At 39.3% G+C, this 115,343-nt stretch carries 98 protein-coding genes and 1 pseudogene (1 of these 99 only partly in view); 64 read left to right on the top strand and 35 right to left on the bottom strand.

All coding sequences use genetic code 11. The features are described from left to right. Positions 1–226: 226 nt before the first annotated feature. Positions 227–3,550 carry an ATP-binding response regulator gene (locus tag PL9214_RS07310; RefSeq protein WP_072718126.1) on the bottom strand — a complete coding sequence of 1,108 codons (3,324 nt, stop codon included), beginning with the start codon at positions 3,548–3,550 and terminating at the stop codon, positions 227–229. A 548-nt stretch (positions 3,551–4,098) separates the two neighbouring features. Here PL9214_RS07310 and PL9214_RS07315 point away from each other — a divergent pair. Both PL9214_RS07315 and PL9214_RS07320 read left to right on the top strand, forming a co-directional pair. Then, on the top strand, positions 4,099–5,775 hold the full coding sequence (locus PL9214_RS07315) for an ABC transporter substrate-binding protein (protein WP_072718127.1): 1,677 nt from the start codon (positions 4,099–4,101) through the stop codon (positions 5,773–5,775). Between the two features lie 68 nt (positions 5,776–5,843). Continuing rightward, complete coding sequence (locus tag PL9214_RS07320; protein WP_186440302.1) at positions 5,844–6,212, top strand: META domain-containing protein; 369 nt, start codon at positions 5,844–5,846, stop codon at positions 6,210–6,212. A 66-nt stretch (positions 6,213–6,278) separates the two neighbouring features. On the opposite strand, the gene PL9214_RS32205 is transcribed toward PL9214_RS07320, so the two are convergent. From PL9214_RS32205 to PL9214_RS07340, 4 genes are all read right to left on the bottom strand, one after another. Next, on the bottom strand, positions 6,279–7,037 hold the full coding sequence (locus PL9214_RS32205) for a Rho termination factor N-terminal domain-containing protein (protein WP_072718129.1): 759 nt from the start codon (positions 7,035–7,037) through the stop codon (positions 6,279–6,281). Positions 7,038–7,042: 5 nt separating this feature from the next. Continuing rightward, the gene (locus PL9214_RS07330; RefSeq protein ID WP_072718130.1) at positions 7,043–8,545 is read right to left on the bottom strand and encodes an AAA family ATPase; all 1,503 of its coding nucleotides are present in this window, start codon (positions 8,543–8,545) and stop codon (positions 7,043–7,045) included. 236 nt (positions 8,546–8,781) lie between these two features. Further along, a complete protein-coding gene (locus PL9214_RS07335; protein ID WP_072718131.1) occupies positions 8,782–9,828 on the bottom strand; it encodes a fatty acid desaturase in 1,047 nt (348 codons plus the stop codon). 324 nt (positions 9,829–10,152) lie between these two features. Then, complete coding sequence (locus PL9214_RS07340) at positions 10,153–10,392, bottom strand: hypothetical protein (RefSeq protein WP_139294990.1); 240 nt, start codon at positions 10,390–10,392, stop codon at positions 10,153–10,155. Positions 10,393–10,671: 279 nt separating this feature from the next. Here PL9214_RS07340 and thrC point away from each other — a divergent pair, with 279 nt between their 5' ends. After that, positions 10,672–11,763, top strand: coding sequence for a threonine synthase (gene thrC / locus PL9214_RS07345; RefSeq protein ID WP_072718704.1), 1,092 nt, complete (start codon positions 10,672–10,674; stop codon positions 11,761–11,763). Between the two features lie 52 nt (positions 11,764–11,815). Here the strand turns inward: thrC and PL9214_RS07350 are convergent, their stop codons facing one another. From PL9214_RS07350 to PL9214_RS07395, 7 genes are all read right to left on the bottom strand, one after another. Beyond that, positions 11,816–12,745 carry a DUF3037 domain-containing protein gene (locus PL9214_RS07350; RefSeq protein WP_072718133.1) on the bottom strand — a complete coding sequence of 310 codons (930 nt, stop codon included), beginning with the start codon at positions 12,743–12,745 and terminating at the stop codon, positions 11,816–11,818. A gap of 31 nt (positions 12,746–12,776) precedes the next feature. Next, complete coding sequence (locus tag PL9214_RS07355; protein WP_072718134.1) at positions 12,777–13,571, bottom strand: HipA family kinase; 795 nt, start codon at positions 13,569–13,571, stop codon at positions 12,777–12,779. A gap of 101 nt (positions 13,572–13,672) precedes the next feature. Further along, positions 13,673–15,277 carry an iron uptake porin gene (locus PL9214_RS07360; RefSeq protein WP_083579910.1) on the bottom strand — a complete coding sequence of 535 codons (1,605 nt, stop codon included), beginning with the start codon at positions 15,275–15,277 and terminating at the stop codon, positions 13,673–13,675. A 168-nt stretch (positions 15,278–15,445) separates the two neighbouring features. Then, positions 15,446–16,030, bottom strand: coding sequence for a hypothetical protein (locus PL9214_RS07365; protein WP_072718136.1), 585 nt, complete (start codon positions 16,028–16,030; stop codon positions 15,446–15,448). 70 nt (positions 16,031–16,100) lie between these two features. After that, the gene (locus PL9214_RS30030; RefSeq protein WP_083579911.1) at positions 16,101–19,925 is read right to left on the bottom strand and encodes a PAS domain S-box protein; all 3,825 of its coding nucleotides are present in this window, start codon (positions 19,923–19,925) and stop codon (positions 16,101–16,103) included. A gap of 375 nt (positions 19,926–20,300) precedes the next feature. Beyond that, positions 20,301–21,257, bottom strand: a complete 957-nt coding sequence (locus PL9214_RS07390) for a glycosyltransferase family 2 protein (RefSeq protein ID WP_072718137.1) — start codon at positions 21,255–21,257, stop codon at positions 20,301–20,303. A gap of 16 nt (positions 21,258–21,273) precedes the next feature. Beyond that, the gene (locus PL9214_RS07395; RefSeq protein ID WP_072718138.1) at positions 21,274–22,293 is read right to left on the bottom strand and encodes an Npun_R2821/Npun_R2822 family protein; all 1,020 of its coding nucleotides are present in this window, start codon (positions 22,291–22,293) and stop codon (positions 21,274–21,276) included. 61 nt (positions 22,294–22,354) lie between these two features. Here PL9214_RS07395 and PL9214_RS07400 point away from each other — a divergent pair, with 61 nt between their 5' ends. The 4 genes and pseudogenes from PL9214_RS07400 to PL9214_RS07415 all read left to right on the top strand — a co-directional run. Then, positions 22,355–23,587 carry a glycosyltransferase family 4 protein gene (locus PL9214_RS07400; protein WP_245824189.1) on the top strand — a complete coding sequence of 411 codons (1,233 nt, stop codon included), beginning with the start codon at positions 22,355–22,357 and terminating at the stop codon, positions 23,585–23,587. A 28-nt stretch (positions 23,588–23,615) separates the two neighbouring features. Continuing rightward, positions 23,616–25,283 (top strand): hypothetical protein, encoded by a 1,668-nt coding sequence (locus tag PL9214_RS07405; protein WP_139294991.1) that lies wholly within the window; start codon positions 23,616–23,618, stop codon positions 25,281–25,283. A 152-nt stretch (positions 25,284–25,435) separates the two neighbouring features. Beyond that, entirely contained in the window at positions 25,436–26,470 is a 1,035-nt protein-coding gene (locus PL9214_RS07410) for a hypothetical protein (protein ID WP_072718141.1), read from the top strand. 50 nt (positions 26,471–26,520) lie between these two features. After that, positions 26,521–27,435, top strand: a pseudogene (locus PL9214_RS07415) (IS701 family transposase); the annotation flags it as partial. Positions 27,436–27,462: 27 nt separating this feature from the next. On the opposite strand, the gene PL9214_RS07420 reads toward PL9214_RS07415, so the two are convergent. Genes PL9214_RS07420 through PL9214_RS07425 form a run of 3 tightly spaced genes read right to left on the bottom strand, consistent with a single transcriptional unit; the run spans position 27,463 to position 29,305 of the window. Continuing rightward, positions 27,463–27,870, bottom strand: coding sequence for an AvaI/BsoBI family type II restriction endonuclease (locus PL9214_RS07420; RefSeq protein WP_072718142.1), 408 nt, complete (start codon positions 27,868–27,870; stop codon positions 27,463–27,465). Then, positions 27,867–28,316 carry a hypothetical protein gene (locus PL9214_RS32210; protein WP_245824190.1) on the bottom strand — a complete coding sequence of 150 codons (450 nt, stop codon included), beginning with the start codon at positions 28,314–28,316 and terminating at the stop codon, positions 27,867–27,869. Before PL9214_RS32210 ends, PL9214_RS07420 begins: the two co-directional genes overlap by 4 nt. Before the next feature lie 32 nt (positions 28,317–28,348). Continuing rightward, a complete protein-coding gene (locus PL9214_RS07425; protein WP_245824191.1) occupies positions 28,349–29,305 on the bottom strand; it encodes a DNA methyltransferase in 957 nt (318 codons plus the stop codon). Positions 29,306–29,515: 210 nt separating this feature from the next. On the opposite strand from PL9214_RS07425, the gene PL9214_RS07430 reads away from it, so the two are divergent. Both PL9214_RS07430 and PL9214_RS07435 read left to right on the top strand, forming a co-directional pair. Next, positions 29,516–30,619: a GGDEF domain-containing protein gene (locus tag PL9214_RS07430; protein WP_072718143.1), complete on the top strand. Its 1,104-nt coding sequence runs from the start codon at positions 29,516–29,518 to the stop codon at positions 30,617–30,619. A gap of 240 nt (positions 30,620–30,859) precedes the next feature. After that, the gene (locus PL9214_RS07435) at positions 30,860–32,290 is read left to right on the top strand and encodes a sensor histidine kinase (protein WP_072718144.1); all 1,431 of its coding nucleotides are present in this window, start codon (positions 30,860–30,862) and stop codon (positions 32,288–32,290) included. On the opposite strand, the gene PL9214_RS07440 is transcribed toward PL9214_RS07435, so the two are convergent. After that, positions 32,241–33,086: a PHP domain-containing protein gene (locus tag PL9214_RS07440; protein ID WP_072718145.1), complete on the bottom strand. Its 846-nt coding sequence runs from the start codon at positions 33,084–33,086 to the stop codon at positions 32,241–32,243. The genes PL9214_RS07435 and PL9214_RS07440 overlap by 50 nt on opposite strands. 120 nt (positions 33,087–33,206) lie before the next feature. On the opposite strand from PL9214_RS07440, the gene PL9214_RS07445 reads away from it, so the two are divergent. The 3 genes from PL9214_RS07445 to PL9214_RS07455 all read left to right on the top strand — a co-directional run bounded on the left by PL9214_RS07445 (position 33,207) and on the right by PL9214_RS07455 (position 35,124). Then, a complete protein-coding gene (locus PL9214_RS07445; protein WP_072718146.1) occupies positions 33,207–33,902 on the top strand; it encodes a hypothetical protein in 696 nt (231 codons plus the stop codon). A 114-nt stretch (positions 33,903–34,016) separates the two neighbouring features. Then, positions 34,017–34,616 carry a MiaE family protein gene (locus PL9214_RS07450; protein ID WP_072718147.1) on the top strand — a complete coding sequence of 200 codons (600 nt, stop codon included), beginning with the start codon at positions 34,017–34,019 and terminating at the stop codon, positions 34,614–34,616. 22 nt (positions 34,617–34,638) lie between these two features. Continuing rightward, positions 34,639–35,124 (top strand): GNAT family N-acetyltransferase, encoded by a 486-nt coding sequence (locus tag PL9214_RS07455; protein WP_072718148.1) that lies wholly within the window; start codon positions 34,639–34,641, stop codon positions 35,122–35,124. 65 nt (positions 35,125–35,189) lie between these two features. Here PL9214_RS07455 and PL9214_RS07460 read toward each other — a convergent pair whose 3' ends face one another. Further along, entirely contained in the window at positions 35,190–35,615 is a 426-nt protein-coding gene (locus PL9214_RS07460; protein WP_072718149.1) for a Tery_1686 family protein, read from the bottom strand. Positions 35,616–35,951: 336 nt separating this feature from the next. Here PL9214_RS07460 and PL9214_RS07465 point away from each other — a divergent pair, with 336 nt between their 5' ends. From PL9214_RS07465 to PL9214_RS07500, 8 genes are all read left to right on the top strand, one after another. Beyond that, positions 35,952–37,853 carry a response regulator gene (locus PL9214_RS07465; RefSeq protein WP_072718150.1) on the top strand — a complete coding sequence of 634 codons (1,902 nt, stop codon included), beginning with the start codon at positions 35,952–35,954 and terminating at the stop codon, positions 37,851–37,853. Between the two features lie 103 nt (positions 37,854–37,956). Beyond that, complete coding sequence (locus tag PL9214_RS07470) at positions 37,957–44,343, top strand: PAS domain S-box protein (protein WP_072718151.1); 6,387 nt, start codon at positions 37,957–37,959, stop codon at positions 44,341–44,343. After that, positions 44,315–44,695, top strand: a complete 381-nt coding sequence (locus tag PL9214_RS07475; RefSeq protein ID WP_072718152.1) for a response regulator — start codon at positions 44,315–44,317, stop codon at positions 44,693–44,695. The genes PL9214_RS07470 and PL9214_RS07475 overlap by 29 nt, the downstream gene beginning before the upstream one ends. 120 nt (positions 44,696–44,815) lie before the next feature. Then, positions 44,816–45,415: a hypothetical protein gene (locus PL9214_RS07480; protein WP_245824192.1), complete on the top strand. Its 600-nt coding sequence runs from the start codon at positions 44,816–44,818 to the stop codon at positions 45,413–45,415. 193 nt (positions 45,416–45,608) lie between these two features. Next, on the top strand, positions 45,609–45,848 hold the full coding sequence (locus PL9214_RS07485) for a hypothetical protein (RefSeq protein WP_072718153.1): 240 nt from the start codon (positions 45,609–45,611) through the stop codon (positions 45,846–45,848). Between the two features lie 28 nt (positions 45,849–45,876). Then, entirely contained in the window at positions 45,877–47,784 is a 1,908-nt protein-coding gene (locus PL9214_RS07490) for a putative bifunctional diguanylate cyclase/phosphodiesterase (protein WP_083579912.1), read from the top strand. A 35-nt stretch (positions 47,785–47,819) separates the two neighbouring features. Continuing rightward, positions 47,820–48,134: a YbjQ family protein gene (locus PL9214_RS07495; protein WP_072718154.1), complete on the top strand. Its 315-nt coding sequence runs from the start codon at positions 47,820–47,822 to the stop codon at positions 48,132–48,134. 116 nt (positions 48,135–48,250) lie between these two features. Next, positions 48,251–48,766 carry a hypothetical protein gene (locus tag PL9214_RS07500; RefSeq protein WP_072718155.1) on the top strand — a complete coding sequence of 172 codons (516 nt, stop codon included), beginning with the start codon at positions 48,251–48,253 and terminating at the stop codon, positions 48,764–48,766. Between the two features lie 466 nt (positions 48,767–49,232). On the opposite strand, the gene psaB is transcribed toward PL9214_RS07500, so the two are convergent. Together psaB and psaA are read right to left on the bottom strand one after the other, a co-directional pair. Continuing rightward, positions 49,233–51,461 (bottom strand): photosystem I core protein PsaB, encoded by a 2,229-nt coding sequence (gene psaB / locus PL9214_RS07505; RefSeq protein WP_072718156.1) that lies wholly within the window; start codon positions 51,459–51,461, stop codon positions 49,233–49,235. Between the two features lie 91 nt (positions 51,462–51,552). Continuing rightward, complete coding sequence (gene psaA / locus PL9214_RS07510; protein WP_072718157.1) at positions 51,553–53,808, bottom strand: photosystem I core protein PsaA; 2,256 nt, start codon at positions 53,806–53,808, stop codon at positions 51,553–51,555. A 661-nt stretch (positions 53,809–54,469) separates the two neighbouring features. Between psaA and PL9214_RS07515 the strand changes: the two genes are divergently transcribed. Together PL9214_RS07515 and PL9214_RS07520 are read left to right on the top strand one after the other, a co-directional pair. Continuing rightward, on the top strand, positions 54,470–56,104 hold the full coding sequence (locus PL9214_RS07515; RefSeq protein ID WP_139294992.1) for a hypothetical protein: 1,635 nt from the start codon (positions 54,470–54,472) through the stop codon (positions 56,102–56,104). Between the two features lie 153 nt (positions 56,105–56,257). After that, positions 56,258–57,190 (top strand): alpha/beta fold hydrolase, encoded by a 933-nt coding sequence (locus tag PL9214_RS07520; RefSeq protein ID WP_072718158.1) that lies wholly within the window; start codon positions 56,258–56,260, stop codon positions 57,188–57,190. On the opposite strand, the gene PL9214_RS07525 is transcribed toward PL9214_RS07520, so the two are convergent. Further along, positions 57,185–58,783: an ABC transporter permease gene (locus PL9214_RS07525; protein ID WP_083579913.1), complete on the bottom strand. Its 1,599-nt coding sequence runs from the start codon at positions 58,781–58,783 to the stop codon at positions 57,185–57,187. The two genes, PL9214_RS07520 and PL9214_RS07525, sit on opposite strands and share 6 nt — an antisense overlap. A 210-nt stretch (positions 58,784–58,993) precedes the next feature. On the opposite strand from PL9214_RS07525, the gene PL9214_RS07530 reads away from it, so the two are divergent. From PL9214_RS07530 to PL9214_RS32215, 5 genes are all read left to right on the top strand, one after another. After that, complete coding sequence (locus PL9214_RS07530; protein WP_072718160.1) at positions 58,994–60,082, top strand: ABC transporter ATP-binding protein; 1,089 nt, start codon at positions 58,994–58,996, stop codon at positions 60,080–60,082. A 92-nt stretch (positions 60,083–60,174) separates the two neighbouring features. Beyond that, positions 60,175–60,471: a hypothetical protein gene (locus PL9214_RS07535; RefSeq protein WP_072718161.1), complete on the top strand. Its 297-nt coding sequence runs from the start codon at positions 60,175–60,177 to the stop codon at positions 60,469–60,471. Positions 60,472–60,477: 6 nt separating this feature from the next. After that, positions 60,478–60,879, top strand: a complete 402-nt coding sequence (locus tag PL9214_RS07540; protein WP_072718162.1) for a type II toxin-antitoxin system VapC family toxin — start codon at positions 60,478–60,480, stop codon at positions 60,877–60,879. 114 nt (positions 60,880–60,993) lie between these two features. After that, on the top strand, positions 60,994–61,251 hold the full coding sequence (locus tag PL9214_RS07545; protein ID WP_072718163.1) for an AbrB/MazE/SpoVT family DNA-binding domain-containing protein: 258 nt from the start codon (positions 60,994–60,996) through the stop codon (positions 61,249–61,251). Further along, on the top strand, positions 61,239–61,475 hold the full coding sequence (locus tag PL9214_RS32215) for a type II toxin-antitoxin system VapC family toxin (RefSeq protein WP_245824193.1): 237 nt from the start codon (positions 61,239–61,241) through the stop codon (positions 61,473–61,475). Before PL9214_RS07545 ends, PL9214_RS32215 begins: the two co-directional genes overlap by 13 nt. 246 nt (positions 61,476–61,721) lie before the next feature. Here PL9214_RS32215 and PL9214_RS07555 read toward each other — a convergent pair whose 3' ends face one another. After that, positions 61,722–63,098: a radical SAM protein gene (locus PL9214_RS07555; RefSeq protein ID WP_072718164.1), complete on the bottom strand. Its 1,377-nt coding sequence runs from the start codon at positions 63,096–63,098 to the stop codon at positions 61,722–61,724. Between the two features lie 153 nt (positions 63,099–63,251). Here PL9214_RS07555 and PL9214_RS07560 point away from each other — a divergent pair, with 153 nt between their 5' ends. From PL9214_RS07560 to PL9214_RS07580, 5 genes are all read left to right on the top strand, one after another. After that, complete coding sequence (locus PL9214_RS07560) at positions 63,252–64,289, top strand: IS630 family transposase (RefSeq protein ID WP_072718165.1); 1,038 nt, start codon at positions 63,252–63,254, stop codon at positions 64,287–64,289. 40 nt (positions 64,290–64,329) lie between these two features. Continuing rightward, on the top strand, positions 64,330–64,575 hold the full coding sequence (locus PL9214_RS07565; protein ID WP_072718166.1) for a hypothetical protein: 246 nt from the start codon (positions 64,330–64,332) through the stop codon (positions 64,573–64,575). Between the two features lie 629 nt (positions 64,576–65,204). Then, entirely contained in the window at positions 65,205–66,638 is a 1,434-nt protein-coding gene (locus tag PL9214_RS07570; RefSeq protein ID WP_072718167.1) for an MFS transporter, read from the top strand. Positions 66,639–66,757: 119 nt separating this feature from the next. Beyond that, on the top strand, positions 66,758–67,993 hold the full coding sequence (locus PL9214_RS07575) for an LL-diaminopimelate aminotransferase (RefSeq protein ID WP_072718168.1): 1,236 nt from the start codon (positions 66,758–66,760) through the stop codon (positions 67,991–67,993). 75 nt (positions 67,994–68,068) lie between these two features. Beyond that, positions 68,069–68,923: a GIY-YIG nuclease family protein gene (locus PL9214_RS07580; RefSeq protein WP_072718169.1), complete on the top strand. Its 855-nt coding sequence runs from the start codon at positions 68,069–68,071 to the stop codon at positions 68,921–68,923. 102 nt (positions 68,924–69,025) lie between these two features. Here PL9214_RS07580 and PL9214_RS07585 read toward each other — a convergent pair whose 3' ends face one another. From PL9214_RS07585 to PL9214_RS07595, 3 genes are all read right to left on the bottom strand, one after another. Further along, positions 69,026–69,250 carry a type II toxin-antitoxin system VapC family toxin gene (locus PL9214_RS07585; protein WP_245824194.1) on the bottom strand — a complete coding sequence of 75 codons (225 nt, stop codon included), beginning with the start codon at positions 69,248–69,250 and terminating at the stop codon, positions 69,026–69,028. 130 nt (positions 69,251–69,380) lie between these two features. After that, a complete protein-coding gene (locus PL9214_RS07590) occupies positions 69,381–69,581 on the bottom strand; it encodes a PIN domain-containing protein (protein WP_222425208.1) in 201 nt (66 codons plus the stop codon). Further along, the gene (locus PL9214_RS07595; RefSeq protein ID WP_139294993.1) at positions 69,578–69,793 is read right to left on the bottom strand and encodes a hypothetical protein; all 216 of its coding nucleotides are present in this window, start codon (positions 69,791–69,793) and stop codon (positions 69,578–69,580) included. The genes PL9214_RS07590 and PL9214_RS07595 overlap by 4 nt, the downstream gene beginning before the upstream one ends. 241 nt (positions 69,794–70,034) lie before the next feature. Here PL9214_RS07595 and PL9214_RS07600 point away from each other — a divergent pair, with 241 nt between their 5' ends. From PL9214_RS07600 to PL9214_RS07620, 5 genes are all read left to right on the top strand, one after another. Next, positions 70,035–70,232, top strand: coding sequence for a hypothetical protein (locus tag PL9214_RS07600; RefSeq protein ID WP_072718171.1), 198 nt, complete (start codon positions 70,035–70,037; stop codon positions 70,230–70,232). A 1-nt stretch (position 70,233) separates the two neighbouring features. Continuing rightward, positions 70,234–70,758: a hypothetical protein gene (locus PL9214_RS07605; protein WP_072718172.1), complete on the top strand. Its 525-nt coding sequence runs from the start codon at positions 70,234–70,236 to the stop codon at positions 70,756–70,758. A gap of 11 nt (positions 70,759–70,769) precedes the next feature. After that, positions 70,770–71,216, top strand: a complete 447-nt coding sequence (locus tag PL9214_RS07610) for a Tse2 family ADP-ribosyltransferase toxin (RefSeq protein WP_072718173.1) — start codon at positions 70,770–70,772, stop codon at positions 71,214–71,216. Between the two features lie 27 nt (positions 71,217–71,243). Continuing rightward, positions 71,244–71,981, top strand: a complete 738-nt coding sequence (locus PL9214_RS32220; protein ID WP_245824195.1) for a hypothetical protein — start codon at positions 71,244–71,246, stop codon at positions 71,979–71,981. A gap of 303 nt (positions 71,982–72,284) precedes the next feature. Then, entirely contained in the window at positions 72,285–72,650 is a 366-nt protein-coding gene (locus tag PL9214_RS07620) for a hypothetical protein (protein WP_072718174.1), read from the top strand. 37 nt (positions 72,651–72,687) lie between these two features. On the opposite strand, the gene PL9214_RS07625 is transcribed toward PL9214_RS07620, so the two are convergent. Next, positions 72,688–74,217: a YifB family Mg chelatase-like AAA ATPase gene (locus PL9214_RS07625; RefSeq protein ID WP_072718175.1), complete on the bottom strand. Its 1,530-nt coding sequence runs from the start codon at positions 74,215–74,217 to the stop codon at positions 72,688–72,690. A gap of 106 nt (positions 74,218–74,323) precedes the next feature. Here PL9214_RS07625 and PL9214_RS07630 point away from each other — a divergent pair, with 106 nt between their 5' ends. The 3 genes from PL9214_RS07630 (at position 74,324) to PL9214_RS07640 (ending at position 76,837) form a co-directional block, all read left to right on the top strand. After that, positions 74,324–74,665, top strand: a complete 342-nt coding sequence (locus PL9214_RS07630) for a histidine triad nucleotide-binding protein (RefSeq protein WP_072718176.1) — start codon at positions 74,324–74,326, stop codon at positions 74,663–74,665. 186 nt (positions 74,666–74,851) lie between these two features. Further along, on the top strand, positions 74,852–75,934 hold the full coding sequence (gene psbA, locus PL9214_RS07635) for a photosystem II q(b) protein (protein ID WP_072717645.1): 1,083 nt from the start codon (positions 74,852–74,854) through the stop codon (positions 75,932–75,934). A gap of 228 nt (positions 75,935–76,162) precedes the next feature. After that, the gene (locus PL9214_RS07640) at positions 76,163–76,837 is read left to right on the top strand and encodes a Uma2 family endonuclease (RefSeq protein ID WP_072718177.1); all 675 of its coding nucleotides are present in this window, start codon (positions 76,163–76,165) and stop codon (positions 76,835–76,837) included. Positions 76,838–76,846: 9 nt separating this feature from the next. Here PL9214_RS07640 and PL9214_RS07645 read toward each other — a convergent pair whose 3' ends face one another. The 3 genes from PL9214_RS07645 to PL9214_RS07655 form a co-directional block, all read right to left on the bottom strand. Further along, positions 76,847–78,382 carry an ATP-dependent DNA helicase gene (locus PL9214_RS07645; RefSeq protein ID WP_072718178.1) on the bottom strand — a complete coding sequence of 512 codons (1,536 nt, stop codon included), beginning with the start codon at positions 78,380–78,382 and terminating at the stop codon, positions 76,847–76,849. Between the two features lie 50 nt (positions 78,383–78,432). Beyond that, complete coding sequence (locus PL9214_RS07650; protein ID WP_072718179.1) at positions 78,433–79,989, bottom strand: pentapeptide repeat-containing protein; 1,557 nt, start codon at positions 79,987–79,989, stop codon at positions 78,433–78,435. A gap of 72 nt (positions 79,990–80,061) precedes the next feature. Beyond that, positions 80,062–81,600, bottom strand: coding sequence for a pentapeptide repeat-containing protein (locus PL9214_RS07655; protein ID WP_072718180.1), 1,539 nt, complete (start codon positions 81,598–81,600; stop codon positions 80,062–80,064). 267 nt (positions 81,601–81,867) lie between these two features. Here PL9214_RS07655 and PL9214_RS07660 point away from each other — a divergent pair, with 267 nt between their 5' ends. Then, positions 81,868–82,761, top strand: a complete 894-nt coding sequence (locus tag PL9214_RS07660) for a prephenate/arogenate dehydrogenase (RefSeq protein WP_072718181.1) — start codon at positions 81,868–81,870, stop codon at positions 82,759–82,761. 37 nt (positions 82,762–82,798) lie between these two features. Here PL9214_RS07660 and PL9214_RS07665 read toward each other — a convergent pair whose 3' ends face one another. Next, the gene (locus tag PL9214_RS07665; RefSeq protein WP_072718182.1) at positions 82,799–83,023 is read right to left on the bottom strand and encodes a hypothetical protein; all 225 of its coding nucleotides are present in this window, start codon (positions 83,021–83,023) and stop codon (positions 82,799–82,801) included. A 33-nt stretch (positions 83,024–83,056) separates the two neighbouring features. Further along, on the bottom strand, positions 83,057–84,277 hold the full coding sequence (locus tag PL9214_RS07670) for a DNA double-strand break repair nuclease NurA (RefSeq protein WP_072718183.1): 1,221 nt from the start codon (positions 84,275–84,277) through the stop codon (positions 83,057–83,059). 573 nt (positions 84,278–84,850) lie between these two features. Here PL9214_RS07670 and PL9214_RS07675 point away from each other — a divergent pair. The 6 genes from PL9214_RS07675 to PL9214_RS07705 all read left to right on the top strand — a co-directional run bounded on the left by PL9214_RS07675 (position 84,851) and on the right by PL9214_RS07705 (position 96,708). Then, positions 84,851–85,228, top strand: coding sequence for a hypothetical protein (locus PL9214_RS07675; protein ID WP_139294994.1), 378 nt, complete (start codon positions 84,851–84,853; stop codon positions 85,226–85,228). Positions 85,229–87,546: 2,318 nt separating this feature from the next. Beyond that, entirely contained in the window at positions 87,547–88,071 is a 525-nt protein-coding gene (locus PL9214_RS07685; RefSeq protein WP_186440304.1) for a spore coat protein U domain-containing protein, read from the top strand. 96 nt (positions 88,072–88,167) lie between these two features. Beyond that, complete coding sequence (locus PL9214_RS07690; protein WP_072718187.1) at positions 88,168–88,929, top strand: fimbrial biogenesis chaperone; 762 nt, start codon at positions 88,168–88,170, stop codon at positions 88,927–88,929. A 90-nt stretch (positions 88,930–89,019) separates the two neighbouring features. After that, entirely contained in the window at positions 89,020–91,554 is a 2,535-nt protein-coding gene (locus tag PL9214_RS07695) for a fimbria/pilus outer membrane usher protein (protein ID WP_072718188.1), read from the top strand. 1,304 nt (positions 91,555–92,858) lie between these two features. After that, positions 92,859–94,688 (top strand): HEAT repeat domain-containing protein, encoded by a 1,830-nt coding sequence (locus tag PL9214_RS07700; RefSeq protein ID WP_439331532.1) that lies wholly within the window; start codon positions 92,859–92,861, stop codon positions 94,686–94,688. Beyond that, positions 94,678–96,708, top strand: a complete 2,031-nt coding sequence (locus PL9214_RS07705) for a CHAT domain-containing protein (RefSeq protein WP_072718190.1) — start codon at positions 94,678–94,680, stop codon at positions 96,706–96,708. Before PL9214_RS07700 ends, PL9214_RS07705 begins: the two co-directional genes overlap by 11 nt. 74 nt (positions 96,709–96,782) lie before the next feature. Here PL9214_RS07705 and PL9214_RS07710 read toward each other — a convergent pair whose 3' ends face one another. After that, positions 96,783–97,571, bottom strand: coding sequence for an HAD family hydrolase (locus tag PL9214_RS07710; protein WP_186440305.1), 789 nt, complete (start codon positions 97,569–97,571; stop codon positions 96,783–96,785). A gap of 90 nt (positions 97,572–97,661) precedes the next feature. Between PL9214_RS07710 and PL9214_RS07715 the strand changes: the two genes are divergently transcribed. From PL9214_RS07715 to PL9214_RS07745, 7 genes are all read left to right on the top strand, one after another. After that, a complete protein-coding gene (locus PL9214_RS07715) occupies positions 97,662–97,925 on the top strand; it encodes a hypothetical protein (RefSeq protein ID WP_245824196.1) in 264 nt (87 codons plus the stop codon). 28 nt (positions 97,926–97,953) lie between these two features. After that, a complete protein-coding gene (locus tag PL9214_RS07720; protein ID WP_072718191.1) occupies positions 97,954–98,763 on the top strand; it encodes a prepilin peptidase in 810 nt (269 codons plus the stop codon). Between the two features lie 70 nt (positions 98,764–98,833). Beyond that, complete coding sequence (locus PL9214_RS07725; protein ID WP_186440306.1) at positions 98,834–99,055, top strand: hypothetical protein; 222 nt, start codon at positions 98,834–98,836, stop codon at positions 99,053–99,055. A 132-nt stretch (positions 99,056–99,187) separates the two neighbouring features. After that, positions 99,188–100,150, top strand: coding sequence for an acetyl-CoA carboxylase, carboxyltransferase subunit beta (gene accD / locus PL9214_RS07730; protein ID WP_072718193.1), 963 nt, complete (start codon positions 99,188–99,190; stop codon positions 100,148–100,150). A 162-nt stretch (positions 100,151–100,312) separates the two neighbouring features. Continuing rightward, positions 100,313–100,516 (top strand): translation initiation factor IF-2, encoded by a 204-nt coding sequence (locus PL9214_RS07735; protein ID WP_072718194.1) that lies wholly within the window; start codon positions 100,313–100,315, stop codon positions 100,514–100,516. Positions 100,517–100,725: 209 nt separating this feature from the next. Continuing rightward, positions 100,726–101,217, top strand: a complete 492-nt coding sequence (gene psbV, locus PL9214_RS07740; RefSeq protein WP_072718195.1) for a photosystem II cytochrome c-550 — start codon at positions 100,726–100,728, stop codon at positions 101,215–101,217. Between the two features lie 173 nt (positions 101,218–101,390). Continuing rightward, positions 101,391–101,648: a cytochrome c family protein gene (locus tag PL9214_RS07745; protein WP_072718196.1), complete on the top strand. Its 258-nt coding sequence runs from the start codon at positions 101,391–101,393 to the stop codon at positions 101,646–101,648. Between the two features lie 140 nt (positions 101,649–101,788). Here the strand turns inward: PL9214_RS07745 and petE are convergent, their stop codons facing one another. After that, a complete protein-coding gene (gene petE / locus PL9214_RS07750) occupies positions 101,789–102,202 on the bottom strand; it encodes a plastocyanin (RefSeq protein WP_072718197.1) in 414 nt (137 codons plus the stop codon). A gap of 156 nt (positions 102,203–102,358) precedes the next feature. Here petE and PL9214_RS07755 point away from each other — a divergent pair, with 156 nt between their 5' ends. From PL9214_RS07755 to PL9214_RS07765, 3 genes are all read left to right on the top strand, one after another. Continuing rightward, entirely contained in the window at positions 102,359–102,601 is a 243-nt protein-coding gene (locus PL9214_RS07755) for a TIGR02450 family Trp-rich protein (RefSeq protein ID WP_072718198.1), read from the top strand. A 54-nt stretch (positions 102,602–102,655) separates the two neighbouring features. Further along, entirely contained in the window at positions 102,656–103,273 is a 618-nt protein-coding gene (locus PL9214_RS07760) for a hypothetical protein (protein WP_072718199.1), read from the top strand. Positions 103,274–103,445: 172 nt separating this feature from the next. After that, complete coding sequence (locus tag PL9214_RS07765) at positions 103,446–103,694, top strand: hypothetical protein (protein WP_072718200.1); 249 nt, start codon at positions 103,446–103,448, stop codon at positions 103,692–103,694. A gap of 161 nt (positions 103,695–103,855) precedes the next feature. Here PL9214_RS07765 and PL9214_RS07770 read toward each other — a convergent pair whose 3' ends face one another. Continuing rightward, a complete protein-coding gene (locus PL9214_RS07770; RefSeq protein WP_072718711.1) occupies positions 103,856–104,740 on the bottom strand; it encodes a PhzF family phenazine biosynthesis protein in 885 nt (294 codons plus the stop codon). Between the two features lie 95 nt (positions 104,741–104,835). After that, positions 104,836–106,143 (bottom strand): ABC transporter substrate-binding protein, encoded by a 1,308-nt coding sequence (locus PL9214_RS07775; protein WP_072718201.1) that lies wholly within the window; start codon positions 106,141–106,143, stop codon positions 104,836–104,838. A gap of 436 nt (positions 106,144–106,579) precedes the next feature. Between PL9214_RS07775 and PL9214_RS07780 the strand changes: the two genes are divergently transcribed. The 7 genes from PL9214_RS07780 to cobD all read left to right on the top strand — a co-directional run bounded on the left by PL9214_RS07780 (position 106,580) and on the right by cobD (position 114,572). Continuing rightward, a complete protein-coding gene (locus PL9214_RS07780) occupies positions 106,580–107,071 on the top strand; it encodes a hypothetical protein (protein ID WP_072718202.1) in 492 nt (163 codons plus the stop codon). A gap of 520 nt (positions 107,072–107,591) precedes the next feature. Then, positions 107,592–108,683 (top strand): type IV pilus biogenesis protein PilM, encoded by a 1,092-nt coding sequence (gene pilM / locus PL9214_RS07785; protein WP_072718203.1) that lies wholly within the window; start codon positions 107,592–107,594, stop codon positions 108,681–108,683. Between the two features lie 49 nt (positions 108,684–108,732). Then, positions 108,733–109,563: a PilN domain-containing protein gene (locus tag PL9214_RS07790; RefSeq protein WP_072718204.1), complete on the top strand. Its 831-nt coding sequence runs from the start codon at positions 108,733–108,735 to the stop codon at positions 109,561–109,563. After that, positions 109,560–110,357 carry a type IV pilus inner membrane component PilO gene (locus PL9214_RS07795; RefSeq protein ID WP_072718205.1) on the top strand — a complete coding sequence of 266 codons (798 nt, stop codon included), beginning with the start codon at positions 109,560–109,562 and terminating at the stop codon, positions 110,355–110,357. Before PL9214_RS07790 ends, PL9214_RS07795 begins: the two co-directional genes overlap by 4 nt. A gap of 258 nt (positions 110,358–110,615) precedes the next feature. Beyond that, positions 110,616–112,955, top strand: a complete 2,340-nt coding sequence (locus PL9214_RS07800) for a type IV pilus secretin family protein (RefSeq protein WP_072718206.1) — start codon at positions 110,616–110,618, stop codon at positions 112,953–112,955. Positions 112,956–113,177: 222 nt separating this feature from the next. Then, positions 113,178–113,462 carry a non-specific DNA-binding protein Hbs gene (hbs, locus tag PL9214_RS07805; RefSeq protein WP_072718207.1) on the top strand — a complete coding sequence of 95 codons (285 nt, stop codon included), beginning with the start codon at positions 113,178–113,180 and terminating at the stop codon, positions 113,460–113,462. A gap of 9 nt (positions 113,463–113,471) precedes the next feature. Further along, a complete protein-coding gene (cobD, locus tag PL9214_RS07810) occupies positions 113,472–114,572 on the top strand; it encodes a threonine-phosphate decarboxylase CobD (protein WP_072718208.1) in 1,101 nt (366 codons plus the stop codon). Here the strand turns inward: cobD and PL9214_RS07815 are convergent. Continuing rightward, positions 114,569–115,343: the 3' portion of a type I restriction enzyme subunit R domain-containing protein gene (locus PL9214_RS07815; RefSeq protein ID WP_222425209.1), read on the bottom strand. It continues 485 nt past the right edge of the window; the window shows 775 of its 1,260 coding nt (coding positions 486–1,260); its start codon lies beyond the right edge, outside the window — the gene reads right to left on this strand; its stop codon occupies positions 114,569–114,571. The two genes, cobD and PL9214_RS07815, sit on opposite strands and share 4 nt — an antisense overlap.

A 115,343-nucleotide genomic window follows, 5' to 3' on the forward strand; every position in this document is an offset into this window, starting at 1 on the left:
GAAATCCTATCTAAATGCACCCTAATCATTTCATAACCATCTTAACAGATAAGGAAGTCATTGATCAGAGCCTTATTAAAAGGTCACATCATACCCTACTCCTGAGATCTGATTCAATTTTCCCCTTTTGGTTCCTAACTCCGGTCAAAAACCCAATACCATTAAATTTGGCCCTGATTCTCACTCCTTACTTCAGTCTTTTAAGCTTTATCTTCCTGATGGATTTTCAAGGTTGTAAGTGAGTTAATAGGGTTTTCATTTCTTCTAATAGAGACTCAACTGATAGATTAAAGGGTAAGACTTTTAGGGGAAAACTAGAGCTAAAGCGTTGTAAATGAACCATCATTTCTTCCCAGGAATAATTTGGGATTTCGACGGAAGATGAAGATTTAGTTTTACGTTTTTTGTCGAGGGATTTACCTTTGACTTTAACATCAGATTGTGCTAAAATTAATACAGGAATCTTAGCTTCCATTTTTTCTAAAATCGAGAGAGCTTCAACTAAATTAGAAAAAGATTGTTGTCGAAAACAAATCAACATTAAATCTAAGCTTTTACATTGAATTTTCTGAAGAATTTCTTCCCAGCCTTTGCCCATAATGCTCCGAAATCCAGCAATTTCAATATATTGAACTAAGGCTTGCTCAATTTTAATATTAGCATTATTGGGAGCATCTAAACAATCAGAATTAACCGTTGAATGTCGAACTGAGGTGGAAGATTTAGGGTTTAATATGGCTTTTGAAGGATGATCTTTAGTGTCTACAGGATGACTTAATTGCTGTTGCGGTAAAACGGAAGAATCGACCACTAAAATACTCGGTTTCCAACTTAAACGGGTCGCAATTTGGATCACTTCTAATAAAGCAGAACCCATAGCCAGAGAAAAAGATTGAAGACTCATCCCATCATCTGAGGGACTCGCTAAACAGGGAAAAATTGATAAATTTTTAACTTGATTTGCAACTTGAGTCGTTACAGGGTCTAAAGTCACAATGGGTAAATGGGCTAAACTTTCTTGTTGACTAATTTCTGTTAACAAATATAATGGATTTTTAACAGACCCATCTCGTTCTAAAACGATAATATTAGGATGCCAAATTCGAGCAATGAGAGCAGCTTGATTAATATCATCGGCTTCTAAAATACGACACTGGGAGAACTGCGATAAAAATAAAGCAGAATGATAAATTGAGTTAGGCTTGTCTAGGGTATTTATTGGAGTTAAGTGATGTTGATCTCCTGATAAACTTAACCAGAGAATCATTAACTGTTGAGGCTCGGAAGATGAAACCTCTGGAAGCAATTCTACTAAGATTTTTTCTAATTCTGCTCCTTGAACAGGAAGACTCAAAAAGCCATCACAATGATTCGCGGTGGCTCGTTGTTTATCCCCTAATGTTGCTGTGACAATGACGGGAATTTTATGGGTTTGTACATCAGTTTTTAATAAAGTTAAAACATCCCAACCGGACAATAAAGGAATTAAAGGATTAAGTAAAATAATCCTCGGTTGGAGGCGACGGGCTTTTTCAACGGCTTCTGTTCCTGAACGAGCAATTACGACCCGATATCCTAAATGGGTGAGTTGTTCATTCAAGGTTTGAATAAAGTGGGGAACCGTTTCAACCACTAAAACTAAACGAGATTGTTGAGGAGAGGAAGAACGAGAAGACGGTAAAAATTCGGGTTCCTCTGAGGAACTATGATTCCCTAATTCCCAATTACATCGAGGGGGACTCGGCGGTAATAACAAAGTAAATTGACTGCCTTTATTGGGTTTAGAAATAAAGCTGACATCTCCCCCATGTAATCGCGCTAACCGTTGGGTTAAAACCAACCCTAATCCTGTCCCTTCAAATTTCCGGGTTAGAGGACTTTCAAGTTGTTGAAATTTCTGAAAAATCAGATGTTGTTTATCTTCAGGAATGCCAATTCCTTTATCCCAAACGGTAAAAGCAATCCAATTTTCCCAACGACTAACTTGTAGACCAAATTCGCTCCCATCGGGAGTAAATTTGAGGGCATTACATAATAAATTGACTAACATTTGTCGCAAGCGTAATTCATCAGCGACTAAGGTTTCTAAACCGGGTTTAATCTCTAAGGTAAATCGACTTTTCAGTTGTTCTAAAATTTCCGCTTGTAGTTTAATATCGGATTTATCTTGACTTTGGTATTGTTGCAAAGTCATTTCAAAAGCGCGTTCACAAACTGCCTGAATTTGTAAAGGTTCTGGGACTAATTCGAGTTGTCCCGTTTCCATACGAGTTAAATCCAAAATATCGTTCACGACTAACATTAGATGACGACCGCTTTTATGAATCAGTTGAGCATAACGCGCTTGTTTTTCGTTGAGTTCTCCTAATGCTTGATCTTTTAATAAACTCGATAGACCTAAAACCGCAGTCAGGGGAGTTTTAAGCTCATGACTAATACAGGCCATAAACTCATCTTTGAGGCGATTAAGTTGAATTAAATCAGTATTTTTTGCCGTTAGTTCTTGGGCGACTCGATGCTGTTCTGTAATATCTTGAGCTAAGACTAACCAGAGGTCATTGGCTTTATTTCCTAAACATAACGTCATCTCCCATTCCGGGTTTAAATGTTGGCGAGTAAATTGCCAAACTCGTTCTTGATTGTGGGCGATGGGACAAATACAAATATAAGTATCCGGTTGGCTACCCAATTGACACCAACTCGGCATTTGTAAGGTGGGTGAATTCGAGGTTAAAGGTTGAGAAACATTCGTTAAATGACGGCTTGGAAATCCAGAATCGATTGAGGATTCTAAGGAGGAAGTTGGGTATTTTTCAGTGGGGGAAAATGTTTCACTGGCTTCTGACCAACGGGTTACTGATTCAGCGACTTCTTGCAAAACCTCTGAACCTCGACCAATTAGGGATCGCCATGCTAAATTTTGATTAACAATGGTGCCATCATCACTTTGAATCATTAAGGGAATGGGCAGTTCATCTAAAAACTGAATTAAATGCTGAGATACGCTAAAATTTCCCGTCGCTAACACATCTAACTGTTGATGAGGTTCTGAATTGAAGTCTAAAGTAGGGGAAGGTCGAGGTTGTTGAATCTGAGTAAAGCGTTGAGAATATTGGGCTAAATATCGTAAGACTTGCAAACTATTAATTAATCCAATAAACTCTCCTCTGTGATTAATTAAAGCCGGGGATACGGTTTGAGGGAGGCTATTTTCTAGTACCGGATGGGAACTTTGATATTGTAAATATAGCCAAAAGTCTTCTAAGCTTAAATGGGAGGGAACGCCAATAATCGGTTCGAGAATAGTAGACAAAACCTCATTGAGAAAGGGTTGTTCAGGGTCGGGGGAAGTCGGGAAGGTGGTGTTGAGGAGATAGGGAAGAAACCGATGTAGGGAAATTAGACCTAAAGGATAATGTTCAGAATTGATAATCACAACTTGTTCCGAGTTCCCCTGAGAAAAAATAAACCGCAATGCTTCTAAGGGCGAATCATGGCGACAAACAGGAACCACCTGCATAAAGGTTTGGAGGTCAGCTTGGGGAGACATAAAATGTAAATCCTCCAGATGAGATAATCATCTACTTAAAGCAGACAAGTGGTAAAGTGTGCGTGTCAACTCCCTATAGGAATAAAATAAATCCCTAAACAGTCTGTTAATCGTACCTTTGATATTTCTATTGTGATAGATCAGGGTTAAGTTTGCCAAAATTTAACGATTTCCTAAACAAGCTTAAAGAAATTAAAAGTTTCTCAACCTTATCTAGGGTAACTTTAATAAAATATTGAACCCCAGCCATTTACCCCTATTTTCCCATTGGTTTCGTTGCCTAAACAGTCACAACCGTTGATCTGGGGTATACAATATTCTATCCTCTCGAACACCTATTCCCTAATATTATAACTCTATAATGGATACCTGCTAGTTTTTACGGCTGTCTAATTGGAGTTGCAATATTATTTTACATTTACAAAAAACAAGGATAAGATCAGTATTTATCCTAAAAAAAAGAAGATTAATTCTTTTCTCTAAGTTGATTAAATGGCTATCAAATGCTATAATCTGTAATTAAAATTTATTTTTAATATTTTCAGTTTATGGTGAAATCTAAAATACCCCAGTGGAATCGATTTCAAAATATACATCCGTCTTCCCGAAAATTTTTACTGCAATGGGTCAGTTTATTTTGCTTTTGTTGTCTAATTATTATTAGTTGTACTCCCCATCAAACGAGTCATCAATCTGCTTCTACTTCAGCCAATAACGGACGAATTACGATTGGAACCACCTTAAAAGCTCGAACCTTAGATCCCGCAGATGCCTATGAACTGATGTCAGGAAATATCTTGTATAATTTAGGCGATCGCCTTTATGATTATGAACTAGGAACTAATCAACTGGTTCCTAAGTTAGCCACCGCTTTACCGACGGTGAGTTCCGATGGATTAACCTATACGATTCCCCTGCGAGAAGGCGTTACCTTTCATGATGGAACTGCCTTTAATGCCGCAGCCATGGAATTTTCAATCAAACGATTTATTCAAAATGCAGGTTCTCCCTCTTCCTTATTATCTGATGCCATTGATACCGTTCAAGCAACGGGAGACTATGAATTAACCATTAAACTCAAACAACCTTTTTCTGCCTTTCCTTCCCTTTTAGCCTTTTCAGGAATTACAGCCGTTTCTCCTCAATTTTATGAAATTGGAGAAGGTAAATTTAAACCCAATGAATTTGTTGGAACGGGGCCTTATAAATTAAAATCTTCAGAAATTGATGTCATTCGCTTAGATGCCTTTGAAAACTATTGGGGAGAAAAACCTGCCAATAGCGGAATTGATATTCAACGATTTTCGAGCGCCTCTAATTTATTTAATGCCTTTCGCAGTGGTGCTGTTGATATTGCCTATTTATCCTTAAATGCCGACCAAATTTCGAGCTTAAAACAAGAAGCAGAAAAAGGCAATTGGCAAATGATAGCAGCCAATGGCAATAACATTAGTTATCTGATGATGAACGTTAAATCAGAGCCTTTAAATCGTAAAGAAGTCAGACAAGCCATCGCTGCTTTAATTAATCGTTCCGTGCTTAATGAACGGGTATTACAAAATCAAGGAGAACTACTATATAGTTTAATTCCCACCACCTTTACCGATTATCAACCTAGCTTTAATTTACAATACGGTGATGGCAATATTGAAAAAGCGAAACAACTCTTAACTCAAGCCGGATATACCCCAGAAAATCCAGCAATTGTTGAACTTTGGTATGCGTCTAATTCCTCTAATAAAGGGTTTTTAGGATTAACGTTAAAAGCCTTAGCAGACCGAGATTTAGGCGGGTTACTCGATTTACAACTCAATAGTGTAGAATCAACCACAGCCTTTAAATATTTAGAGGAGGGAATTTATCCAACTTTTGTTTTAGATTGGTATGCCGATTTCCTTGATGCCGATAACTATATTCAACCGTTTTTAGACTGTAGTAAAGGTTCAGCAGAAACCGGATGCGAAAAAGGAGCGAGTCAATATCAGGGTTCTTTTTATTATAGCGATCGCATGAATCAATTGATCGCCCAAGAACGTCAAGAACAAAATCCCCAAACTCGCAAAGCGATTTTTGATGAAATTCAAAAACTCCTAGCTGAAGATGTTCCCTATGTACCCCTTTGGCAAGATAAAACCTTTATTTTTGCTAAAAATGGTCTTGAAAACATCCGTTTACAACTCACTCAACAAGTCCCCTTCTGGACAATTAAAAACTCAAATTCCTAACGATGAAAAAACGACTTCTATCCCTATCCATTGCCACTCTATCCCTTTTATCAATAATCAATCTAGCTATGGCTTCTGACTCCTTAGTAGGAACTAATTGGAAATTACTCTCCTGGGGAACTGAAAAATCCCCCCAAACCCCGTTAAAAGAAACGGAAATCAGCTTACAATTCCAAGAGGATCAAATTAGTGGTTCATCCGGTTGTAACCGTTATTTCGCATCCTACACCCTGAAGGATGATCAATTAAAATTTGGTGTAGCTGGGAGAACTCAAATGGCTTGTCCTGAAGAAATTATGAAGCAAGAAGATCAATTTCTCTCGGCTTTACAATCCTCAAAAACATTTACCCTTAATTCTGAAGGTCAACTGCAAATTACCTATAAAACCGATCAAGAATCTGGGGTAATGATATTTACACCCAATCAACCTGAATAACCCGTAGTGAGTCCTTCAGGACTCAAATATAGAGAGTCCTAAAGGACTCACTACTTTTTATGGAAATTAATGTTGAGATATAATAGCGATTAGTTCAGGTTTATTCATCTTTGAATATCCTTTTATCTTTCGTTTTCTCGCAATTTCTTTGAGTTTAAGCACAGTCATATCACTATATTTTGGATCTCTATGAGTAGACTTGACAGTTAATTTTTCAACTAACTGAGTCAACTTATCAACAATAGCCGTTAAATGATTAACAGTATTTTCAAGCTGTTGTAATCGATTGTTAATTTGTGTATTTTCAGAAGATATCATTTGAGATAAGGTTTTAAATTTAGCCTGAGTTTCTTCGTGATCTCGTTTATGTAATTCCATCCATTTCGACAGCTGTTGTGTTAATTGTACTTCTAATAGTTGTTCATCTTGTCTGATAAGGTCTGGAGTTATAGCTTGAATAGAACCACCGCCAAGCAATTGTTCCAATTCGGTTTTCATGGTTATTGCTTGTTCATCTGTTAAATCAAAAACCCAAACCCAAAGACGCTCAATTTCTAATTCTTGAGCGACAATACACCAATCTGCACCATAAACAATTTCATATTCTTTTTCTTCATCATAAGCTTGGGTTCGTCGCACCACTAAAGACACTAAATTACTTTCATGTTCCCTCAATGTTCGTGCTAAAAGTTCTCGTCTTTCCAATAGAATATCTATTGTTTCTGCATTCGGTATTGCAATTTGAAACGTATAGATTTGACCATGAGTAAGGGGTTGAATTCCTAAATAAGAACCAATTTGAACCCGACGATCTGATAAACTCATCGATTTTAATTCCCAATTTTAGAAACTTTAACTAAGTGTTGAGCCAAGTCCAGATAACGTTCACTTGCTTTTTGTGCAGTTTCCTTTTCTTGAAACGTTAGTTGATCATCAAATTCAGAAGAAAAAATCGGGTATCCTTTATCAGGACAGTTAGAAACAATATTCAGCCGAGGAACCCAAGTATGTTCTGGAAATAAATCAATGGTATCTTGTTCTCCGACTTTATCTAATATCTCAAAAATACGACTTCTCATCGACAGATTAAAACTAGAAGAACGTTGATCATACATACTCACAACAATTCCTAAAATTGGTAACGCTTCCTCTTTATATTCTCCGATTTTACGAGCTTGTTCAATCACATATTCTAAGGCTCTAACCGGATAAGGAGATAATTGTGTGGGGATTAAAATGCCTGAAGAAGCCATTAAAGAAATCCCATTAACTTTACTAAAAGACGGAGGCGGATCAATTAAAACAAAATCATAATGATGATTTTTAAGCTTTTTAGCTAAAACTCTATCAATATCAACAATTCTCACTAAATCCGGTTCCATATTACTTAATCGAATATGGGAGGGAACTAAATGTAACTTCAGATTTCCCCATTGTTTTTCAATCACTGTATCCTCTAGTTTGACTCTCGGATCAATTAATAAATGGGTAATATCTTTTTTTCCTTGATTTTCAATATCCTCTAAGGGGTCAATTCCTAAACCTGTTGTTAAGTTAGCTTGAGCATCGATATCAATTAAAAGCACGTTATAACCTAAATGATTTAAGGCGGCTCCTAAATTAATTGTCATCGTGGTTTTACCCACTCCACCCTTATTATTAAAAACAGTAATGATCATCGATTTATTCTCCTGATTAGAATTAGTAATAAATTTGGATTCTGGCTGCTCCAAATTCTCTCCTGATAATTTAGGAGGTTCGGAATTAGGCTTTTTACGCCGATTAAATAATCCTAACATAGTGGGATTTTGGAATGAATTGGCAATCGCCCTTAAAAACCGAGTATGAACTTTTTGTTGACTTTTATGTAACGCTTGACTAAATTTTAATCCTATTTTTTTACCCAATAATTTACGCACGAGTTGAAAATCTTGAATCAGTTGGGATTGAGAATAGGTTAAAATTGTATGAATATCTCCACTATAATTATAGAGAATTCTAAATTCATAGCCATTGGTTAATAATCCCAAAATAGCTCCTGACTTTCTCATATAATCATGAATTTGCCAACTCGAATAAACAATTTTTTTCTGAGGTGCTTTAACTTCAATGATTAAATAGGGGGGATGAGGTGCAACGGCATCATGGGGGTGAACACAAAAATCAACTCTAACTTTATGAATAACAATTTGTTCCTGCCAGTCCTTGTCATTATAGCCTAAATTTTTCAATAGAGGGATAATAATATTTTGCTCAATATCCGATTCATTACTGGTCGGTGTAATTGATGTAAACCCCTGAGCAAGAGAAAGCGTTGAATGGGTTAATGACATGAAGTGAACAGATGCACTTTTTTCTGATAATACCTATCTAATTTACAAAAAACATCCGTTAAATTACTGATTTTAGTAAATTTAATATAACCGATGATTCTTCTCTAATACGGATTAATGATCAAAATCGTAGTGAGTCCTTCAGGACTCTAATAGAGGCGTGAACGCCTCACGACTAAAAAACCCTCTGCCATGAGCGCGAGGGTGTAAGACATTAATTAAGATGGGAATTTTAATTAATTCTGGTATTCCTTAAAGGAAAGATACGCATTCTCAGCATCATATAAATGGCATTGATCCACAATATGAGTCATTAAAGACCAGGAAAAATCAGACTCAGGATAGAGATATTCACCCCAATTATCTTGGATAATTTGATAAGCTTTCCGTAAATTGTAGGAAGGAATAGCCGTGGAAATGTGGTGAGGAACGTGAACATTAATATCGTGACAGAAGAACTCAACCCAAGCCGGATAATTACAGTGAACAGTTCCCGATAATTGAGCTAAAGCTTCATCCCAATCTTGGGGTTCTTTAAACTGAATATCGGGAGCCGTGTGGTGAACGAGAGTGAAGGTACTCATCCAGAAATGGTAAACGAGCCAAGGCATTAACCAGAATTTGACAAAACCCCAAACTCCGATTGTATAAATTAATGTGGGGAATGCGATCGCAGCACATCCTATCACAAATAAAGAAGAAAATTTAACGTCTTCTCGTTCTTTTCCTTCAAATCTGCGCCAATCAAAGTGAAGAATTGCCCAATGCAAAATTGAGGCTAACCACCACAGCCGTCCCCGTGTTAATTTATAAGCAACTTTTACCACTTGGGGCGACGCTTCATAATTTTCGATTGTCCAGGGTTCCCAAGCGTTATCTTCAGTCAGTTTATTGGTATGTTTGTGATGATGATTATGCCCTAAACGCCAACTGTGGAAGGGATAAATTAAGGGAAGAAATGTTAAATGTCCGACTACATCATTCACCCAACGACGGTTAGAAAAAGAACGATGTCCGCAGTCATGACCAATAACGAAAAAACCCGTTAAGGCTGTCCCAGTAAAAATCCAAGCAATGGGGAGTAAAAACCAGGGAGAATAAGCAATAGCCAAATAGCCAACAACAACTAGAACAACACTACTCAAAACAGTCAGCCAAGCTTTTTTGGGATCTTTGAGGAAGACTTCACGAGGTAGAGTCTTTATAATGTCTTTTAAACGTAGATTTGATGTGGAATTAGCAGAAGATGCTAGGGTTTGAGGTTGAACAGATGATAATGTCATAGAGTCTTATAAACGTTTAAATCCCTCAGCACTAAGGGCTAGGGTAAAGCTAAAAGAGCGTGATTTTTTGTCCCCATTGGGCGATGGATAGCTCGATAAATTCCTCAATTTGCCATGAAAAACTTCGCCTGCACTGGAACGGCAGGTAATTCCATCCCTAGAGACTATGGATTAAAATCCTATCAATGGGAATTTAATCCGTTTAAGCTCGACTCCAATAGCAACTTTCTCTCAATAGAGTCCGCCAAAAACTGAGGCGTTTAGCAGTCTTTGCCAAACCCAGCTTGGGATGATCAGCCTGGGGAGTTGAACTTAGGTGCCCCCTCAGCGAGCCTGTGCGGCTGAGGTTGTTTCTTGGCGCTGTTGCTTGATGGTTTGCAATTCCAAGAGCAAGGTTTCAACTTCAGCGTGCAGGTGCAAAAACTTGACTTGCTGGTCAGCGCTGTACAGGTTTTTCATAGCATCAATCGCCAAAGGCTTAGAAAGGACACAACCGGAAGTCCGGTTTTGTGAAGGGGTCTCTAAGGTTTGAGAACGAGATGCAGTCGATGAACGATTGGACATCAGCAGTTGATTTGACATCTAAAAAATGTTTAGCTCAACAAATCTTAACTATATCCTACCCTGAGCGTTTACTCCTATTGAAAAAAACATCAAAATTGATTGGTTTTTTCACGGAATGTAAACGAGAAGGTAAACTAAATAAGGAATACACCCAACGGCTGATCCTGTCAACTGATGTAGTTTATGGATTTAAACCGTTAAGTGGGTTCTTGGTATCATAAATCTGTTAATTTGTCAATCCTTAACCGGATTATTTTTCATTTATTAATTACTACCGAGATGACGTTGACTTTGCCTACAACCCAGTCCTCTTTAAAGTGCTGGCCCGGTCTGATTGAAGCCTACCGCAACTATTTACCTGTTTCTGAAGCAACACCTGTTATTACCCTACAAGAAGGCAACACGCCCTTGATTCCTGTCCCCACCATTGCTGAGAAAATTGGCAAACAGGTGCAGGTCTATGTGAAATATGACGGACTCAACCCCACAGGCAGCTTCAAAGACCGGGGCATGACGATGGCGATTTCCAAAGCCAAAGAGGAAGGCAGCAAAGCCGTTATCTGTGCCAGTACCGGAAATACTTCGGCGGCGGCGGCGGCCTATGCCCGTCGGGCCGGAATGAAAGCCTTTGTGTTGATTCCTGATGGCTATGTGGCGTTAGGGAAATTAGCCCAAGCCTTATTATATGGGGCGGAAGTTTTAGCAATTAAGGGGAATTTTGACCGCGCGTTGAATATTGTCCGGGAGATGGCTGAACATTACCCGATTACCTTAGTCAATTCCGTCAATCCCTATCGTTTAGAAGGTCAAAAAACCGCCGCTTTTGAGGTGGTAGATGCCTTGGGAGATGCCCCCGACTGGTTATGTATTCCAGTGGGAAATGCCGGGAATATTAGTGCCTATTGGATGGGATTTTGTCAATATCATTCTGTTGGGAAATGTTCTCGTTTACCCCAAATGATGGGATTTCAAGCGGCGGGTGCCGCACCGTTAGTATTGGGTCATCCCGTAGAAAACCCGGAAACCTTAGCCACAGCCATTCGGATTGGAAATCCGGCGAGTTGGGATATTGCGGTGGCGGCGAAAGATGCCAGTAAAGGCAGTTTTAGCGCCGTCACCGATGCAGAAATTCTGGATGCTTACCGATTATTAGCGTCTGGGGAAGGGATTTTCTGTGAACCTGCGAGTGCTGCGTCCGTAGCGGGATTATTGAAAGTGAAAGATCAGGTTCCAGAGGGGATTAAAATTGTTTGTGTGTTAACCGGAAATGGATTAAAAGATCCTGATACAGCTATTACTCACAGCAACAATAAATTCAAAGCTGGAATTGAACCGGAAATGGAAGCGGTGGCAAAAGTAATGGGATTTTAATTGATTATTTGTAGAGGCGTTGAATGCAACGTCTCTACTAAGTTATTTACAGTTAAGTTTGATGAACCGATTCAAGAATTTTTTGTTTAATTGGGTTCAATTTCTGTTCTATCCAGTCTGGTACTTGATCTTCTTGTAAAACATCTGCTCCTAAATCTAAGTAATTTGCTGTCGATTGCTCATAGATGTTTTGTCGCTCTAAATAATCGGGAGAATCTTCTTTTGGAGGAAGTGTAATCACAGCTATGGGTAAATCTTGATTGCACTTCTTAACATTTTCAATAGACCAAGAAAGTGCTTGTAAAGAATTTTCTGGTGGATTGATTTCAAATGACAAACCCTGCGCTAATAGATAAGGATTCCCATTCGCAACGGCCACATCAAATTTAAACTTTTCTCGCTTTCCATAAAGTTCATATTTTTGTTTTATTAAAGTTTTAAATTGCTCCTGATTTTCCTGACCTAGCCAGTTTTTGAAAGCTTCTTTGACACTAGAAGTTGCAACTCTAGCAGCCTGTTGTCGATCGCGGAGTTTAGATTTATAAAGTGATGGAATTGAGGAATTTATAGCAATATCTTTATAGCTTTTATCTCTATTAATGAGGGAATTATGAGGATCAACAAGGAAATCTTCAACAATATCGTGGAGTAGTTTATCTACATCAGCTAGAGAAGGATGGGGTTCTGTAAACTGAATACTATTTCTCCACCCTCGCACAATTTCTGTTAATCGCTCGTGTTTAGGAATTTCACTTTCTTCATCTCCTGGAAACATTAACCCACGAGATGCTGTTTCTTTCATTCTTGCAGCAAAGTTTGTTAGAAAGTCAATATTTTCCATCCCGAAATTACGAACACGCTCCCAGTTTGATAAAAACTGTACACGAACTTCCTGATCCGAGAAAGCCACAACACCAATATTAATCCGTTCATTCGCAATCGGATTAGGAACATATTGAATAATACTGTATCTGCTAACCATAGGCTTTGGTGTTATGTCTTGCTTGGATGGGTTAGAGAAGATTAACTAACTGTTGTTGCCTCTTAACTAAGTATTCCACCATCGTAACTCGTTCTTCCATTTTAAGCCCCCATTGCTTAGGAGGTGCTGCAACGGCTTGAATAATCATATCTTCAGAAACTTGATCAAGTTGTTCTAAAGCATTTATGATTTCTGGGGACTCGCGGCTTAAAGAACAGAGTCTGCTTAAACGAGTATCTAACTCAGCAGCCGGAGCTTGACTGAGAGTTTCCTGAGTCCAGTTTGGCCCGCCAGGGAAAAAATGGCCATGATCGACAGAATAAACTCGATTAGGATACTGTTTTTCAAAGAGAAACTGATGATCCTTAGCCAAAACCCAACCATACAATACACACAAACTCGCAAACCGAGGAATATTTTCTGCTGGGTGAGTGCGAAACTTAGTTAAATCCCTGTCATCCTCACAATTTTGGATAAAAAGAGTAGCGTGTGCTGTCCCTGCTGTAAGGTAATTATATCGAGGCTCGCATTCCAAAAGATCAGGAGAAATTTCAACAATTCTAGGACGACCAACTGGTGCACCTAAAGCCATTCCTAGTCGTGCAATAATTTGATCATTGACAATCTGACGACCTGCCTGTTGGCCTTTAATAATATAAGTTTGTTTATCAATACATCGAACAGAGACAGGACAGGCTGAGGTCTTCCAACCCCAACCATCATTAAATCTTTCAACAAGCAGAGGTTCTTCTGGGTGAGCGATAGCAGATTCTAAAGCATCTCTCCATTGTTCTTGTTGTTGCTGGTGGGTTGGTTTACTATTCACAAATTAACCTTAGAAAGTCAGGTTATCTCAACTAGCTTAATATAGGCAGGAACAGACAAACAAGAGCATTCTACCTATCAACAGCACATTTTAATCAGGATTTAAAATGTAAATGTTGTTCTAACAATACCAATAACCGCATCATCATTATTATTATTTTGGGCGGGTGCTGTTAACCAAATTAACCCAGGAGTGATTGCAATATAATCATTTAATCGATATTTATAAAACGCTTCAATATGAAAAGGGACATCGTTAGCCGGAGGAGGATTATCACTACGATAGGGTTCTGAACCAATGACTAAACCCCCTAAATTACCTTCTTTACCAATATCAGGAAAAGCCAAGCCAACGGCATAATACCAAATATCTGCATTGCCATTTCCCGGAGAATTTTTAGCTTGGGTATAACCTAAATAAGCATTCATAGCAAAATGGGGACTAAATTGATAAAATCCTTCTAATCCATAGGAATTGGTGCTCATGTGGGGAAAGGGTTTGTTGGCTTCCAAGGTTCCAACTAAGGGAAACGTAGTCCCAAAATCAAAAATTGCACCCCTATTTTTGTAGGCATTCACATAGGTTAAACCGATGCCAAATTTAGGTTTTGGACTCCAACGAATTTGGGTTAAAGCGGTATATTCACCATTGAATAAACCTTCTCCGTTTCCAGCATTGCGAGCATTACTCGCCAAATAAGCTAAACTGAAAATCCATTGGGGATTAAGTTGGTAATTAGCGGCTATTCCTGCGCCTCCCCCAATTCGATAAATAGGACTCGATGAGGCAAATTCTGATAAAGCCCGACTTCCACTGGTTCCACTGTCCAGAAAGGGACTGAGGGTCGGAGCGAGATCGAATAATACACCGCCAGCAGCGATCGCATTAACGGAGAGTCGGGAATTAACGGGAAAGGAATAAGCAAGACGACCATTGCGAATCTCATCATTGGGATAAGTGAGATTAACGGTGGTTAACCCCTCTGCGGAACCGCCGGGTAAAGCTAATTGAGGAGCATTTCCCCCAAACATCCGAAAATAGAGGGTATCTTGACCCGTAAAACTGGTTCTAAAGTTCAGTCGCACTCGATGTTGAACCACTGGAATATTATTACCATCTACTAATCCACTAAACCCATTAGAGAAGGTCGTAATGGCTTCCCCAGTGAGTTTTGTTGTGGTGGAAAATTGATTGGCTTCAACTTCTGCTATACGAGCTTCTAAGACAGTTAAGTGACCGTTTAAAACGCTAAGTTCAGCCGCAAATTGTTCTTGTAGTTTTTGCAGAAGGGTTAAATCTTCCAACGAGATCAAATGTCCTGTATTCGCTGCGATTATCTCATTAATCCGAGATAAACAGGCATTCAATCCGGCAGCAAATTCAAATCGAGTTAAGACGCGATCGCCTTGATAACGATTATCCTCATATCCAGTAATACAGCCATAGCGTTCCACCAAAGATTGCAAAGCTTGAAAGGCCCAATCCCCCGGATTCACATCCGATAAATAAGAAACTGAGGTAACATTAAATACCCCATCATTCGTCTCCGTATTATTGTCAAGATCAGCAAGTTCGATTTGTTCCTGAATGCTTTTAGTCGCATCTATTGGGGGTTCCGGTGCTGCTAAAACTGTTAAATAGCCATTCAGTCCCATCGCCAAACTCATCGACCCTATCACCACTTTCTCAAAAAATCTATATCCCATTTTTGTTGACTATTGACTGTTAACAGGTGTGGAACACGCATCTTGCCTGTTCAGTGGGGTTTCAGGTTTCACCAAAGGAGTGTCTATTATCTCTCCTCTTCCCCCTGTCTCCCTGTCTCCCTGTCCCCCTGTCCCCTTGTCCCCCTGTCTCCCTGTCTCCCTGTCCCCTTATCCCTCCTCAATGGGGGGTAATTGAGGTAAGGGTTGTTGAGTTTCAGGAAGTTGAGGAATAGAAGACGAATACTCGGGCTGATTTGCTATTAACGTCGGTAACACAGTGGTTGCAGATTGAGATTGATTTTGGGCTTTGGTGAGTAAATCAACGGTATCGCCTAACGCCGTTGTTAAACTATTGCGGGTTTCCAGATGAGCCGCTTTTTCGGCTTCTAAGGCTTCCATTAATTGATGAATTTGTTCACGAGAGCGATCGCGTTCTAACATTGCTTCAATTAATTTAGCTTTCACCTCATCCAAGGTTTTTAACTGATCCATTTCTTGGCGAACTGCGACCCGCACCTGTAACTCATTCGGAAGCGGAGATAAACGTTGCCATCGTTCTAATTCTCCCCGCAGTTCCCCCACCTGTTCTAAATACCGTTGGGCTTCTTGGCGTCGTTGTTGGGCTTCGATATTGTAGCGTTGTCGCCATTGGTCAGAACTTTCGATCGCCGCATTCAGATCCCGTTGGGTTTGTGCCAACTGTTGTTTCAAGCGTTTAATTTCGTCTAGCCACTGTCGAACATCCTGGGTCATAGAACTTAGGGAAATCACAAATCGAGCAACTTATTATCTTAAGATTTTATCGAATTGCGGGTAAAGTCTGTTAAATCTGATTCAAATACTCGTCAATATACACTTTCAGGGTTTCTAAATTCTGTTCAATTTTCGTGATCAGTTGCGAACACAGAGAAAGGTTCTGCTGTTGTGTCGCATTTTCCAATTGATAAGCCAGTTGAGAAATAATTGTTGCTCCCACATTAGCGCTAGAACCCTTGAGGCGATGAGCATATTGTCGGAGACTCGCAAAATCTTGATCTGTAAGGGCTATTTCAATCTGACTAAAATCTTGATGGGTGCGATCTAAATAAACCGCTAATAATTTTTTCTGAAAGTCTTTTTTTCCGCCAGAAATTGTTCGCAAACGTTCGACATTCAAAGGCGTTTGATCCGCAGAACTAGAAGGAATTTTTGCCTTCGTTAATCCTGAAGTTCCTAAAATTTGGGGTTGGTGACTTTTAGAATGAATGACCTGAGCCCATTTCATTAAAACCGCTTCTAAATCTTCGGGTTCAACGGGTTTACTCAGATAATCATCCATGCCAGCCGCGAGACATTTTTCTCGATCCGCAGGTAAAGCATGGGCGGTCAGCGCAATAATAATCGTATGACGACGATCATGTTCTTGTAATCTTAATTGTCGAGTTGTTGCATACCCATCTAAGAGGGGCATTTGACAATCCATAAACACCACATCATAGGTTTTCTGGCTCAAAATTTCCAAAGCTTCCTGCCCATTATTAGCTAAATCTGCTTCATATCCTAATAAACTCAATTGATTTAAAATCACCTGTTGATTAATGGGATGATCCTCGGCTAAAAGAATCCGTAAGGGGGTTTTGGGTTGGGTATCTTTTCCCTGACGATAGGCGGAAGCGTCTTGACGTTGTTGTTGTAAACTAGATGAAATTTGATTCGCCATTGCAGTCAATAACGCATCAAATAAACGAGACGCTCTGACGGGTTTAATTAAATAACTCGCAATTCCTTGCTGTAACATTTGTTCAGCGAGATCTCGTTGATTCATCATGGTCATTAAGACTAATTTAGTTTGGGATAAATTGCGATCGCGACGAATCACGTCCGCCACATTTTCCCCATTTCCCCGTAATAATTGTTGATCAAAAATTGCCGCATGGTAAGGTTCCCCTTGAGTCGCTGCTTGGCGCAATAAAGTTAATGCTGATTCTCCATCCATTGCTTCATCTAACTGCATTCCCCAGGATTGAGTTAAATAGCGAATGGCTTGACGAATGGTAGCGCTACTATCAACAGCTAATAGCTTTAAATTCATTAAACTCGGTGGAACTAATCGATTTCTTGTCGCTTCTCCCGTCAAGAATTGAGCCGTAAACCAAAATGTTGAGCCTTGACCTAACTGACTTTCAACCCCAATTTCACCCCCCATTAAATTTACTAATTGCTTAGAAATTACTAATCCTAATCCGGTTCCCCCATATTGACGAGTGGTGGAAGCATCCAATTGAGAAAAACATTGAAAAAGTTTTTCCTGACCTTCAGTAGAAATCCCAATTCCAGTATCGGAAACTTCAAACCGTAATAACGTCATTTTAGAGGTACTCGAAAGTTGCTTGACCCGCACCACAACTTCTCCCTGGGAGGTGAATTTTATGCCATTTCCTAATAAATTTAATAAGACTTGACGCACGCGACCCGGATCTCCGCGTAACGGGCGGGGGACTTCCAAATCAACAATAATCGCAAGTTGTAACCCTTTTTCTTCCGCTTGAGTGGCGACTAAATCAATCACGGTTTCTAAACAATTTTCTAAATCAAAATCTAAGCTTTCCAGCTTCATTTCTCCGGCTTCTAATTTAGAAAAATCCAGAATATCATTAATAATCGCTAATAAATGTTCCGCACTCATACGGACACTTTGAACAAAATCCTGTTGTTTAGGAGTTAATTCTGTTTTTAATAATAATCCCGCCATTCCCATAACTCCATTCATCGGAGTACGGATTTCATGACTCATATTTGCTAAAAATTGAGACTTAATTCTGGCATTTTCTAAAGCCGCTTCCCGTGCTTCTACTAACTCATCAATTCGATCCGCCGCAATCACAGCACCACCGATTTGTTCATTCGGTTCATACCAAGGATGAATCGCCCAGCGAATAATACCTTTTGTGCCATCGGCATCATAAAACACATCTTCAGCACTTGAAATAATCTCCCCTTTTAAAACCTGTTTAAACGCTTTTTTCCAGGTATCTGGCATTTTAGGAAAAGCTTCTGGGTATGGAGATTTAAGGGGGGAAGACTGTTGTTTTAATCCAACCAAACCAAAATCAGAAAGCCATTTATCGCTATAGGCAATGTAACCCATTTCTCGATCAAACATTGCCATTGCAACGGGAGCATGGGTAATAATTTGTCGCAATTGTTGACGTTCTCGTTCAATGGCATCTTCTATTTGTTTTCGTTCGGTAATATTTCGACCTGTTCCATACATTAATCCACTACTAGCAACCCGAACACAATTCCAAGCAATCCATTTATAGCTATTATCTTTACATCGTAATCGGGTTTCAAAAGAAACAATCAAAGCTTCTTGGGTATTTTCATCACTAATAGTTTGTTCAACAAAACTTAAATCATCGGGATGAACCAGGGATAGAAAGGAGGTTTGTAGCAATTCTTGAGGAGTAAAACCAAGAATTTTTTCCGCAGAAGGACTGACCCGCTTTAATTTTCGATCTCGGTTGGCAATCATTAAGAAATCAACGGATAATTCAAAAAAGCGATCGCGTTCTAATTCTAATTCTTTCCGAGATGTAATATCTTCAATTACCGTAATCCCATAGCGTTTTTCTTCCCCTTGCCAGTAGGGAGATCGATCTAACCATGACCCTAAAGAAACCGTTAAATTAATCCAAACAATTGAACCATTTTTCCGAAGATAGCGTTTTTCAATTGAATAACTAGGAATTTCTTGATCAATGAGCTTTTGAAACAAATATAATTCAGCCTCAGCATCATCAGAATGGGTAATATCAAATAACTTACATCTTAATAGCTCATCACGGGAATAGCCAACAATATCACAGAATTTTTGATTAACTTTTAGCCATTTTCCAGACAGAGAAATATGGCCAATTCCGACAGCAGCTTGTTCAAATGTATCTCGAAATAAACGTTCTTGTGCATGGGTTTTAGCAATTTGCATAGCTAATTTTTGATCTAATTTCTGCATTAAATAAATGGCAAATCCTGAGCCAATTATACCCATCCCTGTGACAACAAACATGGAAATCCAGATCAATTTTGTTTGCTGATTTTGTAGACTTCTGCCAAGTTCGAGTAGACGTTCTTCTTCACTAATAAATTGATTAATATCTTGACGAGTAATCTGCATTTGTATCCCCGTCTTTTTTAATAGATTTTGTAAAAACAGCGACTGGTTCGGCGATGGATTAGGAGATTGAGTCGTATTTAAGTAAAGTTTTAAGAGTTCTTGGGATTGATTAATAGCAGTTTCAATCTTTTGAATTTGAGCGGTTTGATTGGACTTCTCGGCAACTAAATCTTTAAGTTTTTTGATAGAGGATGGTAAATTTTTTAAGGTTTCTTGGTAAATGTTTAAATAATGCTTTTGACGAGTTAACGCATAATCTTTAACCCCCATTTCGGCGGTTAAAACTTGAGTCAATAACTCTTGAGCTTGATTACGCACAAGATAACTATGGCGGACTCCATTTCTCGCCTCTTGGCTTTGGTACTGAAAGATCGCAACAATCACCAAACCAATGGTTAAACTTGATATGGGAATTCCAATAATTAGACTGGCGCGATAACGCTGAATAAACTTCAGCCACTTAGGTAAGGAATTAGTAAAATCTGTGTTCATATTTTATAGCAGGGAACAGGGAACAGGGAGAAAAGGAGTTTAAAGTTCTGGCGCTGATTCTATGTTATCCCTAATGTTTCGATATGATTCCTATGACCATTCCCATAAATCCATCAACGAATAATGCTCTCTACAAAAACACCGCTCAGAAGCGAGAGCGGTGCATAGGGGGTGTTATGGGTGTTATCTACTCAAAACAATAACAGATGGGAACTCGGCTTGGAGTACAAGTATGTGCTGGTTTGCAAATTGTCACAAGTCCTAGGTTGTCTGTCGTCGCGTAAATATAGGGATGTAACTTATGTCTTCTTCATTAAAACCCTAGAAAAGATTTAAGAAATCATTCAAGGGTTAACCGGGTCAAAATCCGATCTCCTAAACACCATTATTTTTTAATTGTCGCAACTGTTTAAAGGTATATTGTCTTAGCTTCATCGGTAAAACTGATAAAATCAATGCCATTCCCGCTTTAAGATGGGAGTGGGATTTTCCCCGCCAAACCAATTTTTGTCCGGTTAGAGTTTCTCCCACTTCAATTAACCGTAATCCTAATAATAATTGTGTTTCAATTAAACGGTATTGACGAATTGATTCGCAAGTTGCAGAATCAAATTTAAAGTTATTTAAATAATTTAATTTATCCCGTAAATAGGGAATAGCTCGCTTGATTGCTTTTTGTTCCTCATAAACCCGATATTCCATTAATCGTTTTGGTAAATAATATCCTAATTTTCCTGCTAAAGCTAACCGGACAAATAAATCATTATCTTCACAGTTCTGTAAATTAGGACGCATGAAATCTACATCTAATAACGCTTGACGACGAAATAAGGTCGCTCCTATCTGAAAACTTTGTTGAATAAAAACGACTTCTAATAAATTCTGAACAATTCCTTCTGTTAAGTTGGTTCTTCCCCAGTGTTGAGAGTTTTGTTGAGTTGAGGCTTCATCTCGCTGAGTATTGATATCAATAATCCAGTGATCGGTTCCGACAAAATCTATTTCAGGATTTTGGTCTAAAATTTTAGTTGTTTTTTCTAAAAATTCAGGAGTCAGGCGATCATCATCATCAAATTTAATAAAATATTCCCCCGTTGCCACTTCAAAACCTGATCGCATATTATTACTTTTCCCGATATTTTTAGGATGACGAATATAATGAATCCGAGGATCGGAATATTGCGTTATTAATTCGGGCGTTCTGTCAATTGATCCATCATCACAAACGATTAATTCCCAATCGGAATAGGTTTGTTGTTGAACACTTTCAATGGCTATTGGTAATAGGTGACAGCGATTAAAAGTTGGGATACAAACGATAACTTTTGTCATAAGTTGCTCATGGGTACTACTGATATATTTTTTGGAGTTTTTGCATGGCTTTTTTAATCTTGCGATTGGTTTTTTGCAACAAACTCGGCGGTTTCAAAACTTGAGGTTTTAGTTCAGGTTGCTTGAGAAAACGATAGTGTAAAAATATATCTTGATAACGGATCTTAACATCTTCCCCTTGGCATAATCTGGCAAAATCAGCCGAAGAATAATTCATATAATGAATTCGATGAATGGGTTTCAATCCATCTTGATTATAAAGAATATTATTAATATTGACAAAAGCATCCGCATCGGCACAATTTCCGGTGACTTCTTGCCCATTAGGGCTTCTAGTAAAGTTAAAAAGTTTGAAGTTTCTTGCAAAGGTGATGTAGATTGATAACGCAGCACTCGACCACCAAAATTTAGGTTGTAACCATTCGATTTCTCCTTGATCAATGGCTCGTTTTTTTAAATCTTCTAACTGCTCAACGCTAAATACACCTTTTTGAGAAGCAAAAAAACTATCACAGTGTAATCGAGGACGGATTTCAGGTTCTGTGAGTCCGGTTTTCTGTTCAATGATTGATAAATCAAGTGGGGTAACTTCTCTGGGTTTTTGATGTTCCCAATCATCTAAAATAAAATCGTACTCGTTGAGTTTTTCAAAGACATCATCTACGGATTTCATCGCTAAACTATCCGCATCAAAAAATACAAATTGATCAAATTTTCCATTAAAAGATGCCCATTTTCTCTGAAGAGGACTTTTATATCGGGCTGGACGGAGTTGTCTTAAATCCTTGGCTCTGGAGTAAGATTCCCAAACTTGATTAGCAAAATCATCCCATGCTTCTAGTACAATTGTATTGTCAAATAAAGTTACATTTTCTCTGAGACTGATTTCCTGTTTGACTCGTTCAAGACGATGATCGTAAGGAATCACGCAAACTGGAATATCAGGACTAATATTAACCTCAATACTATTGAGTAAAGCAACTAACTGGTCAAAAACCACATCATTTGCTAAAGTGTAAATGCCAAGAGACTGCATTTATTAACTCCTCGTGTTTCTCAAGCTCTTAACAATTTAAACTAAGGTTTCAGTAAATTCTATGATGCCAGATGATTCTCTAAATATTTTAATGATTTCTTCAACATTCCCCTATCCCCCCAGTCGAGGCGGAACCGAGATTAGAACGTTTAACTTGCTGAAATATCTACATTCTCACCACAATATTACCTTAGTCACCCAACGACATCCAGGGGTGAGTAATCAGGATGTTGAAGAATTGCGTCAATGGGTCAGTCAACTCATGGTTTTTCCCCTTCCTCCAGAGCCTGGTTCTTCAGGAGTGGGTAAAGTGGGACGGTTTTTAAATTCCTTAATAAAAAGTACGCCTCCCAATGTTCTCTATCGTTACTCCAAAGAGATACAAACTTGGATTGATCAAGGGGTTCAACAAGGCAAATTTGATGTCATTACTTGTGAACATAGTGTTAATGAAATTTATATTCGACCGTCCTATTTAAACCAAGTTCATACCGTTGTTAATATTCATAGTTCCTTGGTCGGTTGGACTCGTAATCATTTAGAAATGGGGGCTTCTCCCAATCCTCAACGCGATCGCATTTACTTAAATTTACTCTTAGAACGGTATGAAAAACGCTATGCTGCGAAATTTCATGATTTAGTCGTGACCACCGACGATGATGAAAAACAGTTTCAGGAGTTTAACCCTCAAGGTCAAATTCATGTGATTGCTAATGGCGTTGATTTAGAATTATTTCCCATGCGATCGCAAGATCCCAATAATCATAACCTCGTCTTTGTGGGTGCGATGGATGCTTCCCATAATATCGATGCGGCTCGATTTTTTAGCTTAGAGGTTTTACCCGTTTTACAAAAACGCTATCCTGATACAACCTTTACCATTGTAGGAGCAAGACCTGTACCAGAGGTTCAACAATTAGCCAATTATCCTGGTGTAATTGTCACTGGAGGCGTTCCGAAGGTGGTGGATTATTTACATCAAGCAACGGTTTGTGTAACCCCCTTACGCAGTGGATATGGGATTAAAAATAAAACTTTAGAAGCAATGGCCGCAGGAGTTCCGGTGGTCGCCAGTGACCGAGGCTTAGAAGGATTAGCCGTTGATGGGCCGAATGATCCCCATCGAGCCTTACGCGCTAACTCCGTTACTGAATATGTGGAAGCCATTAGTCGATTGTTTGAACATCCTAACCTCCGACACCAATTGTCGCAAAATGGGCGATTATTAATTGAAACTGAATATACTTGGGAACGAGCCGGAGAACTTTATGAACAAGTATTGCTCCGCCGTTAGTATAACCCCATCTTACTTCTGAATCTTCATGATGAATCCTTTAGAGACAGGTCATCAACCCTCTGCGCGAAAAAAGAGTCAACCCCTAAAACCCCAGGCTAAACCGGGGAAACCCCAGGCTCCATCAGGGTTACAGCGTCGTCAAATTCGACGTTCTCAACAAGCTGTTTTGGCTTCTGGGAAAAAATCATCACCCAACGCCTTAAAACCGTTGGTCAAGCGGGGAGGTCAACCGTTATGGATATTGTGGAAAAAATGGATCGCGGATGGGGTTGCCTTTACCTTATTGTTAGGAGGCTCAACTTTAATTGGCGGATGTGCTTGGTTTAGTTATCAACTGATTGTTAATCCTGATGTAGGAATTTGGCTGAATCAATTTTTACCCGCTTGGACACAAATTCCTCTGCAACGCCGGGACTCAATTCAAACCTTAGAAGAAATTAGTCAAACGCTGAAAAAAGAGGGGTTAATTGCGGGCAAATCTTTTGCCTTACCTCAACTGAATTCCCCTAACTCCGTAGCCAAAAATCAAGCTGCTTTATTGCCTCTTCCCTCGGCATTTGTTGCTTCAAAAACCTGGGTTCAAGAGTCACCCGATCTATTAATTCCAGTGTTAAAAACTCGCAAATCTAGTGTGACTCATCCTTGTGAAGGAGTGTGTCAGGAAATTGTGCAATTGCGACTTTATCAAGCGGTGCAAATGCCTTATCAACGACCGGGTACCACTTCCTATTATCGCTTAACTCAACAACTCGATACTCAAGGCCCAGCCGAATCTTTTGTAATTGCATCCTTAATTGGAACTGAATCTAATCAACAAGGTTCTAATAAGCCACTTCCCTTAACTCGATTAACTCCATTTAAAGGCAAAATTCCTCAAATGGGACTTTGGTTTAATCTCAATAGTGAGCGAGTCATGGGGGACAAAATTGTTCCCTACGGACAGATTATTCATTACAATCCCAATCACCATCATTTGAGTATGATGTTGGAGTGGAAAAGTGCCGCCGGACAGCAACCGATCTGGCAGGAAGTTACGGGAGGAAAAGACCCGGAATTATTAATTGAACAAACCATCGGCTTAGAACCTCAGTTTAGTATTTATCAAGTTCAACCCTTTAAATTTATTCCAAATCCGATTCAATTAACGGCTATTTCTTTAGATGAAGTCTTCTTAGATAATTATAATTATCGACAAGCTTTACGATTAGCTAGAAGTGGGTTATGGTCGCCGGCATTAGATTTAATTAAACCCTTGAAAAAAAATATTGTTTCTGGAAATCAATCTTCTTTAAAATGGTCATCCGCCGTTCAAGGGCAGTTAGATTTAATTGAATTTCATGCTAAAATTACAAAGGCGCAAGCCATTGCAGCCTGGGCTAGTCCTAGTCAACAAGTTTTAGCAAGTTTAATTGATGGACGCTGGAGTGAGGCGTTAGAAGTGTTAAAAAATAGTCCAGGAAATCAACAAGAAATCGCTAATTTATTAAGATCTAATGGAGGACGGATTAAAAATCGTCTTAATGCAGCTTTATTAGAACAACCCGATCAACTGGATTTAAAAACCTGGGGTGCTTTAATGATTGCGGCGGAAGAGGGAAGAAATGAAGCGATCACTTGGTTAGATGAACAACCGGAAACTAATCAAAAAGACCGCCAAGAGATTTTAGAATTACTATTAAAATCAATCGAATAAATTTATCGGGTAGGGTGTATAAATATAGGGCACACACGGCTTAATTCCTATCTCATAAAACTGGATTTGACGTTTGATCCTTGATCGATAACGTCAGAGGTTGCCTAATTGTGCAATAATGATCCGGCAGTCTCCCACTAAGTGTGCGTCCGATGGCCGACAGTCCCCAAACCCCCGATGAACTTGTCCAGGTTTTAGCTGAATTTCAGGATCTGCATTTTGAACTTCCTGATCCAGAAGCGGAAATTCCTGAATTGGATTTTGAACACCAAATTGATGTCGCTTGGAAAGTTTGCGATCGCTTCGATTTGCAAACCGAAATTTGGCGAGGTAGAATTTTAAGAGTAGTTCGTGATCGCGAGAAAAAAGGTGGCGAGGGACGAGGTACAGGGTTTTTAAATTGGTTAAAAGAACGGGAAATTAGCAAAAGTCAAGCCTACGCTTTAATTGAATTAGCAAATAGTGCGGATACTTTATTACTTCAAGGTCATCTTAACCCGGATGCGATTAATAATTTTAGTAAACGAGCTTTTGTAGAAACCGCAAAAGCACCCGCAGAAGTTCAACAAATGGTTAGTGATGCAGCGTGTAAAGGCGATCGCATTACTCGTCGTGAAGTCCGACAATTAAATGATGAATGGACGGCGATGAGTTCTGATTTAATTCCTGATGAAATTCGGGAAAAAGCAACGGAGGGTTCCATGCCGCCTCGGTATCTTGCGCCATTAGTTCGAGAAATGGAAAAATTACCCGAAGCACACATTACAGAATTGCAACGGGAAATGGTAGAAAATCCTGATGTTGATACGATTAAACAGTTAACATCGGAAGCAAAAAATTTATCGAAATATTTAGATGCTGCGGCTCAAGTTCAAGCGTTAAATCAGTCTTCGGTGGATATGGAAATGGCTTTAGAAGAAGCGTTGCGAGTGGGATGTTTAAATACGGCTTCTGATTTAGTTAAACAAGCCACTGTTCTCGAACAAACGATGGTTAAATTGTATAGTAGTTGGAAACGAGTGGGCAGTTTAGCGGATCGATTATATGTGGATACGGGAGCAAGTACCCCCCATTTGCGATCGCTGTTAGGCTGTTTAGAACAGTTAGCAGGTCAAATTATTGAAGTGCAATTAGGGGATGGTAGTGAAGGTAGAATTCGCTTACAAATTCTATCGGATAATGATTAAAATAGACTTTTGATCCTACAGATGGCATATCCATCGACAGATAGAAACCATTAATAATTGATGATTCGGGACACCGAAAAAGCGGTAAGGAAACGGCGGGGATTGGAAGACAATACATAGGAGAAATAGGCAAAACCGATAATGGAATCGTGTTGGTAACGACCCACTTATATGATGGGGTGAAAAGTCTGCCATTAGATGTGGAATTGTATCAACACGCGAGTTCATTACCAGGAGGAAAGCAAGACCCAGATTTTGTTAAAAAGCCAGATATAGCATTGAAGTTAATCGACAAATGCCTAAGCAGAGGCTGGAAACCGGGAGTCGTATTAGTAGATGCTGGCTAGGTCAATAATCGGACTTTTTTGAAACAATTAGAGTCAAAAAAGCTAAAATATATAGCGGGATTAGCAAAAAACAGAAAAGTTGTTGGTCAACGGCAACCTGATGGAGAAAAAGTTAACATTAGATTAGATGAATTGGCTAAAAGCCTTAACCCAGAGGAATTTACAGGTATTCAATTAGAACTAGAACTGACAAAAACTGTCTGGGTAGCAACAGTTGAAGTAGAACTATCAGGGGAATCGGAAACTAGAATAATAGCTATCGTCATGAATGCTCCTAGTTTAGAAGAAGCAACTGAAGTTAACTATCTGATTACTAATGCTGGTGCTGAAAAAGCGACGGGTGAATGGATAGTTAAAACTTACTCTCAAAGAAATTGGGTAGAAGTTTTTTATCGGGAAGCCAAGGGGTGGTTAGGTTTAAGAGAATATCAGACTAGAAGTCTTAAAAGCCTTAATCGGCATCTAATATTAGTTTTCTGTGCCTATAGTTTTATTATTTGGCAACAGTTAACTGGCGGATTAAGACGGCGTTGGGCTAACAAACCGTTAAACACATTTACTGATGCTTTATTAGCTTTTAGGACAGCTATATCTTATCGGTTTTCTGCTTGGCTATAAGAGAATCATGACGTATTTGCTCTACATCTAGCTAATCTGGGGTTTGTTTGGGCTTGAACTTTGTTCAAGTCCCGTTAGTAAAAATCTAAAAACTAACTCTTCTATAAAATTTGCTCCTGCGGGTTCTAAAAAGTTTTTAATTAATCCTTGAATGGCATCGATTTTATCTTGAATTTCTAAATATTTAATAGATTTATCCGAGAGTCCTGCTGCTGTTAGTAAAGCAGGTTGTATATCTGTAATTGCTAAAAGATCCGTCGGTATTGTAGCCTGAGAAGCAAATAGCTTGAGGGTTCTTGCTTGTTCAATAAAAGGAGTTGCTCTCCGGTTTTTTTCCAAAGCTAAAGCAACAAAGCCTGATCGAGTTGCTTGATACTCTGTAATCAGATCCTCACTCCTCGTTAAATGTTGAAGATAGGTTTTTTGGGTTGTCATTTGCTTTTTCTCCAAATATAGATACACTTTCTTAAAGCGTCTCTCCCATGTAACCCCATTTGCTGACTACTGTTTCCTTTTGCATTAGGTAAGACTAAAATATTTTCAATATAAAATCCTAAATCTTCTGCAATTTTAGAGAGAATTAAATCCACAGAAATGCTGATTCCAGCATAGCGAACATTATCATTAACTAGAATTAGAGGTGCATGAGGTTTCATCACTCTACCACACTCCTGAATTACACAAGCCATTTCATAAAAATAACCTGTGATCATTCTAATAATACCATTATTATTTAATAAATTTTGTTCTTTTTGTTCTTGTAAATAATGTAAAATAGATTGTAATAATTCTTGATTATGGGTTACATCAAGAGCCGTTTTCCAACCTGAATTAATCTTTAATAAATCCTTAGCTTTATTTTCAACAGTACAACTTAGCATTTGTTGTCTAAGTTTTACCAGTTCGTTTTCATTCACCCCAGTAATGCTAGTTCTAAAGCATAAGTTCGAGTATAGTCATAACGATTACAATAAGGAGGGGAAGTAATAACAGCATCATAAACATTTTCAGGTAAGGTGGGTAAAATATCTAAACAGGAACCGTTATAAAGTTTAAGTGTTCCTTGATCTGGATTCGTAGAAATAGAAAAAAGTTCTAATTGTTGACTAGAAGGCTGAATATCTTGAATAATTTCATCTAATTTATTAGCAATGGCTTGTTCAAAGTTAAGAATTTCTCCTTTATTAAAAGGGGTTTTACCTTGTTTATGACTTGAACGATAATCCCATCGCAAATATTGACCATCTTTACGAGTATAACTGACTTCTTCTAATATACATAATAAAGCAAAACATAACACGGTTTTTACGGGTTCAGCTTCTAGTTGTAAAGCACCCCTATATTTTTCAATTGAGTCTTTTGTTTCTTCAGGATAAGCACCTTTGGTAATTCTTAATTCCAATAAAAGATCTAACTCTTTTGTTTCTAACCAAGGTTTTTTAGCTTTCCAATATTCAATTCTTGATAAATCTTCTTGAGTTAAATCACAATCAATAATTTTTCGACTCTTAATAATTTCCTGACCAATCGGAAGTAATTCAACCCCATCTGTATTAAGTCCATGAGAATTAGCTGCAAATAAAGTAGTTCCACTTCCTGCAAAAGGATCTAAAATATTACCTTGATTAATCTGATATTTTTTCAGAAAGTATTCAACGAGAGGAACCGAAAAGGCTTCTTTATATTTAAAGCAACGATAAAGAGCTTTAGTTTTATTCGCTTGAAAACTAACTAGAGTTCTACTTAATTCTGGCTTTAAAAATAACTGTTTTGAGAAATACTCTTTCAGTTGAAAATCTAAATCTATAATTTTATCGATACTAGATGAATGTAAGTTTTTACAATTGTGAGAAAGGGGTTCTATTAACACAGGTGTATTAGTTAAAAGTTCAGTAAAACTATTATTAATACTATCACAAAAATCCAAATAATTCCAGTTTAAGCTTTATCTGAATGGAGGTTGACAACTACCATTATGCTAGAACTTGGTTATGATAGAGAAGAATGAATCTGATCTGGGAGTCTGAGAAACCTGATCTACTTCAGAACATCATATCTTTACAAACAACATCAACATTTTATGCTAAGTTCCAACGGATTTGATTTATACAACTTGTCCTACCCTATCACTTCTACTCCCTATGCTGACTTATCATCAACCCTTCAAAATCAATACTTATATGATTTTCAAGTTGATGTTTCAGAAATTGGAGGAGTTATCGCTAAATCCTTTAATTCTAATCCTTCATTACCTGGGGTAATTTTGACCGAAAATAAAACCTTTTTTGGTATGATTTCTCGACGACGATTTTTAGAACGATTAAGCCGTCCCTATGGGATTGAACTATTTTTCAACCGTTCTTTAAAATTGTTGTATCGTTGGGAAAAAAAAGACATTTTAATTTTGCCTGGTTCCACTCCAATTTTAGAAGCGACTCAAATAGCTTTACAGCGCTTACCTGATTTAGTTTATGAACCCATTGTTGTCCAACTTGCACCTCAAACCTATCGACTGATTGATATGTATCAACTGTTACTTGCTCAGTCAGAAATTCATCAATTAGCTCATCAAGTTTGGCAAGAATTATATCATGAATTACAAATCCAAGCCAGCTTAGATGGATTAACTCAGGTCGCTAACCGTCGCTTTTTCGACCAATATTTTGAGCAACAATGGTTACAACTTAAATCCACTGAATTTCCACTTTCTCTAATTTTTACTGATGTGGATTACTTCAAAGCCTATAATGATACCTATGGACATCATGCTGGTGATGATTGTCTCAAACAAGTTGCTCAAGTGATTGCACAAACCTTGACATCAGATCAAGGTTTAGTCGCTCGATATGGAGGGGAAGAATTTGTAGTTGTTTTACCCAAAGTCGCCCAAGAGCAAGCTATTTTAATTGCTCAGAAAATGCGAAATAATGTTAAAGCAATTCAGATTCAGCATCAAAGTTCTTCCGTGAGTTGTTATGTCACTATCAGTTTAGGAATTGCTACTGTAGAATTTGGTAATTCAGAAATCATTAGTAAGATTAAAACACCAGGTGATTTAATTATTGCAGCCGATCAAGCATTATATCAAGCTAAAAATCAAGGACGGGATCAGGTAGTCTGTTCCAGTATGAAACATCCTTACTTTTGGGCTTTAAGTTCCCAAATTTCCCTACAAAATTCCTAGAAGACTAGCAAAATAGCTAAAATCAACACTCAATCCTCTTTTGAACCAGGTCTTTTGGGTTTAGGGACTATTCAGCACTGATTAGTTTAAAAATAGGTAAAAATATTAATAATAGGTTAAATTAAAAAAATTCGCTTCAAACTATAAATTATAGAATAAAATAGAATAAAACGCTTTCAGGGTTAAAAAGCATCCCTTATCCTATCAATTAAGCTTTAATCAATTACCATTAATATAATTATGGTCAATCTCCACGCTATGGAAACGCCATCCTTACCCCTTGCTTTCTCATCTATTCATAACTTAGAGCTAGAATCTACTCTCCAAGATCTCTCTTTGTATGATGTTCAAGTTGACATCAAGGAACAGGGAATAATTCTCGCTAAAAAGTTAGAAGTAAACTCTTTAATTCCTGGGGTAATTTTAACAGAAGACGGTCAATTTACTGGGATGATTTCTCGACGGCGATTTTTAGAACAGTTAAGTCGTCCCTACGGGCGAGAATTGTTTTTACAACGTTCTATTCGTTCATTACAACGGTTTGCTCAAGCAGAATTATTAGTATTACCTGGAAATACTTTAATTGTAGAAGCAGCCCATAAAGCAGTACAGCGATCGCCTGAATTATTGTATGAACCCATTGTGGTTCAAGTAACTGAAAATCGGTATCAACTTCTCGATACTCAACAGTTATTAGTTGCTCAATCTCATATTCATCAATTAACCACTGAATTATTGCGTCAGCAAGCTCAATCTCAACTGATTCAAACCGAAAAGTTAGCCAGTTTAGGAAAAATGGTGGCTGGAGTAGCCCATGAAATAAGAAACCCAGTTAGTTGTATTTTAGGTAATTCTGGCTGTCTATTGAATTATTATCAAGATTTAATGAAGTTGATTAAAACCTATGAGGAAAATACTGAAAAACCTTGTGCTTTGATTGATGATCTCAAAGCCGAAATTGATTTTGAATTTCTACAACAAGACTTAGGAGAAGCGATTAAAAGTATTCTAGTTAGTTCAGAACGTCTGAGTCAACTTGTCAATAGTTTGCATAGTTTTTCGCACATGGATGGGAATCACCGCCGAGAAATCAACATCCATGATTGTATTGATGGGACTTTATTGATTTTAAAAAATCGCCTAAAACAAGGAATTGAAGTGATTAAAAATTATGATGATATTCCTTTATTTAAGTGCTATTCTGGTCAACTGAGTCAAGTGTTTATGAATCTGATTTCTAATGCGATTGATGCGTTAGAAGATGGAAAACAAAACGGTCAAAAATATCCTAGAATTGAGATTGATACTCAAGTTAAAATGCTATCTGAAGATCAAATCTATCCGGCTCGGTTAGCTCAACTTTCTCAAGAAAATCGTTTATTGTATTCTTTCCCAACTTACAAAAAAGCAATTGACCAAGATATTCTTGAGATTGATGTTAACTCAGAATGGCTATCAATTCGGATTCGGGATAATGGGAACGGAATTCCCCTGGAAATTCAATCTCGAATTTTTGATACCTTTTTTACCACAAAGCCAGCCGGAAAAGGAACCGGATTAGGATTAGCGATTAGCTACCAAATTATTCGGGAAAAGCATGGCGGTCAACTGAATTTTATTTCTACCCCAGGTATGGGGACGGAATTTGAGATTTTATTACCGCTTCTTTAAGATTATAAGCGGTTTGTTTAATCGGTTCTAATAAATTCAAGGATAAATTAAATAGATTTAAAGCCGTCCCTCCCCCATGATAATCACTCCCCCCTGTTTTTAATAAACCGTAAGCTTCACAGAGTTTTTCTAATCGTTGAATTTGGGAGTCACTATGATGAGGATGATACACTTCAATCCCCATTAATCCGGCTTCTAATAATTCCTGAAAGACCGTTTCAATCTTTCCCCCTTGGTATAAATAAGGATGCGCCCAAACCGGAACTGCGCCACAGGATTTTAACAGTTGAATTCCATCAAGACTCGAAAATTTGTCATATTGAACAAAGGCAGGTTTATGTTCTCCTAACCAGCGTTCAAAGGCTTCTTGGGGAGACTGAACATAACCCGCTTTTACCATTGCTCTTGCAATATGGGGACGGGCTGCTGCAACGCCTTCTCCCATTGCTTCTAACTCAATTGGATAACCAAGTTGAGCTAGTTTTTCTAGGATTTGATTGGCTCGATTTTTACGTCCATTTAAACGTTCTTTGAGGGGATTTTCAAGTTTATTTTTATCGGGATAAAATCCTAAAATATGTAACGATCGTTCATTATAAACCGTTGATAATTCAACACCCGGTACAATTTCAATATTATAGGATGCTGCCGCTTGAAAAGCTTCTTCCCAACCGGATAAAGTATCGTGATCTGTAATCGCTAAAGCTTTCACTCCGGCTTCTGCGGCGGTAATCACCAATTCAGTTGGGGTGAGTTGGCCATCGGAGTAGGTTGTATGACAGTGAAGTTCTAACATTGGTGTAATCAAATCTCTAGGGAACTGCCTGTTTTGAGTATAGTCCGGCAAATCTCGGCTTGGCTCTTGATCCTCTGAAAAGAGTTTGTTAAGATTTATGAAAATTATTAATTTTTTTACATGAGCTTTTTTCATCCCACAGAACCCATCATCCGAAGCAAACAGAACCATATCGACATTCAAGACTTAAAAGGATTATTAAAAATAAACTTAAAATTCGGTAATATTACGTTGTTATCGAGCTTTTACACCCGAATTGACCAGGTTTTCTTACTCTGGGGCTGGATTTCGCTGATTATCTTTATTATTGCTCAGTTTTTACCCATTAGCTGGATTACCCAAGCTTACTGGTGGTCAATTCTAACGATTGTGGGCACTGTGGGAATGATAGCTTTAAGCCATTATTGGGTACAAGTTGAACGATTGACTTGGATGGTTTATTGGTGGGCGGTGTTAATGGTTTTGGGTGTGGGTTTAACAAATTTAGGGATTTTTTGGGGCTGGTCAGAGATTTTAATGAATCTTTGTCCCCTCTGGTTAGGGTTGTGTGCATTAGGCTATTTAGGAACAGGAATTGGATTGCATTCTCGTGCTTTTTTAATTGCCGGATTAATCCATTTATTGGGTATTTTTATATTGCCTTATTTTATCGGTTGGCAATTTTTAATGAGTGGTTTAATTCTGGGTGGAACTTTATTATTTTTTGCAGAAGTTCAATGGGATATGCGATCGCAAATTGAATCCTATTTACTGACGGCTGAAGAAATTGCGTTCAACCAAGAACAACATCAACGCCGACAAATGCAGAGTTTATAGCCGATAAATAGGAGATATTATCCCTATTGCTTATTTCCTTAACCGAATCGTTAAATTATCGGGGTTACAGCTTATAATGGGAAGAAACAAATTTAATAATCATTCATTTTAGTTATGACGGCTGCCAGTTTCCCGAAAATAAAATTTCTGAAAATCCCTACCTCTCCAGCTTGGGTGGAACAGGCGATCGCGAATTTAGATATCATTTTACTGGATCATTCTCACTGTGAACGCAAAGCGGCAGGAGTGGCGATTAATTTAATGTTTCGCTATCCTTCAAGTGTGAAACTCATTAAAGAATTAACCGCAATTGCTAAAGAAGAATTAGAACATTTTGAACAAGTCAATCAATGGTTAGAACGGCGAGGGGTTCCCTTAGCACCGTTATCTGCACCGCCTTATGGTACTCGTTTAAATCAACAAGTGCGACGGGATGAACCCCAACGAATGTTAGATTTATTATTAGTTTCGGGATTAATTGAAGCCCGAAGTCATGAACGATTAGGGTTATTATCTCAATCTTGTCCTGATCCTGAACTCGCTAAATTTTATCGCGGATTAATGGCATCAGAAGCGAGACATTATGGCATTTATTGGGGATTAGCGACGACCTATTTTGAGTTAGAAATAGTCACAAAACGCTTAGAGGAATTAGCGACTGTAGAAAGTGAATTATTATCAACATTATATCCCGAACCGAGAATTCATAGTTAAAACTTTGTCTCTCTAACTCCCGATGAATATTCAATATCAATCCTTTTTAATTCGAGATTGGCAACCGCAGGATCGAGAAACTGCGGCGAGTTTAATTGCTTCTGTTTTAACGGAATATGGTTTAGGATGTGAACCCTGTGGCGCAGATATAGATGTGTACCAAGTGGAAGAATATTATCAACAGAAAGGGGGAGAATTTTGGGTAATAGAAGAGAATCATCAATTAGTGGGAACCGCAGGGTTTTACCCAATTTCGAGGGGAAATAAGGCGGTAGAAATTAGAAAAATGTATTTATTACCAGAGGTGAGGGGAAAAGGATTAGGAAAATTTTTATTATTAGAGTTAGAACGGGAGATTAAAGCAAAAGGGTTTCAAGAAATTTGGATAGAAACAGCAACAATATTAAAAGAAGCTGTCCAACTTTATGAACGTTATGGCTATGAACCGACAACAGGAGTGGAAACAAAACGCTGTGATTTGGTTTATAAAAAAGTTATTAATTCATGAGTTTTACAGTTTAAATCTTCTCAGAAAGGTGGGGATTGAGGCGTAAACGCCTCATTACCAATTAATTAGGGATTAGACTTAAAAAGTTCAAAAATTTGCCGACAGAAGAGTTTTAATTTTTCAGCAGATTCAGGTTCCGGTTGAGTTTGACCGACAAAATTCCAATTTTCAATCGTGGAGACTTTCCACTGTTGTCCTTGATGGTCATATCCGGCTGCTTCGACACCGATCACACGGCGTGTTTTATCCACAGGATCATGATAAAACCGAATTTCAATTAAAATACAACGACTTTGTAACAACCGACTGCGACCCGGAAAGTGAAAACCGATGTCAATCGAATCAGGATCAACCAGTTCCCTTGTTTCTGGGTCATTTGTCCACGGTTTGAGATCCACCCGCGCATCAGGAAATTGAACTTTAAATAAATTGACAACCGATGCGATTTTGCTGGCAATTACCACGTTATTAGCCTGTTCAGCAGCGTTCACGAAACCACTCTCCTCCAAAATAATACTCTGAGTGCCTTTAATTAACTTATGTTAACTACAGATGATTGATTACAGACTGTTAACGGTAAACACTCCCCAGAGAATCTTAAAATTTCAATCAAAAGTCTACTTTTTACAAAAATTAACACAAAAAGCTGAATCCAGGGAGGAAAACAAGAGTTATAAACTTGATTTGATCAGCAAAGAATAGAGTTGTTTCGTCAAGGCTTGTCAACTTGATCTGACTTAATCTATCCATTAGAATTAAAGTAGAGAATAATAGATGATTCTGACTAAAAAGTGGGTCAGTGGTCACATCTAAGGATGACACCAGCTATGAGAATTTTATTGGTAGAAGATGATTCAAGTTTTGCAACAATGATTCAAGAATTATTAAGTCACCACTATTATCTAGTGGATGTAGCTTATGATGGAGAAATGGGCTGGAAACTAGCAGAAGCTTTTGAATATGATCTGATTTTATTAGATTTGATGTTGCCTAAATTAGATGGTTTAAATTTTTGTAAAAAACGGCGACAAAAAGATGATCGCACCCCAATTTTATTAATCACAGGTGAAGATAATAGTACCACAAAAGTAGCGGGTTTAGATGCTGGGGCTGATGATTATCTGGTTAAACCCTTTGATTTAGAAGAATTATTAGCTCGAATTCGAGCTTTATTAAGACGAGGACATGATGCCTTAAATCCTTTAATAGAATGGGGGCTTCTGAATCTTGATCCTAGCAATTGTCAAGTCACTTATGGTAATCAATGCCTTAATTTGACGGCTAAAGAATATGCCTTATTAGAACTTTTTTTACGCTATCCGCAACGAATTTTTAGCCAAGCATCTCTGTTAGATCATCTGTGGTCTTATGATGAACCTCCATCCGAAAATGCGGTACGGACTCATATTAAAAGCCTGCGAAAAAAACTTAAAAATGCAGGGGCGAATGAAGTTATTGAAACGATTTATGGGTTAGGATATCGGTTAAAAGAAATGGCTGAAAACTCTTTATTAGTAAAATCTCAGCCTCCAGTTTGTAATTCCAAAAAAACTCAATCTTTAAATTTAAACCAAATTTGGCAGAAACAAAAATATAAATATTTTGAACGAATTAATATTATTGAGAATGCAGTGCAATCCTTAAAAACCAATGCTTACACCTTAGAAATTCAGCAAAAAGCCTTGATGGAAGCCCATACGCTGGTCGGTTCATTAGGAGCTTTTGGGTTTAAAGAAGCCTCTAATCTTTCTCGTCAAATCGAACAATTATTAAAAGCAAAATATGAAAAAGATGAATTGGATTATCAATATTTATCGGATTTAATTCAAAAAATTAAAGATCTCTTAAATCACCCCTTATCAGAACCTTCTTCTTCTATTTCACCCCCCCCTTTACCTTTTCCCTATTTAAACGCTCCTAAACTGTTAATTGTAGATGATGATCAAAGTTTAGCAGAAGCATTAGTCACCGAAGCACTGGCGAAGGGAATAATGGCTAGTGCCACCTATAGCCCAGAACAAGCCCGCCAGAAATTGCAACACAATTTCTCGGATGTTGTCCTTTTAGATTTAAGCTTTCCTGAGTCTACAGAATCGGGGTTTGAACTATTAGCAGAACTTGCCATCCAAAACCCTCCGATTCCAGTCATTGTGTTTACGGCTCAAGAAAGTTTTGCTGACCGTGTAAAAGTTGCCCGTTTAGGAGGACGAGGCTTTTTACAAAAACCTATTTCTCCGGCTGAAGTGATAGAAACCGTTAGTAAAGTTTTGCAAAAATCTCAATCTAATGTGGATAAATTATTAATTGTTGATGATAACTTAGAAATTTTAGATTGGTTGCGGACGGTATTACAACCTTGGGGATTACAATTAATTTTACTTGATGATCCCCAGCAATTTTGGAGTACCCTAGAACAATCTAACCCCGACTTACTGATTTTAGGGATTCATTTACCCGGTGTGAGTGGAGTAGAACTGTGTCAAGTTGTTCGTAATGATCCTAAATGGAATGACTTACCTGTGCTGATGCTTTCCTCTCAAAGGGATTCAGAAATTGTGCAGCAAGTGTTTATGGCAGGGGCGGATGATTATATTCAAAAACCCATTGTTGAGCCTGAACTCATTGCCCGCGTCTTTAATCGCCTAGAACGGAGTCAACTCAGGCGTAAAATTGTTGCTCAATGTTATCTGGGTACTAACCCGAACCCAAATCCGTTTAAAATGGAATGAGGGATGCTTATTAAATCAGATACAATTAATTCCAGAGTAAAATTTTACCATAAATCAATAAAAATCCCCTTGTAGAACTTAATATTAATTTAATTTTTATCCTATGGCTATCTCAGAAGTTGTTTCTTCCTTTCCTGAACCAAACTATCAAGTTATTTATGCCTCAACTTGGGATGAGCGATGGCAAATCAATCAACTCTTGGGAGTCATTCACGATTTGATCCTGATGGTGGATAGTGAACATCAAGAAATTCAAGTTTTACCCACTCAAGCCCCAGCTGATTTAACCTTTGAATCTAACCGAATTGAGTTGATTTTGCAACAGCTACAAAACAAAAATCAGTCTCCTGAATCAATCTCAATCCTTCAAGCAGTTTTAACCGAGCAAAGAGCCCGTAAAATTATCTATGAATACAATCATGACCCAAAAAATTATAGAATTTTAACAGAAATTTATCCCTTATCAACAACTGTTGTAATGGTGGGAATTAAGGATATTAGTGACTGTCCAGAGGGAGAAATTGTTCTGCAAAATCCATCGAAACAACCGGATAGCAAAACCCCTCTTCCCGCCTTACAAACAACCCATCAATGTTTAAGAAAGCAAATTGAAGAACGACAACGGCTTGAAAACCACCTGCATACTCGTAAAACAGAGTTAGAAACTTTAATGGATAATGCGGGAGATTGTATTGTCCGCCTCGATCAAAAATTTCGCTATCTGTATGCTAATCGTAGAGTTACTTTCCTATTAGGAATTCCTCAAAAAAAATTGCTGGGAAAAACAAATCAAGAATTAGGTCTTCCTCTATCAATTTGTAAGCAGTGGGATTGGCACGCTCAACTTATTTTAGATACAGGTCGGCCGCAACAATTTGAGTTCGACTTAGAAACCGATGAAGGATATCGGTCATTTCAAACCTTAATGGTTCCTGAAGTTCAATATCAAGGAAAAATTAAAACTTTATTAGCAACAACACGAGATATTACCCAGCAAAAAACTGCCTTAGCTGAACTCAAGCAACAAAATAAATTTTTGAAATTATTAACAGAAATTACCTTAAAAATACGTCAATCTTTACAAATTAATTTAATTTTAAAAACAACGGTTGATGAGGTACAAAAGGTTTTAAATGTTGATCGAGTGATCATATTAAAATTAAATTCATCTAAGGGAGGAACCATTGTTCAAGAAGCTGTTTTACCTCAATGGTCATCTTTATTAGGTCAAAGAATTTATGCTTTGGATTTGAATCTGCACGCTCCCGATTCTGCTCTGGGTGATCAAGTCATTAGTTTTGCCGATGTTGAGCAAAGTAATTTAGAAGCTGGCTATTTACAGTTAATGCAATATTTTCAAGTGAAAGCTAGTTTAATTATTCCGATTTCGTTGGGAGAAGAAGAGAGTGAGATGACTCTAAACAAACAACAAAATTATCCAGAAGATGTCTACAATTCTTCAAAATTATGGGGATTTCTGATCATTCATCAATGTGTAGAAACTCGACAATGGGCGACTTTAGAAATCAACTTTTTAAAACAACTCGCAGCCCAAGTGGGAATTGCCTTAAGACAAGCAGAATTAATAGCAGAATTAAACCAAGCTCATCAGTATTTGTCCTGCCATTTTGATAATTCCCCCTTAGCCGTTATTGAGTGGGATCAACAACTGAGAATTAAACGCTGGTCATCCCAAGCTGAGAGAATTTTTGGCTGGACAGCTAGTGAAATGTTAGGTCAACAATGGTCACAATTTCAGGGCGTTTTTGCCACGGATGAGTTAGAAGTAACACAACAACTAATTTCCTTAATTGATGGTACGCAAACCCATCAAATTCTGGAAACTCAAAATCGGACTCAAGACGGTAGAGTGATTGATTGTGAGTGGTATAATTCCGTTGTTCGAGATGAAGATGGCTGTTTAGTATCCCTATTATCTTTAGCTCAAAATGTGAGCGATCGCAAACAAGCTGACCAAGCTTTAATTCAAAGTGAAGAGCGATTTCGTACTATTTTTGAACAAGCGGCTGTCGGATTTGCCCTGGTTGATCCGGTGGGAAAAATGCTCCGCGTGAATCAACGTTATTGTGATATTACAGGATATTCTGAAAAAGAATTAATTGGTCAAACGGTTCATAATCTGATCGATTCCCAAGATTTAGAAGAAATTGATGAGTTCAACTGTTTTCAAGAAGACGGTTTTCTCAAAAAATTTTCCTTAGAAAAACAGTATATTCGCGCCAATGGGAAATTAAATTGGGTACAAATTTTTGTTTCTCCTCTGAAGGGATTATGGCAAGGAAACAACTATATTGTCTTAGCTTTAGAAGATATTCAAGAACGCAAACAAACCGAAGAAGCGTTGCGAAAAAGTGAAGAACGATGGCAACTGGCTTTAAGAGGAAATAACGATGGAATTTGGGATTGGAATGTTCAATCCCATGAAGTTTTTTTCTCCCCGCGCTGGAAAGAAATGTTAGGGTATGAGGAACAAGAAACCTGTGAACATTTAACTCAATGGAAAAAACGAGTTCATCCTGATGATTTACCGGGGGTGATGAAGGCAATTCGAGACCATTTAGATCAAAAAACACCCTTTTATATTACCGAACATCGCGTACAATGCAAAGATGGCAGTTATAAATGGATTTTAGACCGGGGCCAAGCTCTTTGGGATGAAGCTGGAAATGTGCTCCGAATGGTGGGATCTTATACGGATATTAGCGATCGCAAACGAGTAGAACAAGAAATTAAACAAACCCGAAATTTCTTAAAAACGATTATTGATCATTTACCCGTTGCTGTCTTTGTTAAAAGTGGAAAACCTGAAGAATTTGGAGTGATTAAACTTTGGAATAAAACCTGTGAACTGCTGTTTGGTTTAACCGCAGAAAAATCCGTTGGACGCTGTGTTGATCTAGACTTTCCCCTAGAACAAGCTAACTTTTTTGAACAAAAAGATCGAGCCGCTTTTACCCAAGGATTTCCTGAAGATATTCTCGAAGAAGAAATCGATAGTCAAAGTTTAGGGAAACGACTCTTGCATACCCTAAAAATTCCCCTTTATGATGAGCAGAATAACCCTGAATACTTAATTTGTATTTCTGAAGATATTACGGAGCGTAAACAGGCAGAAATAGCGTTAAAACAAAGCGAAGCTCGCTATAGTTCTATGACTAATGATGTTTTAGATAAATCTGCTGTCGGAATTTTCATTTTAGATGCTAACTTTCATATTGTTTGGATTAATCAAGCTTTAGAAAATTACTTTGGAGTTCAACGAGAAACGATTATTGGTCAAGATAAACGAAACTTAATTCAAGAACACATTAAATATCTCTTTGAAGACCCTGAAAGTTTTGCTCAACGGGTTCTAGCCACCTATAATAATAATCAATATATTGAACATTTTGAATGCCATATTCTGCCGACGGAAACCCGCGAGGAACGCTGGTTAGAACATATTAGCCAACCCATTCAAAGCGGACTTTATGCCGGAGGTCGAATTGAACATTATACAGATATTACAGATCGCAAACGGGCAGAAGAAGAATTACACCGGGTTAACCGAGCTTTAAGAACTATTAGTGACTGTAATCAAGCCTTAGTCAGAGCCACGACAGAAACGGAATTATTAAATGCTGTTTGTCAGATTTTAGTTGATGTCGGTGGCTATCATTTTGCTTGGGTGGGTTATCCACAACTGACCGCAGAAAAACAAATTATTCCGGTTGCTAGAGCCGGATTTGAATCGGGCTATTTAGACAATTTAACGATTACTTGGAATAATAATAAATCAGATCAAGGGCCATCGGGAACGGCTGTCAGAACAGGAAAAACCTGTGTTTTTCAAAATATTTTGATCAATTCCCAGGATGCACCTTGGAAAAAACAGGCGCAACAACGGGGTTATGCGTCCTCCATCGCCCTGCCTTTAATTATGACCCCAGACCAGCAAGAACAACATTTAGACAAAGAATTGACAACGGTTGTCGCTGAACCTTTTACTCCGATTCCCTTTGCTGTTCTCAACTTATATTCAACTCAAGCCAATGCTTTTAATCAAGCCGAAGTGAAATTACTCAAAGAATTGGTGGATGATATTGTCTATGGAATTGTAGCCTTAAGAATTCGAGCATCCCATGCAGAAACCGAGAAAAAATTCCGGCAATTAGCAGAGAATATTGATGATGTTTTTTGGATTACAAATGCTCAAGGTAATCAAATTATTTATGTGAGTTCCGCCTATCAAAAAATTTGGCGGCGAGATTCTACCGAACTTTATGAAAATTTCCAAACTTTTATTGATAGCATTCACCCCGATGATCAACAGCGTGTCTTACCAGCATTACAAAGTCTTGATGGGGTAGGATTTGATTTAGAATATCGCATCCTTCGCCCCGATGGATCTTGCCGTTGGATTTGGGATCGAGGATTTCCAATTCTCAATGAAACCGGACAATTAGAACGTCGAGCCGGAATTGCTAAAGATATCACCCATCGCAAACAAACCGAACAATTATTGCGACAAAATAATGAAGAATTAGAACTACGGGTGGTGCAACGAACGGCAGAATTAGAAACAGCTAACGAACGATTACAATTTGAATTAATGCAGCGACATCGCACGGAATTTAAACTGCGAAAAAGTGAAGAACAATATCGAACTTTAGTCAAAAATTTCCCCAATGGGGCTGTATTTTTAGTTGATCCCGATTTTCGGTATACCATTGCCGATGGCATGGGATTAGTCGCCAAGGGATTATCTCGATATCTGTTAGAAGGAAAAACGATTTGGCAAGCGTTGCCATCCTCTTTATTAAAAACCGTTGAACCGTTATATCGGTCTGCATTAGCTGGAGAAGTCACGATTTCAGAAGTGGAATATGACGGGCGAATTTATTATCATCAAGCCTTACCCGTTCGCAATGAACAGGGAGAAATTTTAGCCGGAATGGTCGTGATGCAGGATATTACAGAGAGCAAACAAGCGGAGGCAGAACGAGATAAACTGATTGCTATTATTGAAGCAACTCCTGACTTTATTTCCTCAGCAAAACCTGAAGGAGAAGTCGTTTATTATAACCAATCTGCTCGCCGAATGTTAGGATTAGATATAGAGGGAAAAATCACTGATCAAATTATTCCTAAAAATCATCCCCAATGGGCAAATAATATCATTGACAATGAAGGAATCCCTACAGCAGTTCGAGACGGATCTTGGATTGGTGAAACTTCATTAATTAGTTATGATGGACGAGAAATTCCCCTTTCTCAACTGATTATTGCCCATAAAAATAATGAAGGACAGGTACACCTTTTATCTACCATTGCCCGCGATATTACAGAACAGAAACAAAGTCAAGCAAATTTACGCGAAGCCGAACGACGGTGGCGGAGTTTATTAGAAAATGTTCGGCTATTAGTGGTGGGATTGGATCGTCAGGGGAAAGTTGAATATGTTAATCCTTTTTTCCTGGAAATTACGGGGTATACCCAAACGGAAGTTTTAGGGAAAAATTGGCTAGATAGTTTTAAATCCAATCCGACTCAACGGCCAAGCTTGCCTCAATTTTCTGACTTATTAGATTATTATTTTAAACCCTATGATCAACAGTTGATTTTAACGAAGTCAGGAGAAGAAAAAATTATTGCTTGGAATAATACCGTCTTGAAAAATTTACAAGGAAATGCCATTGGGATGATGAGTATTGGGGAAGATATTACCGAACGCTATGCCATCGAACGAATGAAAGATGAATTTATTTCCGTTGTCAGTCATGAATTACGAACGCCATTAACCTCAATTCATGGGGGATTAAATTTATTATCTACCGGGTTAGTGAAACCGAACACTGAACGCGGCCAACACGTCATGAAAATTGCCGCAGAAAGTGCGGAACGGTTAGTGAGATTGGTTAACGATATCTTAGAATTAGAACGGTTAGAATCGGGTAAAATTTGTCTATCCAAACAAGAAGTCAATGCGACAGATTTACTCTTGCGGGCAACGGAACAAATGCAGGTGATGGCTAATCGAGCCGGGATTAATTTACAAGCTTGTAGTCAAAACCTAGAATTTTATGCTGATCCTGATCGGATATTACAAGTTCTTACGAATTTATTAAGTAATGCTATTAAGTTTTCCGAATCCGGCGATACGGTTTGGTTAAGTGTTCAGGAGGAACTCGGAGAAAATAGTGCAGACAATCGAACAATTTTGTTTAAAATTCAAGATCAAGGTCGAGGAATTCCCCCCGATAAAATTGAACGAATTTTCGAGCGATTTCATCAAGTGGATGCCTCCGACTCTCGAAAAAAAGGTGGAACTGGGTTAGGATTAGCAATCTGTCGCTCCATTGTGGAACAACACGGGGGGCGGATTTGGGTGAATAGTCAATTAGATGAAGGTAGTTGTTTTTACTTCACCCTTCCAATTGAGAGACAAAAAGAGGTAAACCATGACCACAAAACGAATTTTAATTATTGATGATGATGATGGCGTGCGGGATATCATCCAAATTTCTCTGGAAGTTGCGGCGGGTTGGGAAGTGATTACGGCTTGTTGTGGCACTGAAGGATTACAGTTAGCCCAAAGCGAACAACCCGATGCGATTTTGTTGGATGTGATGATGCCTGACATGGATGGGGCAACGACGTTTAAACGTTTACAAGCTAACCCAGCAACTCAGCAAATTCCCACGATTTTGTTGACGGCTAAAGCTAAAATGAGTGAAAAACAACAATTTATTGGGCTAGGGGTAACGGGGGTGATTACTAAACCGTTTGAAGCGATGGATTTAGTGGATCAAATTCGCACCCTCTTACGATGGACAAACTAAATCGTAACAAATCATTACAACCTCAATCTGGGAATTCATTACTCAACTCACAAAATCCTCACATTTATTGTTTAAAGTTCAATCATAAGCAATAACCCTTTTTAGGTTGAACGATATTCGATGTATTTGACATCTCTGAATCCAACTTTGGTTAACCATACTCTTTCTTCCATTGATCCCTATCCTCGATCTTCCCAGAATGAGTATTTCCTGATATCGTTTTCGGCTTCTCGCTCAGTACATGAATCTTCTAGGCACGTTAGTGTTTTAGAACGGGAGACCGTGATCAACCCATGCTCTCAAGGCCCAGAAAATCCAGGTGAGGTCGAGCAATCTTATGTGGAATTAGCGGTTGATATTTTACGAGTTCAACGCCCCGAATCGATTCAATCTCTAAAGGATTTTTTAACGGTTTTACCCAATCCTCGTTCTATCGAAGATGTTTTAATCCGGGCAATTTATCAACTGGCAGAAATTGATGATGAAGCTTGCCGTTGGATTTTGCGCCACTCTAACTATTTAATGCCGGAGTTAGATGTGAACAATTACGCCATGCAATGGGTTTGTTTCAGGCTCCAAGCGCAGGGTTTTGTACTCAATCAAGATTTCCAGTTTACAGCCCCTCAACATCTTCAACTCACCGAATATGCTCAATTAACTTTATATCAAAATCTCTCTAGGGGCGATCGCTTAATTCTCACAGAAATTTTCAATTTTTAGCATGGCTAACGGTGTTTCTAACGGTTTCTTTCTTTCTTAACATCTGTTTAATTTCTGATTTTTTATTTTTTTTAGAGGAATTGTTTTAATATTCCATCCTTCATCCCCTGTTCCCTGTTCCCTGTTCCCTGTTCCCTGTTCCCCCTAACATCAATTTCAGGATTTCATATTAGATATTGAGGATGTAAATTTTATGTCAAATGCGATTTGTCCCTGTTGTTCCTCCACGCTCCTGCGCCATATTCGCCCCGCAGGAATTTATTGGTACTGTAGTCATTGTCATCAAGAGATGCCGAATTTATCTCAAAGCTTTCGAGTTAAAGCTAAAGCCAAAATCTCACTCTCTTTAGTCGAGAAACCCTCAAAATTTTCACCCGATTACATTAACTTGAGCAATCAAAAGGCTTGGCTCAGGGTTGCGAATTCTGCCTGATTCTATTGTTATTTACCCAATAAACCTCATGAAACTAATTGATCAACAGCTAAAATTGAATGAGTCAGACTTAAACTCACTCTGGGTATTAGGGACAAAATTTTTTAAGTCCTTTATGATTCTGCTTGGTTTAGTTCAGACTACAGTGAAAGCCAAAATCGAGTTATTTCTAGCTGATCATTTAAGAGCCAATAACTTTTCTACCTTTTTGGGAAGTCATCATTTAAAACAAGCCTTAAAACGGTCTTATAAAGAATTATCTGACTTTAAATTTGCCTTAGATCAATCTTCAATTGTTGCTATTACAGATGCTCGTGGCTGTATTACTTATGCTAATGATAAATTTTGTGAAATTTCTAAATATTCCCGAGAAGAATTGATCGGAAAAAATCATAGATTTGTCAATTCCGGTTATCATTCTAAACATTTTTTTAAAACCCTGTGGTCAACCATTCAATCTGGCAAAATCTGGCGAGGTGAAATTCGGAATCAAGCAAAAGATGGAACTTATTATTGGGTAGATACGACCATTATTCCGTTTTTAAATGATAACGGAAAACCTTATCAATATATTGCCATTCGTAATGATATTACCGAGCGCAAGAAGGCAGAATATCAGCTGTTATATGATGTTTTTCATGATCGATTAACTGGACTAGGCAATCGCAGCTTATTGATTAATGAAATTGAGAAATCTATTGAGCAAGTTCAAAAATATCCAGAAGAGTTATTTGCGGTACTTTTTTTAGACTTAGATCGCTTTAAAGTTGTTAATGATAGCTTAGGACGAATTGTAGGCGATCAATTACTCATGGCATTTTCTCATTTATTGCAATCTTTAGTCTGTTATCCAAATATTGTTGCTCGTTTAGGAGGAGATGAATTTGCAATTTTACTCAAATCGATTCAATCTCCCCTAGAAGCTATTGATCTAGCTAAACATATTAATCACATCTTAACGAACCCCTTTGAAATTGGGGGATCTCAAGTTTTTAAAACCACAAGTATTGGTATTGTTTTAGGAACAACCCATTATCATCAAGCGGAAAATGTTCTCAGAGATGCAGATATTGCTATGCACCAAGCTAAAGAAAAAGGTAAGGGATGTTTAGAAATATTTGATAAAGAAATTCATGATAAAGCGTTGTTTAAGATGCAGCTAGAAATCGAACTGCGTCAAGCTTTAATGAAACAAGAATTTGTGGTTTATTACCAACCTATTATTAATTTAAAAACCGGAAAAATTACCGGATTTGAAGCCTTAGTTCGTTGGCAACATCCCCAGCGTGGGATGATTTCTCCGGCTGAATTTATTCCCTTAGCGGAAGAAACCGGATTAATTGTTCCGATTGGAAATTGGGTGTTACAACAAGCTTGCCAACAATTGCAAAAGTGGCAAATTTTAAGAGATGGGGAAAATTCTATCTATCCTCTAACTTTAAATGTTAATTTTTCAGCCCAGCAATTTAATTTATCCAATGTCATCGAGATTGTCGAAACAATTGTGAATCAAACTCAGATTTCTCTATGGGATTTAAAAATAGAATTAACGGAAAGTGTTTTGATGGATAATAATACAACTTTGGAAGGACTTGCTCAACTGAAATCCTATCACATTGGCTTGAGTATTGATGATTTTGGGACGGGTTATTCTTCTCTCAGCTATTTGCATCGTTTTCCCTTAGATACCTTAAAAATTGATCGTTCCTTTATTCAAAATATTGGGGAACGGGGTCGGGAAACAGAGATTGTTTTAGCAATTATTAGTTTAGCCCATAATTTGGGAATGGATGTTGTCGCTGAAGGCGTTGAAACTGAAGAACAATTGAATCAACTGCGACTGTTTAATTGTGAATATGGCCAGGGTTATTTATTCTCTAAACCCCTCAGTTCAGAAGCCACGGAAGCTTTGTTACGTTCTAATCCTCAATGGTAGAATCAACTTATCATTATTAATAACAGGACTCAGAAATGATTCTAACCACCACTAGCACATTACAGGGTAAAGAAATTATTGAATATTATGGCGTCGTGAGTGGAGAAGCCATTTTAGGGGCTAATATTATCCGCGATTTTTTTGCCGGAATTCGGGATATTGTAGGCGGACGCGCAGCAGCTTATGAACAATCTCTGCGAGAAGCAAAAGATCTGGCAATGTTAGAAATGATTGAAGAAGCCAAAGCACTAGGGGCAAATGGAATTATTGGGATTGATCTTGATTATGAAACCGTGAGTGAGGGAATGTTAATGGTAGCCGCGAGTGGTACGGCTGTTAAATGGATTTAAGAGAAAATCTCTGCCTAAAGTTTAATGTCGAGACTGCTAAACTTTGCTAAAATTTTAGCATTATTGGAATTGATTTCCAAACATAAAAAATTATTGAATGCCAATCTGGAGAAAAAATGGCTGATAACAGACTTCGTAACTTTTTAATCGGTGCAGGAATTGCTACTGCGGGTGCTATTGGAACGAAAGTAGCCGTCGATTATTTCAAAAATCGAGGCAAAGAAGAGGTTGTAGATGAAAGTCATGGGGACGCGATCGCAGCCTCTCCAGAACAGGTGAGTTATGCCGTAGTACAACCGAGTTCGGTACAAAGCTTTTTAGATGCTAGTTTTGGGGAACCCGGTCGTTATGTTCCCATTCGAGAACCCAAAGTTTTTGATTATCAAGGCAAACAATATATGGTGATTTGGGCCAAAGATAACAAAAAAGACAAAAATCAAATGATGGCTTTCCAATACACTGACCAAGGCCGGAATATGATTGCCAGTGTGGGATATACTGCTGCAAAAACCGATTATAATCTCTCCACCCTCAGCAGTACCCCCTTTGCGGTGGAAGTCAATGGTAAAAAATTAACTTCCGGTCAAGGGGAAACAGGCGGAAGTAATGATGTTGATTTTGTTTTAGCCTAACCCCGTAGAGACGTGCCACGGCGCGTCTCTCTTTACGATGAGCTACCTGGCTCAGTTGACCAATTTTCGGTTGATAATTTCAGGGGGCGACAAGCACCCCCAAAGGAAGATGAATCAAGGGTTGTAGGATTCAGACTCAGTAAAAAATATCACAGCTTATTGAGAACAAACTTTATGGAGAGAAAAATAAGCCTACATTAAGTCACCTTCTTGTGGTAAAAAAGAACGGTCTTATGATTTCAACAAGACCGTGAACAATATACTACCTGAATTCTATCAAATCCACCTGCAAAAATATTTGAGTCAAACCCGTGAGCAATTTGGGGCTTGTTTGGGCTTGAACTTTGTTCAAGTCCCGCTATTGCGATCGTCAGGTCGAGCAACTCCAAAAAAATCAAAATCCCCCACCCGAAGGTAGGGGATCTTAATTAATTACCTATCAAACGAGGATTCAGTTAACGTTACATCAACCGAACTTACCCGCAGTCGAGGCAATTAGGAAGGCTGCGTAGGTAATGATATAGCCAACGGTGAAGTGAGCTAAACCAACCACACGAGCTTGAACGATAGACAGAGCAACCGGTTTATCTTTCCAACGAACTAAGTTCGCCAGAGGAGTGCGCTCATGTGCCCAGACAATCGTTTCGATTAACTCTTGCCAGTAACCCCGCCAAGAGATCAGGAACATAAATCCAGTTGCCCAAACCAGGTGTCCTAATAAGAACATCCAAGACCAGACCGACAGGTTATTCGTTCCGTAGGGGTTGTAGCCGTTAATTAACTGAGCCGAGTTCAGCCACAAATAGTCACGGAACCAGCCCATCAGGTAGGTAGAGGATTCGTTGAACTGAGCAACGTTTCCTTGCCAAACGCCCAGATGCTTCCAGTGCCAGTAGAAGGTTGTCCAACCAATGGTATTCAGCATCCAGAACATGGAGAGGTAGAAAGCGTCCCAAGCAGAGATGTCGCAAGTACCGCCACGGCCAGGGCCATCGCAAGGGAAGGCATAGCCGAAGTCTTTCTTGTCGGGCATCAGCTTAGAGCCACGAGCATCCAACGCACCTTTGACAAGAATCAGGGTGGTGGTGTGCAGACCCAGAGCGATCGCATGGTGAACTAAGAAGTCCCCAGGGCCAATCGTCAGGAATAAGGAGTTGCTACCCGAGTTGATAGCTTCTAACCAACCGGGCAACCAAACGTTACCGTAGTTGGGCCAAGCGGTGGTGGCGATGCTGTTGGCGTTGGACAGTAAAACATCCATTCCATACAGCACTTTACCGGAAGACGCTTGAACGAATTGAGCAAAAACCGGTTCAATCAGAATTTGCTTTTCAGGAGTTCCAAAAGCAACCACAACATCGTTATGGACATATAAGCCCAGAGTGTGGAAACCGAGGAACAGAGACACCCAGCTTAAGTGAGAGATGAGGGCCTCTTTGTGCTGTAACATCCGATCCAACACATTGCCTTTGTTTTGTTCAGAATCATAGTCGCGCACCAGGAAGATTGCCCCGTGAGCGAAAGCTCCGACCATTAAGAACCCAGCAATATATTGGTGGTGGGTGTACAGCGCCGCCATCGTGGTGTAATCCTTAGCGATGAAGGCGTAGGGGGGCATCGCATACATATGCTGTGCCACCACAGAGGTGATCACACCCAGCGCCGCCAGAGCAAATGCTAACTGGAAGTGCAGAGAGTTGTTCATTGTGTCGTACAACCCTTGGTGTGGCAGGTTGAACGGCCCTTCATTTTTGAACCCGAACAAAGGATCTTTGGAATTCATCATTTCTTTGATGCTATGACCAATTCCAAAGTTTGTCCGGTACATATGGCCTGCAATGATGAACAACACTGCGATCGCCAGATGGTGGTGAGCCATATCCGTCAACCAGAGAGACTCGGTTTGAGGATGGAAGCCACCTAAGAAGGTCAGGATTGCGGTTCCAGAACCTGTAGAGGTTCCGAAAATGTGCCCTGCGGTATCTGGGTTCTGGGCATATACACCCCAGTTGCCTGTGAAGAAGGGAGCCAGACCAGCCGGGTGGGGCAGAGTGCTGAGGAAGTTATCCCAACCCACGTGCTGTCCGCGAGATTCAGGAATGGCAACGTGAACCAAGTGACCTGTCCAAGCCAGGGAACTAACCCCGAACAGACCTGCCAAGTGGTGGTTCAAACGAGATTCAGCATTCTTGAACCAGGACAAACTGGGACGATACTTGGGTTGAAGGTGGAGCCAACCTGCGAACAGGAAGATTGCAGCCAGAATCAACAGGAAGATAGACCCTTGATACAGGTCACCATTTGACCGCATCCCAATGGTGTACCACCAGTGATACACCCCAGAGTAAGCGATATCAACTGGGTTAGAAGCACCCGCTTGGGTAAAGGCTTCTACCGCCGGTTTGCCAAATTGGGGATCCCAAATGGCGTGAGCAATGGGGCGAATATTTAAAGGATCTTTGACCCATTGTTCAAAATTACCTTGCCAAGCGACATGGAATAGGCTGCCTGAAGTCCAGAGGAAGATGATAGCGAGGTGACCGAAGTGGGAGGCAAAAATCTTTTGGTAAAGATTTTCCTCTGTCATGCCATCATGGGTCTCGAAATCATGGGCTGTGGCAATCCCATACCAAATCCGACGTGTTGTCGGGTCTTGGGCCAAGTCCTGGCTAAATTTGGGGAATTTAGTTGCCATAAGTCCTAACTAAATCGTGTTCTTTTCTATTCCGCTTCAGGGGGAAGAAGAAAACCGATTAAGCCTTCTTCTGCCCCTGAGCAGAGAGTTTTCATCCTACTGAAATAATTCGGGCTAGGAAGAATGCCCAGGTTGTAGCAATTCCTCCTAAGAGGTAGTGAGCTACACCAACCGCACGACCTTGAGTAATACTCAGAGCACGAGGTTGAATTGATGGGGCTACTTTCAGCTTATTATGAGCCCAAACAATGGACTCAATCAATTCTTGCCAGTAGCCACGGCCACTGAACAGGAACATTAAGCTGAACGCCCAGACGAAGTGGGCACCCAAGAACAACAGACCGTAGGCAGAAAGGGCTGACCCATAGGAAGTGATCACCTGAGCAGCTTGCGCCCACAGGAAATCACGCAGCCATCCATTAATCGTAATGGCGCTTTGGGCAAAGTTGCCATTGGTGATGTGAGAAATAGTGCCGTCCGCACCAACTGTTCCCCACACATCGGATTGCATCTTCCAGCTAAAGTGGAAAATCACGATGGAGAGAGAGTTGTACATCCAGAACAGACCGAGGAAAACGTGATCCCAGCCAGAAACTTGGCAAGTACCACCCCGACCCGGGCCGTCACACGGGAAGCGGAAACCTAATTCACTCTTATCGGGAATCAGGCGAGAGCTACGGGCGAATAAAACGCCTTTAAGCAGAATTAAAACCGTAACGTGAATCGTGAAGGCATGGATATGGTGAACCATGAAGTCCGCCGTACCTAACACGATGGGCATCATTGCCACTTTGCCACCGACGGCAACAACATCGCCGCCGAACACTGGACTTACACTGGCTAAAGCATGGGGAGCAGTGCTACCGGGTGCTAAAGCATGAATGTGTTGAATCCATTGGGCAAACACAGGTTGGAGTTGAATGCCTGTATCGGAGAACATATCTTGGGGACGACCAAACGCCCGCATGGTGTCGTTATGGACGTACAAGCCGAAGCTGTGGAAGCCCAAGAAGATACAGACCCAGTTCAGGTGGGAGATAATTGCATCGCGGTGACGAAGCACACGATCGAGCAAGTTGTTGACATTGTTAGCCGGAACGTAATCGCGCACCATAAAGATGGCAGCGTGAGCGCCCGCACCCACAATCAGGAAGCCACCAATCCACACATGATGCGTGAACAGAGACAACTGCGTGGGGTAATCCGTCGCAATGTAAGGATAGGGAGGCATTGAGTACATGTGGTGAGCCACAATGATGCTCAAAGAACCCATCAATGCGAGGTTAATCGCCAACTGAGCGTGCCAAGAGGTGGTCAGGATTTCGTAGAGTCCTTTGTGGCCTTCTCCAGTGAAGGGGCCTTTATGGGCTTCTAAGATTTCCTTCATGCTGTGACCAATGCCCCAGTTTGTCCGGTACATATGGCCAGCAATGATGAACAGGACTGCCAGCGCCAGGTGATGGTGTGCGGTATCAGATAACCACAGACCGCCTGTTTGTGGGTTTAATCCCCCTTTGAAGGTTAAGAAGTCAGCATAGACTCCCCAATTCAAGGTAAAGAAAGGAGTTAATCCTTCTTTAAAGCTGGGATACAGTTCTGCCATCAGGTTGGGGTTGAGGATGAATTCATGGGGTAAAGGAATATCCTTCGCCGCCACTCCCGCATCCAGCAGTTTGTTCACGGGTAAGGACACATGAATTTGATGTCCTGCCCATCCCAAGGAACCCAGACCCAACAGACCAGCTAAGTGGTGGTTCATCATCGACTCCACATTCTGGAACCATTCCAGTTTGGGAGCGCGTTTGTGATAGTGGAACCAACCAGCAAACAGCATCAAACCTGCCATTACCAGCGCACCAATAGCGGTGCAGTAAAGCTGGAATGTGTTGGTAAAACCAGAAGCTCGCCACAGTTGGAATAATCCAGAGGTAATCTGAATTCCGTGGAAGCCACCGCCCACATCACCGTTTAAAATTTCTTGGCCGAAAATTGGCCATACAACTTGAGCGCTGGGCTTAATCCCCGTAGGGTTAGCCAGCCAAGCTTCGTAGTTTGAAAACTTAGCACCGTGGAAGTAGGCGCCACTTAACCAGATAAAGATCACGGCTAAATGGCCGAAATGGGCGCTAAAGATTTTACGCGAAATATCTTCTAAATCGCTGGTATGACTATCGAAGTCGTGAGCGTCGGCGTGGAGGTTCCAAATCCAAGTGGTTGTACTTGGCCCTTTGGCTAAGTCACGGCGGAAATGTCCAGGTTTAGACCATCTTTCAAAAGAGGTAGGAACCGGATCGTTGCTAACCGTAACTTTTACTTTTGCCTCACGCTCTGGAGGACTGATTGTCATTTAGACTCTCCTCGACCTGTGACAAAAAATAAGTAACGTTGCAGATTTTGACAGAAGTTATACCCCTTTTTCAAAATCCTTCACAAAAGTTAGCGTTTCGTACAATTGTTTCATAGATAAATTTCTATGAGACGATTTATTCAGGTTTATACCTGAACCTAAGACCAACCTTTGTTCGGGGGCAACAAGACACCCTTGTAGTTGCCATAAGGCTTTTTTATTTTTATTTCAACAGCAACGCCCAACTCAAAGCCTTACTATGTAAGGGCTTCCCTGTGCAGTCGCTGTTGTCTTTAAATGATATATCATCTTTCTGAATCTGGGGGGAATGACTTGGTAACAATAATTAAAATTCACTCAGATTCTCTCATGATCATCCATTTAGCGTTCACAACACTTTAAAAAAGTCAAACCCTTCTGGGTAAATGTTACAAAACTTAAAATTTCTCCGACGGTCAAATTTTAGGGTAGGGTAGCAGAGGATAGTGAACAGCAACCTGTGATTCCTTCAGTGATCAAAGTTACAAAATGTTGCTGATGTTTCAGAAATTAGAAACATCATCTTCCCGAATTCCTCAAGGAACTGCAAATCGCAATGAACCCCCAGAACTGACGGATCAAGGTTGACTGCCATTGGCCGATCATTCTCAATGGAAGAGTTATGGACAAAACTGGATTAGGGTTTCTGCACAGGATTAACCTGTTAAAGCTTCTGCTTCAGGGGTGGACAACAATTAAAACCCCACTGGCTACCTTATTAGCGGTATTAATAATAGTAACGATGGTTGGATGCGGTAATTCTGCGGTTGCGCCCCAGAGTTCTCCACCCCTGAACCTGACCCCATCCACCGAACCCATTGGGGACGTTTCACCACCCAAACTGATCCAAAAACTTCATCAAGCTCTCGATACTTACCAGCCTCAAGTCAGTATTCTCAACCCCAAACCGGACGCGATTATCGAAGACGATACGATTAATCTGCAACTTCAGGTTCAAGGTTTACCCCTCTTCAAAGACCCGAAATCCGGTTTGGGGCCACATTTACAGGTGATCCTCGATAACCAACCGAATATCGATATTTACGATATTTCTACTCCCATCACCTTCTCCAATTTAGACCCCGGAACCCATACCCTCCGGGTCTTTGCCACCTATCCTTGGAACGAAAGCTATAAAAATGAAGGGTCTTTTGCCCAAACCACCTTTCATATCTTTACAAAAACCGATCTTGATTATCCTAACCCAGATCTCCCCTTACTCACCTATAATCGCCCACAAGGGGAATATGGTGCAGAACCAATTTTACTCGACTTTTATCTTAGCAATGCCCCTCTGCATCTGGTCGCCCAAGAAGACCCTACAGATGAAATTGTAGATTGGAAAATTCGGATTACCGTTAACGGCGAAAGCTTCACCACCAATCAATGGCAACCCTTATATTTAAAAGGATTTAAACCGGGTAAAAACTGGGTACAAATTGAATATCTGGATGAAAATGGTAACCTTGTTGACAACGTTTTTAATAAAACAGCCCGTGTCATTACTTATAATCCCAAACTCAATAATACCCTTTCCCAACTGATTCAAGGAAAATTATCCTGGGTAGACGTTAAGGGAATGGTTAATCCTAATGCTAACCCAGAAGATGTGATTGAACCTTCTGAACCTGAAGTCATTCCCTCTGTAGAACCTACTTCAGAACCAGAAGAAATTGCTCCACCTGTTGAAGAACCTATTTCTGAATCTCAAGATTCTATTTCCGAACCGGAAGAGATTTCTCCTGTTATAGAAGAAACACCTTCTCAGGTAGAAAATTCTATTCCAGAACCGGAAGAAATTTCTCCACCTGTAGAAGAAACACCTTCTCAAGTAGAAAATTCTATTCCAGAAGCTGAACAGATTCCATCAGAAATCATAGAACCTGAACAACTTCCTATAGAACCTGTAGTATCGGGAACCCAAACCGAAGAAATCACACCCGAAGCTGCTAAGACTCAAGCGGATATTCCTTCTCAACCGTTAGTTTCTCCTGAACCTCAACCTAACAAATTCGGTGGATTTTTAAGCCGTTTCCGTCTTCCTTTCTTAAATTCCATTTCAGTAAAATTTAACCCTCCGACTCCGCCAACAACTTTACCTGAAATTGTTGATCAAGTTCCTATTCCAGAACCCGTTACCGAACTACAACCCGGAGAAACCCCTAACCTAATTGAAGATTCAACCCTTCCAGTTGATTCTGAAACTGAAGTTTCTAAACCTGAATCAACCGTTGAATCTGAAATGATCCCAGAATAAAGCCTTAATAGAGGCTAACAGATAACTTGGATTTCACTGATTTCTAAAAATCCATTAACCTAAAACCAGGTTTTTGTCTAAATTATGCTAATCGGTGAAATCCTTTTAATTTGTTGAAGTTCGCGTTTTTCTAAGATAAATTTATCCTGCATTATGGTTTATAATCCTGAATTTGTTCCTGAGAAAAAATCCTATACTTGGCAAGGATATCAATGTTTATATGAATATTATCCTGGGATTAACCCGATTAACAATAATGAATCTGCTTTATTATTAATTCATCCGATAGGTGTAGGATTATCGGGAAAATTTTGGCACCGATTTTGCCAAGAAGGGCGAAAAAAAGGGTTAAATCATGATATTTATAACCCAGATTTAATCGGTTGTGGTAATTCTCAAATGCCTAGGTTAGCTTATTATCCTGAAGATTGGGCAGCACAAGTTAATTGTTTTTTACATAATATTATTGAAAAACCTGTTATTATCTTAGTACAAGGCGCATTATTACCCGTTGCGATCGCCCTGATTCAACTTCAAAAGAATTCTAATTCTAACTTAATCAAGGGGTTAATTTTATCTGGCCCTCCCGCATGGCGAGTGATGACCGAACCTCGTTCAGAACAACAACAAAAACTCACCTGGAACCTATTTTTTGATTCTCCTATCGGTAATTTATTTTGGTTGTATGCTCGTCGTCGTCAGTTTATCGAATCTTTCTCCATTCGTCAACTCTTTGCAAAAGCAGAAGATGTTGATCAAAATTGGTTAGACTTGTTAGAACAAGGAGCAAAAAATGATAATAGTCGTTATGCAGTTTATTCCTTTTTAGCTGGATTTTGGAGACAAAATTATACGGATATCATGGCAGAAATTTCGATTCCTACCTTAGCCGTTTTTGGAACAACTGCATCAAGTATTAGTCGGAGTGGATTCTCGGAAACCCCAGAACAACGGTGTCAACTTTATGAAACAGGTTGGAAAAATTGTCAATCTGCTATGATTTCAGGACGCAATGTTTTACCCTACGAATCAACAGCAGAATTTGTTGAAGTGGTTGGAAAATTTATCAACGATTTGGGTTTATGAACGATGGGATTGAGCGATTTTTAAACTTAAGAAAATCACGGGAATAATCCCAACTGCAACAATAGCTAATGCGGGTGCTGCGGCTTCGGATAATCGTTCATCTGAGGCTAAGTTATAAACTCGAATGGCGAGGGTATCAAAATTAAACGGACGGATAACTAATGTAGCGGATAATTCTTTCATTACATCCACAAAGGTTAACATTCCGGCGGTTAATAATCCACTCAACATCATTGGGGTATGAACTTTAATTAATGTTCGAGTTGCGCCATAGCCTAAACTGCGGGCGGCTTCATCTAAATTCGGTTTAATTTTATTTAAACTTGATTCTACCGCTCCTAAAGAAACTGCTAAAAATCGAACTAAATAAGCATAAATTAAAGCCATAATGGTTCCACTAAATAACAATCCAGTTGCTATACCAAAGGTAGACTTCATCAACGCATCAATAGCATTATCTAATCGACCAATCGGAATTAAAATACCAACTGCAATGACTGAACCGGGAACTGCATAACCCATGGCTGCAATCCGGGTGGATAATCGCATTAAAGCATTAGAATTTAACCGGACGCCATAAGCCATTATTAAAGCAATTAGAACGGCTAAAAGACCGCTAATAGTTGCTAAAGTTAAACTATGTAAGGCATAATTCCAAAATTCTGAATTGAAAAGGGTGTCTAAATTTTCTAAGGTCATCTTTAATAAAAGACCACTGGGAATTAAAAAACCAAAGGTCATCGGGATTAAACAAACAATACAAGCTAATATAGCGCGTAGTTTTTTAAGTTTAAATTGGTTTAAAGATTGAAATCGATTTCCAGTTTGATAATATTTTGCTTGTCGCCGTGACCAAGTTTCAACTAAAATTAATCCTAAAATAAATAACATTAAAACGGCTGCTAATTGAGAAGCTGCAATTCGTTCTCCCATACCAAACCAAGTTCGATAAATACCTGTTGTAAAGGTATCTACTCCAAAATATTGAACGGTTCCAAAATCATTCAAAGTTTCCATTAAGGCTAATGCTAACCCCGCCATAATTGACGGACGAGCTAAGGGTAAAGCAATTGAATAGAAACTTTTCCAAGGACTACAACCGAGGGAACGACTAGCCTCCAAGGTGCAGGTTGATTGTTCTAAAAAAGCAACTCTGGTTAATAAATAAACGTAGGGATATAACGTTAAAGATAATAAAAAAATTGCCCCCCAAACTGAACGAATATCAGGAAACCAATACTCATCAATACTATTCCATCCGAAGGTATCCCGCAGCAGGGTTTGTACCGGGCCATAAAAATCTAACCATTCGGTGTACACATAGGCGAGAATATAAGCTGGCGCGGCTAAGGGAAGTAACAACCCCCATTCAAACAAGCGACTCCCCGGAAACCGACACATCGTTACTAACCAAGCACTACTGACTCCTAGCAATAACACCCCGATACCAACGCCAAAGATTAGCAATAAGGAGTTGAGGATATAACCAGGTAGAACCGTTGCAGCTAAATGGTTCCAGACCGCAGCAGAATTGGTGAAAATACTGCTTAATACAAATAATACCGGAGTGGCGATTAAAATTGCGATCGCCATAACAAACAAAGTCCAAACGTCCAGACTCAAGCTCCGAAAGGCTTTTATCAAAGACTCCAATGGGGATAAGAACACCTGGAAGCACTCCCAAAAATTTAATCAAGTCTTAGTGAGAATATATCCTAAAAAGGGGGTATAATCAGAATTATGTTTCTGAATATAAGTTTCAACAATGGTGTTGAACTGTAAGCTCTATTGATTTTTGTAAAGATGATTCAATCTGTGATTCTGCATTTAGAGGATGTCGGGAAACAGTTTCCCCGAAGCCAGACACCAGCCGTTCAAGCCGTTAACCTGAAGTTACATGAAGGGGATATTTTAGGATTGTTAGGCCCCTCTGGATGTGGGAAAACCACATTATTGCGAATGATTGCTGGATTTGAACAGCCAGATACGGGAACAATTGCTTTAGCGGGTCGAGAAGTGGCTGGGTTAGATTATTGGATACCGCCAGAACAGCGAGACGTCGGGATGGTGTTTCAAGATTATGCGTTATTTCCCCATTTAACCGTTGAAAAAAATATTGCTTTTGGTTTAAAAAATAGTAAGAAAAAATCCAGTTTAGGGATTCAAAGACGGGTCGCTGAAGTTTTAGAATTAGTTGGGTTATCGGGTTATGAAAAACGCTATCCCCATGAAATTTCAGGGGGACAACAACAACGAGTTGCTTTAGCTCGTGCTTTAGCTCCCCATCCGGCTTTAGTTTTATTAGATGAACCCTTAAGTAATTTAGATGTTCAAGTTCGTTTAAGATTGCGACAGGAATTACGGGATATTTTAAAAATAGCAGGAACTACCGCAATTTTTGTGACCCATGATCAAGAAGAAGCTTTATCGATTTCTGATTGGGTAGCGGTGATGCGAGAAGGACGCTTAGAACAGTTTGGTACACCGGAAACTATTTATCAGCAACCTGCGTCTCGGTTTGTTGCAGAATTTGTCACCCAAGCGAATTTTATTCCTGCTAAACGTCGAGGAGATTTTTGGGAAACGGAAGTGGGTTGTTTTGCAATTAACCCCTATCTGGTGGATGCTGTTACTCCTGATTGGGAGCAATTAGACCGAGTAGAATTAATGGTACGACAAGAAGATTTTATTCTTAAACCTGATGATAACGCGCCTGTTGTCATTCGCGATCGTCAATTTCTCGGACGAGAAAATCATTATAGTTTACAGGTTCCTTCTGGACGGGAACTCATCGCCAGAACCAGTGCGACAACGGCTTTACCTGTGGGAATGCGGGTGAAAATCTCTGTACCTGAAAATGCTTTACGAGTCTTTCCCAGTCGGAGAAATTAGGTGGGGTTGACAGTTGACCGTTGACGGTTAACTGTTAATAATTTGCTAGAATTAAAAGGGTGATCAATTACATTTGAACGGAGGCTATCAATATGTTATCAACGGATATGATAAAAGAATCCATGACCCAAAGAATTGAGAAAGTTGTTTCGATTTTAATGGAAGAGCGTCCTTTGTTTAAGGAGGATCTTAATTATTCTGAAATCGTTCAACATTTAGTTAAATTATTTGAAGAAAACTTACCTTTTGAAGAATTTAGTACAATGTCTGACACAGAATTAAAAGAGCATTGTAGTGGAATAATGTCCCTACAAATTTTAGCAAAAATTGGCGAAGATTTTACTCCTGAACAGATGGCTATTTTTGATGAAGCAATTAAACGTAAATAGATAATTATGATTTATTTATTAGATACTAATATCGTTTCTTTGGCTACTAAAAATAATCGTCAAATCAATAAAAAACTTGAGGATATTAAAGCTCAAAGAAAAAAGATCTGTATTAGCTGTATCACTTATTTTGAAATTAGGAGAGGATTTTTAGCGGTTGACTCACCGAAACAAAGGGAAAGATTTAATGGTTTTTGTCAAGATTATCAAATTATTTTATTAGATGATTTAGCAATTTTAGAGAAAGCAGCCGAAATTCATGCTAATTTAAGGTTAAGAGGATTACCAATACAAACGGAAGATATTTTTATTGCTGCAACTGCTATTGTTAAGGGTTTAATTCTGGTTTCTAATGATAGTGATTTATTGAGAGTTGAGAGTTTAAGTTTAGAGAATTGGGTAGAGTGATCAGTTTAAGATTTTTTTAGATGTTTTATATAGCGATCGCATCATCATTAGTGACCTACAAACAGCAATCTATGTTAAAATTACAATAGTAAAAAATATATAACTATTAGTTCAATGGAAATTATTAAATTGTCAAGTCAAGGTCAAGTTACTATTCCTCAAATCTTAAGAGATCAGTATCATTGGGAAACGGGTCAAGAATTAATTATAATTAATCTGGGTGATGGAATTTTATTAAAGCCTAAAAAAACTTTTCCAGAAACAACATTAGATGAAGTTGCTGGATGTTTGAAGTATCAAGGAAAAGCCAAAACAATTGAAGAAATGGATCAAGCAATTGGTCAGGGAATAGAAGAATTATGGAATCGATGATTGCTATTGATACTAATATTATTGTTAGATTTATTACGAAAGATGATGAATTACAGTATCAACAAAGCTTAGAATTATTCAAAAATAAAAATATTTTTATTCCTGATACTGTCATCTTGGAATGTGAGTGGGTGTTGCGGTTTGCTTACAAGTTTAAACCTTTGGAAATTTGTCAAGCTTTTAGAAAGGTTTTTGGTTTACCGAATGTTTATTTAACAAATTAAAAATTGATTCTACAAATTATTGAATGGCATGAGAATGGTGTAGATTTTACCGATGCTTTTCATTTAGCTTCAAGTCATCATTGTTTAGAATTTTATACTTTTGACGAAAAATTTATTAAAAAGTCTCAAAGTTTATCTATTTCAACAGTAAAACATCCTGACTTGTAAATGAGTGTAGTTAAAGCGATCGCACTCTTAACTCCCTTACATCTCAAAAAGCGATCGCATCCTACTACTGTATATTTATTATTGATCTTGTAAATATTCTTTGATCAAAGCTTTAGTTGTCATCTTCATAAGTTGACAAGTTCTGTTAACTAAATCAGAATCTTTTTGAGAAGATTCTAAAGTAACATGACATTGACCAGCACAACAACCCTCAATTTCACAACCTTTACAAAAATCATTATTTCCGGGTAAACGACTATTGATAAGTTCTAAGTATTTACTACTTGGTAAAAAACATTCGTCAAATTGTTCAAAATTACCTACGACTGTATTTGTATGTCCACAAGTTTTTAATGTTCCATCAACATTAAATTCAATGGTTTTTCCTTCCATTGCTGGACAAAAAGCATGAGGGTTAGATAACCAAGAATTAGACATTAAAATTCGATATGGAGTCTCCCATGTCCCATAAAAATTGAGATTATTTTGATGAGCATATCTTCTTAATGAAATAATTTTATTCACGCAATCTTCAACAGAAATATTCATAGATCGAACTAAATCAAAATCCATTGAAACGTCCTTAACACCAATAGATTTAGCAAAATCAATCACTTTGCTATCAATTAAAGAAAAATTAGCATCAGTTACAGTTATTGAAAAGCCATCAATTGGATAATCTATTGATTGTAGTAATTTAATTTTACTGATAATTCTCTCAAATGTTCCTTGTCCTTGATGATCAACTCTAATCAAGTCATTAGATTCGCGTAATCCGTCAAGAGAAGTAGATATTTTAACTTTGTATTTTTTTAAAATTTCTGCTTTTTGCTTCGTTAATAAACTTAAATTAGTATTAATCGCATAGGCAAATTTAGTATCCTCAATTGATTCACAATATTCAAGGCAAAAAAGAATTACTTTCCAGTTAATTAGAGGCTCACCATTACCAAAATGAACTCTAATAAAATTATTTCCACTAGCTCGAACTTTTTCAACAAATTTATCAATACTTGCTTTTGCTGTCTCAACACTCATATTTAATTTTGGATCAACTCTAGTAGGCATTTCATTATTCAAAAAGTGCATACAATGTTTACAGCCAAAATTACAAGCATTACTAATAGCTAATTCCAGCCTAGATATTTGATAACCTTTTTGTAATTGTTCTAAAAATTCTTTTTGTAGTGATACAAGAACTGAATTTTCATTAATATTAGATGGAACTAGAAAATAAATTTTTTCAAACATTCCTATAATTTCATCTAAATCCCCTTCAAAAATTTCAGATACATCTTTTAATGTTTTATAATCTTCAAAAATATCTAAGAAATCAACAACAGATTTTGTTACTATTCTGGGTTGATTAAAAAGAGAATGATAAAGGAAAAAATTATCATTGTTTCCTTTGACGACTTGACAATAACTAGATTTTTTGTATGTTTGATTAAGCATAAAAAATTCCTAATTTCAAATATTGTAGCATTTTCATATTTTTTAATATCACAACTATGATCTTGAAAAAAATGAAACCAATCATATAGCACTTCCAAATGAGTTATAATAAATGTAAGGTTAGCAATAATCCCCCAAAGCTGGCAACGGAAAATGAATATAATCGACGAAATAGACGATTTTATCAATCAGACAAAAGATCCTAGAGAAATTAAAAGAGCGATCGCTGTCAAACTCAAATTACAAGGTAAAGCCTACCGGGAAATTCAAGACTTATTACAAGTTTCTCAAGGATTTATTAGCCAATGGAAAAATCGGGTGCTTGTGGAAGGAGTAGACAGTTTAAAACTTCAATATAAAGGAAGGAAAGGTTATCTAAGCCCTGAAGACAAACAGAAAATTATTGAAGAATTAAGGGAAAGAGATTGGTTAAGATTGTCTGATTTACAAGTTTTGTTAGAAAGGGAGTATGGAGTCGTGTTTCAATCCCATCAAAGTTATTATAGCTTGCTGGAAGAGGCTCGCATCAGTTGGAAAAAAAGCCAAAAAAAGAATCCGGCTAAAAATGAGCAGTTAGTCCAAGAGAAAAAGGAAGAAATTGAAAAAAAGTTAGCGAGTTGGAAAGAGGAAATAGGGGCGGGAAAGCTGACAGTGTTTATGATTGATGAATGTCATCTTCTTTGGGGAGATATTTTAGGGTATGTTTGGGGAAGGACGGATCGAAGAATAGAAATTCCCATCAAAAATCAAAAAGAAAGGCAAACTTATTATGGAGCTTTAGATTACCAAACGAAAGAATTTATTATCAAAGGTTATGCGGCGGGCAATACAGAAAATACCGTAGACTTTCTCCAGTATTTACAACAGCAAAATCCGGGGAAAAGGTTGGCTATAGTCTGGGACAATGCCACTTATCATTGTTCTCAAAACTTTCGAGATTACTTAACTCAAGTTAATCAAAATTTATCGGAAGAAGAATGGCGGATTACTTGTGTAAATTTTGCTCCTAATGCGCCGGAGCAAAATCCGGTTGAAGATATTTGGTTACAAACCAAAAATTTCGTGAGAAAATTCTATCATTTATGCCCATCTTTTAAAGTAGTTAAGTGGCTATTTGAGTTTTTTGCTCAGGGGCAAATTTTTGATTTTCCCAAGCTTTTTATGTACGGGATTTTGCCACAACCTATTTAGGATTGCTATAGCTGAGAATGAATTAGTCATTACTCAGGAAATGCGATCGCACTTTAACCAATTATATAATAGACTTTCACCGATTGAACAACAAATCGTTTTAAAATTCAGTCAATTTGAGCAATCCTTATCCAGAGAAACATTGAGAGAAACTGTAGAGTTATCATCAACGGATTTAATTAATGGATTACAATCTTTACAAAAACGGTATTTAGTGACTAAAGTAAAAGAAGATAAAACTATGTTTAAATTATCTTCTGTGTTGAGAGAATATTTAGAAAACTAAAGATTAACCCTTAGCTGAATCTGCGAAATCTTTGATGATGATTTGTTTGGTTGCAATTTAGATACGGATTAGCTTGTTTTTCCTGCTTTAATCTCTATTATTCACTTAAATCTTGAGTTTGTTTATCTCCAAATGTTTAGTTAAAACAGATGAGTTTAATCGGTTAATTTATAAAATTCTAGTTGCTATTTTTTTAGCTCAGACTTACAATAAGATCAATAAAAATCTAACGTCTTTGCTTGTAGGAATATCCGACGAGTTTATAAGACAAACACAACAATTTTCAACCAAACTGTTGTGTGTTTAAACAATGTGATCGCTTAAATTAACTGAGAATTTATGCTCTTGATTCAACGGATTACGTTTCTAAAAATCCATTTTTTTCTGCAAAATTACGGTTTAACAGAGGCTGTCTATCAAGATATTTATTTACTTTAAATCAAACATTTTAACATTAAATTTTACCTAAGAGATAGAATTTTTCCTCTCTAATAGCTATCTAAAGACTGAGATTTGTCATGCTTAAAAGCTATTGAGTTCTCTCTCTATACAGATGGAATTGCTTAGACATTTTCCTAAACTATAGCTTGATCTTTTCCATTTATATCCTCATCCTATTCTTTTAATCTGTGGAACAACTTTTAGGTAAATTAACCAAAACTGACATTCGCCGAAGCTTACGGGCTTCTACAGTAGATGGAGTATTTGCAGCCATCTTTACGAATGCAACAGGAGGCGTTTTACTAACTAAATTTATGCTGGATTTAGAAGCCAATACCTTGCAAATAGGGCTATTATCTGCTATTCCTATGATCGTTAATTTAGCACAACCTTTAGGTGCATTTTTAGCCGATAAAGCTACCAGCCGTTATCGATATTGTCGATTAGTTTATGGTACATCCCGTATTCTTTGGTTAATCTTAGGATTAGCCATTTTTATCATTTCTCCTTTCGATCCCTTCAGCCATCAAACCTTACTGTATTTAACCCTAGCTATTATTGCTATAACCAGTATATTAGGGGCATTAGGAGGCTCGGCTTGGATGAGTTGGATGGCTATCTTAGTCCCTAAAAAATTAAGAGGACGCTATTTTGGTTTACGCAATAGTGTATCTAGCTTGAGTAATTTGATATCCGTTCCCATCATGGGAATAATGATTTCTTACTATCCCCTTGGCCCTATTCGAGGTTATGGTGTGATTGTTTTATTCGGAGTCATCATGGGATTAATGAGTTTAGCTTGTCAATATTTTATGGCAGATGTTAATCCTCAACTTCAGCATCCCATTGAAACCCTATCTTCAACAATTTTTCCCCTAAAATCTGAACCGATTTCTAACAGTTCAGATTTTTTATTACAATTTAAATTATTTTCAAAAATCAATACTTTAATCCGTCAAAACTCTAATTTCTTTATTTTTCTAATTTACTATGATTTATGGATGTTTGCCGTTAACTTAAGTTTACCTTTTTTCAGCGTATATCTTTTACAAGGGTTAAAACTTGATGTCAGTTTAGTAACCCTCTATGCCAGTTTACAAGCGGGAATTTATATGTTAGTTTTACCCCGATGGGGACGATTAGCCGATCGCATTGGCAACCGTCCTTTGTTATTATTAATAGGAATGATTGTATCGACTATTCCGCTTTTGTGGATAGAAGCTCATCATAATTCCTTTTCCATTTGGGTGTTATTGCCTTTCCTCTATTTATTTATGGGAGGAACCTGGGCGGCACTTGATTTATGTAATCAAAATCTACAGATGGCTTTAGTTCCCCTTCGTAACCAAGCTAGTTATTTTGCTTTCACCTCAGCAAGTACCGGAATTAGTAGCGCATTAGGCACAACAACTGGAGGAATTTTAGCTCAGTTTGTTTGTAAAAATCCCGAAAATTTATTAGTGTTATTTGCCCTGTCTAGTGTTTTAATGTTAACAGCATTATTGCCCTTAACCTTAACTCAAGAACCCGGCGGTCAATCTGCAAAACACTTATTGCAAAAATTCGGTAATGTGCTCCGAATTAATCGAACCATTACCTTAAAAAATAAACCCGCAGCTTAACATTAAACTGATTTCTCCAGTTAAGGTGTTCCCTGTTCCCTATTCCCTGCTATATGATAGAAAGTTCGGTTACTTTTAAACCTTGAAATTACGTCCTGAATTGGCGTTTGTAATCAACTATGGCAACCCTGAACGACAACTATCTCAAACTGAAAGCCGGTTACTTATTCCCCGAAATTGCCCGCCGGGTGAATGCGTTTGCAGAAGCCAACCCCGACGCGAAAATCATCCGTTTAGGTATTGGCGATGTCACCGAACCCTTACCCGCAGCCTGTCGCAACGCAATGGTTCAGGCGGTGGAAGACATGGGCAACCGCGACACCTTCAAAGGTTATGGCCCCGAACAGGGTTATGCTTGGTTACGCGAAAAAATCGCCGCCAACGATTTCCAAGCCAGAGGATGTGAGATTTCCGCCGATGAAATCTTTATTTCTGATGGTTCAAAATGCGATACAGGCAATATTTTAGATATTTTTGGAGACGATAATATTATCGCCGTTACTGACCCCGTTTATCCCGTTTATGTGGATACAAATGTGATGGCAGGACACACGGGAGATGCGAATGAAAAAGGGGAATATGGGGGATTAGTTTATATTCCCATTACGGCTGAAAATAATTTTACTGCCGCTATTCCCACCCAAAAAGTTGATTTAATTTATCTCTGTTTTCCTAATAATCCCACAGGGGCAACGGCAACGAAAGAACACCTAACTGCCTGGGTCGAATACGCGAAAGCTAACGGTTCAATTATTCTCTATGATGCCGCCTACGAAGCGTTTATTTCTGACCCCAGTTTACCCCATTCTATCTATGAAATTCCAGGGGCAAAACAGTGCGCTATTGAGTTTCGTTCCTTCTCCAAAACCGCAGGATTTACCGGAACTCGTTGTGCATTTACTGTTGTTCCGAAAACCTTAACCGCTAAAGCAAAAGATGGTGCTGATGTGGAATTATGGAAACTTTGGAACCGTCGTCAAGCCACTAAATTTAACGGGGTTTCCTATATTATTCAACGGGCAGCGGAGGCGGTTTATTCTGAAGAAGGAAAAGCTCAAGTTAAGGCGTTAATTCAATTTTATATGGAAAACGCCCAAATTATTCGGGAGCAATTAACGGCGGCGGGATTAAGCGTTTATGGAGGCGAAAATGCCCCCTATGTTTGGGTGAAAACGCCCCAAGGTTTATCCAGTTGGGATTTCTTTGATAAACTATTACAAACCTGTAATGTTGTAGGGACTCCGGGTTCAGGTTTTGGTGCTGCGGGTGAAGGTTATTTTCGGATTTCTGCGTTCAATAGTCGGGAAAACGTAGAAGAAGCGATGGGTCGAATTACCGAGAAGTTTAAAGTTTAAATTGTTGGGTGGGCAAAGCCCACCTTATTAAGATAAAATGATCAATCAGGTTTTATTCCTTAATTTAATAGTCAAATGGCAGAATTAATTGATCCTTTTAAACTCCCTTCTGTCTATTTATCAGATCGTAAAAATTTACCCAGTTGTCCCGCTATTTATTTTGCAATTGATGCAGAAAATAGACTCCTTTATGTCGGACAAGCCACTAATTTAGCAGCGAGGTGGAAAAATCATCACCGAGAATATCAATTACAAGAAATTAATAAAGAGTCTCAAGTCAGAATAGCTTGGCAGCCTTGGACGTTAGAAGATTTGAGTGAAGCCGAAAAATATTTTATCAAAACTCTTCATCCTTTATTAAATGGAACTGAAGTTGAATCACCTGATATCATTCCTTCAGAATTTATATTAAGAGATTTTCTCAAGGCTTTTTCTCGAAGATTAATTATTGCTGGTATAAAGCCAAGAAGTAAAGAGCAACTTGCTCAGGTTTATTTAAGATATGATTGGAAAGATTGTTCCCCCAAAGGAACAGCAGCTAAGATTAAAGATTTTATTAAAGAAAATAAAGGTAAAAATACCAGTATAAAATTCCAATGGAAGAAGTATGGGAAAATTACCAATGCTGCGGCGTTGCGTCCTGGTAGTAGAGCGCAAAAAGTCAATGCAAGGCAAAATCGTTCTTATAATAATCATTGGGAAGTGCCTTGTAATGGAGTTCTAATTCACATTACGCCAACGGATCTCTATAAACAAATAAAGGAAAAAACAGAGATTAAAAAACTAGCAGGAATTAACCTTCGTGCTTTAACGACAACAGGTTTAGTTGAAATGACTATGAAGTATATCTATCATGATTTTTCTGGACTCTTTCCCTATAATAGTGATATTGTTCCTTTACTATGGGTTAATTCACAGTTGAGGAATTAATTACAGAAGCATTATCTTTACCCAGATTTGGATAAAATTATCAATTAGGTTTGATACAATTAATTCTGCAAATCTTTATACAACTGGGTAAAGAAAGATGCCTCAAATTGTCCAATCTTCAATTGCTAACCCTGTCACTTTCCCGAAATCTCGATGATTGCGAGTTAACAAAATCAATTGACGGGACATTGCAATTGCTGCGATTCTTGCATCCATCTTTGCTAGTTGAATTTGTTGTGTTTTTAATTGCTCAAATGTTGTAGCAGCACCCATATCAAATGGTAGGATGGGTAACACTTTAAAGTCATTAACCAGTCGCGCCATCATCTCATAAGTAGGTAGGCTCTATAAAAACTCCCTATGTAAACGATTATAAATCGTTCTAACGCTCTCTAATGGCTGATCTAAGCCTCCTTTACATATTGTTACATGGACAAGTTTAATCCCGCCTACCTACTTATCCTTTTACGATATCATTTAGGCTGCGATCGCGATTAATATAGGCGTGACAGCCAAGCATTTGTTCGTGTAAAGTGACAATTGACACGGCAAAATCTGATAGTGAATATTGAGCCATGCGTGTTGAAAGGTTGGTATAATCCTTTCCAGTTTGACGTTGAAGAATGCTCAGATGGTCTGTATCCAATAAATATTTCATTGCTCGTCTTCTGCTTCTAATACAGACTCATCACCTTGGCGAATCGCTCGTCCTAATGCCAGTACCTCCTCAAAGGCTGGTTCATCTTTGAAAGACCCTGTAATTTGTTGTAGCCAATTGGTCGGTTGAGGATTTGCAAGTTGTTTCTGCAATTCAAAAATTGCTGCTTCTACTGCTGCAATGCGTTCTTCTAAAGAGGTGTTAGTTGCCATTGGAGTTTCTCCTAATGAACTGTTTTTATCTGAAGGATAACGACAGCGAAATTCTTGTTCTGTATTTAGTTTGCCATCCAATGGTATTGTAGCGTCGAAGCGAGTAAGAAAACCCTTGAAAAGTTTGGCTAAAACCTTGGGGTTTCGCCTCTTCGTAGAAAATGAGAATAGCGTCAGTAGTGTTTTTTGATAAGTAACGCTAAGATTAGGCTATAATTATCTGAATCGAAAATATGTATTTATGGGCAGAAAACGCGATCTGAGGCAGGTTGATGCGATCGCTAAAGAGTTTAAAATGGGAGGCGAATTAAGGATTGCTTTTGGGTTATTCCTTGAGGAAGAAAAGAAAAATGGTTATGGTGGAACTTTAAACCGTAGAGGGGATTTTACTTATGAAGAACTTCGCCAGAAAGCACAAGAATTTTTAGAGGATCTTTAAAATGGTGACTCAAACATCTATTAATCAAAAGCCAGATATCGAGCAAATTATTCCAGTGATTACTAAACCGATGATCGGAGAAATTTGTCATCAGGTTATATTTAGTTATGGGGATGAATTACGGCTAGATTTTGGTGATATGTCTGCTTATACTCACCCAAAATTAGCAAATCTACGCAAAGGTAGTTGGCAATTTGGCACAAGGGCAACACCTTGGATTTTAAAGCAAGGAGATCAAGTCTTAACCTCTTCGTTGCCAGTCAATATAGATACTGAAATAGATGATTCACAAATAGATGCTGTTAAGAAAGTTGTACAGCAACTAGAAAATAAAGAATTGATTGATTTGCAGATTGATGATCATAATATTAGTCTGACTCTATTGTTTCAAGGTGACTATAAACTTATTTTAGAGCCGGATTTGCAAGATGATTCTGGTCTGGCTTATTGGGAATTGTTTATGCCAACTGATCAAGTTTTGACGGTTGGGCCTGGACTTTTTTGGGAATGTAAATCGAGCTACTAAAATATTAGCTGATGGCAAAACTTTACTATCGTGGCATGGCGGAGCAAAATGGTAAACCCAAAATAGGTCGCAGTGCTAGATTACTAGGAATTAGACCTGGTATTGACATAGATATTGAGCAAATGCCCATAGGTTATCTGAATGATCAAGGCTATTTATTAGCAGAGTCAGAACGTGAATTTCGAGGAGAAATTGTTACTGTTGCGGTAAGGAATACAAAGGGAATGTCCGTTTCTCTTTCAATTGAAAGTTTACCAGCATTTCGCCGACCTGTAAAATTTGGTGGAACTGGAAAAGACCCTATATGGCAAATAGATGACAAAAACATTAGGGGAGATTTGCAGGCTGTTCAAGATAGCTCAACGCACGTTAGCATCTTACCAAGAGTTACAATGTCTCTGGAAAGGTACGAGACAGCATTAGCAAATACCCAAAATGATTGGGAAAGAGTTGATTAACTTAATCTATCATAGGAGTCTATAACAATGGCGTGGATATTCAGTTTATCGGCAGAGTGTGGCTCTGATCAAAGCAATGTCAATCAATTTGCTCAACACTTTGAAGGAAGAGAATGGATACTCTCAAATGGTCGCCAATCCCAATGTCGCACAGATACTTTTCAAGACATGGAGCAAAATTGGTGGTGTCGGGTTTATCCCAATAATATTAGTGAAGTGGGAATAGATAGTTCTGAAATTGCTTATGTAAGGACAGACTCAGGTATTCCATTATTCTATAAACCTATCGGGGTTTATCCCAATAATATTAGTGAAGTGGGGATAGATAGTTCTGAAATTGCTTATGTAAGGACAGACTCAGGTATTTTATTATTCTATAAACCTATCGGGGTTGATCCTTCGTTTCGTTATCCTATGGAGCCAAATTGGTGGAGTCGGGTTGATCCAAATAATATTAGTGAACTGGGAATAGATAGCCCTGAAAGTGCTTATGTAATGACAGAATTAGGTATTTTATTCTATCAAACTCTCTGGTCTGCTCCTTTGTTTCGTTATGCTTTGGTGGGTGTTGAAGTTGATGAATTTAGAACCTATAGTGAACTTATAGAAGATTTGCCCAATTTATCTCTTCCCGGATTAGTTTTGGCAAAAGAACTTACTCATGGTTTGGAAATATTACCAGGTTTTGAACCGTTTAGTTCTAGTTATATTTGGCAACCTTACAAGGGAGAAATCTATAATCTATTAATGGCATCCCCAGACTGAAAAAATAAGCTGAATGAGCTTCTCGCTGTGAGTTGAATTTAATTCATCTGTCCAAACTAACACCAGATAAACTATTCGATTTGCTCTCATTCCAATGGAAGATTACGGAACAAATGAAACCCCGAAAATGTATTCTTAATTTGCTTCCGATGGCATTAAACTATTACTTAATATACTAACTCAAAATTTAAAATTGTCAAGTCCAGAAACCCCTACTCTAGTAGAGCGTAACCCTCCCAGCAAATAGGTGAAGAAAACGAGAAAATAGAAGAATAAATCAACAGTTACTTTTAACTCCTCATTATGTACCTAAAAGATTATCCCCACGCCATTGCAAAACGGCAATATGAACTTTTAGAACTGAACCGAGAAATCCGTCGTCATACTCAAAGTGTTAACTTTTTCCTAGCTTCTATTGACCGTCAAATTGCCTATGATACCACCTTAAAAAACGAAGCTCAACGGAAAGCAAAACGCTTTGAGTTAATGCAGGAAGATACTGAGTATTTGGCAGCATCTCAAGCCTTAGATGAAGCAACGGAAAAACGCGATAAATTAACCGTTGAACTTGATTTTCTTCGCAATCAATTTGGAATTCTGAAATTAGAATTACGAGATGCGATCGCAACCAAAGAAAACCTCACAACCTCCTTCCCGGTTCTACCTTAATTAATCTAACTTCTTGAGTTCTAAAATAGTCAGAATCTTACTGCATTCGATCAATGGTTCGATATTGAATCGCCTCAGCAACATGGGGCGGTTTAATATTCTCTTCCCCGGCTAAATCTGCAATAGTTCGGGCTACTTTTAAAATGCGATCGCTCGCCCTTGCAGATAACCCCAATTTTCTAATTGCATTTTCTAATAAACTCTGTCCAACACTATCTAATTGACACCATTTTTGAATATGACGACTTTGCATTTCTGCATTCGATTTTAATTGGGGTTCTTCCTGAAATCGTTGACAAGTTCGTTCACGGGCTGTAATCACTCGTTCTCGAATCTGAGAAGAACTTTCCCCTTGAGATTGTTGTAGAATTTCTTCAGGTTTCAAACGATTAACCGCGACTTGCAAATCAATTCGATCCATCAATGGCCCTGATAATTTTGCCCAATATTGTTCTCGTTGACGAGGAGAACAGGTACAAGGTTGAATTGTATCCCCATAATAACCACAGGGGCAAGGATTTGTACTCGCTACTAACGTAAATTTAGCCGGAAAAATAACCGATTGTTTAGTTCGGGAAACTGTTACAAATCCATCCTCTAACGGTTGTCTTAAAAACTCTAAAACATCCCGTTTAAATTCCGTTAGCTCATCAGCAAACAACACGCCGCGATGGGCTAAAGAAATCTCCCCTGGTTTCGGATAGGTTCCTCCTCCAACTAAAGAAGGGCCAGAAGCGGAATGATGGGGACTTCTAAAGGGGCGATCGCTCACTAAAGTTCCCCGATTTTTTAATAATCCAGCCACCGAATAAATCCGAGTTACTTCTAAAGATTCTTCAAAACTTAAAGGGGGTAAAATCCCCGGTAAACGACGAGCTAACATCGTTTTTCCGCTTCCGGGTGGCCCGACAAAAATTAAATTATGTCCTCCCGTTGCTGCAATTTCTAACGCCCTTCGAGCATGAGCTTGTCCTTTAACTTCACTTAAATCTAATCCAATTGTTGTTTTTTGAGCTAATAAATCCGTTGCTGTTAATTTAACAGGTTGATAAGCACTGGGATGATTCAAAAAATCAGTTACATCTAATAAACTTTTAAATCCATAAACGGATAATCCCTGAACAACTGCCGCTTCTTGAACATTATCTTCAGGAACCACTAACCCTGTAATTCCCATTTTTGCCGCCGCCGCTGCAATGGGCAGCACACCCGCAACGGGTCTTAAGCTACCGTCTAAACTGACCTCACCTAAAAATAAAAAATCTCCTAATAAATCAGGTTTAATTTGTTCCGATGCTGCTAAGATTCCAATACTAATGGGAAGATCAAAACTCGGCCCTTCTTTGCGTAAATCCGCAGGGGTTAAATTAATCACAATATTTCGCATGGGGAAAGCATACCCGGCATTTTTCAACGTCGCTTTTACCCGTTCTCGTGATTCCTGAACCGCCGCATCGGGAAGCCCCAACACTGTAATTTTAGGCAGTCCCCCGGAAATATCAACTTCAACCCCAACTTTAACCGCATCAATCCCAACAATACAGGCACTCCAAACCCTTGCTAACATGGTGTTTAACTTTGATAATTTGTTCCTTTTCTATATTCTGCTATAAGTGACGTAAGCTCTACGATTAACGGTAGACTTGCAAGTGATAAACTGCACCGATACAGATATGACTGATACGATTTTTAGCAAAATTATTCGTCGGGAGATTCCGGCTGATATTGTTTATGAGGATGATTTATGCCTCGCCTTTCGGGATATTGCCCCCCAAGCCCCGGTTCACATTCTGGTAATTCCTAAAAAACCCATTCCTAAACTTGCTGATGCGACATCTGAAGACCATGCTCTCATGGGACATCTACTTCTAAAGGTAAAGCAAGTGGCTGAAGAAGCGGGACTAGAGAACGGTTATCGCGTTGTCATTAATACAGGTGTCGATGGCGGACAAACCGTTGATCATCTTCATCTTCATATTCTGGGGGGTCGTTACATGGAATGGCCTCCTGGTTAAAGGCTTTGGGCGAGGAAACCTCGCCCCCTTCTTCTTGCTTTGCATAAGTTTTTCTTATCCTATCAATTTACAAAAATTTTCTTAAAACCACTTTACAAAACGCAATCATCTGTGTCATATTACTAATCAAGGTAGAAAAAACACTACCGACGTACCTCGAAAAATACATAGCAATACATACCTAACATGACAACCACGATTCAGCAACGCGAAAGCGCCTCAATCTGGGATCGGTTCTGTAACTGGGTCACATCCACCAACAACCGGATTTATGTCGGTTGGTTCGGTGTTCTGATGATCCCGACGTTATTAACCGCCACCATCTGCTACATCATCGCCTTCATCGCTGCTCCTCCAGTGGACATCGATGGTATCCGTGAACCCGTCGCTGGTTCACTGTTATACGGAAACAACATCATCTCTGGTGCAGTTGTTCCTTCCTCTAACGCCATCGGCTTACACTTCTATCCCATCTGGGAAGCAGCTTCATTAGATGAATGGCTGTACAACGGTGGCCCTTACCAGTTAGTGATTTTCCACTTCTTCATCGGCATCTTATGCTACATGGGTCGGGAGTGGGAATTATCCTACCGTTTAGGGATGCGTCCTTGGATCTGCGTCGCCTACTCTGCACCTGTTGCAGCAGCAGCCGCCGTATTCCTGATCTATCCCATCGGTCAAGGTTCATTCTCTGACGGGATGCCTTTAGGTATCTCTGGAACCTTCAACTTCATGTTAGTGTTCCAAGCCGAGCATAACATCCTGATGCACCCCTTCCATATGTTAGGAGTTGCCGGGGTGTTCGGTGGAAGCTTATTCTCCGCCATGCACGGTTCTCTGGTTACTTCTTCTCTGGTGCGTGAAACCACCGAAACCGAATCCCAAAACTACGGTTACAAATTCGGTCAAGAAGAAGAAACCTACAACATCGTTGCAGCCCATGGTTACTTTGGACGTTTAATCTTCCAATATGCCAGCTTCAACAACAGCCGTAGCTTACACTTCTTCTTAGGCGCTTGGCCTGTGGTCGGCATTTGGTTCACCGCATTAGGTGTATCCACAATGGCCTTCAACCTGAACGGATTCAACTTTAACCAGTCCATCATCGACTCTACGGGTCGCGTGATCAATACTTGGGCTGATGTGTTAAACCGCGCTAACCTGGGTATGGAAGTGATGCACGAGCGTAACGCTCACAACTTCCCCTTAGACTTAGCTTCGGGTGAATCTGCTCCCGTTGCTCTGGTTGCTCCTTCTATCAATGGTTAATTTTTAACCGAAATCATACAAAAAACGCTCTCCGAAAGGGGGGCGTTTTTTGTTGTTTACGATTTATAATCCAGGGACAATGATATTCATGTTAGAGTTAAAATATTGCACTAGGCATTACAGTTAGGACATTTTTTAATCCTGAAAGCCTTTCACTTCTTACTGTTCCCTGTTCCCTGTTCCCTGTTCCCTGTTCAATATAGCAGTCTTGAACTCAACATCAAGCTTATGCTCCAACAACTGCAACCCCAAAATCAAATCCCCATTGTTTATCCCGATAGTGATGGACAACCCATGTCTGACAATACGCTGCAATTTCAATGGATTGTAACCATTAAAGAAAATTTAGACCTGTTATTTGCTGACAATTCTAATGTATTTGTAGCGGGAGATTTACTCTGGTATCCCGTTGAAGGAAATAATATGATTCGTCGCGCCCCGGATACAATGGTAGTATTTGGAAGACCCAAAGGTTATCGGGGTTCTTATCAACAATGGCAAGAAGATAATATCCCCCCCCAGGTAGTCTTTGAGATTCTTTCCCCTGGCAATAGAATTAAAGAAATGGCAGCTAAACTGCAATTTTATCAACAATATGGTGTGGAGGAATATTATCTTTATGATCCTGAAAAAGTCGATTTTGCTGGATGGCAACGCATCGAAGGACAATTAACAATTATTGATGAAATTCAAGGTTGGGTCAGTCCCCGTTTAGGAGTTCGGTTTGAAATGGCTAAGGAATTACAAATTTTTACCCCCACAGGAGAACGGTTTTTAACGTTTGTAGAATTGGGGCAACGATTACAACAAGAAAAACAACGGGCAGAACAAGCAGAAGCTCGGTTAAAAGAGTTAGAAGAACGGTTAAAACGTTTAGGCGTTGATCCGAATCTGCCAGAATAGGGGGAATAGCTATTGCCCTAACCACAATGTATCTAAATAATTAATTCGGGCGGAAGGACTTAAGGCGGTTAAAACCTGTTCTCCATAACTACGATGCAGAACTCGACTATCAAATAATGCCACAACTCCTTGACTATCACGGACAGTGGCGACGGCTCGTTGTAACTCGCTTAAAGCCGTTGGTAATAAATAGAAGCGAAACCAATCCAGATGTCGTTGTTTATAGTAGGCAACTTGTCCGGCGACTAAGGGATCTTCTAAAGACGGAATGGGTAAAGTTGCGATCGCTAATAAATGAGGAGCAGGTAAACGTCCTTGATGTTGTCGCCAAAACTCCCAACCCGTGACTAAAACGCCATGTTCAGACAAATTAGTGGTTTCTAGCTGTACCCGTGAGCCAAATTCCGCCGCCATTGCCGTACTTACCTGAGCTTTTAACGGCACATCTCCGATTAATAAAACACTGAAACCCGGTACAGAAAAACTCATACATAAAATTGTATAAATCTCTTTAATCAAAGATTGTTGATATTGAGGAGTATTCGGTAAGGGTAAACCCGATGGAATATACAGTTGAATCAGTTGACTTTGCCGATCTGGGGTAAATTTTACACTCGTAATCTCTCCTAATCCTACGGATTGACGGTAAATCGGGGCGGCTTTGTCTAAATCCAAGGCTCCCCCAATTAAAACGACAGGCTGTTGGGGCCAAAGAACTTTTAATTCTGATGCCACATCTATCGGCCCACAAAACAGAGAAAATGTTCCTAATGTTCGATCGACAACCACCCATTTTAATTGTTCTGAAAGTTGCCAACGTTGCCAAAATTGTTGCCATTGTACCAACAGGGGATCGAAACTCCAATCTAGGACTGGATAGAGTGTCTCAAGGATCTCCTGTTCAGGACTGTCTAATAAATAGCATTGATAGGGGTTGCGGGGATGTTGGAAGAGTAGCCGTGTTAGGTGTACCCGTGCATCTCGTATGGTTTCCGCTTGTTGGGGTTGTTGCTGCATCAGATGATTCCAGTCCTGGGGATGCAAACTCACGGTGAGGGTTTGGCGTGTCCAAGTTTCTAAATCATCGACCCCATCGATCACCGTCACTACCTGTTGCGGAAAGTTGTTTTTAGTCTTTAAACGATCAGATAACCAAGCTTGGGGGGAGGTCAACAATACCCCTGGAAAGACCTCATCAGGCCAAGAATCGCCCCTGACAATGGGTTTATTGGGGATTAAATCAGGATGATTTAAGGTTTGTGAGTTAATCCATTCTGACAAATCCAGCCCTTGCAGTTCGTCCAAAATCCCATCCGGTGCAACAACAATCGTAGGTTGACGCCAAACTAACAACGGTATCCAATAACTAAACCGATAGGAGTGGTGTTCATAGTTGGGGGGTATACCCGTTTGAATTAAGGCATTTCGTCCCAATCGCAAGGCTCTGGCCACCAAACGAGCCATCGTGAGATGATGGGGCCAAGGAACCTCTGTTTGCAACTTCAGAAACTTTCGCAATAAGTTATGGACTTCTACTTCTATCAAACTCGTTCAGAAACACAAATAGAATGGTAATATGTGTTAATTATCCTTGATTACCCCAGATAATCAAAGCTTTCGATAAAATCAATCACCTGATTAAAATCAGGAAGGGTGGTTTGACGGGAATTGAGGGTTAAATCCGCATCCATTTGACGAGTGGATAATTCATCAAAGCGTTTTCCAAAATTAATATGACTATGAACAATTAAACTATGTTGGCTGCTATTTTTTAGTAAAGTTTGGGTTGCGGCTTTAAAGAAAGGAGACGGATAATTTTTCTGAGTTTCTCGGACTAAGGCTTTAAAATCATTGGCTTTAATAATGACTTGATTCATGGCGGTTAAAATCTGGACTTTTCGGTTTTTTCCTAAATTTTCTTCTTTAATTCTTCTCATTAAATTAATAATATTTTTTTGAGTTGAGGAGGCATCAGCAAAGGGAAAAATGATCATACAAGCGATGGGAAATAAATGTTCTTCCCGTTCCACGGAAAAGGTTAAGGTGGTGCGTCGATAATCCACATCAACACTAGGGGGACGATTCATAACAGGATAGACTTGAGATAATTTATGATAAATCATCATTAAACTTAAATTAGATTCAAAATCTAAAGGGGCATCAATGAAAATTTGAACGGTGGGAAGGCTTTGATGAAAAAACTTTCTCAGGGTTTCAGGATTAAACTGGACAACATGACTATGATCACCATTGGGACTTAAATCAATCCAGTCACATTTGAGATCTTCTGCTTTTAAACTAAATCGATGGACTTCATAAAGCTTGGCTCCGGTTAAGGTAGCTCCTGATAAATCCGCGCCTACCCAGTCAGATTGAATTAAATTAGCTTGGGTTAAATCCGCGTGCACAAAACTAGCTTTGACTAAATTAGTATTACTTAAATTTGCTCCACTTAAATTCGCCCCACTCAAGTTGGCTTCACTTAAATTTGCACCCGCTAAATTTGCACCGCGTAAATCGGCCCACCGTAAATTCGCCCCACTTAAATCAGCCCCACTTAAATTAACATGGGTGAGGTTCGCTTGTCGCATTTCCGCATAACTAAAATCAGCTTTGGGTAAGTCGGCTTTGGTTAAATTTGCTCCTCTTAAATCTGCTCTCCTAAAGCAAGTTCCAACCCCAAAAATAGCGCGTAAATTCGCCCCACTTAAATTCGCATGGGTAAAATCTGCTTGTTCAACCTTGGCTTCTCTTAAATCAGCCCCATTTAAGTTAGCTTGAATTAATTTAGCTTGGCTAAGTAACGCTTGAATTAATTCCCCTCGAATTAATAAACTTTCAATCAGAGAAGCTTCACTTAAATCGGCCCGAACTAAATTAGTAACATTCAACGTCGCTCGATCTAAAATGGCTTTACTTAAATTAGCATTACTGAGTCGAGCTACATTGAGATTAGCTCCTATAAGGTTACAACCACTTAAATTAGCGGCGGTTAAATTAGCAACCATAAAAGAAGCTTGGCTTAAATTTGCTTGACTGAGTTTGATTCGGCTTAAATTAGTTTCATTTAGGTTAACCCCACTAAAATCTCGCTCTCCCTCCTGGTATTGTTTAACAATTTGGTAGACTTTGACTAATTCACTTTCAATCATAATGATGATCCTCTAACCCTGATTTCATAAATGGTGATTCACTGTTGTTAATTCAACAAAGATAAAAGGGAGTTAAAATCCTTTGATAAAATTTAAAAGGGTTTCTACATCAAGAGGCTTGGGGTTTAAATAGGGATTGTTCAGAGATTCTGAACTTTCCGAAGAGCCAGAATCTCTGACTAAACTTCTGCCAAAATAAGAATGACTATGCAAGATTAAATGTTGATGGCTAGAACTTTTGAGAAGGGTGCGTGTGGGATAGAGAAAGAAAGGCGTTGAGAATTCAATTTTGGGATCTAATCTAATATCGCTTAAAAGGCGAATTTGTTGAGCCATTTCCACCCCCAATTGTACAATCCGATTGGATAACTGTACAGGAAGTTGGCTACAGGTTTCTGGAGTTAACTGTTTAATTGCGGCTTCAATTGCCTTTTGGGTTGCATCCGCATCCTGAAACGGCAAAATAGCCACATAAGCCACGCTTAACAGTTGTTCATTCGATTCAATTTTGAATGAAATCACCGTTCGTCGTGAGTTAACTTCCAGGGTCGGAGGTTGATTGAATAATGAGGATTGTTGTTGAAGATAATGATAAATTTTAGCTAAAATTGTATGGTCTTCAAATCCTAATCGGGTATCAACGCTAATTTCAACCGTGGGAAAGGTAGCATTAAAAAATTTATTCGCTTCTTTAGGGCTAAAGGTTTGAATATGGCTACTATCTCCGAGGGGACTTAAATCAATCCAATCACAGGTAATTTCCTCTGCTTTTAAGTCAAAACGAGAGACTCCATAAAGTTTAGATCCCGTTAAGGAAGAACCCGTGAAATCAGCACCCGTACAATCAGCATTAATTAAATTGGCTTGGGTTAAATCGGCATGAATTAAAACCGCATTCATCAGGTTTGCCCCTGTTAAATTCGCTCCACATAAACTTGCCCCACTTAACCGAGCTTGCTCTAAATTTGCCCCACTTAAATTAGCACCATTGAGATCAGCCCAGCGTAGATTTGCCCCTCGGAGATCAGCCCCACTTAAATTAGCTTTATAGAGGTTAATTTGTCTCAATTCACCATTGCTTAAATTAACACCTCTGAAATCTGCTTTAGTCGCACAAGCTCGATGTAAACTTGCCCGTTCTAAATTACAACCAATGAAAACCGCATCGGTTAAATTGGCGCCATTCAAATTGACTTGTTCGAGGTTGGCTTGTCGCAGAGTGGCTTCTCGCAAATCGGCTTCACTGAGATTTGCTCCCATCAATACAGCGTAGCTAAGATCAGAACGCATCAGTTCAGCCCGAATCAGAGAGGCATTAATCAGGGATGCTTCTCGAAGATCAGCCCGAATCAGGTTGGCAACATTGAGAATGGCATCATCCAAGGTGGCGCGATTTAAATTAGCACCACTGAGACGGGCAACATTCAGTTTTGCCTGGTTCAGATTCACTTCTGATAGATTGGCGCCACTGAGATTAGTAATACTCAAAATGGCTTGGCTCAAGTTGGCTTGGCTAAGATTAGCTCGACTGAGATTGGCTTCACAAAGCAGAATCGCCCTAAAGTCTCTTGTGCCTGATTCATATTTGAGCAGAAGTTCATCGGCATCCATGCCTTCTAACTCTCCAGCTTTGTTAGGTAGATTTTATAAAATTATAACAAAATACGGTAGAATATATCTACCCATGAAAGGGTGAAAACGACTTGATAAATGTTAGTTCAAACCTGATATAATCCTTTTTATATTTAACTCAATAGCGAGGCTTTTAAGGATCAATTAAAGAACCTTTAACTTTTTTTGAAAATGCGGTTTTAGGGTAAATTTTAATGGATCGGTTTAGAACAATTTTTTTGTAATAATTAAATGGAGTATTGATTGATGAATATTGGTATTGTCGGATTGGGTTTAATTGGAGGATCTCTTGGTTTAGAGTTATATACCCATCGGCAACAAACCCAAGCACAAATCTCGAATAATCCTTCTGCTTCTCCCTCTCCATCCTATCGGATTTTGGGAATTAGTCTCGAACAAAAAATTTGTGATATTGCCGTTAAACGAGGAGTTGTTGATGAAGCCAGTGTTGATTTGTCCTTAATGAGTCAAGCTGACATCATTTTTATTTGTACACCCATTGCTGCTATTGCTCCGACAGTGGCAAAATTAATTCCCTATTTACAACCTCACACCATTTTAACGGATGTAGGTTCTGTTAAAAAACCGATTGTCGAAAATTGTTCAGCGTTATGGCCTAATTTTGTGGGCGGACATCCGATGGCAGGGAACACGCAAACCGGAATTAATGCGGCTCAACACCATCTATTTGTCAACAAACCTTATGTGATCACACCGACCGCTAACACACCCCTCGAATCTATTAAAATTGTAGAATCAATTGTGGATTTATTGCAAGCTAAAATTTATCATTGTCAACCGGAAGAACATGATCGGGCTGTGGCGTGGATTTCCCATCTCCCTGTCATCGTTAGTGGTAGTTTAATCGCTTCCTTAAGACAGGAAGATAACCCCGATGTCGCCTTGTTAGCTCATTATTTTGCTAGTTCGGGATTTCGAGATACCAGCCGCGTTGGTGGGGGGAATCCTGAACTGGGATTAATGATGGCAAAATATAATCGGGATGCTTTATTACGTTCTCTACAATCCTATCGTCAAACCTTAGATAAAATTACCACTTATATTGAACAAGAAGACTGGCAAACCTTAGAAAAACAATTACATCAAAATCATTCTGATCGTCTAAAATTTAATCTCTAACCCGTAGTAAGCCCTTCAGGGCTTTCTAATTTCCCTCTCAAGAATGATGATTAACAATCAAATTCCATAACGTTTGCGGTAACTGCATCAAATAATCGAATAACTCCTGGGGGCCAATTCCAAACACAAGCTGTAATATTAATACAATAGCCGCGATCGCAACAGCCGTACTAATACTCGCTTTTAAAACCTGAACCGCCCAAGTAAAAACCAACCAAGCCACTAACAATGAAGCCAATAAAATAATTAATTCAATGGTCATAATTCGTAATTCGTAATTCCTAATTCGTAATTCTTAAGCAATACTACCCCGTTTCCTCGCTTCCTTATAGGAAATTCCCACATTTCTTAATCCAGCTTTAATCATTTGCTGTTCTAACATTGCAAAAAATCGGCTGCGATCGCCTCCTTTAACAACCGCTTGATTATGGGCTTCAGCTAACACCACTGGATACCCATATCCCTTTTGAACCTGGGCGATTACCATTCCTAATGCTAACTCTAATTGTTCGGAATTTTCAACCACCCAAGCCGGAACTTCCAAACGAGCAATTTCCATCCCGACATTGACATAACAAAAATAGATTTGATGATGGTCATATAAATCCAAAATTGAGGAATTAGACCGCCAAAACGGACTGCGTTGACCGGGTTTTAATTGGGATTCCCATAATACTGTATCGCGCAAGGGATCACACACTTGACAAGGTGCTTTTTTCTCCGTTCCCGTTGCACTCATTCCCCCCGTACCTGGACAATATTTTAAACAATTAGGTTCTTCAAAGGTACAAGCTTGTAATCGTAAAAAAGATAAACTTTCACTACTTCGAGAGGCACTCACATAACCCATTAATGGAATATTGGCTAATCTTAACTGTTCCCAAGATTGTAAAATCGGTTGTAAAATTAAATCTCGTGCTTCTGAAGGTAATTGTTCTAAAAACCAATAAACTAAGGAACCATCCACTAACGCTAAAGTAGGAATATTTAACTGTTGATTGGGAGATATTTCTAATAATTGCTGTCCTGATTCTGCTAAAATGATTGCTTCGGAAACAGACCGACGATAGCCCATCCATTCTTCCGTTTTAATTCCCCATTGACGGGATAAATATAAATCTTCAGGACGATAATAAATTTCAGGAACACTATCTAAAATCGGGTGGCGACTTTGACCATAATGTAAAATTACCCGTCCCACATTAATTAAATAACAATAGGCAATTTCATGGGCACTGGGAGCAATTTGAGAACCATCCGTTGCGAATACCGTATGAGCTAAAGGAGGTTCAACAATATAGGGATAATGATTTAAAGGTTCTAAGGGAGTCGCGGGTTTAAAGATAATCCTCTGTTTAAATTCTTCATGTTTTTGCATTAAATTATCGGAATTTAATTTCGCTTGTTCCATCAAATTTAAAGCAATTTCAATTCGTTTTCGAGACGCTTCTGCTTCGCGATTAATATGTTGACTCATCCCTTGCATTTGTTGGGACAATTTGGTTAGATCTAACATTATGTTTTATTGGTAATTCCGGTATTAAGTTTAAGCTTCCCCCGTTGTTGGGTTTCAGTCTCAACTATTGGGCTATATTCCGCAACAACGAGGGGGTTTATTAATACCAGTTTAACAGATAAACGGATAGAATATTATTGGAGGGCGATCGCAATTCCTATTCCAACTACAAATAAAATAATCCACACAAAGCCTTCCCCCTCATCGGATATAGACCGATTAACCCATCTTTCCCTTTTACACCGTAAGCAGTAGTAGTGGTCGGGTTTCTGTGTATCTCTGACCCAAGGACAATACATTTCCTCTTATGAACAGGAGTTAATTCAGGATAATGTTAATATTGAGGCGTTAACTCATGCTGAACCTGGACACAAAGGAATTTGGCAACAAGTTTATCATTGGTTACACGATAAAAAATTTCCTCGATGGCAATTTAATCAACTTTGGCAACAGTTTAAACAGCAGGAAACCCCGCAACTCGACTGGATTAAATTTGCACCAACAGTCCGAGGAATGTATTGGGAAGAACCCGTAAACTCGACCCCGACTATTCCTTGTGATCTCCCTTTGAGAATGGAGTTAAACCTAAATTATCCCCAGTCTTATTTATTATTGTTAAATAGAGGATTAAATACTCGGTTTTTGGTTTGTCCCTCTTTAGCTTTTGCACCCGATAATAAAATTGATCAACCTCCGATTTTATTACCACAAATGGGTTCAATAGCAACTCAAAAAAATCGCTTTATTAAATTTGATGGAGAAGGCGTTGAGGAATATTTAGGAATTGTTTCAGAAAAACCGATTGAAATTGACGGGTTAACTCGCAACCCTAAACAACAATTTCCTATTTTAGAGGATGATATCTTAAATCAATTATGGCAACAGTTACAGCAACAACAAAATTGGCAAGTTTTTTATCAATCTTTTCAGGTGGTGAAACATCAACCCTAACTCAGAAACCGGGTTTCTTTCACAAAATTTGATTTCTCATTCCAGATCTGACTAGAAACCCGGTTTCTAATTCCCTCTCAAAACTTAACCTAACGCCAACAGAAACCGGGTTTCTTCCACAAAACTTGATTTCCTATTCCAGATTTGACTAGAAACCCGGTTTCTAATTCCCCTAACACACACTACAATATTATTAACCCAGAGGAGCATCCCATGAACGAAGAACGCCTCGCCGCTTACCGTGATTTAATTCAGCTATTAATTGATTGTCCCAACGGAGAGGAGGAAACAATTCTCCAAGACCATGCTGAATTAGTGGATATGGGGTTATGCTTAACGATGAAGAGGGTAGCAGAAACCCTAACGGAAAACGGACAGGAACAAACCGCCCAATGGTTGTTAAACTTCGCAGAACAATTAATGATGCTGTTATCCTCTCCATCCCCTGACAATGAGCAATTTAATCAATATTCTCCTCAAGATTATTATACCTTAATTCTAAGATTATTGCAAGCAGAAGATGAAGATAATATTGAACAATTAAATACCCTGCTTGCCGATAACCGTCATCTCCTCAACCCACAATTTGCGGAAGTCTTAAAAGTTGTCGCTGCGGGATATATTGAAGAACAGCCAGAAGCAATAGAAACAATATTAGCATTAGTCGAAAATATCAGTATTAGAATTAACGAATTTCCTCTGGGAAACCCTAGATATATTCAAAAAATTGCCACTGCGGGATATGAGTTTGTCTTGGGTTATCGTCAGGAAGAATCTGAATTAGGGGCGCAAACTAATAATAATCTGGGGAATGCCTATTTAAGACTAGCAGCAATAGAAAATACCCAAGAGAATTTAAAAGCAGCCATCGCTTGTTATCAACTGGCTTTAATTGTTCGTCAACAACAGACCTACCCCCAACAATGGGCAATGACAAATAATAATCTGGGGACTGCCTATTCTGACCTAGCAGCAATAGAAAATACCCAAGAGAATTTAAAAGCAGCCATCGCTTGTTATCACCAGGCTTTAATTGTTCGTCAACAACAGACCTACCCCCAACAATGGGCAACGACTAATAATAATCTGGGGACTGCCTATTCAGACCTAGCAGCAATAGAAAATACCCAAGAGAATTTAAAAGCAGCTATCGCTTGCTATCACAAGGCTTTAATAGTTTATCAACAACAGACCTACCCCCAACAATGGGCAACGACTAATAATAATCTGGGGACTGCCTATTCAGACCTAGCAGCAATAGAAAATACCCAAGAGAATTTAAAAGCAGCTATCGCTTGCTATCACAAGGCTTTAATAGTTTATCAACAACAGACATACCCCCAACGATGGGCAACGATAAATAATAATCTGGGGAGTGCCTATTTAAGACTAGCAGCAATAGAAAATACCGAGGAGAATTTAAAAGCAGCCATCGCTTGTTATCAACTGGCTTTAATTGTTTATCAACAACAGACCTACCCCCAAGATTGGGCAATGACTAATAATAATCTGGGGAGTGCCTATTCAGACCTAGCAGCAATAGAAAATACCCAAGAGAATTTAAAAGCAGCCATCGCTTGTTATCACCAGGCTTTAATTGTTCGTCAACAACAGACCTACCCCCAACAATGGGCAACGACTAATAATAATCTGGGGACTGCCTATTCAGACCTAGCAGCAATAGAAAATACCCAAGAGAATTTAAAAGCAGCCATCGCTTGTTATCAACAGGCTTTAATAGTTTATCAACAACAGACCTACCCCCAAGATTGGGCAATGACTAATAATAATCTGGGGACTGCCTATTTAAGACTAGCAGCAATAGAAAATACCCAAGAGAATTTAAAAGCAGCCATCGCTTGTTATCAACAGGCTTTAATTGTTTATCAACAACAGACCTACNCATAAATAACGTCAACTAACAAAAAGCCAAACCCCTTATTCTGAAGGACTTACAGCGTTTATCATTTGAACTTTAATTATGACCACGTACTTACTTTCGTTTTTTCCTGCCTACCTACTGATGCAAAGCATGAACAGGGAACAGGAAATACATCGTTGCGAGATAGTTTAATAACTTAACAGTGTTTTAAATGTAGGACACATTGCCATGATTATAACTGGTAAAACTTTATTTGACAAGAGAGATTTTTGCGGATTTTTTCTTCCGTATAAATACGGAGCTATAGCAAGTCTAAATCGGTTGTAATAACCTCTATGACTCAAACCCTGACCGTAGGGGCAATTCATGAATTGCCCCTACGGTAAATCAAATAGGATTGCTATATATATAAATGCAATATTTTGCAGCATTGATCATGTTTTCATATCGTTTTTTGATTTTGAGCGGTTTAATTCTCAGTCCTCTGGCGACCTTTTTTAGTTCTCAATTAGCAGCCTTTGCGGGTACAGACACGACAACTATTAATATTAGTGGTACTGTTCCCTCAGTGGTTCAGATTTCCTCACCAACAACCATGCCTGTTAGTAATAACTTGCCTTTAGGTAATCTCGGTCAACAGGTTATTAAAGTTGCTGAACTTCAAATTATAACCAATAATCCTAATTCTCCGGGTGTCACAATAAATGCAAGTTCAACGAATAGTGGTGCTTTATCATCAGCTAATGGCAATAGCTCTATTCCATATCTAATTACAGTCACTGATCACCTGACTCAACCCAATAATTTTGATAATATTAATAATTTCAGTTCCCCTCAAACGACAGGCTTTAACGCCGAGGGTGTAAAGACAGTAGATTTATATATTCGGTTCAATCAAGCAACTATACCCAACCAAGGTAACTATTCTGATGTGATCACCTTGACAGTATCCGATAATTAATCAAGATCTGTTCATCAGCATTACTTCCCCAAATGGTTTGACTTTAGATATAATCAATCATACTTTATTCCAACTGTATTTGCTCATCATTAAATTATGAAACGTTCACTTCGACATTTTTTGAGTTTTATTTTCTTGATCATATTAAGTGGGATTTCCCCCGCATTAGCTTTTAAATTAGAACCAATTTCTAGGGTATTTGAACCAGCAGGAGCAGGGGCTACCCAATCTTATGAAGTTATTAATGATACTGCCGAACAAATCGCCGTTGAACTGTCAATGGCCGAGCGAAAAATCAGCTTAGAAGGTCAAGAAACCACCGAAAGTGCTGATGATGATTTTTTAGTTTATCCATCCCAAATCGTATTACCACCCCAAGGAGTACAATCAGTACGGGTGACATGGTTAGGTAATCCCAACCCAGAAAAAGAACTAGCTTATCGTATTATTGCCGAACAATTACCGATTAATCTCAAACAGCCAGAAGAGTCACAAGCCGAAACAACATCAGGCGCTATTAAAGTCATGTTTCGTTATATAGGATCAGTGTATATTCGTCCTAAAAATGCCCAATCAAAAGTTGTCCTGAATGGCATCACTCACGAAAAAGGAACTGATGGAAATGATCGGTTAGTGATTACCTTTGAGAATCAAGGAACGCGGCGTGCTGTCTTATCAGAATTAAATTTAAACTTAACCAGTCAAGGCAGTCAATTAACCTTAAAACCAGAACAATTAGAAGGAGTAAATAATGGAGTGATTTTAGCGGGAAATCAACGACGGTTTTCTATGCCTTGGCCCCAACAATTGCCCATCGGTGAAGTCACAGGAACATTTACATTTAAAGATGTGGATTGACACTCGCCGAGCTAAGAGGGTTGGGAGACCCAACCCTACGGGTTTTGATCACCCATTATTGAGACTTGCTAGAGCAAAACTGGTTTCTCAATGAAACTAAAACTTAAGCTTAATAATTTTAAATTATTGTTATTTTTTAGCTTGACTTTAATTCTATGTAATTCTTCACCAACTTTAGGGCAAGATTCACCTTCTCCATCTCCTACTTTAGCTCCTGAAACTCAAAACCCAGACCCGACATTTGAGGATATTTTTGGCAAGCCGCGTAACCAAGCACAGAAAGTTATCGTACCCTTTTTTATTGATGGACAACAAAGAGGACAGGTATTACTAAACCTGGGAAATATACCCGGAGTGCAGATTCAAGCCGCACCTTTATTAGCAGAAACAGAAAAGGTGATTCGTCCAGATACCCAAACAAAACTAACCAATGCAGTTGATGTTGAAGGAAATCTCAACTTAGAAATTTTACGACAAAATGGCTTAGAAGCAACCTTTGATCAGTCTAAATTAGAACTACAAATTCAAGTTCCACCGACTCAAAGACGCACCAATGTTGCCAGTTTAAACGAACGCAGATTACCCCGTGGTACTGAAAATGCAATACGTCCTAGCACATTAAGTGGTTATGTTAATTTTCGTGCGGATCAAGACTATATTTGGCAGGGTTCAGAACAAAGTCAAATCGGACGCCAACCCCTTCGTTTTGGTTTAGATGGTGCTTTGAATTATAAAAATTGGGTGTTTGAGGGACGCAGCGATTTTACTGAAGGTCGAACACCTGCTTTTATCCGAGGAGATTTACGACTGGTTCGGGATGCACCGGATCAAGCTTTACGGTATGTGATCGGCGATCTTTCCATTCCGGTCACAGGTTATCAAAATAGTCAATCTCAAATCGGAATTTCTGTCGCTAGAAATTTTAGTTTACAACCCCATCGGGTCACTCGACCGATTAGTCAATATGAATTTTTCTTAGAAAGTGATTCGAGAGTGGATGTATTAGTAAATGGTCGATTAGAACGAACGTTAGAGTTATCCGCCGGACGGCAAGATATTCGTGATTTGCCTTTGGGTGCTGGAATAAATGATGTAGAATTAGTGATTACAGATAATGTCGGTCGGGTACAAAGACTGAATTTTTATCATCCAGTTGCAGCCGATTTATTAGCACCCGGAGTTCAACAATTTGCCTATAGTTTGGGTTTTCCAACCTCCGATAGTTCAGGCGATCGCAACTATGATTTTACCGAACCGATTGTAACTTTATCCCATCGTTTAGGAGTTACGAATCGCTTAACCGCAGGTAGTTATTTACAAGCTAATTTTGATCAGCAAATTATCGGTTTAGAAGGAAGTTGGGCAACTCGTTACGGGAATTTGGGCTGGGATATGGCCCTCAGTCACGAGATCGAATTAGGCATTGATTATGCAGCGCGGTTGCGTTATGAATATTCACCAGTGGGTGCGAAGAATCCGTCTCAACGTTCCTTTCAATTAACCGTAGAAACCAGAGGAGAAAATTTTAGTCGAGTTGGAGAAGATAACCCCAATAATGATTTTTTTTACGATATTACGGCAAATTATAGTCAACAATTATTCTGGAAGATCCGAGGAAATCTCAGTGCTCGATATGAATTCGGGCGAGATACTCCTAATACTTATAGCCTCAGCTTAGGTCTTTCTAAAACCGTCCGAAATGGCTTGAATATTAGGTTAAACCTCAGTCAAAATCGTGATCAAACCGGTTTTGAGCAACAACGTGCTTTTATCAATTTATCCTGGTCAATTCCCAAAATTCGTCAATCAATACAAGTTTCATCAGATGTTAATAATAATGGACAATATAAGAATAGTTTAAACTGGAGTTATAACCCCTTACGAACTATTGGAAGACCCAGAATGTCCCTGGGTTTAACTCAAAATGACCGAGGTTATAATTTGACCGGACGGTTATCTTATACCGGCTATTACTTCAATTGGGATTTATCAAATGATGCAGTTTTTACCGTCGATGGAGATGGTGGGATCTCAAATACCAGTAAACTTAGTTTGGCTACCGCCTTGGTGTTTGCAGATGGTCACTTTGGTTGGTCACGTCCGATTAATGATAGTTTTGCTTTAGTCATTCCCAAAGATAGTGTTAGAGATCAAGAAATTGTGATTAATCCCAGTATCAATGGCGATACAGCCCGCATTAATCATTTTGGGTTTGCTGTTGTTCCTAATTTAAGTCCTTATAATCTTTCTACTTTAATTATTGATGCTCCAAATTTACCTGTAGGAATGGATTTGGGGAATCGCGCTATCACAATTTTACCCACCTATCGCAGTGGAACATTAGTCGAAGTTGGAACAGATGCAACGGTATTTTTACGAGGGATATTATTAAATGCTAACGGTGAACCGGTTTCGTTACAATCAGGACAAATTGTTTCTATTTCTGATAGTAATTTTCCGGTAGTAACTTTGTTTACAAATCGATCAGGTAGATTTGCCACTGCTGGATTAAAACCAGGTCGCTATCAAATTAAATTATTTAGCAACCCTCCAGCAGAAATGGAGTTTGAAATCCCCGCAAATGCAACCGGAATATATGATACCGGGACGCTTCAATTTCCTTAATCATTAATATAGCAATCCCAAATAGATTGTAATAATTTAAAACTGATATGAAACAGCCAGAAGTATTATCCCTGTTCCCAGTTAAGCTGNATTGTCCCTACCGTCAAGATTTTGGTCATCGAGGGAATTACAACCGATTTAGACTTATATGAAATCCTTAAATGTTGGCTACGCATCAGTCCCCTGTAGAGAGGTTGCATGCAACCTCTCTACAGATAATTACAGATAATTAGAGAGCGCGTGAAGCCGTAAAAATTGCCCATTTCAAGAGTGCCGCTTCCCAATTCGTAATTCGTAATTCCCCATTGCCTTTTGTAGCATTTTTTTCAGGATTTCATATTACTATAGGATTGCTATAGCAAGTCTAAATCGGTTGTAATAACCTCTATGACTCAAACCCTGACCGTAGGGGCAATTCATGAATTGCCCCTACGGTNGCAACCCAGAGTCAGGAATTATTAAACCAGTTAAAGGAATCTAACCAAACCCGCATTAATGATTTAATTAAAAATCCCCTGCGGTTAGCGTTATTATGTCGAACTTGGAAACGGGGGCAAAAATTACCGGAAACCCAAGCCGGACTTTATCAACGGTTGGTGAAGGGTCATTATCAATGGAAGGATGAACAGAAACCATTTCAAATTCCCTTCGAGGTGCAAGAATGTCTCCATCAACAGTTAGGAGAGTTAGCGAAAACAGCGATAAACCGTGAACAATTTCGGTTTCGTTTAGAGGAAAAATTTGTTGAACAGTATTTAGGAAAACCGCAACGGGAAAATTCTCTATTTGATTGGGCGTTAAAATTAGGATGGTTAAATCGGGTGGGGTTAGCATCCGTTGAGGAAAAGGATTCAGACCAAGCGGTTTATGCCTTTTTCCATCCTACGTTTCAGGAATATTTTGCAGCTTTAGCGATTAACGATTGGGATTATTTTTTACCTCGAAATCATGTCAATTGTCCGGTGGAGAGGAAAGAGTATCGCATTTTTCAACCCCAATGGAAACAGGTGATTTTATTATGGTTGGGGCGGGATGATGTGGAAGCAGGGGAGAAAGAAGAATTTATAAAAGCATTAGTAGAATTAAGAGATAGCTGTCAAGATTTTTATGGGTATCGTGCCTATTTTTTGGCTGCTGCGGGAATTAATGAGTTTAAAGAATGTAGTTTATCAGATGCAATTGTAGAACAGATTGTTAAATGGGGGTTTGGTTGTTTTGATATTAAAGAGCAAACATGGGTAAAATTTCTTGCTCCGATTGCAGAAGGTGCAAGAACAATATTATCAGAGACAATTAGAGAAAAAGTGATTGCTAATTTAATTAGAGTTTTAGAAACTACTGAGGATAAATATAATCACATTTGGGTTGCCGAGAGTTTAGGGGAAATTGCCGTTGGGAATGAGTTAGCAATAGGGTCGTTAATTCGGGTTTTAGAAACTACTGAGGATACAGATACTCGCAGGAAGGTTGCCGATACTTTAGGGGGAATTGCCGTTGGGAATGAGTTAGCAATACAGGCATTAATTCAGGTTTTAGAAACTACTGAGGATGAACATACTCGCAGGGAGGTTGCCGATACTTTAGGGGGAATTGCCGTTAGAAATGAGTTAGCAATACAGGTATTAATTCGGGTTTTAGAAACTACTGAGGATACATATACTCGCAGGGAGGTTGCCAATAATTTAGGGAAAATTGACGTTGGAAATGAGTTAGCAATAGGGTCGTTAATTCGGGTATTAGAAACCACTGAGAATGAAGATACTCGCAGGAAATTTGCCAATACTTTAAAGGGAATTGCCGTTGGGAATGAGTTAGCAATACAGGTATTAATTCGGGTATTAGAAACCACTGAGAATGAAGATACTCGCAGGTGGGTTGCCAATATTTTAGGGGAAATTGCTGTTGGAAATGAGTTAGCGGTAGGAGCGTTAATTCAAGTATTACAAACCACTGAGGATGAATCTACTTGTGAAGTGATTGCCTATAGTTTAGGGGAAATTGCCGTTAGAAATGAGTTAGCAATAGGGGTGTTGACTCAGGTCTTAGAAACCACTGAGAATAAATGGGTTCGCTCGTGGGTTGCTCATACTTTAGGGAAAATTGACCCTGGAAATGAGCTAGCAATAGGGACATTCATTCAGGTCTTAGAAACTGCTAGGAATCAAATACTTTGCAATGAAGTTGCCCGGATGATAGGGGAAATTGCCGTTGGAAATGAGTTAGCAATACGGGAGTTAATTCGGATCTTAGAAACCACTGAGAATGAAGATATTGGCAGTAGAGTCGCTGAGATTTTAGGGGAAATATGCCCTGAAAATGAGTTAGCAATAGGAGCAATAATTCGGTTCTTAGAAACTATTGAGGATCAATTTTGTCGCAGTTTGGTTGCCTGTACTTTAGGAAAAATTGATCCTGGAAATGAGTTAGCAATACAGGCGTTTCTTGGGATTTTAGAAACCCCTGAAAATAAAGATTATTGCAAGAATGTTGCCGCCGAAAGTTTAGGGAGAATTGCTGTTGGAAATGAGTTAGCAATAGAAACTTTAATTCGGGTCTTAGAAACTACTAAGTCTAAAGATACTCGTCAAAGTGTTTCCGAGAATTTAGGAAAGATCATCAAAACACAAAAACAATATACAGATGTGGTTTTTACCCTCAAACATAACCTAACTGATGAAGTTTACGAGAATAATTTTAATCTCTATAAACATTGCTATAGCCTCCTTTGGCAATGCGCCCAAAATTTACCTTATCCCAAATTTTATCAAGTATGGCATCACAACACCCTGACCCCCCATCCTGAAATTACCAATAATACCCCCGTTGGCAATACCCCAACCGTGCGACAATTAGAACAACAATTCACCGATATTTGTACCCAACTTCCCCACCTCCCCCTCCACTGTATCAACATCAATAAACTACTAACCCTCAACACCAAAAACGAATTTATCCAAGCATTTTGTAACCGTCTTTATCAAAAACTTTTACCCGATGGAACTCCCCCCGAAGTGCAGACCCCCGCTAACCTAGAAACCAAAATTATCCACCTGAAACAGCAACTCCAAACCCCCCATCTGTTCATTCTANTATCAACAACAGACCTACCCCCAAGATTGGGCAATGACAACTAATAATCTGGGGACTGCCTATTCTCAACTCGCCTCAGAAGTTCAGGGGGAAGCACAACAAAACCTGTATGATCAGGCTGTTGATTGTTATCGACAAGCGTTAATAGTTTATCAACCCAAAACATTACCTCTAAACTGTGTAACAACAGGACGCAATTTCGGGAATTTAGGGTTTAAAATAGGCAACTGGGAATGGGGAGTGGAGGGCTATGAATGGGCGATGAAAGCCGTAGAAAATAGTCGCAGTCGGGCGCAAACCGATCAACAGCGTCAAGAGATTTTAGCCGCAGCCATTGGGGTTTATGCAAATGCGATTCAATGTTATATTAATTTGGGGAATTATCAACAGGCATTATTGACCGCAGAGCGATCGCGGTGTCGGCAGTTAGCGGATTTATTTGCGAGTAAGGATCTCTATCCCAATGCGGAAGTTCCCCCGGAATTGGTGGCGGAATATAATGCTTTGAAACAACGGATGAATCAGTTACAGCAAACACCCCCAGCGAATACGCCGGAAAATCCCTCAAAAACTGGTCAACTCTCCCCAGAAACTTTAGTAGAAATTGAACAATTAGAAACGGAAAGAAAACAGCGTTGGCGAGAAATTCGCAGTCATGATCCGGTATTAGCGGGTCAAATAGAAGTCGATGTGATTCAGTTAGCAGAAATTCAGCAGTTAATTCAGGATGATGTCACGGCTATTGTTAGTTTTTATAGTACCAATGATCAAACGTTTGCGTTTGTGTTGCGGCGGAGTGACCTAACCCCCCTAACCCCCCTTCCCTGCGAGGGAATGGGGGAACAATCTAACTCCCCTCTCCTCGCAGGAGAGGGGTCGGGGGAGAGGTCTTACTCCCCTCGCCTCGCAGGAGAGGGGTCGGGGGAGAGGTCTTACTCCCTAACCCTCCACACCTGCGACGGTCAAGGATACGAAACCCTGCAATATTGGATATTTGAAAATTGGTTAAAACCTTATGTTGAAAACAAGAGTCAATGGCGGCAAAATATGGGGAAATTTCTCACCGAACTTGCCGAAAGATTGCAAATTAATCAATTAATTGATAACCATTTACAGGGAATAGAAGAATTAATTATTATTCCCCATTTGTCTCTCCATCAAATGCCCTTTGCAGCTTTACCGTTGAATCTCAATCCTATTATTCCCAGTGGCGAAACCCAAACCGCAAAAACTCGTCAAATGGGCTTTAGTGAGCCGATTTCTAGCAGTTATACCGAGTCAGAAAACAATACAGAATTACCGGAATATTTAAGCGATCGCTTTCGGTTAAGAGTGGTTCCCAGTTGTCAAATCTTAAAATATTGTAGCGATCGCAATCTAGTTCCCAAACCCCATCAATTAGGAATTGTGGAAAATGCTACCGGAGATTTATTCTATACAGAAAAAGAATGTCAAGAGTTAGCAAAACGTTATCAAGTTCCTGAAGAATATCATCTCAAAAAGGAACAAGCTACTCCAGATAATTATATCAAATTAGCGAAAAAAGTGCAACGGTTACATTCCAGTCATCACGCCAATGCAGACTTAAATCATCCCGAAAATTGTAAATTAGTTTTAGCGAATAAAGCCGAACTAAATTTAGCCACAATTTTTACCCTACGGTTTCCAGAGTTATCAGATTTATTTTTATCCTGTTGCGAAACTAATTTAACCTTAACTCCCATTACCGATGAACCCCTATCCTTAGCCGCAGGTTTTCTATCAGCAGGGGCGCGAAATGTTGTGAGTACATTATGGGCGGTGGAAGATCAAGCGACATCGGTATTTACTATTTTATATTATCAATATCTCGACGAAGGAAAAACCCGCCCAGAAGCGTTAAGATTAGCACAATTTGATTTAAGAAGTTGTCAAAGTCTGGAAGGATTAAAAAATTCAATCTCAGAAAAATCTTCAGAGCGCTTAGGAGAAAAAGTAAATGCCCCTAAAAATAGTTCTGAGGTAAAATATCCCTATGCGAGTCCCTACTATTGGGCGGGTTTTCTTTCCCAAGGTTTAGCTTAATCAGTTGTTAAGCGGTTAAGCATCTAAAGTAGAGACGCGCCATGGCACGTCTCTACAGCCCGAACTTAAAAAGATTAATTTTTTAACCAATCTGAAAAATCCTGGCTAAATTGAGACAGAGATAATAAATTAATTCTTGGATATTCTAACGTAAAATCTCGTTCTTGTTGTAGATTATAGCCCCAATCTGCTAAAAACAATTGAACTGAGTTTAAATCGGGTTGTTGTTGCACCGCAAATAAGGTTTGTAACCGATCTTCAATAAACCAAATATTAGGAGTCGGTTGAATTGTTGTTAATAATTCCCGTAATATTTGCGCTTTCGGACGTTTATAACCTTTACCAAAAATTCGACCTTCGGGAATTGTAACCCCTTGTTGTTGAAGAAGCGATCGCACAAATCGCTCCTCCTTTGTTGTAATAATATAAACCAAAAAAGACTGCTCAATTAGGGGTTTAATTCGTTCTATCACACCCGGATAAAATCGATGTAATCCTAACCAACCGGATAAATCCTGATTAATCCATTGATCTCGAACTCCATCCAAATGAGGGCCAATCACCTCCGCTTTTAATTGTTCTTCCGTAACAATATGATGAACAATTCTTGACCAATTCTGTAAAATATCAGATTCCGAAATCCCTAAAACCAAAGCTCGAATTAAAATCGGCATTTCCCAACCAATTTCAATCACAGGGCGAGTTCGATAGAAAATGGGGGCTAATGCTTCCGGTGAAATCCCATCAGGAGGCGACCACAGTTGACAATAGCTGCGCCATGCGGTTTCAAAATATTCTAACAGTCCATCACAAACAACCCCGTCAAAATCAAGTGCGAGTAAAGTCGGTTTATCGTTTATCATAAAATTTTAATTTTAGATTTGGGAATCAACTCAACTTATATTAAATCAACGCTGTTTTCTTCCTCTAAAATTTGTCATTGAGGAGCGATCGTGGTACAAGCCTTACAACTCGAAACTGAATCCTTCCTGAACCCTCCAATGGCTCCCTATCAGCTTGATGCTGACTTAATGAGGGTAGCGAAACATCTCTATTATGCCTATGTAGAAGTTCATGCTCAACGAATGCGACGACCCTTGGGAGTGGCAATCAACCCTAGCAATTATCGCAGTTGCTTATTATTTTCGGGTCAACCCATTTTACTACCAGGGGAATATTTTATTCCTTTTGAACGCATTGAAGCTGATTTGTTTTAGCTCCCGAAGTTAGGAGTCAGGATTTAACATGGGTATTATACTGAGTTTACCTGCCTATTTAATTGTGTTTGCGTTTGGAGCATCCATCGGCAGTTTTCTCAACGTGGTCATCTATCGAATTCCCGCCGGGTTATCCATACTGCATCCTCCCTCTCGCTGTCCCCGATGTCTAACGCGGTTGAGTCCCTCAGAAAATATTCCCGTGTTTGGTTGGTTGTGGCTTCAGGGACGTTGTAAACATTGCCATACCCCCATTTCCATCCGCTATCCCCTCGTAGAAGCCACCACAGGACTCTTATTTTTATTAATATTTTTAATCTCCCCAAACTTCACCCAAACGGTGGGCTATTGGGTTTTATTTAGTTGGTTAATTGCTCTATCGTTGATTGATTTAGATACCTACACGCTGCCCAATGTGCTCACCCAGTCGGGGTTAATATTAGGGTTAGGATTTCAACTCACCCAAGCCTTAACAACACCCTCACCCCTGAGTAATGGCTTGATGGTGGGAATTTTAGGGGCTGTTCTAGGAATATGGCTCTTTGATATTATTTCCTTTGTCGGAACCCTCGTTATGGGACAAACCGCTATGGGGGCTGGAGATAGTAAACTCGCCGCCATGATGGGAGCTTGGTTAGGGTGGAAATATTTACTCGTGGCTGGATTTATCGCCTGCGGTTTAGGCGCTATTGTCGGTGGAGGAGCCATCGCCCTTAAATTAATCAATCGTCGTCAACCTATCCCCTTCGGCCCCTTTCTAGCCCTCGCTACCGCTATCACAGCCCTCTGGGGACAAACCCTGTTATCAGCCTACCTCAGTTTATTTTTTCCTCTATGAAGGGGAGCAGGGGGAGCGGGGGAGAAGGGATGACTGATGACTGATAACTGATAACTGATAACTGATTTCTATGCCTTGGATTACGATTAAAACAACAGCCCTGCGATGGGAAGCGGATCTCATGCAGCAAGTCTTAGAAGCTCAGGATATTCCCACGCGGATGATTGACTTGGGGGTGTGTTCTTCCCTGGGAATGGGTAGCCCCATAGGATTACAAGTTTTAGCAGAACATCAATGGGCAGCCTTGTTGTTATTAAGTCCTATTGAGGAAGAATTAGAATCTGTAGATTAACGTGATTGATTTGATGTAGATCGTTCTATTATAGTAAAGATTTAAAATTTAATCCTGGGGCCTACGGGAATCCCCCAATTTCCAAACGCCTCATTTTTTAAATTAGAAACTGAAAGGTCAAAACAATCTTTAATGTCTCTATTTGATTGGTTCGCAAATCGGCGCAAATCATTACCGAGCAGTCCTGAACCCCAGGAACGGGAAATTGCTGATGGGTTATGGGTTAAGTGCGAACAGTGCAATGCTTTAACGTATGCCAAAGACCTACAAGCCAATAATATGGTTTGTTTGGAATGTAGTCACCATTTCCAAGTGCATAGCGATGAACGCATTCAGCAACTGATTGATCCGAATACCTGGATGCCCCTAGATGCTGAAATGTGTGCCGTTGATCCCCTGAAATTCCGCGATCGCAAATCCTATAGTGATCGACTGCGGGAAACACGGGAAAAAACCGGGTTATCCGATGCGGTACAAACGGGGGTTGGGTTACTAGATGGAGAAACCGTTGCCCTCGGCGTTATGGATTTCCGGTTTATGGGTGGGAGTATGGGCTCTGTGGTAGGAGAAAAACTCACCCGCCTGATTGAACACGGTACCAGAGAACGCTATCCCGTGATCATTATCTGTGCATCGGGTGGGGCACGGATGCAGGAAGGAATGTTGAGCTTGATGCAAATGGCTAAAATCTCGGCTGCGTTGCATCGACATCAAGACTCCCGACTCCTGTATATTCCGGTTCTCACCCATCCGACCACCGGCGGGGTGACGGCGAGTTTTGCCATGTTAGGGGACATGATTTTAGCCGAACCTAAAGCCACCATTGGTTTTGCGGGAAGACGAGTCATCGAACAAACCCTGCGGGAAAAGTTACCCGATGACTTCCAAACCTCGGAATACTTATTGTCTTATGGGTTTGTCGATGCAATTGTTCCCCGGACTCAACTGAAGAAAACTCTGGCTCAACTGATTCGTCTGCATCGCCCTCCCCAAAATACTGGCTCTTTTTCCCACTGTCCAGAAGTTAAAACCTTCACCTCTGCCCATCCTGAAGTAGACCTATCCCATGAAATCTCACCGTCGAAGTCTGTATAAGATTTTGACGAGGATTCATTCAGGCGAGGAAAAAGGGTGGGGGTTGTAGGATAGGCAGGAACAAATGCTCAACAGTCAACACCCAGAAAGGAAAATTGGCTGTTTTCAGAGATACCAAAGGTTCCTATAATTTTTGATCAAGACCTGTCAGCAACTAGACTCATGGGTTTTGCAGACCTGTCAATTACAGAAATAGCAGAGGATTACAATCTCCCAGTTGAGGCTGTACTCAAGCTGTGCGATCAGTTGGGCATTTCATATCAACATCCTCAAACCCGCTTGGCGCTTGAGGATGCTAAAGCTTTGATGTCCTACATCAGAACTTTAAGCCAGTCGTCCGAGTTCACCGAGTTTGATCAACCTTAATCAGGTATGGAAACTAGCATCTGTGAAATTATATTTCGCAGACGCTCAAAAAAGGTAAATAACAATAGACGATTGACAAATAATGATCAGCCCATGACCGGGATCAGGTACATTGAACATCTGAACCGAAACTGAACTGACTTCTGAAGAGCGGATAAAGCCAAGACGGTATTAAGCCTTCAATAACTAACTTAGCTATAAGGAGAACCATGCTCAAAAGATACTTTTGGCTGGCAGTAGCCACTGTATTTTTCACCTTTCAACTGTTTGTCAACCAGGCCAATGCAGTAGAATTGACCAAAGAACTTCGGACTTTACCTCTGAATGACCAAGGCCAAACCGTTGTCCTCACTGAAAAGCAACTGAGCAAAGGTAAAAGCGTATTCAATAAGGCTTGTGCCTCATGTCATGCTTTGGGAATGACCAAGACAAATCCTGATATTAACCTCAGTCCTGCAACCTTAGCCGGTGCGTCTCCCTCCCGCGATAATATTGAGGCTCTGATCGCATTTATTAAAAATCCCAAAACCTATGATGGGTTGGAGGAAATTTCAGAAACACATCCCAGCACCAAGAGTTCAGATATTTTCGTTGTCATGCGAAATCTGGAAGATGAGGATTTATACAATCTAGCTGGATATCTGTTATTAGAACCCAAAGTTCGCCCTGAACAGTGGGGTGGAGGAAAATACCTCCGCTAATATCAGTTAAAACCTCATAATTTTAGACTTTAGGTTTTAGGTTTTGGATGGTACAGGTGTTTGGATTTTTCCTCCTCAGCGTTGAGAAACCCACACAGAATCATCTTCAATCTAAGATCTAAAGTCTAAAATTTTAGAAGGATGTTGAACTCAACAGAGGAAATACATTATTCATGGGATATTCTAAGCTTTTTGTGCATTTTTTATTGACTATTCTGATTTTAGGGATGAGCTTATTTAGCTGGAGTTTACCTACCCAAGCCACCTCAATTGATCCCTTTATTCGGCGTTATTTTGAAGTGCGTCAACCTGTTGAAATTCCGGTGGATGGAAAAGGTAATACTCGTCAATGCCGTGATAATCTTAATAATTTAGTTGCTTATTTTAGAAATCCTGTTAGTTATGATGGTACAGATTATAACTATTGTTGACACTCCTCGCGAAAAAATCAACAAACGCCTTCTTTTTGACCTTGAATAAACGGATGGGTAGTCTCTTGTTCGTTTTATACTCAACAAAAAACTACCCAGAATTAATTATAAATTCAGAAATTAGAGTAATAAAACTCTAATTATTTTGTTAACACAATTTGACCCGTCATTCCTGCGCCACGGTGGGGTTCACAGTAGTAGGAATAAACGCCAGCAGGCATATCATCGGTGAAAGAAATTTCAAAGGATTCACCCGGACTGAACAGGGATTTCTTATGAGAAAGCTTTTCAGCAACGGCAGCATCAGGAGATTTGGCTTTATCAAAAACCATGTTATGGGGAGGAAGTTTGTTATTGACAAACTTAATAGTGTCGCCCGGTTTTACGGTTAATTTGCTAGGAACAAATTGTAACATTCCGCTATCAGCACCCATTTTAACTGAATAGGTTTCTGCGGAGGCTGAAGAAGCACCGAAAACAAATGTGCTAATCATCAAAAAGGCCACAGATAAAACTAAAGCGACCCGCTTGGACACTGAAACAATCCGATTCATAACTTGCCTCTAGAAAATATAACTTTCTAAGCTCTCTGGAACATCTTACCACGAACTATGACAATCTGTCGTATTAATGGATGACCTTGGCAAATGGGTAACACATCTGTCACAATTTTCAACAATCACAGTTCGTTCAATGTCCTATTCTCAAACATGGCCAAAAAGCAAAAATTCCCTTACCTGTTAGGCTCGAAATGGACATCAAATCAACAAACTTGGGGTTGGCGACATTTTCAAGTTGTTAACCGGAAAAATCAAGGGAAATGGGTCTTTGCTGAATTGGTGGCCTCTTGTGATCCCACGGTCAGATTTTGGTTAAATGCTCAACAACTTAAAGATCGTTCTCTCTGGCAACCGGGATGGCAATCTACACAAGAACTTGAAGAGATTGAATGACTCTACAACATTAACAATCCTGAACTTTAGCTCTCCTCTTGTTAAGATTCTCTCATGAATGCTCCCCACCTTCAAGCGACCCTGGAACTGTTGCAACAAGCAACCCAACAGCTACAATATTTATTACAGAATCCGGTTTCACAAGATCAAAACCGAGACATGATCCAGGAAATTGAAACCCAATTAACTCAAGCTTTAATCACGTTAAAGACAACGGTTAATCCGCCTAATTTGGATCATATTCCTCCTCAGCTTTTACAACAAGTTCAAGCTTTGGGACTCCCTATAGAAAGCCTTGATATTCAGTTGGCTTTATCCAGCCATCATTTGAGTCAAATTATCGCAATTGTAACGGAAATTCAAAATAAATCTGAACAAATTAGAAACAGACGAGATTATTTTTTAGATCGTCTTCCTCAAATGCCCATTGAGAAATTAGGCCCTAGAGTTCCCCTGGTCACTGCCAAGGATTTTCTTCCTGATTATGAACCTTTACCGAAAGATCAGCGAGAACAATTAAGGGTGAAATATAATATTGATAAATTAATCCAAAAACGACAACAATCTCGATCTTCCTTGTTTGAAAAAATTAAACAAGCTGAATCGTTGATTGATTCCCAAGCTAAACCTTTAGAAAATTCGCCAGAATTTGAGGAAGATTTACCCTTTTAATTAGGAATTAAAGATGTTTTTTTATTATTAAGGTTTTGAATTAAATAAAAGTTTTCTAATATTATCTAATATTTTTGGGATTTTAGATAAAACTTAAGTTTCAGAATCACAAATTTTTCAATTCAAGGTTACAATGGAATTCTATACCCTATTTTTCTAAAGGAGTGATAAAATGTCTCAACCCGGTGCTAAACATCCCTCAACTCCCGATGAATCTTCTCAGTCGGGTGACGCTTTAGAAATTGTTAGTATTGGGATTAATGAATCTCAAGCTGAAACTTCAAATCAAGAAGGTTTATCTCAAGATAAACTCCATCAAGTTACTGATCAAATTAACGCGGATTTCCAAGAAAATAAAGATCCAAACTGGCGAGTTGAAACTAATTGGGATGAAACTAAGGTTAAAGTGAATTTAGATTAAAAAAACTTAGGAAATGCGATCGCCATCAGAAACCGGGTTTCTTAATAGATATTTATGAATGCAAGCAGTCTTAATCAGAAACCCGGTTTCTTGAGAAACCGAGTTTCTTAATAGATATTTATGAATGCAAGTCGGTTTAATCAGAAACCCGGTTTCTTGAATTAAACTAAACTTCCTTCAGCAACTTTAACTACATTTCCCCCGACTTCAACTTGAATTAAATCTCCTATTTTTTGAGATTTTAATAACAGTAAAGAAGGACGATCAATTTCATATCCTTGTTCAACTTGAATATTAACGAGATCGGAACCAAAATAAGCATAATGGGAAAGATATCCGGCTAAACACCCATTAGCACTTCCCGTTGCTGGATCTTCAGGAACTCCTAAAGCTGGTGCAAACATTCTAGCACAAATCTGATTATTGGGGTGATAAGTTTCGGGACAAAACATAAAAATTTCTTTCGTCGTTGTGGTTTGAATAAACTCTGAATAGTGTTCAAAATTAACCTGCGCTTGTTTTAATGCAGATTGGGTTTTTAACGGAACAATAATAAAAGGAATACCCGTAGAAACCGCTTGAATAGGATAACGTTCATCAAAATCCGATCCTTGCAAATTTAATACAGATGCTAATACTTCCCGATCATAAATTTGAGTCAATTCAGGAGGATTTTGTCGCATCCATAGAATTTGTTTTCCCGTTTCTGAGGTTTTCCACCTCACCGGAATTTGACCCACAGCTAAATTTAAAATCACTTGTTCAACGGAGGTTTTAATGATATCCTGTTGAATAATATAAGCCGTTCCTAACGTGGGATGACCTGCAAAGGGTAATTCTCGTTTAGGGGTAAAAATTCGCACCGGATAACCGCCATTTTCAGGTTCAGAAGCAGTAATAAAGGTTGTTTCTGAATAATTCATTTCTTGGGCAATTTTGAGCATTTCTTCATCGGATAACGACTCAACTCCGTCACCCCAAATCACAGCTAATTGATTTCCGGTATATTTGATTTCCGCAAAAACATCAACAATGGAGAATTTTATAGAATCTATCATTTTTGTTACAAAGTTTAATCTTAATTTTTTTTACTGTTAACGGGGATGGGCGAGAAAACCTCGCCCCTACAGTTGATCACTGATTATCTTTCATTCCAGGTTTTTTCAGCATCTGCGATCGCTTGATCAACAGTTTTTTGATTTAACATTGCAGCTTGTAAATTATCATAAATAATTTTTTGCAACTGTTTAATATCTTTTTGAGGGGGAATTAAAACCTGGGCATTTTTAAGTTCTTGTGCACTCACTAAACGAGCTTGATCCGCCGTTGTTGGATTAGCAGGAAGAGTGGTAAAATAACTATCTTTAAGAGCATCCTGAATTGATGGTAAAACATTAGCCGCTTTAGCAAAAGCGAGTTGATTGGTACTATTAGTAACAAATAAAGCAAATTTGACAGCAGCTTCAGGAACATCTGTTGATTTCGGAATCACTAAATTCATCACCGCAACGGTGGTTTTTTTCGTATCTCCAGTAATTTGAGGCGCGGGAACAGAAACCTTAGCAACCGTTGGCGCATTTTGAGCAATTGCTTTTAAAAATTGTGGCCCTGATGTTAAGATAGCAATGTCTCCAGATTGATATAATTCAATAGCACGGCGATGTCCTTGAGTTAAAACTTCTTTGGGAAGTAGGTCTTTTTGATATAAATCAACCCAATATTGAAAAGCCGCTTTTCCTTGGGGAGTATTAAAGGCTGCTTTACCTTTATTATCAATTAATTCCGCTCCCATTTGAACGATAGATTGTAACACTTGAGCCGAATCTTCTGGAACAAAAGACACAAAAACCGCATATTTGCCTGTTTTTTCTTTGACTTTTTGGGCGACTTGTGCTAATTCTGAATAGGTTTTTGGCGGTTGAGAAATTCCCGCTTGTTGCAAGAGTTGTTGATTATAAATTGTAATTTGAGTTGTTAAATACCAAGGAATTCCAAAGGTTACGGTTTGACATTGATTATTCGGACAAACTTCTATTTTATTCGCTTGCCAAATATTCGGTAAATATTGAGATTGAACGCTTTCAGGAACGGTTTCATTGAGATTTAACCAAGCATTTCGTCCCGCTAATAAGGCGGCAAAATCAGGATTTAAGTTAATCACATCGGCGGCGGTTTTGGCAGCAACGGAGGCTAATACTTTACTTTCCATCGCAGACCAAGGAACATCTACCCATTTCACTTTTAACCCTGGATTTTCGGTTTCAAAATTAACAATGAGTTGATTAAAATAATCCGTAAATTGGGGTTGGAGTTGCATTGTCCAAAATTCAATTTCTGGCTGACGGTTTTGAGCAGTTGGGGAAGAGGTGGAGCAACTGACACCCCAGCTTAAAAATAAACCTAAAACGAATAACAAACCCAACCGTTTCCAAAATTTTAATTGTTTCATTTGATTTAAAAATTAACGAATCGAGGTGAATTTTATTCCCTCAATTAGTATAAAACACTTGAATTGTTTTTTTAATGTTGCTCGTTGACATGGGGTAACTCTCAAATGTTACACAGGTTGAACAACGGGCTGATCCGTTGGAGAGATGATCACCCTCGCCTAAAATGCCTATGCAGCCAGCGATCCCGCCTTTATGTCAAGATTCCCTGACAATTCCTTTACAATTCCTTGACATCCGGGCTTACTGAGTATATTCTGAAACAGATTGGGAACGGAAAATACTGTTACCATCAACACCAGTAACATCGTTTCCATAAGTAAAATAATCTATGGAGACTGGATTACAGGTTTTTCTTTCAGCTATGCTGAACCCAACCCTCCCTACCCGTGTTGTGCCTTTTGTGTCTACTTAATCCTTCAACTATTGGTATCATCTATGTCTTTACGTCGTTTTCTAGTTGCTTCTAGCTTAATTCTCAGTCCCGTTGCTGCCATTAGTCTTCAATCAGCCGCCTTTGCTCAAACAGCAACTGATACTATTCAAATTGGTGGCAGTGTTTCTGCATCTGTTAGCATCACGTCAACAACAACTCAGTACGCTAGTGACTTACCTTTATCTACAGGAGGGGTAGAAAACAATCTCAAAATTGCTGACCTTGTTGTTACAACTAATTTTGGGGCTGCAACAATAACTGCAACCTCGACAAATAACGGTACTTTGCTTAATAATGATAATCCTGACGATAGCCTTCAATACGAACTTGACATAGTTGGTGACGGGGGGCAAGCCAATAACTTTAATAACTTAAGTAATTTCAGCCGGCAAGCGGAGGGTGATCTAGACTTATACATTAAGTTTACCAACCCATCTACACCACGAAAAGGTATCTACACTGATACTATAACCTTGACAGTATCTGATGAGTAAGCCTTTCACTCATTTTAGGTTTTAGTTTTAGGCCGTTTTAAAGAAATCGGGTTTCTAGTGGTAATGCGTATTCATCAAAATCGCATTAACCATTCCAGAAATCCGGTTTCTGTGTTGGTTTTCTGGTTTTTCTCTCAAACTATATTCTGATCAGAAAATATAAACAGAGTTGTTAGTATAGCAATCCGATTTGATTGGTGGTAGGGACAATTCATGAGTGGTAGGGACAATTCATGAGTGGTAGGGACAATTCATGAGTGGTAGGGACAATTCATGAGTGGNAGTTAAGCTGTTCCCTTTTGAGCAGAAATTTTGGATACAAATCAAATAGGATTGCTATATCAGGTTGATTTGAAAGCGTTATCTTCACGAAAATTAACCCAGCTATTCAGCAGGATCAGGCTCATAATCCAGGGTTGAATGTTGTACGATGAATCTGTATCTTTATCCAGAATCGGGAATTTTAACGGTATGGGTACAGGTCAGCTAAAATACAGAATCAATCAATTAAACGACAACTATGGTTAGTTTCTTACAAGGATTGTTCTCTAAGCGGAAGCCAGGAGTCGGAATTGAATTAGCCACAGAACGAATTAATCTGGTGGAAATGCGGAAAAAAGGTCAGCAATTACAGCTAGTCACCTTGGCTACAATTCCAGTTCCCGAAGGCGTTGTTCAAGATGGCCAAATTGTAGATACTCCAGCAATGGCAGAGTTAATTCAGGCGGCAATTACCGATAACAATATTAAAGCCAAAACCGTGGGTACATCTATTCCTGGACGGGAAGCAGTAACGCGGATTATTCCGGTTCCGGCTGACCTCAGTGATGATGAACTTAAAGAGTATATGAACGCAGAAGCGGGATTATATTTACCATTTCCTAGGGAAGAAGCCGATGTAGATTATCAAAAATTAGGGCGATTTGTCGATGAAGATGGCATCGAAAAAGTCCAAGTTTTATTAGTTGCTGCTCGTAAAGAAGTCACCGATACTTATGTTGAAACCTTTGCTCAAGCGGGTTTAAAGGTTACGGTTTTAGAGGTGAGTAATTTTTCTCTAATTCGTACCCTAAAAAATCAATTAGAGCAGTTTTCCTCCACCGAAGCCGCTATTATTGCCGATATTGAATTTGATAGCACTGAACTGGCGATTGTTGTGGATGGGATTCCTCAATTTAACCGCACTATTCCCATTGGATTATATCAAGTTCAAAGTGCCTTAAACAGTGCCATGAATTTACCTCCTTCGAGGGATGTCAGCGAACTCCAGGCCATGACCCTTCCGGTGACTGATACAATGGGAGCATTAAACGATCCCAATCCGGGGACGAATGCCATCATTAAGGTTTTTGCTGAATTAGCCGATGAACTGCGTCGCTCCGTTGATTTTTATATTAATCAAAGTGACGGTCTGGAAATGGCACAATTATTGTTAATGGGGCCAGGAGCCGCCATTGGACAACTGGATGAGTTTTTCATGCAACGGTTAGCAATGCCTGCGACGCAAGTTGATCCCATTGAATCCCTCTCTATTGCCTTTGAACGGGAAATTCCCCCAGAACAACGTGCTAGTTTAGGAGTGGCATTAGGTTTAGGAATGCGGATGCTCTAAACCCTGATCAGTGAGCCATCAACCGTCAACTGTCAACCGCCAACTAATTATGTATAACTTAGATATCAACTTTTTGAATGATCGACCTGATCTAATAGAACGAGAAGTTCGGCCACGGGTTGCCCCCAGCCAAAATATTGACCAGACTCCAATTTTAATCGGTGCTGGGGTCGCTTTAGCCCTCAATGCCATTGTCGGAGGAGCTTGGTTTATTTTTTATCAACAAAATACTGACCTAACCAAAGAACGTGATGCTCTTGTTGCTACATTAGGACAAAAAACCTCGGAGGTGGAAGCTTTAGATAAAATTAATGCAGAAACCGCTCAAGCCAATAAAGAAGCGGATGCCTTAGCGACTGTATTTAATCAAATAAAACCCTGGTCAGCACTTACCCTAGAATTAGGGGAATTGATGCAAGTCGCCGGAGTGAGAATTCTCAATATTGAACAGACCGAACCCGCCGCAGCAACGACAGCCACAGCCCCGGCTCCATCTCCCAGTCCCGCAGCAGATCAAGCCGCCGCACCTCCACCCGAACCCGAAACGGCTCAATTAAAAATTTCAGGAGTAGCAAATACTTACACTCAAATTAATGATTTTGTATTATTACTCAATCAATCTCCCTTTTTTAATGGGGAAAAAACAAAATTAATTGAGGCTAAATTAGAAGACAACTCAACTCAATTAGTGGCTAAATCCCCGGATGCAGATAGTGGTACTACCAAACCTCAGTTACAACCTGTGGTCAAGTATACAATTGAAACCTACCTTAGTCTAGCAACCGCCTCGGAGTTGTTACCACAACTGCAAAAAAATGGGGCGTTAGGATTGGTTAATCGGATTAAAACCCTTGAGGAAAAAGGAGTGATTAAAAAATGACCGTAGCCAATGAATTTATTCAAGATGTTGACGGTGAAGGCGGTGGGCCAGTTATATTTGGCATTGCCTTAACACCCAAAATCATGGGAATTGGTGCCGGAGTTGTGGGGGCAATTCTAGCAGGGTTCTTAATCTATCAATTTCTTCTTCCCACCTTAGCGGAAGGTCAAACTTTACGCGATGAAATTAAAACCAAACAAGATGAAATTGAGAAACAAGATCAGCGTTTACGGGAACGGGCTAAAGCTGAAAAAGAGTTAGCAGATGCTAAAGTTCGCCGAGCGACTGTTACCGCTTTATTTGCCGATGAAACCAGTTTAGAAACCCTGTTATTTGATATTAACGAACAGATTAATAAAATTAATGCGGGGATCATTGATGATAGCAAAAGAGCGAAACTTTCTTTGTTCACACCTGTTGTATTAGACAAACCAGAAGCAGAGATTGTCAATGATGGCAGCTTAGGCCCCGATGTCAATGGCAAACTCAGAAGACGTGCTTATAAAGTGGAGTTTGAAGGCAGTTTTGAGCAAACCCTAAAGTTTTTAGCTTCCTTGGAACGGTTACAACCTTTGTTAGTAGTCAGAGGTTTAAAATCTTCCTTGAAAGATCAAACTCAAACCATTGAGGGAGAATATCGACAAGGGAAATTTGTTCCCTCAGCCAATCAACCCCAACGACGGTTAAAAACAGCCTTTGAATTACAAGTCTTACTTCCTTTGAGTCCAGAACAAGCTAAAGCCGCTGTCGAAGCTGCTAAACCTGCCGAAACTCCGGCTGAACCGCCAAAATAGTTGGAATTTTGGCCTAAGTTGGTATATGGTAACAGGATAGCGGAAGATGAGGGGATCAGGGGACAAGGGGACAAGGGGACAAGGGGACAAGGGGACGGGGGGACAAGGGGACGGGGGGACAAGGGGACAAGGGGACAAGGGGACAAGGGGACGGGGGGAAATTATTGAAACCTGGAACCTGGAACCTGGAACCTGGAACCTGGAACCTGGAACCTGGAACCTGGAACCTAAAACTTGATATTGTGTTGAGGAGGAAACGTGAAACAGCTTCAAGGAATTGGTGCAGGACTTTTAACCAGTGCTGCGATCGCTATTGTGGCGCAAACCCCAGCATTTGCACAAACCCAAGTTCAAGATGTGCGACTGATAGAAATGAACGGGGAAGTGGGTTTACTGTTAATGACAAAAGGGGGAGAGCGACCGGAAGTATTTGTCGTCCGACGGGGAAATGATTTTGTTGCCGATATTATTAATACGCAACTTCCCGGCCAAAAACAAAACTTTCAACAAAATAATCCCATTCCAGGTATTGCTTCGGTTGTTGTCACCCAACTTGATCCCACCAGTATCCGGGTAATTGTCAGTGGGGTAAATAGTCCCCCCGAAGCCCGAATTCTCCAAGGAGGTAGAGAAGGGATTGTAATTAGTCTGGGTACGGCATCCGGTGCTGTGGCTCAAGTTCCGAATCAAGCCATAACCCCACCTCCTCCCACTCCTGGATCTACTCCTAAACCCCCAGCTAGAGGTTCTCAGCCAGTATTGATTCCTGATCCTCAAATCACCATTGATGGCCGAAACGTTCCCCAGGGAGCACCTCGCCCCGTTGATGCGGCTCCACCCTTTCTTCCCCGTGCTGTAGCACCCCCAGTTGGGGATATTGCTGTTTCTAATATTAATCCCACGACAACTTCGACGATTCGTTTAGATAATGGTCAACGCATTCCGCGTTTAGTGTTGCGAGATGCCCCAGTGCGTGATGTACTGGCATTATTAGCCAGAACCGCCGGATTAAATATTGCTTTTTTAGATGCAGCGTCTGAACAATCAGGACAAACAGCCCCCGGAGGCGCTTCAACCGGAAACGGACAAAAAATTTCTCTCGATATTGAAAACGAGTCAGTTGAAGATGTATTTAACTATGTTTTACGGTTAAGTGGATTAGAAGCTAACCGCAACGGAAATACTATTTTTATTGGGTCAAGACTACCCAATTCTGCGAGAAATGTCGTGGTTCGTTCCTTCCGCCTCAACCAAGTTAACGCAGAAACCGCAGCCGGGTTTTTAGTCAGTATGGGGGCAGAACGTTCGATTACCCGTGAACAACAGGTAACTCAATCGAACTCAGTTAATATTCCGGGGAGTACCCAAGCGTTAACCACAACCGATACACGGGTGACAACGGTTGTAGAAACCCTAAGAATTGAAACTCAAGACTCAACTCCCTTATTGCGAGGATTGCAAGTTTTAGTCGATGAACGGCTTAATAGTGTGACCTTGGTAGGAACACCCAACATTGTAGAATTAGCTTCGGCTCAACTGGTGCAACTGGATCTACGTCAGCGTCAAGTGGCGGTTAATGTTAAAGTCATTGACGTAAATTTAAGCGGAGAAGAAGCCGCCAATAGTAGCTTCTCCTTTGGAATTAACGATACCTTCTTTGTTAATGATGGAGGGGCAGCAACCGTTAATTTTGGGGGCTATAATCCCCCGAACAGTGTAACAACCCGAGCAGGTATTAATGCTCGACCGATTGTTCCCAATCCCATTAGTGGTGAAGATCCGTTCTACGATCCGAATCAACTGTCTGTTACTCCTTTAACGGCACCGGGCGGAGGGGTTGGTTTACAACCGATTGCACCTGTATCAGAACGGACGAATCAAGTTGGGATTTCTGAGTATGAACCCTTTACCCGAAATTTAGAAACTGGGGCACTTGACGCTTTAGGGACAGTCACCAATAGCGTTTTTCCCTACTTCCAATATCCCAAGAAGTTCCTATCCACCTTAACGGCTCAAATTATCAGTGGCAATGCCAAGATTTTGACCGATCCAACCTTAGTGGTTCAAGAGGGGGAAAGTGCTGCGGTTGCTTTAGTGGAAGAGGTTGTCAAATCGGCAACCACCACCACCACCGCAACCGTATCAGGAACGATCAGCAGTCAGAATTTCCAGTTCCAAGATGTGGGTTTAACTCTAGCTATTGATGTAGAACGAATTGATGATAATGGATTTGTGACCCTGCGAGTCCGACCGACTGTTAGTGCCCCTGGAGATCGGGTGAATAGTGCGGATCAAAGTTTTGCCCTTCAGATTCTCAGACGCACGGTAGACTCTGGGAATATTCGCTTACGGGATGGTCAGACTCTGATTGTTTCGGGGATTATTCAGGAACAAGAACGGTCTAATGTTAGCAAAATTCCACTGTTAGGAGATTTACCCATTGTTGGTTCGTTGTTCCGTCGAACCACGAAAAACAATCAACGGGCAGAAGTGATTGTGTTAGTGACGCCTCAAATTTTGGATGATAGCGATCGCAATCCCTACGGTTACGAATATAACCCCAGTCCCGATGCTTTACGAATGATGAGAGGACGTTAGGCTAGGGTTTGACGGTTAACATCTAGGGGCAGGTTCTTTGAGATCTGGGTGATATCAACTTGATGAACCCACCCCTAGGACTGTTGAGAGTTGACTGCTAATTTTATGGTGTGTGCGCTGCGATGGAATACCCGACAACTTCTTCCATTGTTCTTTCCTAATGGCTTTTGACAGGTTATGCTGTTGATTGCTTTATGCCAATCTTAAGGAGTAGAAACTCAGATGAACAAAGGTGAATTAGTGGATGCCGTAGCAGAACGGGCCAGTGTAACCAAAAAACAAGCTGATGCAGTGTTGACGGCAGCTTTAGATACGATCATGGAAGCAGTTTCCAATGACGACAAAGTGACACTGGTTGGCTTTGGTTCCTTTGAGTCACGGGAACGAAAAGCTCGTGAAGGCCGTAACCCGAAAACGGGTGAAAAGATGGAAATTCCAGCCACGAAAGTTCCTGCTTTTTCAGCCGGGAAACTATTCAAAGAAAAAGTTGCTCATAACGAGGATTAATTTCTAGGCGTGGAAGCAACCCATTCACCCCAACACGGGGGAAATTTAATCTGGGCCGCGACCGTAGCTAACTGTTCTCCCTCGGATATTCTGGATTTTTCTGCCAGTATTAATCCTTGGGGGCCGCCTTTATCTGCTCTGAGTGCCATTCATAGTCACCTGAGCGATTTGAATGCTTATCCTAATCCTGATTATGCAGAATTGAGAGCAGCGATCGCAGTTGCGGTCAATGGTGCAATGGCCCATGAGTCCCTAGAGGCGGATTGGATTTTACCCGGAAATGGAGCCGCAGAATTACTCACCTGGGCAGGACGGGAACTCGCGCAGTTAGATGCGACCTATTTACTCACGCCTGCCTTTGGGGACTATGGGCGGACGCTCAACGCTTTTGATGGAACTGTGATCGAGTGTCCGCTTTCGATGGCTTCTGTAGAGTTAACATTCTCTCTGCCTCAACCTTTTAATTCTCGCTCAGGTTTATTAATTAATAACCCCCATAACCCGACGGGAAAATTATTTTCTGCTCAGGTATTATTAGAATTATTAGAACAGTTTGCGTTGGTGGTGGTTGATGAAGCGTTTATGGATTTTTTACTTCCTCGTCAACAGCAAAGTTTAGTGTCTTGGGTGAAAGAATTTGAGAATTTAGTGATTTTGCGATCGCTGACCAAATTTTATAGTTTACCGGGGCTACGTTTAGGATATGCGATCGCCCATCCCCAACGGTTAAAAAAATGGCAAGGCTGGCGTGATCCTTGGCCTGTAAATAGTTTAGCAGTGGCAGCCGGAATTGCTGTTTTACAAGATACAGAATTTCAGGAACAAACTTGGCATTGGTTAGAAGCATCTCGCCCCAAACTTTATCAAGATTTAACCCATATACCCGGATTAAAACCTTTTAAAAGTGTGGCTAATTTTATTTTAGTTGAGTCAGATTACTCGGTTTCTACATTGCAATTAAAGTTATTAAAACATCATCAAATTTTAATTCGAGATTGTTTGAGTTTTCCTAGTTTAGGCGATCGCTATTTTCGAGTAGCCGTTAAAACAGAAACTCAAAATCAACGATTAATTCAAGCGTTAACAACGGTTTGTTTAGAGGAAAACTAATTTTTAACTTTAAAAACCTCATAAATACTAGAAAGTAATTTTTCAAAAACTACCGCTCTAAATTCTTCATTATTCATGACTTCCATAAAGATTTTTTCGTTTCCTTCTATGCGTTCTATAAATAAATTCTCCAGGTTTCTTTCTAACACGGGAGCAAAGTTTTCTTTTGTATTGACTTGAGCCGCTTGTTTAATAGTATCATTTGAGAGCGCGGTTTCGGTAATTTGCTCAAAAAACAGTTGATCAGCCGGAGTAAAATTAGTGCCAAAGCGTTCGTTAAGAAGGTCAACAAGCTGGGATAACGGCACTTTTTGATCCGGTTGACGTGTTCCTACTGCGGTCGCCCCTTTTAAGGGTTCTGCTGTTCCTTCCTTTAAATTAATTTCACCTTCACTAATTTTTTGTAATCGATAATATTTCAGTTCCAGATCTCCTGATAAATCAATTTTAGGGTCTTCTGTGCTGCGGGGTAATTTCTTCAGCAGAAAACGCCCATACGCATACAGTTTTTCTAAATCCGAATCTTGATAATTAATAATTTGAGATAGGAATAAATAAAGATTCCGAAAGCTGGTGAGTTGATTTTTAAATTGTTCTTTTTCGGAATCTTTCAGATTTTTATAGTTTTCAGCAATAGGGTCTAATAAACTATTTAATTGTTGGTGTTCTCTTTCGGTTAAAGCGGTTTTCGGACGAAACCAAATTTCACAAAAATTATTAACATCTTCTTGGCTAAATAATTGCCATTCATACAGTTGATACGAGAGATCA

Source organism: Planktothrix tepida PCC 9214 (assembly GCF_900009145.1).
GTDB classification, from domain to species: domain Bacteria; phylum Cyanobacteriota; class Cyanobacteriia; order Cyanobacteriales; family Microcoleaceae; genus Planktothrix; species Planktothrix tepida.

What these genes read in the sequence shown, in the direction of transcription:
- PL9214_RS07495 (WP_072718154.1), top strand. Translation starts at nt 47,820, where the DNA reads ATGATTCTAACCACCACTAGCACATTACAGGGTAAAGAAATTATTGAA.
- psbA (WP_072717645.1), top strand. Translation starts at nt 74,852, where the DNA reads ATGACAACCACGATTCAGCAACGCGAAAGCGCCTCAATCTGGGATCGG.
- PL9214_RS07725 (WP_186440306.1), top strand. Translation starts at nt 98,834, where the DNA reads ATGCCTTGGATTACGATTAAAACAACAGCCCTGCGATGGGAAGCGGAT.
- PL9214_RS07735 (WP_072718194.1), top strand. Translation starts at nt 100,313, where the DNA reads ATGGGTTTTGCAGACCTGTCAATTACAGAAATAGCAGAGGATTACAAT.
- PL9214_RS07565 (WP_072718166.1), top strand. Translation starts at nt 64,330, where the DNA reads ATGCGATCGCACTTTAACCAATTATATAATAGACTTTCACCGATTGAA.
- PL9214_RS07630 (WP_072718176.1), top strand. Translation starts at nt 74,324, where the DNA reads ATGACTGATACGATTTTTAGCAAAATTATTCGTCGGGAGATTCCGGCT.
- PL9214_RS07480 (WP_245824192.1), top strand. Translation starts at nt 44,816, where the DNA reads ATGTATTTGACATCTCTGAATCCAACTTTGGTTAACCATACTCTTTCT.
- PL9214_RS07665 (WP_072718182.1), bottom strand. Translation starts at nt 83,023, where the DNA reads ATGACCATTGAATTAATTATTTTATTGGCTTCATTGTTAGTGGCTTGG.
- PL9214_RS07620 (WP_072718174.1), top strand. Translation starts at nt 72,285, where the DNA reads ATGTACCTAAAAGATTATCCCCACGCCATTGCAAAACGGCAATATGAA.
- PL9214_RS07765 (WP_072718200.1), top strand. Translation starts at nt 103,446, where the DNA reads ATGTCTCAACCCGGTGCTAAACATCCCTCAACTCCCGATGAATCTTCT.
- PL9214_RS07405 (WP_139294991.1), top strand. Translation starts at nt 23,616, where the DNA reads ATGATGAATCCTTTAGAGACAGGTCATCAACCCTCTGCGCGAAAAAAG.
- PL9214_RS07530 (WP_072718160.1), top strand. Translation starts at nt 58,994, where the DNA reads ATGATTCAATCTGTGATTCTGCATTTAGAGGATGTCGGGAAACAGTTT.
- PL9214_RS07705 (WP_072718190.1), top strand. Translation starts at nt 94,678, where the DNA reads ATGACAACTAATAATCTGGGGACTGCCTATTCTCAACTCGCCTCAGAA.
- PL9214_RS07365 (WP_072718136.1), bottom strand. Translation starts at nt 16,030, where the DNA reads ATGACCCAGGATGTTCGACAGTGGCTAGACGAAATTAAACGCTTGAAA.
- PL9214_RS07710 (WP_186440305.1), bottom strand. Translation starts at nt 97,571, where the DNA reads ATGATAAACGATAAACCGACTTTACTCGCACTTGATTTTGACGGGGTT.
- PL9214_RS07465 (WP_072718150.1), top strand. Translation starts at nt 35,952, where the DNA reads ATGAGAATTTTATTGGTAGAAGATGATTCAAGTTTTGCAACAATGATT.
- PL9214_RS07360 (WP_083579910.1), bottom strand. Translation starts at nt 15,277, where the DNA reads ATGGGATATAGATTTTTTGAGAAAGTGGTGATAGGGTCGATGAGTTTG.
- PL9214_RS07675 (WP_139294994.1), top strand. Translation starts at nt 84,851, where the DNA reads ATGGAGTTAAACCTAAATTATCCCCAGTCTTATTTATTATTGTTAAAT.
- PL9214_RS07650 (WP_072718179.1), bottom strand. Translation starts at nt 79,989, where the DNA reads ATGATTGAAAGTGAATTAGTCAAAGTCTACCAAATTGTTAAACAATAC.
- petE (WP_072718197.1), bottom strand. Translation starts at nt 102,202, where the DNA reads ATGAATCGGATTGTTTCAGTGTCCAAGCGGGTCGCTTTAGTTTTATCT.
- PL9214_RS07445 (WP_072718146.1), top strand. Translation starts at nt 33,207, where the DNA reads ATGAGCTTTTTTCATCCCACAGAACCCATCATCCGAAGCAAACAGAAC.
- PL9214_RS07585 (WP_245824194.1), bottom strand. Translation starts at nt 69,250, where the DNA reads ATGATGGCGCGACTGGTTAATGACTTTAAAGTGTTACCCATCCTACCA.
- psaA (WP_072718157.1), bottom strand. Translation starts at nt 53,808, where the DNA reads ATGACAATCAGTCCTCCAGAGCGTGAGGCAAAAGTAAAAGTTACGGTT.
- PL9214_RS07660 (WP_072718181.1), top strand. Translation starts at nt 81,868, where the DNA reads ATGAATATTGGTATTGTCGGATTGGGTTTAATTGGAGGATCTCTTGGT.
- PL9214_RS07775 (WP_072718201.1), bottom strand. Translation starts at nt 106,143, where the DNA reads ATGAAACAATTAAAATTTTGGAAACGGTTGGGTTTGTTATTCGTTTTA.
- PL9214_RS07475 (WP_072718152.1), top strand. Translation starts at nt 44,315, where the DNA reads ATGACCACAAAACGAATTTTAATTATTGATGATGATGATGGCGTGCGG.
- PL9214_RS07690 (WP_072718187.1), top strand. Translation starts at nt 88,168, where the DNA reads ATGAAACGTTCACTTCGACATTTTTTGAGTTTTATTTTCTTGATCATA.
- pilM (WP_072718203.1), top strand. Translation starts at nt 107,592, where the DNA reads ATGGTTAGTTTCTTACAAGGATTGTTCTCTAAGCGGAAGCCAGGAGTC.
- PL9214_RS07540 (WP_072718162.1), top strand. Translation starts at nt 60,478, where the DNA reads ATGATTTATTTATTAGATACTAATATCGTTTCTTTGGCTACTAAAAAT.
- PL9214_RS07350 (WP_072718133.1), bottom strand. Translation starts at nt 12,745, where the DNA reads ATGGTTAGCAGATACAGTATTATTCAATATGTTCCTAATCCGATTGCG.
- PL9214_RS07330 (WP_072718130.1), bottom strand. Translation starts at nt 8,545, where the DNA reads ATGTCATTAACCCATTCAACGCTTTCTCTTGCTCAGGGGTTTACATCA.
- PL9214_RS07605 (WP_072718172.1), top strand. Translation starts at nt 70,234, where the DNA reads ATGGTGACTCAAACATCTATTAATCAAAAGCCAGATATCGAGCAAATT.
- PL9214_RS07575 (WP_072718168.1), top strand. Translation starts at nt 66,758, where the DNA reads ATGGCAACCCTGAACGACAACTATCTCAAACTGAAAGCCGGTTACTTA.
- PL9214_RS07410 (WP_072718141.1), top strand. Translation starts at nt 25,436, where the DNA reads ATGGCCGACAGTCCCCAAACCCCCGATGAACTTGTCCAGGTTTTAGCT.
- PL9214_RS07760 (WP_072718199.1), top strand. Translation starts at nt 102,656, where the DNA reads ATGAATGCTCCCCACCTTCAAGCGACCCTGGAACTGTTGCAACAAGCA.
- PL9214_RS07580 (WP_072718169.1), top strand. Translation starts at nt 68,069, where the DNA reads ATGGCAGAATTAATTGATCCTTTTAAACTCCCTTCTGTCTATTTATCA.
- psbV (WP_072718195.1), top strand. Translation starts at nt 100,726, where the DNA reads ATGCTCAAAAGATACTTTTGGCTGGCAGTAGCCACTGTATTTTTCACC.
- PL9214_RS07655 (WP_072718180.1), bottom strand. Translation starts at nt 81,600, where the DNA reads ATGGATGCCGATGAACTTCTGCTCAAATATGAATCAGGCACAAGAGAC.
- PL9214_RS07435 (WP_072718144.1), top strand. Translation starts at nt 30,860, where the DNA reads ATGGTCAATCTCCACGCTATGGAAACGCCATCCTTACCCCTTGCTTTC.
- PL9214_RS30030 (WP_083579911.1), bottom strand. Translation starts at nt 19,925, where the DNA reads ATGAACACAGATTTTACTAATTCCTTACCTAAGTGGCTGAAGTTTATT.
- PL9214_RS07560 (WP_072718165.1), top strand. Translation starts at nt 63,252, where the DNA reads ATGAATATAATCGACGAAATAGACGATTTTATCAATCAGACAAAAGAT.
- PL9214_RS07310 (WP_072718126.1), bottom strand. Translation starts at nt 3,550, where the DNA reads ATGTCTCCCCAAGCTGACCTCCAAACCTTTATGCAGGTGGTTCCTGTT.
- PL9214_RS07640 (WP_072718177.1), top strand. Translation starts at nt 76,163, where the DNA reads ATGCTCCAACAACTGCAACCCCAAAATCAAATCCCCATTGTTTATCCC.
- PL9214_RS07555 (WP_072718164.1), bottom strand. Translation starts at nt 63,098, where the DNA reads ATGCTTAATCAAACATACAAAAAATCTAGTTATTGTCAAGTCGTCAAA.
- PL9214_RS07720 (WP_072718191.1), top strand. Translation starts at nt 97,954, where the DNA reads ATGGGTATTATACTGAGTTTACCTGCCTATTTAATTGTGTTTGCGTTT.
- thrC (WP_072718704.1), top strand. Translation starts at nt 10,672, where the DNA reads ATGACGTTGACTTTGCCTACAACCCAGTCCTCTTTAAAGTGCTGGCCC.
- PL9214_RS07400 (WP_245824189.1), top strand. Translation starts at nt 22,355, where the DNA reads ATGATGCCAGATGATTCTCTAAATATTTTAATGATTTCTTCAACATTC.
- PL9214_RS07450 (WP_072718147.1), top strand. Translation starts at nt 34,017, where the DNA reads ATGACGGCTGCCAGTTTCCCGAAAATAAAATTTCTGAAAATCCCTACC.
- PL9214_RS07490 (WP_083579912.1), top strand. Translation starts at nt 45,877, where the DNA reads ATGAAACTAATTGATCAACAGCTAAAATTGAATGAGTCAGACTTAAAC.
- psaB (WP_072718156.1), bottom strand. Translation starts at nt 51,461, where the DNA reads ATGGCAACTAAATTCCCCAAATTTAGCCAGGACTTGGCCCAAGACCCG.
- PL9214_RS07610 (WP_072718173.1), top strand. Translation starts at nt 70,770, where the DNA reads ATGGCAAAACTTTACTATCGTGGCATGGCGGAGCAAAATGGTAAACCC.
- PL9214_RS07430 (WP_072718143.1), top strand. Translation starts at nt 29,516, where the DNA reads ATGCTAAGTTCCAACGGATTTGATTTATACAACTTGTCCTACCCTATC.
- PL9214_RS07780 (WP_072718202.1), top strand. Translation starts at nt 106,580, where the DNA reads ATGTCTTTACGTCGTTTTCTAGTTGCTTCTAGCTTAATTCTCAGTCCC.
- PL9214_RS07515 (WP_139294992.1), top strand. Translation starts at nt 54,470, where the DNA reads ATGGACAAAACTGGATTAGGGTTTCTGCACAGGATTAACCTGTTAAAG.
- PL9214_RS07685 (WP_186440304.1), top strand. Translation starts at nt 87,547, where the DNA reads ATGTTTTCATATCGTTTTTTGATTTTGAGCGGTTTAATTCTCAGTCCT.
- PL9214_RS07590 (WP_222425208.1), bottom strand. Translation starts at nt 69,581, where the DNA reads ATGAAATATTTATTGGATACAGACCATCTGAGCATTCTTCAACGTCAA.
- PL9214_RS32215 (WP_245824193.1), top strand. Translation starts at nt 61,239, where the DNA reads ATGGAATCGATGATTGCTATTGATACTAATATTATTGTTAGATTTATT.
- PL9214_RS07520 (WP_072718158.1), top strand. Translation starts at nt 56,258, where the DNA reads ATGGTTTATAATCCTGAATTTGTTCCTGAGAAAAAATCCTATACTTGG.
- PL9214_RS07600 (WP_072718171.1), top strand. Translation starts at nt 70,035, where the DNA reads ATGGGCAGAAAACGCGATCTGAGGCAGGTTGATGCGATCGCTAAAGAG.
- hbs (WP_072718207.1), top strand. Translation starts at nt 113,178, where the DNA reads ATGAACAAAGGTGAATTAGTGGATGCCGTAGCAGAACGGGCCAGTGTA.
- PL9214_RS07525 (WP_083579913.1), bottom strand. Translation starts at nt 58,783, where the DNA reads ATGGCGATCGCAATTTTAATCGCCACTCCGGTATTATTTGTATTAAGC.
- PL9214_RS07320 (WP_186440302.1), top strand. Translation starts at nt 5,844, where the DNA reads ATGGCTTCTGACTCCTTAGTAGGAACTAATTGGAAATTACTCTCCTGG.
- PL9214_RS07545 (WP_072718163.1), top strand. Translation starts at nt 60,994, where the DNA reads ATGGAAATTATTAAATTGTCAAGTCAAGGTCAAGTTACTATTCCTCAA.
- PL9214_RS07745 (WP_072718196.1), top strand. Translation starts at nt 101,391, where the DNA reads ATGGGATATTCTAAGCTTTTTGTGCATTTTTTATTGACTATTCTGATT.
- PL9214_RS07485 (WP_072718153.1), top strand. Translation starts at nt 45,609, where the DNA reads ATGTCAAATGCGATTTGTCCCTGTTGTTCCTCCACGCTCCTGCGCCAT.
- PL9214_RS07390 (WP_072718137.1), bottom strand. Translation starts at nt 21,257, where the DNA reads ATGACAAAAGTTATCGTTTGTATCCCAACTTTTAATCGCTGTCACCTA.
- PL9214_RS07755 (WP_072718198.1), top strand. Translation starts at nt 102,359, where the DNA reads ATGGCCAAAAAGCAAAAATTCCCTTACCTGTTAGGCTCGAAATGGACA.
- PL9214_RS07535 (WP_072718161.1), top strand. Translation starts at nt 60,175, where the DNA reads ATGTTATCAACGGATATGATAAAAGAATCCATGACCCAAAGAATTGAG.
- PL9214_RS07595 (WP_139294993.1), bottom strand. Translation starts at nt 69,793, where the DNA reads ATGGCAACTAACACCTCTTTAGAAGAACGCATTGCAGCAGTAGAAGCA.
- PL9214_RS07335 (WP_072718131.1), bottom strand. Translation starts at nt 9,828, where the DNA reads ATGACATTATCATCTGTTCAACCTCAAACCCTAGCATCTTCTGCTAAT.
- PL9214_RS07470 (WP_072718151.1), top strand. Translation starts at nt 37,957, where the DNA reads ATGGCTATCTCAGAAGTTGTTTCTTCCTTTCCTGAACCAAACTATCAA.
- PL9214_RS07625 (WP_072718175.1), bottom strand. Translation starts at nt 74,217, where the DNA reads ATGTTAGCAAGGGTTTGGAGTGCCTGTATTGTTGGGATTGATGCGGTT.
- PL9214_RS32210 (WP_245824190.1), bottom strand. Translation starts at nt 28,316, where the DNA reads ATGCTAAGTTGTACTGTTGAAAATAAAGCTAAGGATTTATTAAAGATT.
- PL9214_RS07795 (WP_072718205.1), top strand. Translation starts at nt 109,560, where the DNA reads ATGACCGTAGCCAATGAATTTATTCAAGATGTTGACGGTGAAGGCGGT.
- PL9214_RS07420 (WP_072718142.1), bottom strand. Translation starts at nt 27,870, where the DNA reads ATGACAACCCAAAAAACCTATCTTCAACATTTAACGAGGAGTGAGGAT.
- PL9214_RS07455 (WP_072718148.1), top strand. Translation starts at nt 34,639, where the DNA reads ATGAATATTCAATATCAATCCTTTTTAATTCGAGATTGGCAACCGCAG.
- PL9214_RS07440 (WP_072718145.1), bottom strand. Translation starts at nt 33,086, where the DNA reads ATGTTAGAACTTCACTGTCATACAACCTACTCCGATGGCCAACTCACC.
- PL9214_RS07340 (WP_139294990.1), bottom strand. Translation starts at nt 10,392, where the DNA reads ATGTCCAATCGTTCATCGACTGCATCTCGTTCTCAAACCTTAGAGACC.
- PL9214_RS07695 (WP_072718188.1), top strand. Translation starts at nt 89,020, where the DNA reads ATGAAACTAAAACTTAAGCTTAATAATTTTAAATTATTGTTATTTTTT.
- PL9214_RS07315 (WP_072718127.1), top strand. Translation starts at nt 4,099, where the DNA reads ATGGTGAAATCTAAAATACCCCAGTGGAATCGATTTCAAAATATACAT.
- PL9214_RS07790 (WP_072718204.1), top strand. Translation starts at nt 108,733, where the DNA reads ATGTATAACTTAGATATCAACTTTTTGAATGATCGACCTGATCTAATA.
- PL9214_RS07670 (WP_072718183.1), bottom strand. Translation starts at nt 84,277, where the DNA reads ATGTTAGATCTAACCAAATTGTCCCAACAAATGCAAGGGATGAGTCAA.
- accD (WP_072718193.1), top strand. Translation starts at nt 99,188, where the DNA reads ATGTCTCTATTTGATTGGTTCGCAAATCGGCGCAAATCATTACCGAGC.
- PL9214_RS32205 (WP_072718129.1), bottom strand. Translation starts at nt 7,037, where the DNA reads ATGAGTTTATCAGATCGTCGGGTTCAAATTGGTTCTTATTTAGGAATT.
- PL9214_RS32220 (WP_245824195.1), top strand. Translation starts at nt 71,244, where the DNA reads ATGGCGTGGATATTCAGTTTATCGGCAGAGTGTGGCTCTGATCAAAGC.
- PL9214_RS07500 (WP_072718155.1), top strand. Translation starts at nt 48,251, where the DNA reads ATGGCTGATAACAGACTTCGTAACTTTTTAATCGGTGCAGGAATTGCT.
- PL9214_RS07395 (WP_072718138.1), bottom strand. Translation starts at nt 22,293, where the DNA reads ATGCAGTCTCTTGGCATTTACACTTTAGCAAATGATGTGGTTTTTGAC.